The sequence below is a fragment of the Cetobacterium sp. NK01 genome (assembly GCF_024506395.1).
GTDB classification, from domain to species: domain Bacteria; phylum Fusobacteriota; class Fusobacteriia; order Fusobacteriales; family Fusobacteriaceae; genus Cetobacterium_A; species Cetobacterium_A somerae_A.
This window is the reverse complement of record NZ_JANIBO010000001.1, coordinates 749,269-864,611: the sequence shown is the minus strand read 5'-3', so window position 1 is coordinate 864,611 and position 115,343 is coordinate 749,269. Positions and strand designations below refer to the sequence as shown.

General features: G+C 29.7%; 117 protein-coding genes, 7 tRNA genes and 3 rRNA genes (2 of these 127 only partly in view). 106 read left to right on the top strand and 21 right to left on the bottom strand.

What is annotated here, in order from left to right; all coding sequences use genetic code 11:
- The 4 genes in view from NON08_RS04280 to aroC are tightly spaced (at most 21 nt apart) and all read right to left on the bottom strand, a layout consistent with a single transcriptional unit that may run on beyond the window.
- Positions 1 to 329, bottom strand: the 5' end (the start) of a protein-coding gene (locus NON08_RS04280) for an MATE family efflux transporter (protein ID WP_256690234.1). The gene continues 1,009 nt to the left of window position 1, outside the view; 329 of the gene's 1,338 nt are visible here — the first part of the coding sequence; it begins with the start codon at positions 327 to 329; the stop codon falls past the left edge of the window.
- A 21-nt stretch (positions 330 to 350) separates the two neighbouring features.
- The gene (gene trhA, locus NON08_RS04275; protein WP_256690233.1) at positions 351 to 980 is read right to left on the bottom strand and encodes a PAQR family membrane homeostasis protein TrhA; all 630 of its coding nucleotides are present in this window, start codon (positions 978 to 980) and stop codon (positions 351 to 353) included.
- Between the two features lie 9 nt (positions 981 to 989).
- Positions 990 to 1,481, bottom strand: a complete 492-nt coding sequence (locus tag NON08_RS04270; RefSeq protein WP_256690231.1) for a deoxycytidylate deaminase — start codon at positions 1,479 to 1,481, stop codon at positions 990 to 992.
- Positions 1,465 to 2,496: a chorismate synthase gene (gene aroC / locus NON08_RS04265; RefSeq protein ID WP_256690230.1), complete on the bottom strand. Its 1,032-nt coding sequence runs from the start codon at positions 2,494 to 2,496 to the stop codon at positions 1,465 to 1,467. The genes NON08_RS04270 and aroC overlap by 17 nt, the downstream gene beginning before the upstream one ends.
- Before the next feature lie 186 nt (positions 2,497 to 2,682).
- Here aroC and obgE point away from each other — a divergent pair, with 186 nt between their 5' ends.
- The 6 genes from obgE to rny all read left to right on the top strand — a co-directional run bounded on the left by obgE (position 2,683) and on the right by rny (position 7,763).
- Complete coding sequence (gene obgE / locus NON08_RS04260; RefSeq protein WP_256690229.1) at positions 2,683 to 3,969, top strand: GTPase ObgE; 1,287 nt, start codon at positions 2,683 to 2,685, stop codon at positions 3,967 to 3,969.
- Positions 3,970 to 4,040: 71 nt separating this feature from the next.
- Positions 4,041 to 4,937 carry a tRNA (adenosine(37)-N6)-dimethylallyltransferase MiaA gene (gene miaA / locus NON08_RS04255; RefSeq protein WP_264759773.1) on the top strand — a complete coding sequence of 299 codons (897 nt, stop codon included), beginning with the start codon at positions 4,041 to 4,043 and terminating at the stop codon, positions 4,935 to 4,937.
- Between the two features lie 107 nt (positions 4,938 to 5,044).
- Positions 5,045 to 5,431: a hypothetical protein gene (locus NON08_RS04250; protein WP_256690227.1), complete on the top strand. Its 387-nt coding sequence runs from the start codon at positions 5,045 to 5,047 to the stop codon at positions 5,429 to 5,431.
- Positions 5,432 to 5,435: 4 nt separating this feature from the next.
- Positions 5,436 to 5,828, top strand: coding sequence for an ATP-binding protein (locus tag NON08_RS04245; protein ID WP_023050292.1), 393 nt, complete (start codon positions 5,436 to 5,438; stop codon positions 5,826 to 5,828).
- On the top strand, positions 5,829 to 6,176 hold the full coding sequence (locus NON08_RS04240; RefSeq protein ID WP_256690226.1) for an STAS domain-containing protein: 348 nt from the start codon (positions 5,829 to 5,831) through the stop codon (positions 6,174 to 6,176).
- Positions 6,177 to 6,197: 21 nt separating this feature from the next.
- Entirely contained in the window at positions 6,198 to 7,763 is a 1,566-nt protein-coding gene (rny, locus tag NON08_RS04235) for a ribonuclease Y (RefSeq protein WP_256690225.1), read from the top strand.
- A 76-nt stretch (positions 7,764 to 7,839) separates the two neighbouring features.
- On the opposite strand, the gene NON08_RS04230 is transcribed toward rny, so the two are convergent.
- Positions 7,840 to 9,180: an alanine/glycine:cation symporter family protein gene (locus NON08_RS04230; RefSeq protein WP_256690224.1), complete on the bottom strand. Its 1,341-nt coding sequence runs from the start codon at positions 9,178 to 9,180 to the stop codon at positions 7,840 to 7,842.
- A gap of 395 nt (positions 9,181 to 9,575) precedes the next feature.
- Here NON08_RS04230 and NON08_RS04225 point away from each other — a divergent pair, with 395 nt between their 5' ends.
- The 26 genes from NON08_RS04225 (at position 9,576) to NON08_RS04100 (ending at position 33,752) form a co-directional block, all read left to right on the top strand.
- Positions 9,576 to 10,178 carry a DUF445 domain-containing protein gene (locus tag NON08_RS04225; RefSeq protein WP_256690223.1) on the top strand — a complete coding sequence of 201 codons (603 nt, stop codon included), beginning with the start codon at positions 9,576 to 9,578 and terminating at the stop codon, positions 10,176 to 10,178.
- 9 nt (positions 10,179 to 10,187) lie between these two features.
- Entirely contained in the window at positions 10,188 to 11,177 is a 990-nt protein-coding gene (gene ruvB, locus NON08_RS04220) for a Holliday junction branch migration DNA helicase RuvB (protein ID WP_256690222.1), read from the top strand.
- A gap of 4 nt (positions 11,178 to 11,181) precedes the next feature.
- Positions 11,182 to 11,607: an RrF2 family transcriptional regulator gene (locus NON08_RS04215; protein WP_256690221.1), complete on the top strand. Its 426-nt coding sequence runs from the start codon at positions 11,182 to 11,184 to the stop codon at positions 11,605 to 11,607.
- 9 nt (positions 11,608 to 11,616) lie between these two features.
- Positions 11,617 to 12,327: an RsmE family RNA methyltransferase gene (locus NON08_RS04210; RefSeq protein ID WP_256690220.1), complete on the top strand. Its 711-nt coding sequence runs from the start codon at positions 11,617 to 11,619 to the stop codon at positions 12,325 to 12,327.
- On the top strand, positions 12,317 to 13,636 hold the full coding sequence (mtaB, locus tag NON08_RS04205) for a tRNA (N(6)-L-threonylcarbamoyladenosine(37)-C(2))-methylthiotransferase MtaB (protein WP_256690219.1): 1,320 nt from the start codon (positions 12,317 to 12,319) through the stop codon (positions 13,634 to 13,636). The genes NON08_RS04210 and mtaB overlap by 11 nt, the downstream gene beginning before the upstream one ends.
- Entirely contained in the window at positions 13,614 to 14,609 is a 996-nt protein-coding gene (locus NON08_RS04200; RefSeq protein WP_256690218.1) for a LytR family transcriptional regulator, read from the top strand. The genes mtaB and NON08_RS04200 overlap by 23 nt, the downstream gene beginning before the upstream one ends.
- 18 nt (positions 14,610 to 14,627) lie before the next feature.
- A complete protein-coding gene (locus NON08_RS04195; protein ID WP_256690217.1) occupies positions 14,628 to 15,023 on the top strand; it encodes a hypothetical protein in 396 nt (131 codons plus the stop codon).
- Positions 15,020 to 16,810: a penicillin-binding protein 2 gene (gene mrdA, locus NON08_RS04190; RefSeq protein WP_256690216.1), complete on the top strand. Its 1,791-nt coding sequence runs from the start codon at positions 15,020 to 15,022 to the stop codon at positions 16,808 to 16,810. Before NON08_RS04195 ends, mrdA begins: the two co-directional genes overlap by 4 nt.
- Positions 16,807 to 18,711, top strand: a complete 1,905-nt coding sequence (locus NON08_RS04185; protein WP_319941546.1) for a ribonuclease J — start codon at positions 16,807 to 16,809, stop codon at positions 18,709 to 18,711. The genes mrdA and NON08_RS04185 overlap by 4 nt, the downstream gene beginning before the upstream one ends.
- Before the next feature lie 34 nt (positions 18,712 to 18,745).
- Entirely contained in the window at positions 18,746 to 19,054 is a 309-nt protein-coding gene (yhbY, locus tag NON08_RS04180; RefSeq protein ID WP_256690215.1) for a ribosome assembly RNA-binding protein YhbY, read from the top strand.
- A 24-nt stretch (positions 19,055 to 19,078) separates the two neighbouring features.
- Positions 19,079 to 19,540, top strand: a complete 462-nt coding sequence (locus NON08_RS04175; RefSeq protein ID WP_256690214.1) for a divergent PAP2 family protein — start codon at positions 19,079 to 19,081, stop codon at positions 19,538 to 19,540.
- A 12-nt stretch (positions 19,541 to 19,552) separates the two neighbouring features.
- Complete coding sequence (gene dxs, locus NON08_RS04170) at positions 19,553 to 21,376, top strand: 1-deoxy-D-xylulose-5-phosphate synthase (RefSeq protein WP_256690213.1); 1,824 nt, start codon at positions 19,553 to 19,555, stop codon at positions 21,374 to 21,376.
- Entirely contained in the window at positions 21,363 to 22,193 is an 831-nt protein-coding gene (locus NON08_RS04165; RefSeq protein WP_256690212.1) for an HD domain-containing protein, read from the top strand. The genes dxs and NON08_RS04165 overlap by 14 nt, the downstream gene beginning before the upstream one ends.
- Positions 22,193 to 22,999, top strand: coding sequence for a TlyA family RNA methyltransferase (locus tag NON08_RS04160; protein WP_256690211.1), 807 nt, complete (start codon positions 22,193 to 22,195; stop codon positions 22,997 to 22,999). Before NON08_RS04165 ends, NON08_RS04160 begins: the two co-directional genes overlap by 1 nt.
- Entirely contained in the window at positions 22,996 to 24,273 is a 1,278-nt protein-coding gene (locus NON08_RS04155) for a S41 family peptidase (RefSeq protein ID WP_413774022.1), read from the top strand. Before NON08_RS04160 ends, NON08_RS04155 begins: the two co-directional genes overlap by 4 nt.
- An 18-nt stretch (positions 24,274 to 24,291) precedes the next feature.
- Positions 24,292 to 24,957, top strand: coding sequence for a 16S rRNA (cytidine(1402)-2'-O)-methyltransferase (rsmI, locus tag NON08_RS04150; protein ID WP_256690210.1), 666 nt, complete (start codon positions 24,292 to 24,294; stop codon positions 24,955 to 24,957).
- 12 nt (positions 24,958 to 24,969) lie between these two features.
- Positions 24,970 to 25,866 (top strand): ribosome biogenesis GTPase YlqF, encoded by an 897-nt coding sequence (gene ylqF, locus NON08_RS04145; RefSeq protein WP_256690209.1) that lies wholly within the window; start codon positions 24,970 to 24,972, stop codon positions 25,864 to 25,866.
- Between the two features lie 9 nt (positions 25,867 to 25,875).
- The gene (locus NON08_RS04140) at positions 25,876 to 26,700 is read left to right on the top strand and encodes an NAD+ synthase (RefSeq protein WP_256690208.1); all 825 of its coding nucleotides are present in this window, start codon (positions 25,876 to 25,878) and stop codon (positions 26,698 to 26,700) included.
- Between the two features lie 19 nt (positions 26,701 to 26,719).
- A complete protein-coding gene (locus tag NON08_RS04135) occupies positions 26,720 to 27,112 on the top strand; it encodes a hypothetical protein (protein WP_256690207.1) in 393 nt (130 codons plus the stop codon).
- Positions 27,102 to 27,521, top strand: coding sequence for a YchJ family metal-binding protein (locus NON08_RS04130; RefSeq protein WP_256690206.1), 420 nt, complete (start codon positions 27,102 to 27,104; stop codon positions 27,519 to 27,521). The genes NON08_RS04135 and NON08_RS04130 overlap by 11 nt, the downstream gene beginning before the upstream one ends.
- Positions 27,522 to 27,548: 27 nt before the next feature.
- The gene (locus tag NON08_RS04125) at positions 27,549 to 28,835 is read left to right on the top strand and encodes a hypothetical protein (RefSeq protein ID WP_256690205.1); all 1,287 of its coding nucleotides are present in this window, start codon (positions 27,549 to 27,551) and stop codon (positions 28,833 to 28,835) included.
- 226 nt (positions 28,836 to 29,061) lie between these two features.
- A complete protein-coding gene (locus NON08_RS04120; protein WP_256690204.1) occupies positions 29,062 to 29,871 on the top strand; it encodes a DUF3100 domain-containing protein in 810 nt (269 codons plus the stop codon).
- Positions 29,864 to 30,331, top strand: coding sequence for a hypothetical protein (locus NON08_RS04115; protein WP_256690203.1), 468 nt, complete (start codon positions 29,864 to 29,866; stop codon positions 30,329 to 30,331). Before NON08_RS04120 ends, NON08_RS04115 begins: the two co-directional genes overlap by 8 nt.
- A gap of 37 nt (positions 30,332 to 30,368) precedes the next feature.
- Positions 30,369 to 31,685 (top strand): amidohydrolase, encoded by a 1,317-nt coding sequence (locus tag NON08_RS04110; protein WP_256690202.1) that lies wholly within the window; start codon positions 30,369 to 30,371, stop codon positions 31,683 to 31,685.
- Between the two features lie 206 nt (positions 31,686 to 31,891).
- Positions 31,892 to 32,485, top strand: a complete 594-nt coding sequence (locus tag NON08_RS04105) for a TetR/AcrR family transcriptional regulator (protein WP_023050264.1) — start codon at positions 31,892 to 31,894, stop codon at positions 32,483 to 32,485.
- On the top strand, positions 32,475 to 33,752 hold the full coding sequence (locus NON08_RS04100) for an OmpP1/FadL family transporter (protein ID WP_256690201.1): 1,278 nt from the start codon (positions 32,475 to 32,477) through the stop codon (positions 33,750 to 33,752). Before NON08_RS04105 ends, NON08_RS04100 begins: the two co-directional genes overlap by 11 nt.
- 38 nt (positions 33,753 to 33,790) lie before the next feature.
- Here NON08_RS04100 and smpB read toward each other — a convergent pair whose 3' ends face one another.
- The 10 genes from smpB to hrcA form a co-directional block, all read right to left on the bottom strand.
- On the bottom strand, positions 33,791 to 34,234 hold the full coding sequence (gene smpB / locus NON08_RS04095) for an SsrA-binding protein SmpB (protein WP_023050262.1): 444 nt from the start codon (positions 34,232 to 34,234) through the stop codon (positions 33,791 to 33,793).
- The gene (gene rnr / locus NON08_RS04090; protein ID WP_023050261.1) at positions 34,234 to 36,384 is read right to left on the bottom strand and encodes a ribonuclease R; all 2,151 of its coding nucleotides are present in this window, start codon (positions 36,382 to 36,384) and stop codon (positions 34,234 to 34,236) included. Before rnr ends, smpB begins: the two co-directional genes overlap by 1 nt.
- Positions 36,385 to 36,397: 13 nt before the next feature.
- Positions 36,398 to 36,961 carry a bis(5'-nucleosyl)-tetraphosphatase (symmetrical) YqeK gene (gene yqeK / locus NON08_RS04085; protein ID WP_256690199.1) on the bottom strand — a complete coding sequence of 188 codons (564 nt, stop codon included), beginning with the start codon at positions 36,959 to 36,961 and terminating at the stop codon, positions 36,398 to 36,400.
- 56 nt (positions 36,962 to 37,017) lie between these two features.
- On the bottom strand, positions 37,018 to 37,557 hold the full coding sequence (locus NON08_RS04080) for a GerMN domain-containing protein (RefSeq protein ID WP_256690198.1): 540 nt from the start codon (positions 37,555 to 37,557) through the stop codon (positions 37,018 to 37,020).
- A gap of 8 nt (positions 37,558 to 37,565) precedes the next feature.
- Positions 37,566 to 38,597: an N-acetylmuramoyl-L-alanine amidase family protein gene (locus NON08_RS04075; RefSeq protein ID WP_256690197.1), complete on the bottom strand. Its 1,032-nt coding sequence runs from the start codon at positions 38,595 to 38,597 to the stop codon at positions 37,566 to 37,568.
- Between the two features lie 73 nt (positions 38,598 to 38,670).
- Positions 38,671 to 38,943 carry a preprotein translocase subunit YajC gene (yajC, locus tag NON08_RS04070; RefSeq protein WP_256690196.1) on the bottom strand — a complete coding sequence of 91 codons (273 nt, stop codon included), beginning with the start codon at positions 38,941 to 38,943 and terminating at the stop codon, positions 38,671 to 38,673.
- Between the two features lie 73 nt (positions 38,944 to 39,016).
- Complete coding sequence (dnaJ, locus tag NON08_RS04065) at positions 39,017 to 40,177, bottom strand: molecular chaperone DnaJ (RefSeq protein ID WP_256690195.1); 1,161 nt, start codon at positions 40,175 to 40,177, stop codon at positions 39,017 to 39,019.
- Between the two features lie 80 nt (positions 40,178 to 40,257).
- The gene (gene dnaK, locus NON08_RS04060) at positions 40,258 to 42,069 is read right to left on the bottom strand and encodes a molecular chaperone DnaK (RefSeq protein WP_023050255.1); all 1,812 of its coding nucleotides are present in this window, start codon (positions 42,067 to 42,069) and stop codon (positions 40,258 to 40,260) included.
- 36 nt (positions 42,070 to 42,105) lie between these two features.
- Entirely contained in the window at positions 42,106 to 42,648 is a 543-nt protein-coding gene (gene grpE, locus NON08_RS04055) for a nucleotide exchange factor GrpE (protein WP_256690194.1), read from the bottom strand.
- The gene (gene hrcA, locus NON08_RS04050; RefSeq protein WP_256691224.1) at positions 42,638 to 43,633 is read right to left on the bottom strand and encodes a heat-inducible transcriptional repressor HrcA; all 996 of its coding nucleotides are present in this window, start codon (positions 43,631 to 43,633) and stop codon (positions 42,638 to 42,640) included. The genes grpE and hrcA overlap by 11 nt, the downstream gene beginning before the upstream one ends.
- A 210-nt stretch (positions 43,634 to 43,843) precedes the next feature.
- On the opposite strand from hrcA, the gene ptsP reads away from it, so the two are divergent.
- The 52 genes from ptsP (at position 43,844) to NON08_RS03785 (ending at position 89,879) form a co-directional block, all read left to right on the top strand.
- Positions 43,844 to 45,595 (top strand): phosphoenolpyruvate--protein phosphotransferase, encoded by a 1,752-nt coding sequence (ptsP, locus tag NON08_RS04045; RefSeq protein WP_256690193.1) that lies wholly within the window; start codon positions 43,844 to 43,846, stop codon positions 45,593 to 45,595.
- Positions 45,596 to 45,597: 2 nt separating this feature from the next.
- Positions 45,598 to 45,867 (top strand): HPr family phosphocarrier protein, encoded by a 270-nt coding sequence (locus NON08_RS04040; RefSeq protein WP_256690191.1) that lies wholly within the window; start codon positions 45,598 to 45,600, stop codon positions 45,865 to 45,867.
- 1 nt (position 45,868) lies between these two features.
- Positions 45,869 to 46,738 (top strand): 4-hydroxy-3-methylbut-2-enyl diphosphate reductase, encoded by an 870-nt coding sequence (gene ispH / locus NON08_RS04035; protein WP_413774021.1) that lies wholly within the window; start codon positions 45,869 to 45,871, stop codon positions 46,736 to 46,738.
- The gene (locus NON08_RS04030) at positions 46,731 to 48,353 is read left to right on the top strand and encodes a S1 RNA-binding domain-containing protein (protein ID WP_256690188.1); all 1,623 of its coding nucleotides are present in this window, start codon (positions 46,731 to 46,733) and stop codon (positions 48,351 to 48,353) included. Before ispH ends, NON08_RS04030 begins: the two co-directional genes overlap by 8 nt.
- A 258-nt stretch (positions 48,354 to 48,611) precedes the next feature.
- Complete coding sequence (gene infC / locus NON08_RS04025) at positions 48,612 to 49,124, top strand: translation initiation factor IF-3 (RefSeq protein WP_256690187.1); 513 nt, start codon at positions 48,612 to 48,614, stop codon at positions 49,122 to 49,124.
- A gap of 27 nt (positions 49,125 to 49,151) precedes the next feature.
- Positions 49,152 to 49,358 carry a 50S ribosomal protein L35 gene (rpmI, locus tag NON08_RS04020; protein ID WP_047381390.1) on the top strand — a complete coding sequence of 69 codons (207 nt, stop codon included), beginning with the start codon at positions 49,152 to 49,154 and terminating at the stop codon, positions 49,356 to 49,358.
- A gap of 50 nt (positions 49,359 to 49,408) precedes the next feature.
- Positions 49,409 to 49,759, top strand: coding sequence for a 50S ribosomal protein L20 (rplT, locus tag NON08_RS04015; RefSeq protein WP_023050246.1), 351 nt, complete (start codon positions 49,409 to 49,411; stop codon positions 49,757 to 49,759).
- Between the two features lie 126 nt (positions 49,760 to 49,885).
- Complete coding sequence (locus NON08_RS04010) at positions 49,886 to 50,440, top strand: tetratricopeptide repeat protein (protein ID WP_256690186.1); 555 nt, start codon at positions 49,886 to 49,888, stop codon at positions 50,438 to 50,440.
- A 74-nt stretch (positions 50,441 to 50,514) separates the two neighbouring features.
- Positions 50,515 to 51,036, top strand: coding sequence for a DnaJ domain-containing protein (locus NON08_RS15020; RefSeq protein ID WP_319941545.1), 522 nt, complete (start codon positions 50,515 to 50,517; stop codon positions 51,034 to 51,036).
- A gap of 75 nt (positions 51,037 to 51,111) precedes the next feature.
- Positions 51,112 to 52,458 carry a bifunctional UDP-N-acetylglucosamine diphosphorylase/glucosamine-1-phosphate N-acetyltransferase GlmU gene (gene glmU / locus NON08_RS04000; RefSeq protein WP_256690185.1) on the top strand — a complete coding sequence of 449 codons (1,347 nt, stop codon included), beginning with the start codon at positions 51,112 to 51,114 and terminating at the stop codon, positions 52,456 to 52,458.
- Between the two features lie 5 nt (positions 52,459 to 52,463).
- Entirely contained in the window at positions 52,464 to 53,414 is a 951-nt protein-coding gene (locus tag NON08_RS03995; protein WP_256690184.1) for a ribose-phosphate diphosphokinase, read from the top strand.
- A gap of 92 nt (positions 53,415 to 53,506) precedes the next feature.
- Entirely contained in the window at positions 53,507 to 54,142 is a 636-nt protein-coding gene (locus NON08_RS03990; RefSeq protein WP_256690183.1) for an L-threonylcarbamoyladenylate synthase, read from the top strand.
- Positions 54,143 to 54,159: 17 nt separating this feature from the next.
- Positions 54,160 to 54,591 carry a hypothetical protein gene (locus tag NON08_RS03985; RefSeq protein ID WP_256690182.1) on the top strand — a complete coding sequence of 144 codons (432 nt, stop codon included), beginning with the start codon at positions 54,160 to 54,162 and terminating at the stop codon, positions 54,589 to 54,591.
- Positions 54,592 to 54,695: 104 nt separating this feature from the next.
- A tRNA-Thr gene (locus NON08_RS03980) sits at positions 54,696 to 54,771 on the top strand.
- Between the two features lie 5 nt (positions 54,772 to 54,776).
- Positions 54,777 to 54,851, top strand: a tRNA-Glu gene (locus tag NON08_RS03975).
- Positions 54,852 to 54,870: 19 nt separating this feature from the next.
- Positions 54,871 to 54,955: transfer RNA gene (locus NON08_RS03970), tRNA-Tyr, on the top strand.
- Positions 54,956 to 55,072: 117 nt separating this feature from the next.
- Positions 55,073 to 56,257, top strand: coding sequence for an elongation factor Tu (tuf, locus tag NON08_RS03965; protein ID WP_256690181.1), 1,185 nt, complete (start codon positions 55,073 to 55,075; stop codon positions 56,255 to 56,257).
- 106 nt (positions 56,258 to 56,363) lie between these two features.
- Entirely contained in the window at positions 56,364 to 56,972 is a 609-nt protein-coding gene (locus NON08_RS03960) for a hypothetical protein (RefSeq protein WP_256690180.1), read from the top strand.
- A 96-nt stretch (positions 56,973 to 57,068) separates the two neighbouring features.
- Positions 57,069 to 57,896, top strand: a complete 828-nt coding sequence (locus NON08_RS03955; protein WP_256690179.1) for a transketolase — start codon at positions 57,069 to 57,071, stop codon at positions 57,894 to 57,896.
- 17 nt (positions 57,897 to 57,913) lie between these two features.
- Positions 57,914 to 58,840, top strand: a complete 927-nt coding sequence (locus tag NON08_RS03950; protein ID WP_256691223.1) for a transketolase family protein — start codon at positions 57,914 to 57,916, stop codon at positions 58,838 to 58,840.
- Between the two features lie 59 nt (positions 58,841 to 58,899).
- Complete coding sequence (locus NON08_RS03945) at positions 58,900 to 59,697, top strand: cell division protein FtsX (protein WP_256690178.1); 798 nt, start codon at positions 58,900 to 58,902, stop codon at positions 59,695 to 59,697.
- Positions 59,698 to 59,699: 2 nt separating this feature from the next.
- The gene (locus NON08_RS03940; protein ID WP_256690177.1) at positions 59,700 to 60,788 is read left to right on the top strand and encodes a murein hydrolase activator EnvC family protein; all 1,089 of its coding nucleotides are present in this window, start codon (positions 59,700 to 59,702) and stop codon (positions 60,786 to 60,788) included.
- 11 nt (positions 60,789 to 60,799) lie between these two features.
- The gene (locus tag NON08_RS03935; protein ID WP_256690176.1) at positions 60,800 to 61,597 is read left to right on the top strand and encodes an NAD(+)/NADH kinase; all 798 of its coding nucleotides are present in this window, start codon (positions 60,800 to 60,802) and stop codon (positions 61,595 to 61,597) included.
- Positions 61,591 to 63,252, top strand: a complete 1,662-nt coding sequence (gene recN, locus NON08_RS03930; RefSeq protein ID WP_256690174.1) for a DNA repair protein RecN — start codon at positions 61,591 to 61,593, stop codon at positions 63,250 to 63,252. The genes NON08_RS03935 and recN overlap by 7 nt, the downstream gene beginning before the upstream one ends.
- On the top strand, positions 63,252 to 64,043 hold the full coding sequence (locus NON08_RS03925) for a tyrosine-type recombinase/integrase (RefSeq protein WP_256690173.1): 792 nt from the start codon (positions 63,252 to 63,254) through the stop codon (positions 64,041 to 64,043). Before recN ends, NON08_RS03925 begins: the two co-directional genes overlap by 1 nt.
- A gap of 1 nt (position 64,044) precedes the next feature.
- Positions 64,045 to 64,938: a GTPase Era gene (gene era / locus NON08_RS03920; RefSeq protein ID WP_256690172.1), complete on the top strand. Its 894-nt coding sequence runs from the start codon at positions 64,045 to 64,047 to the stop codon at positions 64,936 to 64,938.
- A 129-nt stretch (positions 64,939 to 65,067) separates the two neighbouring features.
- Positions 65,068 to 65,667: a thymidine kinase gene (locus NON08_RS03915; RefSeq protein ID WP_256690171.1), complete on the top strand. Its 600-nt coding sequence runs from the start codon at positions 65,068 to 65,070 to the stop codon at positions 65,665 to 65,667.
- Complete coding sequence (locus NON08_RS03910; RefSeq protein ID WP_256690170.1) at positions 65,667 to 66,515, top strand: KH domain-containing protein; 849 nt, start codon at positions 65,667 to 65,669, stop codon at positions 66,513 to 66,515. The genes NON08_RS03915 and NON08_RS03910 overlap by 1 nt, the downstream gene beginning before the upstream one ends.
- Positions 66,516 to 66,935 (top strand): HD domain-containing protein, encoded by a 420-nt coding sequence (locus NON08_RS03905; RefSeq protein ID WP_256690169.1) that lies wholly within the window; start codon positions 66,516 to 66,518, stop codon positions 66,933 to 66,935.
- A 10-nt stretch (positions 66,936 to 66,945) separates the two neighbouring features.
- The gene (locus NON08_RS03900) at positions 66,946 to 68,718 is read left to right on the top strand and encodes a TIGR03960 family B12-binding radical SAM protein (protein WP_256690168.1); all 1,773 of its coding nucleotides are present in this window, start codon (positions 66,946 to 66,948) and stop codon (positions 68,716 to 68,718) included.
- Positions 68,719 to 68,727: 9 nt separating this feature from the next.
- Positions 68,728 to 69,396, top strand: a complete 669-nt coding sequence (gene ung / locus NON08_RS03895; RefSeq protein ID WP_256690166.1) for a uracil-DNA glycosylase — start codon at positions 68,728 to 68,730, stop codon at positions 69,394 to 69,396.
- Positions 69,397 to 69,466: 70 nt separating this feature from the next.
- On the top strand, positions 69,467 to 69,859 hold the full coding sequence (locus tag NON08_RS03890) for a hypothetical protein (RefSeq protein ID WP_256690165.1): 393 nt from the start codon (positions 69,467 to 69,469) through the stop codon (positions 69,857 to 69,859).
- 103 nt (positions 69,860 to 69,962) lie between these two features.
- A complete protein-coding gene (locus NON08_RS03885) occupies positions 69,963 to 71,360 on the top strand; it encodes a UDP-N-acetylmuramoyl-L-alanyl-D-glutamate--2,6-diaminopimelate ligase (protein ID WP_256690164.1) in 1,398 nt (465 codons plus the stop codon).
- A 6-nt stretch (positions 71,361 to 71,366) separates the two neighbouring features.
- Positions 71,367 to 72,203: a 3-deoxy-8-phosphooctulonate synthase gene (gene kdsA / locus NON08_RS03880; RefSeq protein WP_256691222.1), complete on the top strand. Its 837-nt coding sequence runs from the start codon at positions 71,367 to 71,369 to the stop codon at positions 72,201 to 72,203.
- Between the two features lies 1 nt (position 72,204).
- Entirely contained in the window at positions 72,205 to 73,161 is a 957-nt protein-coding gene (locus NON08_RS03875) for a KpsF/GutQ family sugar-phosphate isomerase (protein ID WP_256690163.1), read from the top strand.
- A 66-nt stretch (positions 73,162 to 73,227) separates the two neighbouring features.
- Positions 73,228 to 73,434: a DUF1858 domain-containing protein gene (locus tag NON08_RS03870; protein WP_256690162.1), complete on the top strand. Its 207-nt coding sequence runs from the start codon at positions 73,228 to 73,230 to the stop codon at positions 73,432 to 73,434.
- Between the two features lie 112 nt (positions 73,435 to 73,546).
- A complete protein-coding gene (locus NON08_RS03865; protein ID WP_256690161.1) occupies positions 73,547 to 76,279 on the top strand; it encodes a DEAD/DEAH box helicase in 2,733 nt (910 codons plus the stop codon).
- 8 nt (positions 76,280 to 76,287) lie between these two features.
- Positions 76,288 to 78,048, top strand: a complete 1,761-nt coding sequence (locus NON08_RS03860) for a hypothetical protein (RefSeq protein ID WP_256690160.1) — start codon at positions 76,288 to 76,290, stop codon at positions 78,046 to 78,048.
- Between the two features lie 115 nt (positions 78,049 to 78,163).
- Positions 78,164 to 78,817: an N-glycosylase/DNA lyase gene (locus NON08_RS03855; RefSeq protein ID WP_256690159.1), complete on the top strand. Its 654-nt coding sequence runs from the start codon at positions 78,164 to 78,166 to the stop codon at positions 78,815 to 78,817.
- A 97-nt stretch (positions 78,818 to 78,914) separates the two neighbouring features.
- Positions 78,915 to 80,225 (top strand): tRNA (N6-isopentenyl adenosine(37)-C2)-methylthiotransferase MiaB, encoded by a 1,311-nt coding sequence (gene miaB, locus NON08_RS03850; RefSeq protein WP_256690158.1) that lies wholly within the window; start codon positions 78,915 to 78,917, stop codon positions 80,223 to 80,225.
- Positions 80,226 to 80,241: 16 nt separating this feature from the next.
- The gene (gene rho, locus NON08_RS03845; RefSeq protein WP_256690157.1) at positions 80,242 to 81,489 is read left to right on the top strand and encodes a transcription termination factor Rho; all 1,248 of its coding nucleotides are present in this window, start codon (positions 80,242 to 80,244) and stop codon (positions 81,487 to 81,489) included.
- Positions 81,489 to 82,502, top strand: a complete 1,014-nt coding sequence (locus NON08_RS15015) for a M23 family metallopeptidase (protein WP_319941544.1) — start codon at positions 81,489 to 81,491, stop codon at positions 82,500 to 82,502. The genes rho and NON08_RS15015 overlap by 1 nt, the downstream gene beginning before the upstream one ends.
- A 47-nt stretch (positions 82,503 to 82,549) precedes the next feature.
- On the top strand, positions 82,550 to 83,599 hold the full coding sequence (gene ispG, locus NON08_RS03830) for a flavodoxin-dependent (E)-4-hydroxy-3-methylbut-2-enyl-diphosphate synthase (RefSeq protein ID WP_256690155.1): 1,050 nt from the start codon (positions 82,550 to 82,552) through the stop codon (positions 83,597 to 83,599).
- A gap of 58 nt (positions 83,600 to 83,657) precedes the next feature.
- A complete protein-coding gene (locus NON08_RS03825) occupies positions 83,658 to 84,110 on the top strand; it encodes an RNA polymerase sigma factor (RefSeq protein WP_023051202.1) in 453 nt (150 codons plus the stop codon).
- Positions 84,111 to 84,437 carry a hypothetical protein gene (locus tag NON08_RS03820; RefSeq protein ID WP_256690154.1) on the top strand — a complete coding sequence of 109 codons (327 nt, stop codon included), beginning with the start codon at positions 84,111 to 84,113 and terminating at the stop codon, positions 84,435 to 84,437.
- Between the two features lie 11 nt (positions 84,438 to 84,448).
- Positions 84,449 to 84,859, top strand: a complete 411-nt coding sequence (locus NON08_RS03815; protein WP_256690153.1) for a hypothetical protein — start codon at positions 84,449 to 84,451, stop codon at positions 84,857 to 84,859.
- A 111-nt stretch (positions 84,860 to 84,970) separates the two neighbouring features.
- A complete protein-coding gene (gene prfA, locus NON08_RS03810; protein WP_256690152.1) occupies positions 84,971 to 86,044 on the top strand; it encodes a peptide chain release factor 1 in 1,074 nt (357 codons plus the stop codon).
- A gap of 2 nt (positions 86,045 to 86,046) precedes the next feature.
- Positions 86,047 to 87,186, top strand: a complete 1,140-nt coding sequence (gene prmC / locus NON08_RS03805) for a peptide chain release factor N(5)-glutamine methyltransferase (protein ID WP_256690151.1) — start codon at positions 86,047 to 86,049, stop codon at positions 87,184 to 87,186.
- Positions 87,167 to 88,198, top strand: a complete 1,032-nt coding sequence (gene queA, locus NON08_RS03800) for a tRNA preQ1(34) S-adenosylmethionine ribosyltransferase-isomerase QueA (protein WP_256691220.1) — start codon at positions 87,167 to 87,169, stop codon at positions 88,196 to 88,198. Before prmC ends, queA begins: the two co-directional genes overlap by 20 nt.
- 18 nt (positions 88,199 to 88,216) lie before the next feature.
- Positions 88,217 to 88,765: a 16S rRNA (guanine(966)-N(2))-methyltransferase RsmD gene (gene rsmD, locus NON08_RS03795; RefSeq protein WP_256690150.1), complete on the top strand. Its 549-nt coding sequence runs from the start codon at positions 88,217 to 88,219 to the stop codon at positions 88,763 to 88,765.
- Between the two features lie 18 nt (positions 88,766 to 88,783).
- Entirely contained in the window at positions 88,784 to 89,005 is a 222-nt protein-coding gene (xseB, locus tag NON08_RS03790) for an exodeoxyribonuclease VII small subunit (RefSeq protein ID WP_256690149.1), read from the top strand.
- Positions 88,992 to 89,879 (top strand): polyprenyl synthetase family protein, encoded by an 888-nt coding sequence (locus tag NON08_RS03785; protein ID WP_413774020.1) that lies wholly within the window; start codon positions 88,992 to 88,994, stop codon positions 89,877 to 89,879. Before xseB ends, NON08_RS03785 begins: the two co-directional genes overlap by 14 nt.
- Positions 89,880 to 89,889: 10 nt before the next feature.
- Here the strand turns inward: NON08_RS03785 and NON08_RS03780 are convergent, their stop codons facing one another.
- From NON08_RS03780 to pstC, 4 genes are read right to left on the bottom strand one after another with little or no spacing between them, the layout of a single operon-like run.
- Positions 89,890 to 90,582, bottom strand: coding sequence for a phosphate signaling complex PhoU family protein (locus NON08_RS03780; RefSeq protein ID WP_256690146.1), 693 nt, complete (start codon positions 90,580 to 90,582; stop codon positions 89,890 to 89,892).
- A 12-nt stretch (positions 90,583 to 90,594) separates the two neighbouring features.
- Positions 90,595 to 91,356, bottom strand: coding sequence for a phosphate ABC transporter ATP-binding protein PstB (gene pstB, locus NON08_RS03775; RefSeq protein ID WP_256690144.1), 762 nt, complete (start codon positions 91,354 to 91,356; stop codon positions 90,595 to 90,597).
- 30 nt (positions 91,357 to 91,386) lie between these two features.
- Positions 91,387 to 92,226 (bottom strand): phosphate ABC transporter permease PstA, encoded by an 840-nt coding sequence (gene pstA / locus NON08_RS03770; protein ID WP_256690143.1) that lies wholly within the window; start codon positions 92,224 to 92,226, stop codon positions 91,387 to 91,389.
- A gap of 13 nt (positions 92,227 to 92,239) precedes the next feature.
- Positions 92,240 to 93,121: a phosphate ABC transporter permease subunit PstC gene (pstC, locus tag NON08_RS03765; RefSeq protein ID WP_256690142.1), complete on the bottom strand. Its 882-nt coding sequence runs from the start codon at positions 93,119 to 93,121 to the stop codon at positions 92,240 to 92,242.
- Positions 93,122 to 93,383: 262 nt separating this feature from the next.
- On the opposite strand from pstC, the gene NON08_RS03760 reads away from it, so the two are divergent.
- The 7 genes from NON08_RS03760 (at position 93,384) to NON08_RS03730 (ending at position 97,830) form a co-directional block, all read left to right on the top strand.
- A complete protein-coding gene (locus NON08_RS03760; RefSeq protein WP_256690140.1) occupies positions 93,384 to 94,220 on the top strand; it encodes a phosphate ABC transporter substrate-binding protein in 837 nt (278 codons plus the stop codon).
- 80 nt (positions 94,221 to 94,300) lie between these two features.
- A complete protein-coding gene (locus tag NON08_RS03755) occupies positions 94,301 to 94,978 on the top strand; it encodes a response regulator transcription factor (RefSeq protein WP_256690139.1) in 678 nt (225 codons plus the stop codon).
- Positions 94,927 to 96,651 carry an ATP-binding protein gene (locus NON08_RS15010; RefSeq protein WP_256690138.1) on the top strand — a complete coding sequence of 575 codons (1,725 nt, stop codon included), beginning with the start codon at positions 94,927 to 94,929 and terminating at the stop codon, positions 96,649 to 96,651. Before NON08_RS03755 ends, NON08_RS15010 begins: the two co-directional genes overlap by 52 nt.
- Positions 96,652 to 96,717: 66 nt before the next feature.
- The gene (locus tag NON08_RS03745) at positions 96,718 to 97,419 is read left to right on the top strand and encodes a hypothetical protein (RefSeq protein ID WP_256690137.1); all 702 of its coding nucleotides are present in this window, start codon (positions 96,718 to 96,720) and stop codon (positions 97,417 to 97,419) included.
- 91 nt (positions 97,420 to 97,510) lie between these two features.
- A tRNA-Ser gene (locus NON08_RS03740) sits at positions 97,511 to 97,594 on the top strand.
- Between the two features lie 8 nt (positions 97,595 to 97,602).
- Positions 97,603 to 97,694, top strand: a tRNA-Ser gene (locus tag NON08_RS03735).
- A 59-nt stretch (positions 97,695 to 97,753) separates the two neighbouring features.
- A tRNA-Arg gene (locus tag NON08_RS03730) sits at positions 97,754 to 97,830 on the top strand.
- Positions 97,831 to 97,872: 42 nt separating this feature from the next.
- Here NON08_RS03730 and trpS read toward each other — a convergent pair.
- Positions 97,873 to 98,853: a tryptophan--tRNA ligase gene (gene trpS, locus NON08_RS03725; protein WP_256690135.1), complete on the bottom strand. Its 981-nt coding sequence runs from the start codon at positions 98,851 to 98,853 to the stop codon at positions 97,873 to 97,875.
- A 140-nt stretch (positions 98,854 to 98,993) separates the two neighbouring features.
- Here trpS and NON08_RS03720 point away from each other — a divergent pair, with 140 nt between their 5' ends.
- The 11 genes from NON08_RS03720 to rrf all read left to right on the top strand — a co-directional run bounded on the left by NON08_RS03720 (position 98,994) and on the right by rrf (position 110,226).
- Entirely contained in the window at positions 98,994 to 100,481 is a 1,488-nt protein-coding gene (locus NON08_RS03720; RefSeq protein ID WP_256690134.1) for a carboxypeptidase M32, read from the top strand.
- Between the two features lie 11 nt (positions 100,482 to 100,492).
- Positions 100,493 to 101,440, top strand: coding sequence for an ROK family protein (locus NON08_RS03715; RefSeq protein WP_256690133.1), 948 nt, complete (start codon positions 100,493 to 100,495; stop codon positions 101,438 to 101,440).
- Positions 101,441 to 101,537: 97 nt separating this feature from the next.
- Positions 101,538 to 102,149 (top strand): acetate uptake transporter, encoded by a 612-nt coding sequence (locus NON08_RS03710; RefSeq protein ID WP_240218918.1) that lies wholly within the window; start codon positions 101,538 to 101,540, stop codon positions 102,147 to 102,149.
- Between the two features lie 114 nt (positions 102,150 to 102,263).
- On the top strand, positions 102,264 to 102,698 hold the full coding sequence (gene rplM / locus NON08_RS03705; RefSeq protein ID WP_023052398.1) for a 50S ribosomal protein L13: 435 nt from the start codon (positions 102,264 to 102,266) through the stop codon (positions 102,696 to 102,698).
- A gap of 25 nt (positions 102,699 to 102,723) precedes the next feature.
- Positions 102,724 to 103,113 carry a 30S ribosomal protein S9 gene (rpsI, locus tag NON08_RS03700; RefSeq protein ID WP_040406834.1) on the top strand — a complete coding sequence of 130 codons (390 nt, stop codon included), beginning with the start codon at positions 102,724 to 102,726 and terminating at the stop codon, positions 103,111 to 103,113.
- A gap of 374 nt (positions 103,114 to 103,487) precedes the next feature.
- Positions 103,488 to 104,588 carry a hypothetical protein gene (locus NON08_RS03695; protein ID WP_256690131.1) on the top strand — a complete coding sequence of 367 codons (1,101 nt, stop codon included), beginning with the start codon at positions 103,488 to 103,490 and terminating at the stop codon, positions 104,586 to 104,588.
- Positions 104,589 to 104,690: 102 nt separating this feature from the next.
- Positions 104,691 to 105,179 (top strand): hypothetical protein, encoded by a 489-nt coding sequence (locus tag NON08_RS03690; protein ID WP_256690130.1) that lies wholly within the window; start codon positions 104,691 to 104,693, stop codon positions 105,177 to 105,179.
- Positions 105,180 to 105,374: 195 nt separating this feature from the next.
- A 16S ribosomal RNA gene (locus NON08_RS03685) occupies positions 105,375 to 106,887 on the top strand.
- A 45-nt stretch (positions 106,888 to 106,932) separates the two neighbouring features.
- Positions 106,933 to 107,009, top strand: a tRNA-Ile gene (locus tag NON08_RS03680).
- Between the two features lie 138 nt (positions 107,010 to 107,147).
- Positions 107,148 to 110,060 (top strand): 23S ribosomal RNA (locus NON08_RS03675).
- A 49-nt stretch (positions 110,061 to 110,109) separates the two neighbouring features.
- Positions 110,110 to 110,226 (top strand): 5S ribosomal RNA (gene rrf / locus NON08_RS03670).
- The 16S, 23S and 5S rRNA genes sit together here with 1 tRNA gene alongside, the layout of an rRNA operon.
- 37 nt (positions 110,227 to 110,263) lie before the next feature.
- Here the strand turns inward: rrf and NON08_RS03665 are convergent.
- Complete coding sequence (locus NON08_RS03665) at positions 110,264 to 110,698, bottom strand: MarR family winged helix-turn-helix transcriptional regulator (protein WP_023052386.1); 435 nt, start codon at positions 110,696 to 110,698, stop codon at positions 110,264 to 110,266.
- 209 nt (positions 110,699 to 110,907) lie between these two features.
- Between NON08_RS03665 and NON08_RS03660 the strand changes: the two genes are divergently transcribed.
- The 4 genes from NON08_RS03660 to aroF form a co-directional block, all read left to right on the top strand.
- A complete protein-coding gene (locus tag NON08_RS03660; protein ID WP_023052385.1) occupies positions 110,908 to 111,171 on the top strand; it encodes a hypothetical protein in 264 nt (87 codons plus the stop codon).
- A gap of 135 nt (positions 111,172 to 111,306) precedes the next feature.
- A complete protein-coding gene (locus NON08_RS03655) occupies positions 111,307 to 111,474 on the top strand; it encodes a 4Fe-4S binding protein (protein WP_023052384.1) in 168 nt (55 codons plus the stop codon).
- A 91-nt stretch (positions 111,475 to 111,565) separates the two neighbouring features.
- On the top strand, positions 111,566 to 114,346 hold the full coding sequence (locus NON08_RS03650; protein WP_256690129.1) for an ATP-dependent DNA helicase: 2,781 nt from the start codon (positions 111,566 to 111,568) through the stop codon (positions 114,344 to 114,346).
- A 26-nt stretch (positions 114,347 to 114,372) separates the two neighbouring features.
- Positions 114,373 to 115,343, top strand: the 5' portion of a protein-coding gene (gene aroF / locus NON08_RS03645) for a 3-deoxy-7-phosphoheptulonate synthase (protein WP_185891044.1). 49 nt of this gene lie beyond the right edge of the window; 971 of the gene's 1,020 nt are visible here — the first part of the coding sequence; it begins with the start codon at positions 114,373 to 114,375; the stop codon falls past the right edge of the window.

Genomic DNA, 115,343 nt, shown 5'->3' with positions numbered 1-115,343 from the left:
AGTGTAAGAAGAATCCCTACAATAAAAATCCATAAAAAACCAGTACATAAAACTTTTTCGGCACCAGTTCGATCTTTTGAACCTAATTTAACTCCAACTATAATAGCAATTCCAGAAAAAGCAAAATTAAAGCTATTTATAATCATAGCATAAGGAAAAACGAGGGCAACTGCTGCCATGCCCTCTCTTCCAGCAACTTGACCAATAAAATATCTATCAGTTAAAACACAAAGCATTCCAATTATAGCTCCAAATGAAGATGGGATACTAAATTTTAAAATGGTGCTCAAAGTGCTTTGTTTTTCAAACTTTAAACTTAAGTCTTGCAAAATACTCCCCCTATAAAATTATTATATTAAAAAATAAACTGAAAAATAGTTAAATACGCTTCCTGCTAAAACGAAAAGATGCCAAATTCCATGAGTAAATTTTTTATTTTTCATTAAATAAAAAATTGTACCGACAGAATAGCTAATTCCTCCCCAAATTAATAATTTTAGAGAAAGTGGTGAAGCTAGAACTTGTAAATCTTTAAAAACAAACATAACCATCCATCCCATAAAAAGATAGATTAAAGTTGAAATAAAATTGAATCTTCCAACAAAAAAAACTTTAAAAAGAATTCCAAATAAAGTCATTCCCCACTGAATAAAGAAGAGAACCCATTTAGTAGTTCCATCAAATACACCAAGTAAGTATGGAGTATATGAACCTGATATTAAAATATAAATAGCAGAATGGTCTAATATTTTAAAAAGTTTTTTAATTTTTCCAACATACAAAATATGATATGTTCCTGACATTGTATAGAGTAAGACTAAAGAAAAACAAAAAACCATACATCCAATAACGTAACCGATATTATTTGTTTTTAAAGAGTGAACTAAAAGAGCACCTGTTCCAATAAGAGCAAGAACTGCTCCGAAGTAATGAGTCATAGAATTGATCCATTCTTCTAATCTTGTTAATGTATCATTCATAAGGACCTCCTATCCATTTTTTCTAAAGTTTAAAATAAGTTCATCAAATTTAGGGTCTAGTTGTCTTAATTTGACATTAGCAGCATTTAAAAGTTTTTTAGAGGCGATATTAGAATCAGTATTATCATATTTATCAGAAAGATAAACTATTTCACTTATTCCACTTTGAATAATACTTTTAGCACACTCATTACATGGAAAAAGATCTACATAAATAGTACACCCTTTTAAATTTTTAGTACTATTTAAAATGGCATTTAATTCAGCATGACAAACATATGCGTATTTACTGTTTAAAAAATCTCCATCTCTATCCCAAGGGAACTCATCATCTGAACATCCTGCAGGAAGACCATTATAACCAACTCCTACAATTCTTTTATCAGGGGTAACAATACAGGCTCCAACTTGTGTACCAGGATCCTTGCTACGTTTTGCTGAAAGAATAGCAACACCCATAAAATATTCGTCCCAATCAATATAATTAGCTCTTTTTGCCATTTAAATCCTCCCAATTGAAGTTGTATTTTTTGCTTTGTAAATATAAATCTGCAATAGCAATAGCTACTGCATTCTCTAAAACAATAGGAACTCTAAGAATAAATGCAACATCATGTCGTCCATTTATTTTTAAAGGGGAGATACACTCGCTTTTAAAATTAAATGTTTCTTGAGTTTTAAAGATACTTGAAGTTGGCTTTACAGCGATTTTTAGAAAAATATCATTTCCATTTGAGATACCACCATTTATACCACCATTATTATTAGACGCAGTTTTTCCATTTTTATTTATAAAACAATCATTGAATTCACTTCCTAAAAGTTCACTACCTTTAAATCCAGAACCAAATTCTATTCCTTTTATACCTGGAATAGAGAAAACCATAGAAGAAATAACCGATTCAACTGAATTAAAAAAAGGCTCTCCTAATCCGATGGGAACATCTTTTATAGTTAAAGAAATTGTACCTCCAAGTGAATCACCTTCCTCTCTAATTTGAGATAGATAATCATCCAAATTATCACTGAAAAACTTCTTTGATAAAGTACCAATTGTTTCTATTTCGCTGATAAAAGTAGTGGTTTTTAATATTTTTTTTGCAATAACACCAGCAGCAACTAAAGCTAAAGTTAGTCTTCCCGAGAAGTGCCCTCCCCCTCTAATATCATTAAATCCAAGATATTTTGACGTGGCAGCAAAATCAGCATGGCCAGGTCTAGGATGACTTTTAAAATCAGCATAAACTTTAGAATCAGTATTTTTGTTTTCAAAAAAAATATTTATTGGAGCTCCTGTTGTAAAACTATTAAAAACTCCAGAAATAATTTGAGGTATGTCATCCTCATTTCTAGGTGTTGTTCCAAGTTTTCCAGATTTTCTTTTGGAAAGATCTGGAATAAAATCATCTATACTGAGCTTTAAACCTGGGGGAACACCATCTATTAAAACACCAATACCTAGGCCATGAGATTCCCCATAAATATGAACTCTAAAAAGAGATCCAAAACTATTCATAAAATCCTCCAAAATAAAATAATATGTATAACCTAATTCTATCATAAAACATTAGAAATATTAAATAAAAACATACTAAAATTAATTGCAAAATATTAGAAAAAGGTGTAGAATATAACAATTAACGCATTTAAATGAATTAGAATTGATATTATAGATATGAAATATATTTGGAGGAGATAAACAGTGTTTATAGATGAGGTAATTATAACAGTAAAAGCTGGTAACGGTGGAGATGGAGCCGCTACATTTAGAAGAGAGAAGTGTATACAATTTGGAGGTCCAGATGGTGGAGATGGAGGTAGAGGAGGAGACGTAGTTTTTGTTGCTGACTCTAACATAAATACACTAATAGATTTTAAGTACAAAAAATTGTTCCAGGCAGAAAATGGTGAAAATGGTGCGAAGAAAAATATGTTTGGAAAATTCGGTGAGAATTTAGTAATAAAAGTACCGATTGGTACTCAAGTCAGAGATACTGAAACTGGAAAATTATTATTAGATATGAGTATTCCAGGAGAGGAAAGAGTTCTTTTAAGAGGAGGTAGAGGAGGTTTAGGAAATACAAACTTCAAAAACTCAATTAGAAGAACACCTACTATGGCTGGAAAAGGAAAAGAAGGAGTGGAGTTAAAAGTTAAATTAGAATTAAAGCTTTTAGCTGATGTTGCGTTAGTTGGATATCCTTCTGTAGGAAAATCAAGTTTAATAAATAAAATATCAGCAGCTAAATCTAAAGTTGGAAATTATCACTTTACTACTTTAGAACCTAAATTAGGAGTTGTAAGATTAGGAGAGGGTAGATCATTTGTTGTTGCAGATATACCAGGATTAATAGAGGGAGCTCATGAAGGAGTAGGATTAGGAGATAAATTCTTAAAGCATATTGAGAGATGTAAAATGATATATCATATTGTAGATGTGGCTGGAATTGAAGGAAGAGATCCAATTGAAGATTATAAAAGAATAAATAATGAGTTAATAAAATTTAGTGAAAAATTAGCAAATAAAAAACAAATTGTTTTAGCAAATAAAATGGATTTAATCTGGGATATGGAAAAATATGAAGAGTTCAAAAATTATGTAGAGTCACAGGGAAATGAGATATTTCCAGTATCTGTTATTCTAGGTGATGGATTAAAAGAAGTTTTAAACAGAACTTGGCATGTTTTACAAGAAACAGAAAGAGAAGAGTTAGAGGAAGAAGCTGATATAATAGATGTATTGAAAGCTAATAAAACTAGAAAAGAGCCATTTGTTGTAACACAAGATGAAGATGGTGTATTCGTTGTTGATGGATCAATTGTAGACGGTGTACTAGCTAAATATATCATAACTCATGATGACGAATCAGTAGTAACATTCCTACACATGCTTAGAAATTTAGGGCTAGAAGATGCTTTAAAAGATGCAGGTGTAGAAGATGGAGATACAGTAAGAATTGCTGATACAGAATTTGACTTTGTTGAGTAATAAAGAGTTATTTATTGAGCTGAGCCATATGGTTCAGCTTTTTTATTAAAAACATGTAAGAGGTGAAAAAATTGAAGGGGATAGTTATAGCAGGACCTACTGGAGTAGGGAAAACAGAGTTATCTATAAAACTGGCAAAAGCTTTAAATGCTGATATTATCTCGGCAGATTCAGCTCAAGTATATAATGAGATGAATATAGGAACGGCAAAAATATCAAAAGATGAGATGCAAGAAGTGGTTCATCATATGATAGATGTTGTTGAGCCTATTAAAAAGTACAGTGTTGGAGATTATCAAAGAAAAGTTGATAATATACTTAATGAAAATGAAGAAAAAAATATATTATTAGTAGGAGGAACAGGATTATATATAGATTCTGTAGTTAGAGGACTATCAGCTTTGCCAGAGAGCGATCCACTTATAAGGGAAAGTTTAATGAATAAAAGTGGAGAAGAACTCTATGATCTTCTAAAAGAAATAGATCAAGAGAGTGCTGAAAGTATACATCCTAATAATAAAAGAAGAGTAGAAAGAGCTGTGGAAGTTTTTTATCAAACAGGAGAAAAATTTTCAGTATTATCTAAAAAAAACATAAAAGGAAATAATTTTAAATTTTTAAAAGTTGCATTAGAAAGAGACAGAGCATATTTATACGAAAGAATAAATATACGTGTAGATTTAATGATAGAAAATGGTCTTTTAGAAGAAGTAAAATATCTTTATGAAAAATATGGAGATATATTAAAAAAGATAAATATTATAGGATATTCAGAATTAATAGCGTATCTAAATTCAGAGTTAACTTTAGATGAGGCCATTGAATTAATAAAGAAAAATTCTAGAAATTATGCTAAAAGACAATTCACATGGTTTAAAAATGATCATGAATATATTTGGTATGATTTAGATGAAATGAATGAAGAGGAAATATTTTCAGATATTTTAGAAAGATTTAATGCCTTATAAAGCCTTAATTAGTCTAGAACCATATAAAAACATTAAAAATAATAGTCTTGATAAAAAGGTATTCGTATGGTATTATTGTACAGAAAAGCTTTAAAAGGAAGTGCTGAATGATAAAGAAGATTTATGTTATATTTTTAATTGTTTTGACTGCTTCTTGTTCAAATTTAGATAAAGGGTATAATGAAAATTTACTAAATGTAGATGAAAAGTTAGTCTCTAAATTAGAGCTTATTCAAAAAGATTTACAACTGAACAATGTGACAAGGCTAAAGGAAAGCTTAGATGTCTCACTTAGTGAGAGATTTGCAATAAATAAACTTTCAGAATACGACTTGTCTAAAGTAAAGTTCTACTTTACAAAACCAGAAATTTCTAAGAATTTAGGCAAAAATACTATAGGAATGAGGTTTGGTGAAGAGATTTTTTATTTTAATGTAGAGTATAAATATTTAAATGGTGATTGGAAAATAACCAAATTTACAGAGAGAAGGTGAAAAAATGCAGAATGAAATAAAACTGTATGTTCCATCCTCTTTAAAAAATCTTTCTATCATTAGGGCTATGACTAAAACATATTTAGAGCATCAAAAAGTTGAGCAAAAAGATATAATGAAAATTTTATCAATTGTTGACGAATTGGCGACAAATGTTATAGAACATGGTTATGAGTATAAATCTGGTGATATAATTATAGAGCTTCAAAAAAATAACGATATTATTCATTTAGTTGTTGAAGATAATGGTGTCGGATTTGATGAATCTAAAATTAGTAAAGATGAAGGCGGAATGGGACTTTTCTTAGCGAAAGCTATGGCAGATAATTTTAAAGTTGAAAAAAAGATTAATGGAACAAAAATAAAAGTTGAGAAGAGAGTTAAGGAGGAAATTTAAATGACTACAAATTTTGAAATAATTGAAAAAACAGTGGATGATATAAGAGTAATAAAGGTATGTGGAGAATTAGATGCGTTAGTTGCACCGAAATTAAAGGAAAGAATAGCTAAGCAAATAGAGCTTGACATTAATAAATTTGTTATAGATTTTGCAGATTTAGTTCATATAAACAGTTTAGCAATGGGAATTTTAAGAGGAAAATTAAGAGTTGTAAGAGATTTAGGTGGAGATATAAAATTAGTTGGATTAAATGATCATATAAAAACTATATTTGAAATGATAGGATTAGACGAATTATTCGATATTTACTCAACAGAAGAGGAAGCAATAGCTAGTTTTAGATAATATTTACAAAAAGGAGAGACTATGAACTTAATATTAGGAGTTGGATTAGCTATAGTAGGGTTTGCAATAATATTTAGTATTATGTATAAAAAATCAACTATAGATAAGAAGATAGAGGAGCTTAATAACTTAGAAGATGAAAAGTTAAAAGCTAAAATAAAAGCTAAAGAAATCTTAGAGAGAGCAGAAAAAGAGTCGTTAGCAAAGAGTAAAGAGATGGAATTAAAAGCTAAAGAAACAGTTTATCAGATGAAAGAAGAAGCAGAAAAAGAGATAAAAATAGCTAAAAATGAACTTTTACAAAAAGAAGGAAGATTAGCAAAAAAAGAGGAAACATTAGAATCAAAGATTGAAAAGGTTGAAAGTAGAGCTGTTGAACTAGAAGAAGTTAATCAAAACTTAGAGAATAAAAAATTAGAAATAGAAGATTTAAAGAAAGTTCAAGAAGAGACATTAGAAAGAATTTCTGAAATGACAAAAAATGAAGCTAAAGATATGTTAATCTCGAAATTAAAGGATGACTTGGTTCATGAGACAGCTTTAGCTATAAGAGAGTATGAAAATAAGTTAGAAGACGAAAAAGATAGATTATCAAAGAGAATACTTTCTACTGCAATAGGAAAAGCATCATCAGAATTTGTAGCAGATGCAACAGTATCAGTTGTAAATTTACCGAACGATGAAATGAAGGGAAGAATTATTGGTAGAGAGGGAAGAAATATTAGAACTATAGAAGCTTTAACAGGTGTTGACATAATTATAGATGATACTCCAGAAGCGGTAGTTTTATCAAGTTTTGATGGAGTAAAAAGAGAAGTTGCTAGAAGAGCAATTGAAAAACTTATAAATGATGGAAGAATTCATCCAGGAAAAATAGAAGAAGTTGTAAACAAATCTAGAAAAGAAATTGATAAAGATATTGTTGAAGCTGGAGAGCAAGCTTTACTAGAGTTAGGAATTCCAGGTATGCATATGGAAATAATAAAAACTTTAGGAAAATTAAAGTACAGAACAAGCTATGGGCAAAATGTGTTAACTCACTCAATAGAAGTAGCGAAGTTAGCTGCTAATTTAGCTGCAGAACTAGGTGCAGATACAAAATTAGCAAAGAGAGCAGGACTTTTACATGATGTAGGGAAAGTTTTAGATCATGATATAGAAGCATCACACGCAATAATAGGTGGAGAATTCTTAAAGAAATTTGGAGAGAAACCAGCTGTTATAAATGCAGTTATGGCACATCATAATGAAGTTGAATTTGAAAGCGTTGAAGCTATTTTAGTTCAGGCATCTGATGCGATATCAGCATCTAGACCAGGAGCTAGAAGAGAAACGTTATCAACTTACTTAAAGAGACTTGAAGGTTTAGAAGAAATTGCAACATCATTTGATGGAGTTGAATCTTCATACGCAATTCAAGCAGGTAGAGAGATAAGAATTATAATAAATCCAGAAGTTGTATCAGATGATGCAGCTACAAAAATGGCAAGAGATATAGCAAAGAGAATAGAAGAAACAATGCAATATCCAGGACAAATAAAAGTTACAATATTAAGAGAAACTAGAGCTGTAGAATATGCAAAATAGATAAAAAAAGTAAGGGAAAATATATTTTCCCTTACTTTTTTTATAATTAAATTCCAGAAAATATTTACAAGTATTTTTAAGCTTCGACAACTTTAAATCTTTTTTGGTAATCTTTTAAAGAATCAAACGCAAATTTAGAAAGTGGGAGAACACCAGACATATTGATAATCGTCATAAGAGCTAAACCAAGGTCTGCTAAATTCCACATAAATATATTTTGTTGGATTCCACCGAAAAAAATCATTGAAAGGGCAAATATTTTGAATAGTGTTTGTCCAAAATCCTTATCAGTTAAAAATTTTACATTAACTTTTCCATAGAAACAAATTCCTAAAAGAGTAGAAAAACAAAATAAGAAAAGTATAATAGCAACAAAAATTTCACCAAATGTTGATCCTAGATGGTAGTTGAAAGATTTTTGTAGAAGTTCCATTCCACTTAAACCTTCAATAACTGAACTTTTAGTTAATAACATAACGAGTGCTGTAGCAGTACAAATAACAAAAGTATCTACAAAAACCCCTAAACTTTGAATTAAACCTTGTTGAACAGGATGTGAAACATTAGCGCTAGCAGCAGCACAAGGGGCACTTCCAGTTCCAGCTTCGTTAGAAAATAATCCTCTTTTAACTCCTTGCATAATAATGGCTCCAATAGTTCCACCTACTCCTTGTCTAACTCCAAAAGCTTCAGAAAAAATTTGTGAAAATACTTGAGGTAAAAGTGTAATATTTTTTAAAATTATAAAAAATACAATAGCTAGGTATAAAATAGCCATAATAGGAACAACTTTATCTAAAACTTTAGCTGTTTTATCTGTTTTTCCAAATATAACAATAGCGGCCAATAGAGTTAAAAGTATTGATATAACTATAGGACTTATGCTAAAAGCGACATTAAAAGACTCTGTAACTGAATTAGAAACAACTTGTAAAACACCAGCCCAACATATAATTCCAGTAACAACAAATGCAATTCCCCAACTTTTTTTACCAAGACCATTTTTTAAAAAGAAGCACGGTCCACCATAAAAATGTCCACTTTTATCTTTTTCTCTAAAAATCATAGCCAATGTTGTTTCAACAAATGCTGTTGCGGATCCAAGAAATGCAACAACCCACATCCAAAATATAGATCCGGCTCCTCCAATAGAAATAGCACTAACTACACCAGCTAAGTTTCCAGCACCAACTCTAGTAGCTGTACTTATACAGAAAGCTTGGAAAGGAGAAAGGTTTTCAGAATCATTATTTGATTTGTCACTTAATAGCAAAATCATGTGTTTTAAAAAACGAATTTGAACAAAATTAGTTTTTATTGTAAAAAAGATTCCTGAAGATATAAGTAAAACTACTAAAATATTTTTCCCCCAAAGAATTGAATTAAAAAAATCGACGATATTTTCTAAAATAGACATAATAAAACCTCCTATAAAATTTAAAATAAAAACAAAAAAGCCTGTGGATTAACTCCACAGGCTGTAAATTAACAGTTCTATGTAACAAATCCACTTACTACTATTAAAGTAACACAAAATGGATTCGTATTTTTTCATGAAACAAAAATACCAATCCTAGGTTAAATAATAGTAATAATATGTATTTGTATTAAAAACTATTTTTTGCTTCATTACTTTCCTCCTTTTAATTATTTAAAGTATTATAGCATAAATAAAAAATAATACAATAAAAAATCCAAAATATTAAGATTTATATAGAGTAAAAGGGCAAAAAATGTATTGGAGATATAAATATAAAATGGTATAATAAATAATAATTTATAAAATTGATAAGGAATTGAAAAGGTGAGAAAATGTTGATAAAAGCGGTACTTTTAATTGTTATTGGATCAATGATTGGATGGATTACAAATTATATTGCTATAAAAATGTTATTTAGACCATATAAAGAGATAAATCTAGGGATTTTTAAAATTCAAGGATTAATACCTAAAAGAAGACATGAAATTGGAATAACTTTAGCAGATACAATTCAAAAAGAATTAATATCAATAGATGATATAATGAAAAAATTGGAAAATGCAAACCTAGATATTCAAATGGAAAAAATAATAGATAGTATATTAGAAAAGAAATTAGCATCAGAAATAACTGCTAAATTTCCTATGATAGCTATGTTTTTAAATGAATCTGCTTTAAATAAGATAAAGGAAGCAATAAAAGGATCAATAATGGAAAATAAAGATCAGATAATATCTATGTTATTTGAAACTTTAGAAAAAAATGTTGATTTCAAAGAGATTATAGTTGAAAAAGTAGATGCTTTTTCATTAGAAGAATTAGAAAGAATAACATTCTCTTTAGCTAAAAAGGAGTTAAAACATATAGAGATAATTGGAGCAATTTTAGGTGGACTTATAGGTGTTGCACAATTCATAATAACAGTGTTAATTTAAGGAGAAAAAATGGATAGAATAGTTTCTAATGAAGAGTTAGGATTTGAAGGGGAAGTTCAAAAAAGTTTAAGGCCAAAATGTCTATCAGAGTATATAGGACAAGAATCTTTAAAAGAAAAAATGGAAATTTTCATAAAAGCTGCAAAAAAAAGGGGAGGATGTATAGATCATATACTTTTATACGGTCCACCTGGGTTGGGAAAAACAACATTAGCAGGAGTAATTGCAACAGAGATGGGAGTTAATTTGAAAATAACTTCAGGACCAATATTGGACAAAGCTGGAGACTTAGCTGCTATTTTGACATCTTTAGAAGAGAACGATATACTATTTATTGATGAAATTCATAGATTAAATACATCTGTAGAAGAGATTTTATACCCAGCTATGGAAGATGGAGAGTTAGACATTATAATTGGAAAAGGACCGTCAGCTAGATCAATAAGAATAGAATTACCTCCTTTTACATTAATAGGAGCTACAACAAGAGCTGGATTATTAAGTTCTCCATTGAGAGATAGATTTGGTGTTGTTCATAGAATGGATTATTATAAAGAAGAGGAATTGGAAGGTATAGTAAAAAGAGGAGGAACACTTTTAGGAGTAAAAGTTGAAGAGGATGGAGCAAAAGAGATTGCTCTAAGAAGTCGTGGAACTCCAAGAATAGCAAATAGATTATTAAAAAGAGTAAGAGATTATTGTGAAATAAAAGGAAATGGTATTATCAACTTTGAAAGCGCAGTTAAAGCTTTAAGTATTTTAGGAGTTGATAAGCAAGGATTAGATGAGTTAGATAGAGATATAATAAAAGCTATAATAGAAAATTATGGTGGAGGTCCAGTTGGAGTAGAAACTTTGGCGTTAATGTTGGGTGAAGATAGAAGAACAATAGAAGAAGTCTATGAGCCTTATTTGGTAAAAATTGGTTATATTAAGAGAACTAGTCGTGGTAGAATGGTTACAGAGAAAGCTTATAATCATTTTGAGACAAAGGAGTAAGAGGATGAAAATAAGTACAAAAGTTAGATATGGTGTAAAAGCATTAGTATATATAGCGGAAGCTTCTCAAAAAGGAAACTTAGCTCGTATAAAAGAGATATCAGAATCGGAAGATATTTCAGTACAGTATTTAGAACAAATTTTATTTAAGTTGAAAAATGAAAATATAATTCAAGGGAAAAGAGGCCCTAATGGAGGATATAAATTATCTATGAATCCTGAAGATATAACGCTTCATGAATTATATAAAATATTAGATGAGGAAGTAAAAGTTATTGATTGTAATGAAAATAATAAAAGTAAGAATTGTTCATGTGTAGATGATGAGTGTTCTACTACTTGTATATGGAGTAAATTAGATATTGCAATGACAAAAATTTTAGAAGATACAACTTTAGCAGAACTAATAAAAAATAAGGATATGATATAGGAGTTTATAATGATAAGTGTTATAATATCTAAAGAGAATATAGCAAATGAAATAATAGAAATAGTAGATAAAAATGATATAAACCATTTGAAAAATGCTTTTAGAATAAAAACTGGTGAAATAATAAGAGCAGTAGATGGAGAGTATGAATATATTTGTGAAGTAATAAATATAGATAAGAAAATAATAGAAGCAAAAATTATAGAACAGAATGAAGATAGATTTTCATCTAAGATTTATATAGAAGCAGCTATTGGAATTTTAAAAAATGATAAAATGGATTTAACGATTCAAAAATTAACTGAAATTGGAATAACAAAAATAACACCTCTTTTGACAAAAAGAGGCGTAGCTAAAATTACTGAAAAAAAAGATAAGTGGGATTTAATTGTTAGAGAAGCTACAAAACAATGTCAGGCAGTTAAATTAGTGGAAATTTCAGAACCTAAAAAAATAGGTGAACTAAATTTAGAAGAGTATGATTTAGCTATTGTTCCATATGAGTGTGAAGAAGAAAACTCGTTAAGAAATATTTTAAATAAACTAGAAAGCAAACCTAAAAAGGTTTTATATATAGTTGGTCCAGAGGGGGGATTTGAAAAAGAGGAGATTGAGTTCTTAAAAGCTAATGGTGTTATACCAGTATCTTTGGGGAAGAGAATATTAAGAGCTGAAACTGCCTCAATTATAGTAGGAGGAGTATTAGTAAATGAATTTTAACAATAAAAAAGTTGCATTTTATACTTTAGGATGTAAAGTGAATCAATATGAAAGTGAAAGTTTAAAAAATCAATTAATAAAAATTGGTTATGAAGAGGAAGAATTTGAAAATAAATCAGATATATACATCGTAAACTCATGTACAGTGACAAGTATTGCTGATAAAAAGACGAGAAATGTATTAAGAAGAGCTAAAAAAATGAATCCAGAATCAATAGTTATTGTTACGGGATGTTATGCTCAAACAAACTCTAAAGAGTTATTAGAAATTGAGGAAATAGACTTTGTTGTTGGTAATAGTAATAAAAGTGGATTAGTTGATTTTATTCAAGATATAGAAAATAAAAAATCAAAAGTATTGACAGAAAATATTTTTGAAGAAAGAACTTATGAAGAATATGAATTTGCAACATTAAGAGAGATGTCAAGAGCTTATATAAAGATACAAGATGGATGTAATAATTTTTGCTCATATTGTAAAATACCTTTTGGAAGAGGAAAAAGTAGATCACGTTCATTAGAAAGTATTTGTAAAGAAATTGAAGTTTTAACTAAAGAGGGATTTAAAGAATTTATAATAATTGGTATAAATTTAGGAGCATATGGGGAAGATTTAAATTCAGATGTAAGTTTAGAGACTCTTTTAGAAACAGTAGTAAAATTAGATGGAGTTGAAAGAGTAAGAATAGGATCAATGTATCCTGATAAAATTTCAGATAGATTTATTGAAATTATGAAAAACAATAAAAAATTAATGCCTCATTTACACATCTCTTTACAATCTTGTGATAATACAGTTTTAGAGAGAATGAGAAGAAATTATGGTGCTGAGCTTATACAAGAAAGATTAATAAAACTTAGAGAAAATGTTGAAAATATGGAGTATACAGCTGATGTAATTGTTGGATTCCCAGGAGAAACAGAGGAGATGTTTAATAATACATATGAAGTAATAAAGAGAATTGGATTCTCTGACCTACATGTATTCCAGTACTCAGATAGAGAAAAAACTTTAGCAAATACTTTTACAGATAAAATAGATAATAGTATAAAAAAGAAAAGAGCTGAAATTTTAGAAACTTTAAGAAAAGATATGGGAATAGAAAGAAGACAAAAATACATAGGAAAAGAACTAGAAGTTCTAGTGGAAGAGGTTAAAGAGGATGGATGCTCTTATGGTTATAGTCCAAACTATTTAAGAGTAAAAACTTTAAATGCAACATCTGGTGTAAATGAATTAGTAAAAGTAGAAATTTCAAATTTAGAAAAGGAGTTACTAATCGCAAATGAGAAGGGAAAAAGGGATTAAAAGACAAAAAAGAAAAGCTGGAAAAGCTCTAGGTGGATTATTATTAGCAATAATAGTAATTGGTATGTTAGGAGTATTTTTGACATATAACTTAAATAAGAGTAATAAGAATTTAGAAAATTGGGACAGATATGCAATAATAGGAAAAAATAATATTATTGTAGTTTACGAAGATAAATTAGCAGTAAAAATACCTTTTGATGTTCAAGTTGATAAAGAAACAACAATAAAAAAATTAGTAGATTCTAAAAATTATAAAATGGTTATAGATTCTATAAATAATTTTTTACCAGAAAAAGTTCAGAACTATAAAGTTGTAAAATATAGTGAGATATCATTAAATGTAAAGAACGCAAGAAACATTCCTGAGATGGTCATCGATGATAAAAAGTACATATTAACATCAGGAACACAATCTTTATTTGCTGATTTATATGGAGGAGAATTAAAAGGATCAACTAATTTAGTAGTGGATATATTAAATGCTAATGGTGTTGGTGGCTATGCTAGAAAAACGGGAGAAAATTTGAAAAATAAGCTTGCATTAACATATACAGCTGCTAATTATGAAAAAAACACAAATTATAGTTTGATTAAAATTAATGAAATAAGTAAAGAAAACATAGAGAATATACTAGCAAATGTTAATGAAAAATATTTTAAAATAAAAGAAGATAGTGATATCCCAACTTTAGCAAGTGTTGTTTTAATTTTAGGAAAAGAAAAAGATATTGATTTTAAAATTGAAATAAAAGGGGCTTCAGCTGAAGCTAAAGCGGCACTAAAAGATTTAGAAAGTTCTGGATATAAAAATGTAACTTTAAAAGATGATTCAAAAAAATTAGAGAAATCTGTAATTGAATATAATAGTGAAGATTATTATACAGCATTAAAAATTGCAAAGAAATTAAATATAACTAATATGTTAGAAAATAATAGTTTAAATAATAAAATAAATGTTTTAATAGATTAAAATTGAAAAGGAGTGAAAATGCTAGATTTTATCTCGATTTTATTCATTTTTATATTGGATAATATTCCTCAAACAACATCAAAAGGATTTTTAATAATGCCTTATTTGGCGTATTTGTCTTATAGAAAAGATAAAAAAATAGCATTTTTATTTCCAGTGCTGGCAATTATATTAGCTTTACATTCAAGAGAACCTGCTTTTTCATTTTTATTCATAGGTGTAAATATAGTTTTTTATCACTTATATTTTATAAATTTTGATTATAATATTGGAAATCTATATATACTTTCACTCTTACAAATACTAGCTTGGAAATTTTTTATAGGAAGTCCATTTATTATAGTTAATATGTTATTTCTTTCAGCATTTTATTTTATAATTAATTTATTATATATGAGGAGAGCAACTAAGTGAAAAAAGATCTAGGAATAAAGTTAGGGAAAAGCTTTGAATTTAGAGGAGAAATATATAAGGTATTTGTATTTCTAGTATTTGTTTTACTAGGATCTAGAATGGCATATTTACAAATTTTACAAAAAGATAAATATAACTATTTAGCTCAAAAAAATAGAGTTAAATTGAGAAAAATTGATGCTGAAAGAGGAAATATATATGACTCTAATGGCGAGTTAGTTGTAACAAATACGTTGGGTTATAGATTGGTTTATCTAAATCAAAGAACTGTTAGTAGTGAACAATTAAAAGAGATGAGTGAAGTAACTGGATATAGTGAGGAGTATTTACAAAGAAGAATAAAATATGGAGAAATAGTACCTTACACTAAAGAAAATATATTAGTAGAAGATTTGGATTTAGATTTAGCTCATAAATTAATGGAAAAAATTGGAGATTATTCATATTTAGAAGTACAAAGTTATTCTAAGAGAAAATATATATATGACTCATTAGCGGCCCATACAATAGGGTATGTAAAAAAAATAACAGAAAAAGAGTATGAAACGCTTAAAGATGAAGGTTATTCTCCAAGAGATATAGTTGGAAAAACTGGGATTGAAAAGATATATGATTTTCAAATGAAGGGAAAACCTGGATATGATTATATTGAGGTTAATGCTTTAAATAAGGCACAAAAAATTGAAAAAAGTAAGGATCCTATTCCAGGGTATAATTTACATCTTTCTTTAGATATGAGACTACAAAAATATATGGAAAAAGTTTTTGAAGAGGAAAATTTATCAGGAGCATTAATAGCAATTGAGGCACAAACTGGAAAAGTATTGACAATGGTTAGTTATCCTACATATTCATTAACAACATTTAGCTCTAAAATTTCTCAAGAGGATTGGGATCAAATAACAAATGATGCAAGAAAACCACTAACAAATAAAAGTATATCAGGAGAATATCCTCCTGGTTCAGTTTTTAAACCATTTTCGGCTTTTGCATTTTTTAATAATGGGTTAGATCCAAAAACAAAAATTTATGATAATGGAGTTTATAGTATTGGTAAATGGAGTTGGAGAGCATGGAAAAAGGGTGGACATGGAACTGTTGATTTTGAAAAATCAATAGTAGAATCTGTTAATCCATACTATTATAAATATGCTGATCAATTTGGACATGAGCCAATTATAGAAGTAGCAGGAAATTTTGGCTATGGAAAATTGTCTAAAGTGGATGTTTTTGGAGAAAGAGCTGGAATATTGCCAAGCGAAAAATGGAAAAAGAAAAGATTTAAGCAGGGATGGTTTAAAGGGGATACGATTATCTTATCAATAGGACAAGGGTATCTTTTAGCTACACCAATGCAGGTTGCTGTATCTTATATGGGGCTTGCAAACAGAGGAAAAGCATATGTTCCACATGTTGTGGATTATATGGAGAATGGAAATGAAAAAATAGAAATAAAACCAGAGATCTTATATGAAAATAATTATCCAAGTTGGTATTATGATGCCTTGAATAAAGCATTAATAAATACAGTAGAAAAAGATAATGGAACAACAAAAGCATTAAGAACTCCTGGATTGGTTATAGGAGCAAAAAGTGGATCGTCTCAAAATTCAAGATTTGATGAAACGCATGCTCTTGTTGCAGGGTATTTTCCAGCGGATAAGCAACCTAAAATTGTATTTACAGTTCTATTAGAAGGAGCTGGAGGAGGAGGACGTGTCGCTGGAGGAGTCGCTAAAAAATTTGTGGACAAATATTTGGAATATTACAATGAGGAGATGAAATGAATTTAGAAAATATTGTTGAAAAGGAGAAAGAAGTAGCAAAAAAGAAACCAAGACGAAGAAAATATTATAATAAAGGTAAGCAGGGAGAAAAAACTCCAACTGTGGAAACAACAAATGAAGTGAGAAAAACAACTGAGGTAAAAACAGTATCTCAACCAACTAAAAAAAGAGCACCAGTTAAAAAAGTAGAGATTCAAGAGGAAATAAAAAAACCAGTTTTAAAAACTGAAAAAGAGGAAAAGATGTATGTTATTCCTTTAGGTGGTTTAGATGAAATTGGAAAAAATATGACATTGGTTCAATATAGAGATGAAATTATAATTATAGATTCTGGAGTAACATTTCCAGATGATGGATTATTAGGAATAGATTTAGTAATTCCAGATTTTAGTTATATAGAAAGTAATAAAGATAAGATAAAAGGGTTATTTATAACTCATGGACATGAAGATCATATTGGTTCAGTACCTTATTTATATCAAAAAATTGATAAAAATGTACCTCTTCATGGTGGAAAATTAACTTTAGCTTTAATAAAGGCTAAGTTTGAAAGTGGAGAAGTTTCTAAAATACTTCCTAAAATGAGAGAAGTAAAAGGAAGAGATAAAATAAGAGTAGGAAAATATTTTGAAGTTGAATTTGTAGGAGTAACTCACTCTATAGCTGATGCTTATGCTGTTGTCGTTACAACGCCTGCTGGAAGAGTTATGTATACAGGTGACTTTAAAATAGATTTAACTCCAGTAGATGGAGATGGAGTAGACTTTTTAAGACTTGCACAAATAGGTGAAGAGGGAGTAGATTTATTACTTTCAGATTCTACAAATTCAGAAATAGATGGGTTTACACCCTCTGAAAGAAGTGTAGGAGAAGCTTTCAAAGTTGAATTTGCAAAAGCAAAAGGAAGAATTATAATTGCAGCTTTTGCTTCACATGTACATAGACTTCAACAAATTGTAAATATAGCTCATGAACATGGAAGAAAAATTGCAATAGATGGTAGAAGTTTAATAAAAGTTTTTGATATTGCTTCAACACTTGGATATTTAAAATTACCAGAAAATATTATGATAAATCTTTCTGATGTAGATAAAATGAGAGATAATAAAGTCGTTATTTTATGTACAGGAACTCAAGGTGAACCAATGGCAGCTTTATCAAGAATAGCTAAAAATATGCATAAGCATACTAAAGTAAAAGAGGGAGATACTGTTATAATTTCAGCGACTCCAATTCCAGGAAATGAAAGAGCTGTATCAAACAATATAAATAGCCTTTTAAAATATGAGGCAGAAGTTGTATTTAAAAAAATAGCAGGAATTCACGTTTCAGGTCACGCAAGTAAAGAGGAACAAAAATTAATGCTTAATCTAATAAAACCTAAGAATTTTATGCCAGTTCACGGTGAATTTAAAATGTTAAAAGCACATAAAGAAACAGCTATTGAAACAGGAATTCCAAAGGGAAATATAGTTATAGCAACAAATGGAAGTAAGGTAGAAGTAACAAAAACTAGTGCGAAAATAAAAGGAAAAGTTAATGCAGGAGCAACATTAGTTGATGGTCTTGGTGTTGGTGATATAGGTCATATAGTTTTAAAAGATAGACAGCAGTTATCACAAGACGGAGTAGTTATTGTTGTATTTACTTTAGATAAAGAAACTGGAAAAGTTTTAAGTGGACCTGATATTGTAACTAGAGGTTTTGTTTATTCGAGAGATTCAGATGAAATATTAAATGAAGCTAATGAACAGATTAAAGTAAAACTAAAAGAGTTTGAAGATAGTGCAATAAAAGATTGGACTGTAATCAAAAATAGTGTTAGAGATGTAGCAGGTAAGTTTTTCTATAATAAGATAAAAAGAACACCAGTAATTTTACCTATAATTATGGATGTATAAAAATATTATTAATAAAGAGTAAAGAGGAGATAAAATGAGTTTAACAAGTAAAAGAAGAGCATTTTTAAGAAAGAGAGCTCACAATTTAGAGCCAATATTTAGAATTGGAAAAGAAGGATTTTCAGAAACTTTAGCACAGGGTGTTTTAGAAGCGCTTACACCGAGAGAGCTTATAAAAGTAAAAATACTTCAAAATTCAGAAGTAGACAAAAATGAAGTGGCATATGAAATTGCTGAAGCTATTGAGGCAGAAGTTGTAGGAATTATTGGAAGAACTATAATATTCTATAAAGAGAACCAAGATAAACCAACAATATCACTAGAATTAAAAGCAGTTAAATAAAAATAAAAAGAGAGTGGGGAAACTATGGAAAGAGGAATAATTTTAGGGAATAGAATTCTAGATGTAGTATTTGTAGCTTGGTTTATAGCTCAGTTTTATAAAGTTGTAACTACAATATTTATTGATAAAAAATTAAATATGAAAAGAATTTTTGAAACTGGAGGAATGCCAAGCTCCCACTCTTCAACTATGGCATCGTTAAGTACAGCAATAGGTTTAGCTCATGGAACACAAAGTACAATATTTGCCATATCTTTTGTTTTAGCGGGAGTAGTAATGTACGATGCTGCAGGAATTAGAAGGGCCGCAGGAAAGCATGCTGGACTTTTAAATACTCTATTAGACAGGTTTGCAGCAAAAGTTGGAGAGAGATTACATGATGAAAAATTAAAAGAACTTTTAGGACACAGTCCATTAGAAGTATTAGTAGGGGCTATATTAGGAGTGGTTGTAGCCTTTTTATTTAAAGGTTATATTCAAGCTTAAGGATGGAAAAAGATGAGGGTAGATAAAGAATATATAAATAAGTTGCAAAGAGAAAGCCAAGAAATTAGAGATACATTAGTGGAAATAACAAGTAAAAATGGTGGGCATTTGGCACCAAATTTAGGTGTAGTTGAATTAACTCAAGGAATAGTAGAAGTCTTTGATTTACCAAAAGATAAACTTTTATTTGATGTTGGACATCAATCTTATGTTTATAAGTTATTAACGGGAAGAAAAGAAAAGTTTAAAACTTTAAGAACTAAAGGTGGAATAGGGCCATTTTCAGATCCTAAAGAAAGTGAATTTGACTTTTTTATAGCAGGACATGCTGGAAGTGCTCTTTCAGCTGGAGCAGGAATAGCTAAGGCAAATCCTGATAATAAAGTTATTGTTGTGATTGGAGATGCCTCTATTGCAAATGGTCATTCATTAGAAGCTTTAAATAATATAGGTGGAAATTTAAAGAATTTGATAATTATCTTGAATGATAATGAAATGTCAATTGGTGAAAATGTAGGATCTTTATCTAAATTTTTTGGAAAACTAATGATAAGTAATGCTTATATGAATATAAGAAAAGATATTAGAAGTGTTATAAGTAAAGGGAAAGTTGGAAATCAAGTAAAAAATATTTTAGAAAGAATAGAGTATTCTGTAAAGCAGTTCTTTTTACCTTCAAGCATATCAGAAGTTTTAGGTTATCAATTTTTAGGTGTAATAGATGGTCATAATTTAGAAGAGATTTTAAAAACATTAACTATAGCTAAAGAAATGGAAGGACCAGTTTTTATACATATAAAAACTGAAAAAGGTAAAGGATATCAATTGGCAGAAGAGAATAAAGAAAAGTTCCACGGAATTTCACCCTTTAACCCAGAAACGGGAGAGGTTGAAGTTGGCGGTAAGACATACTCTAGTATTTTTGGTTCAAAATTAGTATCTTTAGCAGAGAGAGATAGTGATATTTATGCTATTTCTGCAGCAATGGTAAAGGGAACTGGTTTAGGAGAGTTTCAAAATAGATTTAAAAATAGGTGTATAGATGTAGGGATAGCTGAAGGTCATGGAGTTACATTTTCAGCAGGTCTAGCAATTTCTGGGAAAAAACCATATGTAGCAATATATTCAACATTTTTTCAAAGAGCTTTAGATCAATTAATCCATGACGTGGGATTACAAAATTTACCAGTGAGATTTATAGTTGACCGTGCAGGAATAGTAGGTGAAGATGGAAAAACTCACCAAGGAATACATGATATAAATATGTTTTTAAGTATGCCAAATTTTAGAGTTTTAGCACCATCAACTGGAAAAGAGTTAGAAGAGATGCTAGAATTTTCAAAAGATTTTCAAGAGGGACCATTAGTAATTAGATTCCCAAGAGGCAAGGCTTTTGAAATTGAAAATAAAATAGATTGTAAATTTAAAATAGGAAAGTGGAATGAAATAAGAAAAGGAAAAAAAAATCTTTATCTTGTGACTGGAGCAATGCTAAAAGAAATTTTAGAAATAGAGAATAAACTTTTAGAAAAAGGCTTAGATGGAGCTATAGTAAATTGTTCTTCAATAAGACCTTTAGATGAAGATTTTATTTTTAATGAATTTTCCAAATATGATAATATATTCACCTTTGAAGATGGATACGAAAGAGGTGGCTTTGGAAACGAAGTATTAAGATTTTTAAATGAGAAAAAAATGAAAATTAATATAAATATAATAGCTTTAGATAGCGTAGCAATACCTCATGGATCAAGAAATGCACTGTTAGAGGATTATGGTCTAAGAGGTAAAAAACTAATAGAGAGAATTGAGGGTAGCATTAATGGCGAAAAATAGCAATGCACTGAAGTTTATAAAACTTCTATTAAACCATGAGATGGTTTTAGATTTAGATCATCATGATGATCAAGGGGTTAAAGTAACAACTCATACATATGATGTTTTAAAAATATCTTTTGAAGAGATAAGAAGAGATTATAGAGATTTAAGAGAAGCAAGAGAAAAGGTTGAATTTTTTTCAATTGTTGTAGGAGTAATTATTCATGATTTGAGCAAAGGAAGTATAAGGAAGGCTGATGAAAAACTTTCACATTCTCAAATGATGATCAAAAAACCTGAATATATCATCAAAGAAGCTGAAAGGGTTTTATCAGAAATTGAAGAGGTTTTAGATTTAAAAATAGTAGATAAAATAAAGAAGAATATAACACACATTGTTATATCACATCATGGTAAATGGGGAAAAATTCAACCTAACACTAAAGAAGCTCATATTGTTCATAGAGCAGATATGTATTCTGCAAAATATCATAGAATAAATCCTATTGGAGCAGATAAGATTTTAAAGCTAATGAGTGAGGGAATGAATATAGACGAAGTAGCTAAAAAGTTTAATTGTACAACAGGAGTTATAAAAGATCGATTAAAAAGAGCAAAGCATGAATTAAGATTAAAAAATACAAAGCAATTGTTGGGATATTATAAAAGTAAAAAGAAGATTCCTATAGGAGATGATTTTTTTACAAAAAGAGTTAGAGAAACTGAAAAATTAATAAAAGCAGTTGATAGATTGGGATTTGAAAATCTTATTTTAGAAAATCCTCTATTAAATTATTTAGAGGATGATAAGATTTTTGAAAAGGAAGGAAAATAATGAAAGAAAGAGTAGATGTTCTACTAGTTGAAAAAGGATTTTACGAAACTAGAGAAAAAGCAAAAAGAGCTATTATGGCTGGATTAGTTATAATAAATGAAAAAAAAATAGATAAACCAGGAACATCTATAAAAATAGATGAAGAACCTATAATAAGAGTAAAAGGTGATGCTTGTAAATATGTTAGTCGTGGAGGACTAAAATTAGAAAAAGCTATTAATGTTTTTAATTTAAATTTACAAGATAAGATAGTACTTGATGTAGGATCTTCAACAGGTGGTTTTACAGATTGTTCTTTACAAAATGGAGCTGCTTTTGTTTATGCAGTAGATGTGGGAACTAATCAATTAGATTGGAAATTAAGAAATGATTCTAGAGTAAAATCATTAGAGAATACTCATATAAAAGATTTAACACTAAATAATTTAAATAATGAAAAGGTTGATTACATAGTTATGGATGTTTCTTTTATATCTATAACTAAAGTTATAGAGCACTTAATAAAATTTTTTAAAGAAGAAACAAAGTTAATGGCACTAATAAAACCACAATTTGAAGTAGGAAAAGAAAATATTGAAAAGGGTGGAATAGTAAAAGATAGTAAGAAACATATAATGGCAATAGAAATGGTAATAGAGGAAGCTAAAAAATCAGGTCTTAGATTGAAATCATTAGATTTTTCACCAATAACGGGAACAAAAGGAAATATTGAATATATATCTTTATTTGAGATTGGAGAAGAGGAGTCTCACATCAACGTAGAATCAGTTGTAAAACAAGGAAAAAACTTGGGAGGAGCCATATGATAAAACTGTTGAGAAATACTGGAGTAGCACTACTTTTATCAGGAGTTATGATTGCAAACACAGTGCCGTCGTATTCTGTTGATAATGGATTTATTTCAAATATAAAAGAGTTAAAAGAACTTTCAGATATTATGAACATTATAAAAGAAAATCATGTAGGAACTGAAAAAGATCCAACAAATACGACTCTTATGCAAGGTGCATTAAAAGGAATGATGGAATCTTTAGATGACCCTCACTCTAATTATTTTACAAAAGAAGAATTGGAAAGCTTCAAAGAGGATATTGAAGGTAAATATGCTGGAGTAGGAATGGTTATTCAAAAAAAATCAGATGAACCTTTAATAGTAGTGTCACCTATAGAAGATACTCCAGCATATTTGGCAGGAATAAGAGCTAAGGACAAGATTATAGCAATAGATGGGGAAAGTACATACAAGTTAACTAGTGAGCAAAGTGTAAAAAAATTAAAAGGTGAACCAGGAACATCTGTAAAACTTACGGTTTATAGAGAAGAAGCAAAAGAAACCAAAGATGTTGAATTAAAAAGATCGATTATTCAATTAAAATATGTAAAAAGTAAAATGATTGGAAAAGACATAGGATATTTAAGGTTAACTCAATTTGGAGAAGATGTTTATAAAGACGTAAGAAAAGATCTAGAAAGTTTATTAAAAAAAGGAGCTAAAGGAATAATTCTTGATTTAAGAAGTAATCCAGGAGGATCTCTAGGGCAAGCAGTAAAAATTTCATCTATGTTTATCCCAGAAGGAAAAATAGTAAGTACAAAAGGAAAAACAGGAGAGGAAGAAATAGCATATAGAGAAGGTAAATATTTTGGGGATTTTCCACTTATAGTTTTAATAAATGAAGGTAGTGCATCTGCTTCTGAAATTGTTTCTGGAGCAATTAAAGATTATAAAAGAGGAGTTTTAATTGGAGAAAAATCATTTGGAAAAGGAAGTGTTCAAACATTGTTACCTTTACCTGATGGTGATGGAATAAAGCTTACTATAGCAAAATATTATACTCCAAGCGGAGTTTCTATTCATGGAAAAGGAATTGAGCCTGATATATTAGTAGAAGAAAAAGATGACTTTTTATTTTTTAATGGTTTTGTAACTAATGTAAATGAAGATGAAACAAAAGAGAATAGAAATGAAATTATAAAAGAGGTAAAAGGCGAAGAAGAAGCTAAAAAAATAATATCAAAGGGTGATATTCAATTAGATAAAGCTGTTGAAGAAATGAATAAACTTTTACAGAAAAAATAGAGGGAAATGAGGTAAAAAATGCTTTATATAGTAGCAACTCCCATAGGGAATTTAGATGATATAACTTTAAGAGCTATAAAAACTTTTGAAGAGGTAGATTTTGTTTTTGCAGAAGATACAAGAGTAACAAAAAAGTTGTTAAACCATTTAGGAATTGAAAAAATAGTTTATAGATATGATGAACATACAAAAATGCATCAAGTATCAAATATAGCAAATATGCTAGAGAATGGAAATAAAATTGCATTAGTAACAGATGCGGGGACACCTTGCATATCAGATCCAGGATTTGAAGTAGTGGATGAAGCTTTAAAAAGGGGTATAAAAGTTATACCTATTCCTGGACCAAGTGCGATGACGGCGGCAGCATCAGTAGCAGGAATATCAACAAGAAGATTTTGTTTTGAAGGTTTTTTGCCAAAGAAAAAAGGTAGACAGACTCTTTTAAAATCTTTAGCTACAGAGGAAAGAACTATAGTTATTTTTGAATCTCCTCATAGAATAGAAAAGACTCTAAGAGATATTGAAACATTTATAGGGATTAGAGAAGTAGTGATAGTTAGAGAAATAACAAAAATATATGAAGAGATTTTAAGAGGGACAACAACTGAATTAATAGAAAAATTAGAGAAAAATCCAATAAAGGGAGAGATTGTTCTTTTAATAAAGGGTAATGAAAAATAGAGGTGAGTAAAAATGTCGATGACAAAAATTAACTGGTATCCAGGGCATATGAAAAAAACAAAGGATTTAATTAAGGAGAATATGCCATTAATAGATATTGTTCTAGAGGTTGTAGATGCAAGAATTCCTTTATCAAGTAAAAACCCTGATATAGCTGGTTTTGCAAAAAATAAAAAAAGAGTAATTGTAATAAATAAATCTGACTTAGTTACAAAAGAAGAAATTAATTTTTGGAAAAAATTCTTTAAAGAGAATAATTTTGCAGATGAAGTTTTAGAATTATCAGCTGAAACAGGTTTTAATATAAAGACTCTTTACACAATCATAGATAAAGTTTCAAAAGAGAAAAAAGAAAAGTTAATGAAAAAAGGTTTAAGAAAAGTAAATACCAGACTTATGGTGGCAGGGATTCCAAATGTTGGAAAATCAAGATTAATAAATAGAATCGTTGGTAAAAATAGTGCTGGTGTTGGAAATAAACCTGGATTTACAAGAGGAAAACAATGGATTAGAATAAAAGAAGGATTAGAGTTACTAGATACTCCGGGTATTTTATGGCCAAAATTTGAAAATCAAGAAGTTGGTTATAATTTGGCAATAACTGGTGCAATAAGAGATGAGATTCTTCCAATAGATGAAGTAGCTTGTGTTTTAATTGAAAAAATGTTAAAAATGGGAAAAAAGAATGTTTTAAAAGAAAAATATAAGCTTTTAGAAGAAGACTTTGATCAAGTAAGTGGAGCAATAATAGAATCAATAGCTCTTAGAATGAACATGTTACAAAAAGGTGGAAATTTAAATGTACAACAAGCTACGTATACACTTTTAAGAGATTATAGAGCTTGTAAGTTAGGAAAATTTGGCTTAGATATGGATATAGCTGAAGAAATAAAAAACTTATACAAGTAGGAGAAAAAAATGAGTTGTAAATTGAATTTAGATTTAAATTTAGTTGAAAAAATATTAGTAAATTTTTTAAAGGAAGAGGCTAATAAAGTTGGATTTACAAAAGTAGTTCTTGGACTTTCTGGAGGAATAGATTCAGCATTGGTAGCTTATTTAGCAGCGAAAGCTTTTGGATCTGAAAATGTTTTAGGTATATTAATGCCTTATAAATCTTCTAGTAAAGAAAGTGTAGAACATGCTGAATTAGTTGTAAAAGATTTGGGAATAAAATCAAAAGTTATAGAGATAACTCCAATGGTAGAGCCGTATTTTCAAATGAATCCAGATATGGATGGATTAAGAAAAGGAAATAGAATGGCCAGAGAAAGAATGTGTATCTTATTTGACTATTCTGCTAAAGAAAAAGCTTTGGTATTAGGAACATCAAATAAAACTGAAATGCTATTAGGATACAGCACTCAATTTGGAGATGCTGCTTCCGCAATTAACGCGATAGGAGATTTATATAAAACACAAATTTGGGAACTATCAAAACATTTAGGTGTTCCTCAAGCACTAATTGACAAAAAACCAAGTGCTGACTTATGGGAAGGTCAAACTGATGAAAGTGAATTAGGATTTTCATATAAATTAGCAGATGAGATTTTATTTTTATTAATAGATGAGAGAGAAAAAAAAGAAAATATTATAAAAATGGGTTATCCAGAAGAAGTAGTAAATAAAGTTATTTGGAAAATTAAAATGTCTCAATATAAAAGAAAACTTCCTTTAATAGCAAAGGTGTCAACAAGAACTATAGGGAGAGAGTTTAGATATCCTAGAGATTGGGGAGTATAAAAAATAAGGAGGATCAAATTTGAGAGGGGAAGAGCAACTAAGAGAAGAGTTACAAGAATTTCAAAAAGAAAAGGAAAGAATTAGAAATATTGTTGGTCAAATAGGTGGTTCTAATAGTAAACAAAATAAAATAGTAAATACATTATTGATAGTTATAATAGCAACATTATTATTGTTAGGTGGGGTTTTTAATAGAATAACTCCAGCTTTGGCAGTACAAGTGGCTATTTTATTTAGTGTAATTAAATTAATTTGGATGTTTTACGAATCACAAAAAGCTAGTCATTTTCAATTTTGGATTTTAAACTCTTTAGAGTTCAGGATAAATGAAATTTATAAAAAAGTGAAAAAAATGGAGAAAGAATTAGAGGGATTAAAGAAAAAAGAGGAGCTTGAACAAGATGATAAATAATTTTAAAACTGCTGAAGAGCTAATGAAAGCAAGGTATAATGCCTTTGAAAATGGGGATATAGAATTTATAGTAGAAACTCATTATATAGAAACAAAAGAAAATATGGATATTGAAGAAACTAGAAAATGGGCACTAAATTCAGAATGGTTAGGTCTTGAAATTATATCAACTGAAAAAGGAACTGAAAATGATATAGAGGGAATTGTAGAGTTTAAAGCATTTTACAAAGAAAAAGGAAAAGAAACTATCCATCATGAAAAAAGTAAGTTTATAAAAGTGAATGATCAGTGGTTTTATTATGGATGCTTACCTCTTCATGGTACTATAGTCAAAGAAGAGAAAATAGGAAGAAACGATCCATGTATCTGTGGTTCAGGAAAAAAATATAAAAAATGTTGTGGAAAATAAAAAAATTTATTTAGGGGAGAGTAGTAAATGAAAATTGCTATTGTCGGTTATCCAGATTCAGTAAAAAAAATTTTAAGAACATTGGAATCGCAATATTCTCAAATTATATTTTTATCATATGAGATAAAGCAGCTTGGCGATTCTTTAGAAAGTTTAATGGAACTAAAGGGGAAAGTAGATGGTATTTTTTCTACAGGAGTAGGAGTTCATTCGGAACTTGTTAGTAAATTAGGTCTTGAAGTACCAATGGTTTATTCTAATAGAGAAGCAGGAAGTATTTTAAAAGCTTTGTGGGAAGTAAGAGAAGATTATGAGAGTTTATTTAGTTTAAAGATAGGATTTGATATTGTAGAAAAAAAAGTTCTGTTTGATACTTTAGATGAGTTTGGAATAAGACTAAGAGGGGTTGATGTTCAAGAATATCAAGAAGATAAAACAGAGTTAGATTTTTTAGATGAGCATATTAAAAATCTATCAAAAGGAAATGTTCATTGTGTATTAACTGCTTTTGGATATGTTTATGATTATTTTAAAAGTAAAAATAAACCAGTTTATAGATTACAATCAACAAAAAATGAAATAACTAATCAAATGAAAGTTTTATTAAAAGATATAAAAATTAATGAAAATTCTAAAAATAGAATTGGAATAAAGATAATAAAAGTTGTAAAAAAAATAAAAAAGGATGAAAGTGATTATGATAAAATCTCTTTTAAGATGAAGCTTAATCAAATTTTTTTAAAATATTCTAAAGAAATTCATGGAAATTATCAAGAGTTAACAGAGAATGAGTATATATTTTTTACAACTCAAAAAATTTTAGAAACTAAAGATAGTGAGCTAAATTTTTTAAAGCTGTTAAATGAAATTTATATTTTAGGTGGGAAAGTTGCGATTGGAATTGGCTATGCAGAAAATATCCAAGATGCAACAGCTAATGCAAAAAAAGCTTTAAATATAAGTATTCTAAATGATAAAGGAGAAGCGTATCTTTTTTCTGATAATAAAATAAGAGGACCATTATATAAGAAAAATAGGTTTGATTACTCTACTAAAATAAGTAATACTTTTGAAAAAGAGGCTAAAAAAATTGGAATTACCCCAAAATATTTATCAAAAATAAGAGCTTTACAAGAAAGTTTAAGCAAAAGAGAGTTTACAAGTAAAGAACTTTCTGAACTGTTAGATATAACAGAAAGAAGTGTTAATAGAATAGTAAAGCCTATTATAGGAAATGGGTATGCTGAAATAATAGAGTATGAAGTTTGTTCTTCAGCTGGTCGCCCAAGGAGAGTAATAAAATTTAAGTTTTGAAATAAAAAAAGATGAGAAAATAATTTTTCATCTTTTTTTTATTTTAAAAAAACCAAAATAAGTATTGAAACAGAACATTACAATTTAAAAATAACTGAAAAATACGAAAAAAATCTTGACATAATATTAAAAAAATAGTATTATTTTAAATATAAAATAAGGACCTATTTAAGACATTGTCCTTTTAGGTAGTATATAAAAAATAAATTAAGGAAGAGTGAGTACTATGAACAAAAACACAATTAATGTATTTTTAGTTGTAACAATTATTTCACTAGTATGTGAAAAAGTTGGAAAAATTCAATTAGGGAAAGTTGCTTTATTCCCAATGTTATTTGCGGTAATTATTGGAATGATATTAACACCAGATTTATTAGGGAAAAAAATTAAAAAATTAAGAGATATCATCGGTGAAAAAGAGATGAAAATAGCTAGTGATATGGTTATGCTAATTCTTTTAATGTTAGGGATAAAATTAGGAACTTTTGTAGGACCTAATTTAGATAAAATTATTCAGGCAGGACCTGCATTTTTAGCACAAGAGTTTGGGCATGTTTTGGCTCCACTTGTAGCAGTACCTTTAGCTCTTAAATTAGGATTAACAAGAGAGGCTATTGGAGCAGGATCAAGTATAAGTAGAGAAGCTTCTTTAGGAGTAATTGGAGAGAAATATGGAATTTCATCTTTAGAAGGAAGTGGGGTATTAGGAGTTTATTTAGCAGGAACAATAGTAGGAACTATATATTTTGGAGTATTAGGCTCATTAGCAATATACACAGGAATTCATCCATTAGCTTTAGGAATGGCTTGTGGAGTAGGAAGCGGAAGTATGATGACGGCAGCAGCTTCATCTTTAGCAGAAGTAGTTGGACCTCAATATGCAGATCAAGTTTTTGCATATGCGTCAACGAGTAATATGCTATCAGGATTAACAGGAGTAAATATTCTTGTATTTATATCATTACCATTTACAGAGTGGTATTATAAAAAATTATCTCCAAAGTTTTTAAAAAAGGAAGTGAAACAACATGCGTAGTTTAGATATAAAAAAATATGTATTATACTTTATACTTATGTCAATGACTGGAATTATAGTTTTAGCAGGACAAGCAATTGGCTTACAGAAACAATTTATAGGAGCTATTCCAGGAATGTTTTTAATAATAATTTTAGCATTAGGATGTTTTGCTGTTAAGGAAGCTTTTCCTAAGTTTCCATTACCAGCATATGCATTATCAACAATAGTAGGAATGATAGTTAGTATTCCAGCATTATCAATTTCAAAATTCTTTGCTCCACAAATTGGAACAGTTGAATTTATGCCTTTATGTACGCCATTACTTGCATTTGCAGGTATTTCGGTGGGAGATAAAATTGAACAATTAAAAGCTATGTCTTGGAAAATTGTTATAATAGCATTAGTTGTATTTACAACAATTTTCTTTGCTTGTGCTTTAATAGCTCAAGGGGTATTAAGATTACAGGGTGCGATTTAATTAGTTAAGATTTAAATAAATTTAAGGAGAAAAAATTATGAATTTAAATGAAATTAAAGAGAGAGTAATAAAAGCTATTGATGAAAATAAAAATTTAATTTTAAAAGCTGGACAAGATATGTATAATAATCCAGAATTTGGATACAAAGAATTTAAAGGAACAGAGATTGTTTCAAATTATTTTAAAAATGAATTAGGATTAAATGTAGAAGAAGGAATTGCATATACAGGATGTAGAGCTAGAGCTAATGAAAATGTAGAGGGACCTAAGATAGCAATTTTAGGAGAGTTAGATGCAATTTCTTGTAGTGATCATAAAGATTCTAATGAGCTGGGAGCAGTTCATGCGTGTGGACATCATATTCAAATAGCGGGAATGTTGGGAGCAGCTACGGGACTTATAAAATCAGGGATTTTAAATGAATTAGGTGGAAAGATAGATTTTATGGCTACTCCAGCAGAAGAATTTGTAGAACTAGGATATAGAACTCAGCTTAGAGAAGAAGGTAAAATAAAGTACTTTGGTGGAAAGCAAGAAATGATTTATAATGGAGCATTTGATGATGTAGATATGGCAGTTATGTTTCATGCTTTAGATTTAGGCGATAAAAAAGTCTTAACTGGTCCTGTAAGCAATGGTTTTATAGGAAAAACTGTTAAGTTCATAGGAAAAGAATCTCATGCAGGATCAGCACCTCACGAGGGTATAAATGCTCTGAATGCAGCAATGTTAGGTATAAATAATGTGCATGCTCAAAGAGAAACATTTAAAGATAGCGATAGAGTAAGATTCCATCCAATTATAACAAAGGGTGGAGATATTGTAAATTCAGTTCCAGCAGATGTAAGAATGGAAGCTTATGTTAGAGCTAGAACAATTGAGGGAATGATAGATGCTAATAAAAAAGTAAATAGAGGTTTAACAGCAGGTGCTTATGCAGTTGGTGCTGAAATAGAAATAACAGAGATTCCAGGATATTTACCAATTTTAAAACATGATTCTATGGAAGATGTTTTAGAAGGAAACTTAGAGTATTTAGGGTTAAAAGATGATATGATTAAAGGTGGAGATTTTACAGGATCTTTTGATTTTGGAGATGTATCTCATATAATGCCTACTCTTCATCCAATGTTTGGAGGAATAAACGGAGCTCTTCATACAAGAGATTTCAAAACTGTAGATGATGAAATTGCAATATTAATGCCAGCAAAAGCTTTAGCATTAACAGTTGTTGACTTATTATTTGCTCAAGGAAAAAAAGCAAAAGAAATTTTAGATAACTTTAAACCAGTTATGACTAAGGAAGAGTATTTAACTTTTATGGAGTCAAATGATAAAGTTATAAAAGCTTAATAATAACTTATTTTTAATAATTTTCTCATAGAAAGAGGCTATTTAATAGCCTCTTTTTCTATTTATATAATAAATTTCATAACAGTGTTGTGTAAAAAAATGACGATTCCATAACAGTGCTATATAATAAAAATCTTGAATTTATACATATAGTGAGATATAATATAAAACATGTTTAAAAAATAACATAACATATAGGAGAAAAAATGGGAAGAAAACCTAATTTTACTAGAGAAGAAATTTTGAATAGTGCATTTGAAATTTTAAACAATGAGAGTTTAAAAGATGTAACAGCAAGAAATATAGCAAAAAAGCTGGGAGTATCTACAATAGCTATATATTCAGCTTTTAAATCAATGGATGAACTAAAAAATGAATTAGCTAAAAAAGCTAAAACAAAACTTTTTGAATATACAAAACGTGACTATACTGATTTATCAATTTTAAATATAGGGATAGGAATATGTCTTTTTGCAAAAGAGGAAAAAGCATTATTTAGAACAATTTTTTTAAGAGAAGGTTTACCTAGAGAATTTATGGATCAGATTATGGATGATTTTAGAAATTTAATATATAGTGGATTTAATAATAATAGAGAATATAATCAATTTCCAGAAGATATAATAGAATGGGTTATAAAAAAAGGATGGTATTTTTCTCATGGATATGCAACTTTAATATGTACAGGGTTCTATATTGATATAGAGTTTGAAACTTTTAAAAAAGAAGTTATTGAAATGGGAAATGTATTGATAGAAAAAGCTTTAGAAATGACAAAGGAGAGGGATAATGAAGTTTAAGCAACAATTAATGTTATTAGGGATAGTTTTATCAGCTAATGCTATGGGGGGAAGCATAGACTATCTTTCACAACAGGATGCAGAGTATTTAGCACATCCAGCTATGGTTGGAAAAATTGGAGTGTCTGGAGCATATTATAATCCAGCTGGAACGGTATGGCTAGAAGATGGAACTTATATACAAGTAAATAATCAAACACATTTGAAAGAATATAGTATGGAACATGGAGATTATAAATTTAAAAGTGATAAACCATCACCAGTAGTTCCAAGCTTACAAATTGTAAAGAAAAAAGGAGATACAGCATTTTTCTTTCACGCTGGAGCGATAGCAGGTGGAGGAAGTGTAGCATATAGTGGAGGAATAGCAACATTCCCAGAGATAGCGGACAAGTTTCCTGCTGGAGAATTTACAGGTGGTTCGACAATACATGGTAAGTCATACTATGTTGCTTTTCAAGGTGGAATAGCTAGAAAATTCAATGAAGCTTGGAGTGGAGCAGTTGGGCTTAGATTAATTGACGCTGAAAGAAAATTTAAAGGTGAAGGGAATTTTACAACAAAAGCATCGCCTATAACAGGAAATGTAAAATTTGATATAGATTCAGAAAGAACAGCTTTTGGAGTAGCTGGAATATTTGGAGTAAATTATCATCCAAATGATAGATTTAATTTAGGAATGAGATACGAAACTGAAACTAAGCTAGATTTTGATAATAAAGAGCATAAATTAAAAAATGGATTTAATGCATCTACAGGAACTCCAATTATAGGAAATATATTTTATGATATAATATCTAAAGATCCTGCAATTAAACAATGGATGGCAGAGGGAAGTGGAAAAAGAAACTTACCTGCAATGGCAGCGATTGGAGCATCTTATAGAGCAACAGATAAATTGACACTTTTAGCTTCTGGAAACTATTATTTCATAAAAGAAGCAAGCGATGACTTAGGAAACTTTGATCATTATGATAATGGATATGAGGTAGCAGTTGGTTTAGATTATCAATTAAATGAAAAGTGGACCTTAATGACAGGTTACCAGTATACAGATACAGGAGCTAATGAAAAAACATATACAGATACTGATTATGTTTTAGATGCAAATATGTATTCAGCAGGAGTTAAATACAAATATAGCTCACAACTTGAATTAATGGCAACATACTCATATGTAGATTATATGAATGATAAAAATATTAAAAATATTAGATATAGTAAGCATGTAGATGCCTTTGGATTAGGATTGATTTATAAATTTTAATAAAACAAAAAAAGCAGATAATTTATCTGCTTTTTTTATTAATATCTTTCTTTTACTTCTCTCTCAATATTTCTTTGTTGATCTTTTTTTGCTAAAGAGTCACGTTTATCATAATTTTTCTTACCTCTAGCTAAAGCAATTTCTACTTTGACAAAGCCTTTAGATAAGTGAATATTCAAAGGTACAATTGTATAACCTTTTTGCATAACTTTTTCGTGTAATTTTTTAATCTCTCCTTTATGTAAAAGCAATTTTCTAACTCTTCTTTCATCAGGATTATAAACACTACCAAAAGACCATGGAACAACAGTCATACCCATGATAAAAATTTCATTGTTTATTATTCTAATAAAAGACTCTTTAATGCTAGTTTTACCAGCCTTTATAGATTTAACCTCACTACCAACTAGTTCAATTCCGGCTTCAAATCTATCTTCAATAAAATAGTCAAAAAAAGCTTTTTTGTTATTAGCTAATATCATTAAAATCTCCCCTCTTTTCTTCTCCCTGTGTATTCGTGACAAAATTCAGTTGGAACAACTTCTATTTCAAGCATTTGTAAATCAGATCTAACTATTAGGATATCCATTTTATCACCTAAATGAAACTCTCTATTTGTATCTAAATCTTTCATAACATAATTATTTTCATCAAATTCATAGAAGTTTTTAGCTGTAGTTACATCCCAGAAACATTCTACATGTTCCTCTGTTTCAAAGAATATTTTTTTATTGTTAAATCCAACTATAGTAGCTTTAAATTCATCTCCAATTTTATCAAGCATATATTCAACTATTTTAATTTTAACACTTTCATCTTCTACCTTCATAGCTTTTCTTTCTGTTTGAGAAATATGTTGTGTAACTTCTGGTAAGTAGTTTATAAGAGTTCCAAATTGCTTTTTAGTTGGATAACCATGTATAGCAATATTTAAAATTCTATGTATAAGTAAATCAGCATATCTTCTAATAGGAGATGTAAAATGTGTATAATAATTAGATGATAGACCAAAGTGTCCTAAGTTTTCAACACCGTATCTAGCTTGTTTAAGAGACATTAAAATCATTTTATGTACAATCATATTAATACCTCTAGCTTCAGAGTCTTCAATAATTGATTGGAATTTTTTTGGATGAATATCTTCAAAAGAGTGAAGTCTATATCCAAATCTAGAAAGAGTTTCGCTTAAAGTTTTTACTCTTTCTGGGTCAGGAGTTTCATGAACTCTATAAACAGAAGGTATTTCTAACCAGAAAAGTTTTTCTGCAACGGCTTCATTAGCCATAATCATAAAATCTTCGATGATTCTTTCTGATTCACCTCTTTCAATATTTTTTAAGTATTTAACTTTTTTATTTTCGTCTAAAACAACTTTAACTTCAGGAAGATCAAAATCAATAGAACCTCTGTTGTATTTGATAGCTCTTATAATCTTAGAAAGCTCTAACATAGTAAATAGCATATCTACGATATCACTATATTTCTCAGTAGTTTCAGGATCCTTAGCAATAATTTTATTAACATTTCCATAAGTCATTCTGTGAGCAGTTTTAATAACTGATTTATATGTTTGAACATCAATAGCTCTTCCATGAGAATCAATAAGAAGTTCAACAGAGAATGTAAGTTTGTCTTCATGTGGATTTAAAGAGCATATTCCATTTGAAATTTCTTTAGGGAACATAGGTAAAACTCTATCAACTAGATAAACAGAGTTTCCTCTTTTTTCAGCTTCTTTATCTAATTTAGATCCAGTTGGAATATAGTGGGAAACATCGGCAATAGCTACGATAAGTTTATAGTATCCGTTATCTAATTTTTCCACATAAACAGCATCATCTAAGTCTTTGGCATCGTCACCATCAATTGTTATTATTGGAAGGTGTCTTAAATCTTTTCTTTTCTTTATTTCATCCTCAGATATTACAGTTGGGATTTGACGAGCTTCTGCAATGACATCATCTGGAAATTCTTCTGATAAACCTTCTCTAAGAATTAAAGCCTTAATCATATTATCTGTATCGAAAGGGTTACCAATTGATTCAAGAATTTTCCCTTCAGGCTTTTTTTCATCGCTTCCCCAAAAAGTTACATCAACAACAACTAACTCACCATCTTTGGCTTTATTGAAAAAGTTTTTAGGAATATATATATCTCTACCAAAAGATTGTGTTGGTCTTACAAAACCAAAGTTTTCTTTCTTTTCAAAGATTCCTATAATTGTATTTTTTTCTCTTACAAGAACTTCAACAATTTCTCCCTCTTGCTTTCCTTTGCCTTCAGGTGTTGTAACGTTTATTAAAACAGTGTCTCCATCTAAAGCTGTTCCGAATTTACTTCTAGGGATAAAGTATCCCTCAGTATCAGTATCAACAAAACCAAACTTTCCTTTAATATTTGAAAATTTTCCTTTAATAAAACCTAAATTTTCAGGGATATTATATTTATTTCTTTTATTTTTCATAATCTCTCCAGAATTAATCCAAATTTCAAGAATTTCTCTATTTTCTTTTTTAAATTTTGGAGACCATCCCATAGCTTTAGTTATTTCATCAAGAGTTAAAGCTTTACTATTTTTTAATATATTTTTTAATTTATCAAGTTGTTTATCTAATTTTGTATTTGTTTTCATATAATTCCTCCTATTAGCTTATTTTTAAAAGCCAATTACGCATCTCAATAGAATTTATATGTATAATAAATTCTCCTTTTACAAGATATTCAATTTTTTTATTAACTTCTAGTAAAATGGCTTTATTTAAATTTACTAGAGCTAAATCTCTGATTTTTTCAACGTGAGGATAATCTCTTTTTGGTTCAATAGCATCAGCTATATAAACTATTTTTTCAGTTAAACTCATATTTTTTCTGCCAGTAGTATGGTATTTGATTGCACTTAAAATTTCTGTATCAGTTATTTTAAAAATTTCTTTAGCTATGTATGCACTAGCATAGCTATGTAAGATTTCAATATTTTCTAAATAGTCTTCTGTTTCAGATAGGAAGTGCTCTTTAGCAATTTTAATAAGGTCTTCTCTTTTAAATTCTTTAGCGTAGTCATGTAAAAGAGCTGCAGTAGATATTTTATTTAAATCGCCATCATATATTTTTCCAAGAGTAAGAGCAGTTTCTAAAACTCTTATGGAATGATCATATCGCTTTTTTGAAAGTATATTACTTAATTCTTTTTTTAAAAAATCTATTGTCATAGGAAGCCTCCAAATTTTTAAAAAGGAGTTTCTGAAAATAGAAACTCCTCAAAAAATTATATATTGCTATTTAATTTATAGCTTTTATTGATGTTGATAAAGTTAACTTTATCAGTTGGAATACCATTTATAAGTAGGACTACATTATCCGCACCACCAGGTGTTAACAAGCTATTTACAAAAGAATAGATCAAAAGTAATTCCTCTTGTGGAGTTTTAGCAGAGGATAAAATTTTTGAATCTAAATCTAAGTATAGGGTTCTATTTTTTAAATATACTTCATATTTAAAATTTTCTTTTTTTATGATATTTTTATCTTCTAATTTCTTAATAAGTTGAAAAAGAATATCTTTTAAAATATCTTGCTGATTACTTAAATTAGAAATAAGATTGATATCTTCACTGTTTAATTTTCCTTGTTTTAAATTAGGAAAAAAAATAGGTGTTGTAACTTTAGTAACTTCCATTGATTCGAATGTTGGAGTAGATATAGGAGTAATTATTTCACTTTTTTTATTAAGTTTGTTTGAATAAATTCCAGTTCCAACAACAATAACAATTAAAATTACTAGAAAACTTTTTAATTTATATGACATAAAACCTCCTAATAGAAAAATGCTCTAATTTTATTTGCTAATTCATCTGCCATAACAGTTTGATTTGTATCTCTAGAAAGTTTTGTTACATCAGATTTATTTGTTATAAAACCTAATTCTACAAGAATACCAGGTCCATTAAATCCTCTAAGAACAGCAAAATTAGCTCCGTAAATTCCACGATCTCTCATTCCTAGTCTTTTAGAGAGAGAGGTATTAAGTGGTCTTGCTATAGTAATTGCTTTTTCCATATTTTTATTGTAAGAAAGTTCACCCATAATCTGTGCTATACTAGTTGTTTTTTCCCCATATTTTTCCCCAAAACTATTTTCATAGGAAGCAATTTTTTCAGCATATGGAGATGATTTTTTAGAGAAATAAAATATTTCCATTCCTTGAGCTGAAGAACTTTTAGAAGCATTCAAATGTAAACTGACAAAAAGATCAGCTTTACTTCTATTTGCTATTTTACTTCTTTCTGAAAGACTTATAAAAGTATCAGAACTTCTAGTCATTATTACATTAAAATCCTTAGAAAGTTTAGTCTGTAATTTTTTAGCTACAGCTAGAGCAATATCTTTTTCTTTATATTTATTGAATCCGATAGCTCCAGGATCTTTTCCACCGTGTCCTGCATCGATAGCGATAGTAAACTCTTTTTTAGAAGAATTAGTTGGTCTTAAATCTACGACAACTCGGTGTGGATTAGTTAGAGAATAAACTTTGTGACCAGTTCCTTTTTTTAATTTTATAAAAAATCCAACATTGGAACCATAGTCAATCATATCTATTTTTTCAATATTTTTTCCCATAAAATTAGAATTATTTAATTTTGTTCCCATTTTAACTTTTTCGATTTCAATAAAAAGTAATCGATTATATTCATCATAATTTGAATTATATTTAGGTTTTATTGTACTCGATATATCAAAAACTAATTGAGGTGGGTTATTGTTAAGTCTAATTTTTTTTATTGTGTTATTAGCAAAAAGTGTTAAAGAAAATAGACAAAAAACAAAAAATATAAGGTATTTTTTCATATTTCCTCTCCATTGATTTAGAATAATAAAATAGGATGGAAAAGTTTATCCATCCCATCCTTTTTAGATATTTTTATTTTAAAACTCTTGAAATAGAATTCTTAAGCACTTGGATGTTAACACCTTTATCAACTCTAATAGTTAAGAACTCAGGGCCAATACTAGCTATAGTACCTTTTATACCACCGGTAGTAACAACTTCAGCTCCCTCTTTTAATGAGTCTAACATTTCTTGATGTTTCTTTTGCTTCTTTTTGTTCGGTAAAATAAGTAGGAAATAGAATACAGCCGCCCAAATAGCAAACGTAAGTATCATTCCACCATATTTAGCAAATAATTCGTTCATCTTATAGCCCCCTTAGATAATATAATTTTTCTAAGACAAGTATACCACAAGGCGATGTTCTTTTCAATGATTTTTAAGAGAAGAAATCTTTTAGCTTATCAAAGAAGTTTTTATTATCTTTATGATTTTTATCTTTTAAACTTTCATCAAATTTTTTAAGAAGTTCTTGCTGCTCTGAGTTTAAATTAACAGGAACTTCAATTTTTATTCTAACAATTTGATCACCCGTATAAGGACTTCGAGGGTTTTTAATTCCTTCTCCTTTTAACCTGAACATTTTATCATTTTGAGTTCCAGCAGGAATCTTAATTGTTTTCTTACCGTTTAGTGTAGGGATTTCAATATCTCCTCCAAGAGCTGCTTGAGCAAAGGTAATTGGTACATTACAAATTATATCCTCACCATTTCTTTCAAAGAATGGATGATGTTTAACAGAGATATAGACATATAAATCACCATTAGGACCGCCTTCTGTACTAGCATTACCCATTCCAGAAAGTCTAAGTTTTTGTCCATCATCAATACCAGCAGGAATTTTAATTGTTTTTTCAACAGTTTCTGTATCAATTCCAGTTCCATGACATTTTTTACATTTTTTTTCAGGAACTTCACCTTTACCATGACAAGCATCACATTCTTGTGTTGTTTGGAAATTTCCAAAAACAGTTCTTTGAGTAACGTTTATAGTTCCAGAACCATTACATTTAGAACATTTACTCATTTTAGAACCTTCTTGAGCTCCAGTACCGTGACAAGTTCCACAAGTTCCGGTTCTTTTATATTTTAATGTCTTTTCTACACCTTTTGCTGCTTCTTCTAAAGTTAGTTCAAGATTATATCTTAAATCTTCCCCAGGTTCCGGACCTCTTTGACGAGAACCGCCAAAACCACCAAAACCACCGAATCCGCCACTTCCGCCAAAAAATGATCCGAAGATATCTCCTAAATCTTCAAATCCACCACCAAATCCGCCAGCACCAGCACTACCACCATTTTCAAAAGCAGCGTGACCAAATCTATCATATTGAGCTCTTTTATTTTCATCTGAAAGAACTTGGTATGCTTCATTAACCTCTTTAAACTTATCCTCAGCTTCTTTTTTTTCAGTATCACTAGCACCACTGAATTTATCTGGGTGATACTTCATAGCAGCTTTTCTATATGCTTTTTTTATTTCAGTGTCAGATGCCCCCTTAGCAACCCCTAAAACTTCATAAAAGTCTCTTTTAGCCATTTACAAAAATCCTCCATTTCTTAAAATAAGGGATAGAGTCATCTCTATCCCTTAAGTAAAGTATATATTAATTACTAATATTAGTCAACTATCTCAGCATCAGCAACGTCATCAGTTCCGTTGTTTTCTGGAGCAGCTCCACCTTGTTGTTTAGCCTGAGCATCTTTGTAGATTTCTTCAGCTAACTTGTGAGCAGCTTGAGATAATTTTTCAATTGCAGCATCTATAGCCTCTTTATCTTCTCCATCTTTAACTGATTTAAGTTCTTCGATAGCAGCTTCAATAGCTTTTTTCTCATCTTCAGTAACTTTTTCAGCATAATCTTTTACAGATTTCTCAGTAGAAGCAATTAACATATCAGCTTTATTTCTTGTTTCAACTAACTCTTTAAATTTTTTATCTTCGGCTTCATTAGCTTCAGCATCTTTTTTCATTCTTTCAATTTCATCAGCAGAAAGGTTAGTTGAACCAGAGATAGTTACAGTACTTTCTTTTCCAGTTCCTAAATCTTTTGCAGAAACGTGAACGATTCCGTTAGCATCAATATCAAATGTAACTTCGATTTGAGGTACTCCTCTAGGAGCAGCAGGAATTCCTTCTAAGTTGAATTCTCCTAATTTATGGTTATCAGCAGCTTTTGCTCTTTCACCTTGTAATACATTTATTGTAACAGCTGGTTGGTTATCAACAGCAGTTGAGAATACTTGTGATTTTTTAACAGGAATTGTAGTGTTTCTTTCGATAATTTTTGTGAACACTCCACCTAAAGTTTCAATTCCTAAAGATAATGGAGTAACATCAAGAAGTAATACATCTTTAACATCTCCCATTAATACTCCACCTTGAATAGCAGCTCCTTCAGCAACAACCTCGTCTGGGTTTATACCTTTGTTAGGTTTTTTACCAAAGTAAGATTCAACCCACTCTTGAACAGCAGGAATTCTTGTAGAACCTCCAACTAATAAGATTTCATCGATATCTGAAGGATTTAATCCTGCAGCTTTTAATGCATCTTTTGTAGGTACTTGAGTAGCCTCAACTAAATCTCTAGTTAAATCATTGAACTTAGCTCTAGTTAATTTAATATCTAAATGCTTTGGTCCAGTTGCATCCATTGTTATGAATGGTAGAGAAATATGAGCTTCCATTAATGTAGATAACTCTTTTTTAGCTTTTTCTGCAGCATCTTTAAGTCTTTGATATGCCATTTTATCATTAGCTAAATCTATTCCACTTTCTTTTTTAAACTCTTCAACTAAATATTTGATAACAGCATCGTCAAAGTTATCTCCACCTAAATGGTTGTTTCCTGAAGTTGATATAACTTCAATAACTCCGTCAGCAATCTCAAGGATAGAAACGTCAAATGTTCCTCCTCCAAGGTCAAATACTAAAACTTTCTCTTCTTTTCCAGCTTTTTCAAGTCCGTAAGCTAGTGCAGCAGCAGTAGGCTCATTTATAATTCTTTTAACGTCTAATCCAGCTATAACACCGGCATCTTTTGTAGCTTGTCTTTGAGCATCTGTAAAGTAAGCTGGAACAGTAATAACCGCTTCAGTAACTTTCTCTCCTAAATAAGCTTCAGCATCAGATTTTAATTTTTTTAATATCATAGCTGAAATCTCTTGTGGTGTATATTGTTTTCCGTGAATATCAACTTTATAGTCGCTTCCCATATGTGTTTTGATTGAAAGAATAGTTGATGTAGGATTTGTGATAGCTTGTCTTTTAGCAATCTCTCCAACAATAATTTCACCATTATCTTTGATACTTACAACAGATGGAGTTGTTCTTGCTCCTTCAGCGTTAGGGATTACAGTAGTTGATCCCCCTTCCATTATTGCAACACATGAGTTAGTAGTTCCTAAGTCAATTCCTATAATTTTTGCCATTTAAAAAACCTCCTAATATATCTGAATTTTTTAATTTTATTTTTTACAAACTTTAACCATTGAGGGTCTAATAACTTTCCCCTTCATTTTATAACCTTTTTGAAACTCTGCTATAATTTCATCATTAGCATAATCTGCTGAGTCTTCAACGGAAACAGCCATATGTAAATGAGGATCAAATGTAGCTTTTTCAGTTTCTATAGCTTCAACACCTTCACTAGCAACAGTACTTTTCATTTGAGAAAGTGTTAATTCAACACCTTTTACAAGGGAATCAAAATCTTTTGTTTCAGAAGAAGCAGCGATAGCTCTTTCAAGATTATCGATTATATCTAAAACTTTTACTACTACTTTTTCAGAAGCAAAAGCTTTTAAATCATCAAATTCTTTCTCTTTTCTTTTGGTAAAGTTTTGGAAATCAGCTTGTTTTCTTAAGTAAGAGTTTTTCCAATCTTCAACCTCACCTTTTAATTTTTTTATTTCATCTTCTTGAGACGTAGTCTCTATATTTTCATTTTTATTTTCTGTATCATTAATTATTTCTTCAACTATTTCTTCTTTTATTTCTTTATCTGCCATCACTATCTCCTTCATTACTTATTTCTTTTATAACTTTGTTAACCTCTTTTGTAACATGTTGTATAAGACCCATAGTTTTTGAATAAGACATTCTTTTAGGTCCCATAACACCAATTATACCTGGAGAGTTATCCATATTATAAACAGAATATACAAAGCTATAATCTTCCAATCCTTTTACAGCGAGTTCTTCGCCAAAAATAACATTAACTTCACCCTCTTTAAAAGGTCTAGACTTAATTGCCTCTTCGAAAAGTTCTTTTATTTTTTCTCTTTTAGAAAAAATATCTAAAACATCACTAATTTCATTAACTTGTTTATCTTTAAATATTTCAGAGGAGTTTTCTAAAAAAAGTTTTCCCTCTACTTCACTATAAACAAAATCAATAATTTTTTCGATTTCGTGAGATTCAACAGAACTATTTCTTATTTCATTATTAATTCGTTGTGATAACTTTAAGAGCTCACTTTGACTACACACTTCTTCGAAGAAAATTTTTTTAGTTCGAACACTTTTGTTTTCCATAACAATAACAGCCATAGACATATAATCATCAATATGAACTAGTTCAACTTTTTTTATTTTTTCTTTCTTATGCGTAGGTTCAATAACAATTCCAACATAGTTAGTTAATTTAGATAAAAGCATTGAAGTTTTTTTCAAAACAGAATCCAATTCTCTCATTTTAATATCATAAACAGAATTTATTCGAGCTTGTTCTTCTCTTGAAAGCTTTTCAATCTTTAGAAGTTCTTCTAAGTAAAATTTATAGCCTTTATCCGTGGGTATTCTTCCTGAAGAAGTATGAGTTTTTGAGATAAACCCCATATCTTCTAGATCAGACATCACATTTCTTATTGTTGCAGAAGATAGATCTATATTATATTTTTTAACAAGAGTTCTAGAACCGATTGTTTCTCCAGAAAGAAGATAAAAATCAATAATGGCACTAAGAACGAGCTTTTCTCTATCGCTGACAACCATAAAATCACCCTTTTCTACCTTTTTATTAGCACTCAACTGTAAGGAGTGCTAATCTTGCAATTAATATAATACAAAAAAAAAAAAATGTCAATACTTTTTTTGAAAAAATTTAATTTTTTTTAAAAAATAATTATAATTAAATAATAGTTTAAAAATGAATAGAAATACGGTATAATTTTTATATCAATTAATGGTCAAGGGGTGAGTAAAATGGGAGTTATTGTAGGTAAAAGTATTTTCCCAGGAATAGTTATAGGTCAACCCTATATAGAAAGAAAGAAAAAGATAGATATTGAAAATTATAAAATTTCTTCTGAAAAGGTTGAAGAGGAAATAGAACGATTTTTAGAAAGTGTACAAAAAGCTAAAAATGATATAAAACAAATCAAAGGGAATTTAGAGGGTAAAATAAACAAGGAAGACTTGCAAATTTTAACAGTACATATAATGATGTTAGATGATCCTCAATTTATAAGTGATATAAAAAAAGGAATAAAAAAAGAAGAAAATAATGCAGAAGCAGTTGTAAAGAAAGTTTCTAATAAATATATAGAGATGTTTGAAAAAATAGCAGATCCAATTTATAAACAAAGAGCATTAGATATAAAGGATATAAGCGAAAGAATAATAATGAATCTAACGCATGAAGATGATATAGATTCCAATTTAAATGGGAAGATTTTGGTAATCAGGGAATTACTACCATCAGAGCTTTTAAAAATTTATTATAGTGGAATAAATTTAAGTGGAATAATAATGGAGTATATGGGAGAGACATCTCATACTGCAATATTAACAAAAGCATTAGAGATACCTACACTAATGGGCGGAAATGATATTTTTTCTGTAGATTGGGGAGATAAAATAATTTTAGATACAACATCTATGGAAGGTAAAGTTGTAACTAATCCAGATATAAAAACATTAAATAGATACGATGAAGAAAAAAATAGATATAGAAATAAAATGAAAGAGATAGAGGAATCTATTGATAAAGAAACAGTTACTTTAGATGGAGAAAGAGTTTATTTGCATTTGAATATAGGTGGTAGGTTAGATATAACTCAAGTTAGTCGAAAAAGACCTGATGGTATTGGATTGTTGAGAACAGAACTTATATATATGGATGCAGTAGAATTTCCAAATGAGGAGAAGCAAAAAAAAATATACGAAAATATAGCAAGAGAGTTTGAAGAGAGTCAAACAAACAAACCTATAGTTATAAGAACTTTAGATATAGGAGCAGATAAAAAACTATCTTATTATAAAATGGTTGATGAAGAAAATCCCTCATTAGGATGCAGAGGTATGAGATTAACTTTAGCAGATAAGAATCTTTTTAAAAATCAAATTAAAGGAATTTTAAGAGCTGCAACTCATCATAATATAAAGATGATGTATCCAATGATAACAAATTTAAAAGAAATAATTGAAGCTAAAGATTTAGTAGAAGAGTGTAAAAAAGAACTTTTAATTGAAGGAAAAGAATTTAAAGAAAATATAGAGGTTGGAATGATGGTAGAAGTACCATCAAATGTTATGTTAGCAGATATTTTTGCTGATTATGTAGACTTTTTTTCTATTGGAACGAATGATTTAACGCAATATATACTTGCAACAGATCGTTATAGTCCAATAGCTGAAAAGCTTTATGATTGTTATGATCCTGCAGTTATAAGAGCAATAAATATGGTTTCTAGTGCAGGGCTTAGAAAACATAAAAAAGTTTCGGTATGTGGAGAAATGGCTGGAGAAAACCAAGCTGTCATAGCTTTATTGAGTTTAGGAATAAGAGATTTAAGTATGGCACCAGCATATATTCCAAAAGTAAGAAATTTAATTAGAAAAATCGAGATGTCAGAGTTGAAAGAAATTAAAATAAAACTATTAAAATCTAAAGATTCTCAAGAGGTAAAAAATATCCTAAATGAATATTTAGAAATAATTGAAGGGAGAAATTAAAAATGAAAAAAGTGGAAGTAACTATTAAAAATAAGGCTGGATTACATGCAAGACCATCATCGTTATTTGTACAAACAGCAAGTAAATATGATTCAGATATAAATGTAATATTTGATGATGAGATTATAAATGGAAAAAGTATTATGGGATTGATGCTTCTTGCAGCAGAACAAGGAAGAGTGCTAACTTTAGAGTGTGACGGAGAAGATGAAGATGAAATGATTGCAGATCTTATAGAGTTGATAGAAGTTAAAAAGTTTAATGAGGAGTAAGATGTTGGAAATCATAAGAGCTGAAAAAATGGGTTTTTGCTTTGGAGTAAAAAAAGCTGTAGAAACTTGTTATAAAGTATCGGAAGAAAAAGAAGTGAATAAATATATTTTAGGAATGGTTGTTCATAATAAAGATGTTGTTAAAGAGATGGAAAATATTGGGTTTGTAATAATCAATGAAGAAGATATTTTAAACGGAAAAGATCCTTTAAAAAAAGGAGATATAATTATAATTCGGGCACATGGAACTACATCTCAAATAATTGAAAAATTAAAAGAAAAAGAAGTTAAAATATATGATGCAACTTGTATTTTTGTGGATAAAATAAAAGAGATGCTTATCCAAAGAGAAAGTGTAGGAGATGAAATAATATTCATTGGAGATAAAGAACATCCTGAAGTAAAGGGTATAATATCTTTTGGAAAAACAGTAAAAGTTTTTAAAAATTTAGAAGAATTAAAAGAAAGTACATTAGATATTAGTAAAAGATATTCGGTGTTAACTCAAACTACTTTAAATAAAAATAAATTTTTAGAGATAAAAGATTATTTAGAAAAATACTATTCAAATGCGCAGATATTTGATAGGATATGTGGAGCAACTAGTGAAAGGCAAGAGGCTACAAAAAAATTAGCAAAGACCTGTGATATATTAGTTGTGATAGGAGATTTAAAAAGCTCAAATAGTAAAAAACTTCTAGAAGTAGCTTTAGCTGAAAATCCAAAAAGTTACTTAGTTCAAAATGAGAACGAGTTGGATTTATCATTATTTTCAAGAGACATGAAGGTAGGGATAACAGCTGGAGCATCAACACCAGAAGATATAATAAAAAAAATAGAAAATAAAATAAGGGGGAACTTTAATGTCTAACTTTGATTACTACGAAGAATTTGAAGCATTATTAAACGAGTATATGCCAGTAAAAGAGGATGAAGAAATAAAAAGTAAAGTAACAGGAATAATTGTAAATATGGATAGAAACTTTACTTATTTAGAAGTACCTGGAGAGCCAAAAGCTGTAAGAGTAAGAACAGAAGAGTTAATAGGATATTCTGTAGGAGACGAAGTTGAAGTTCTAATAGTAGCACAAGCTGAAGAGAGTGATTCATTGATTTTAATTGGTTCTAAAAGAAGAATCGACATGGAGATTGGTGCAGAACAATTAATGAAAGCATTTGAAAATCACGAAATTGTAACAGGAAAAATTTCAAAAAGAGTTAAAGGTGGATATATAGTTGAGTTGTTCCATCAGCAAGGATTTTTACCAAATTCATTATCTGAAATATCTTTAGAACAAGGTGATTCTTTCGTTGGAAAAGAAATATCAGTATCTATAAAAGAGATAAAAGAAGATAGAAAAGGTAAAAAAATTCTATTATCAAGAAAAGAGATTATAGCCGCAAAAGAATTAGAGGCAATTGATAAATTAGCGGTTGGAGAAGTTGTAAAAGTTACAGTTTTAGAAGTTTTAGATTTTGGATTAACTGTAAAACTTAATGGAGCTAGAGGGTTTATTCATATTTCAGAAGTAGATTGGAAAAAGACTGCTGATTTACATAAATTATTTAAAGCAGGAGATATAGTTGAAGCTAAAATCATAGAGATTGAAAGAGAAAAAAGAAATATAAAATTATCTATAAAAGCTTTAACTAGAAATCCTTGGGATATTATTGCAGAAAATAATAATGTAGGACAAGAGGTTGTTGGAAAAGTAACAAGAATAGTTAATTATGGAGCATTTGTAGAGTTAATGCCAGGTGTTGAAGGATTAGTTCACAGTTCAGATTTCTCTTGGACAAGCAAAAAAGTTAATGTAAATAACTTTGTAAAAGTTGGAGATGAACTTAAAGTTTCAATAATCGAATTAAATCCAGCAGAAAGAAAGTTAAAGTTAGGAATAAAGCAATTAAGCTCTAATCCTTGGGAGAAAGCAGAGACAAAATTTGCAATAGGAAAAGTTCTAACTGGAACAGTAGTAGAAGTTAAGCCTTTTGGTATTTTTGTTCAGGTAGAAGAGGGAGTAGATGGATTTATTCATAACTCTGACTTTGCATGGACTGGAAATAAAAAATATTCAAAGGGAGATAAAGTAGAGTTTAAAGTGGTAGAGTTAAACTTAGAAGATCAAAAAATTAAAGGAAGCATAAAAGATTTAACTAAAAGTCCTTGGGAAACAGCTTTAGAGAATTATAAAGTTGGAGATAGAGTTGAAAAAGAAATTAAAAATATTCAAGACTTTGGAATGTTTGTAAAATTAGAAGAAGGAGTAGATGGATTTATTCCAACACAATTAGCTTCTAAAGATTTTATAAAGAACTTGAAAGATGTATTCACACCAGGACAAACTATTTTAGCTGAAATTGTTGAAATTGATTCAGAGAAAAAAAGAATTAAATTATCTATGAAAAAAGTTCAGTTAGAAAAAGAAAAAAATGAAAATAAAGAGTTGATAGAAAAGTACGGAACTTCTTCAAGCGAAGAGTAAAATAAAAAAGGTCCTCTAAATATGAGAGGACCTCAATAAAATCAATAAAAAATTCAGTTGACTTTTTGTAGAATCGTGTTATAATAATTAAAGACAATGAAAAAGATTTATCAAGAAGAGACTTCCTGTTTCTCACCTAATGGGGCGATGACCTACATATAGGTATTATTAAATTTTTGTTTAGGGCTAGCCTTAATAATTATTTGAGTTAAACAGGAAATTTACGTCCTGTTTTTTTTATTTGATAGTTAATAGGAGGTGTCTATTATTTCGGACAAAGTTAGAATTAATGAAAAGATAAGAGGTAGAGAATTAAGAATTATCTCTGAAACTGGAGAGCAATTAGGAATTATGTCAGCATCAGAAGCTTTAGAGCTAGCTATGCAAAAAGAATTAGATTTAGTTGAAATATCTCCAAATGCTGCGCCGCCAGTATGTAAAATAATGGATTATGGAAAATTTAAATACGAGCAAACTAGAAAAGCTAAAGAAGCTAAGAAAAACCAAAAGCAAGTTATTGTTAAAGAGGTAAAGTTTAGAGCTAGAATAGATCAGCACGATATGGATACGAAAATAGCTCAAGTTAAAAAGTTTTTAGAAAAAGATAATAAAGTAAAAATAACTCTTGTTCAGTACGGAAGAGAAAGAATGTATGCTGATCAGGGAATAGAAATGCTAGATCAAATATCTGATAGATTTGTTGAAGTCGCAGATGTTGATAAAAAATATAATGATAAGCAAAAATATTTGATCTTATCACCAAAAAAATAGTGAAGATTTGAGAGGAGGAACATTACAATGCCAAAAATGAAAACTCATAGAGGTGCTAGAAAAAGAATTAAAGTTACTGGAACAGGGAAATTCGTTGTTAAAAAGCCAGGAAAGAGCCATATCTTAACAAAGAAAACTAGAAAAAGAAAGAACAGATTAAAGAAGGATACAGTAATCACTTCAACATTAGAGAAGCACTTAAAAGGATTATTACCATACGGAGTAGGAAGATAATAATTCTTAGGAATATTATTGCTAAGGACCAATTTTAGGAGGAGAATTAAATGAGAGTTAAGACTGGAATAGTTAGAAGAAGAAGACATAAAAAAGTTTTAAAAGCTGCTAAAGGATTTAGAGGTGCGTCAGGTGACGTATTTAAGCAAGCTAAACAAGCTGTAATGAGAGCAGAGGCTTTCTCTACAAGAGATAGAAAAGTTAGAAAGAGAAAGATGAGACAATTATGGATCATCAGAATCAATGCAGCAGCAAGAATTAACGGATTAACTTACTCAACTTTAATGAATGGATTAAAGAGAGCAGGAATCGAGTTAGATAGAAAAGTTTTAGCAGATATCGCTTTAAACAATGCAGCAGAGTTCGCTAAATTAGCTGAAACTGCAAAAGCAGCATTATAATTATAATTAAAAAGAGCTGAGGCTCTTTTTTTTATTTTAAAATATCTTAAATAAAAATAAAAAATATGGTATAATTTTTCAGAGAGTAGTTTTGGAGTAGTTTTAAAAAACCTAAGGGGGATTAAAATGCTAAGAAAAAAGATACTAAAAAGAATAGATATAAGTAAAGAAGATTTATTAAATCAAGAGCAAGAAATAAGGTTTGAGCTTTTAAGTAAGGCCAATAATATTGAAAATTTAGAAAAATTAGGAACAATTCTTTTTTATAAAAGAGATTGTGAAGGTGCTTTAGAGATTTATGAGAAACTTAGATCTTTAGGGAAAAAAGACAGTGATACAATAGGATTTCTGGGATATTTAAACTATGAATTAGGTAATTATAGTAATAGTATAAAATATTTTAATATGTTTTTAGATAATAAGCCAGGAGATGCATTTGTATATTTTCTATTGGGAAATGCATATTCACGTGCTGGAAAAATAGTAGAAGCAATAAATAGTTATGATTTTGCAATATTTTTAGATTTAGATATATATAATGCTCACTTAGACTTTGCTAAAGAATATGAATTTTTAGGAAGATATAGTAAAGCTCTAAATGAATATATAGCAGCCTATGAAATTGACCCAAGAGATAAAGAAATTAAAGAAAAAATAAAATATTTAAAAGAGAAAATGTAGGTTAATGTAAAAAATAGGGGATAGAAATTCTATTCCCTTATTTTATAATATAGTAGAGAATCAAGGAGAAAATAATGATATCAATAGCATTAGTTTTAACAGCAGCTATTTTTTTAATAATAGCATTACTGTTTGGTATGAATAGAGCTATAGCAGCTTTGCCAGCACTATTTTTTATAATGTTACTAATTTCTTTCTTTGGATTTATAGTAGTTCAATTTTTCCCAATAATTCTTATATTTTTAGTTATTAGGTACTTTATGAATAAGAAGAATCCAAGAAAGGGAAATTTTTACTATAAAACATATACTCAAAAAGATTTTGAGGATATGTTTAGAAACCAAGGAAATCAATATGGTGGTAACTATCAAGGAAGCTATCAAAATAATCCTTTTGGAAGTTTCGAAGATAAAACAAAATATTATAAAATATTGGGAGTGACAGAAACTTCGACGCCAGAAGAGATAAAAAAAGCGTATAGAGAATTAGCTAAAAAGCACCATCCTGATAGATATGCTAATGCAGAGCCAGAAGTGAGAGAAATGCATGAAAAAAAGTTTAAAGAAATAAATGAAGCTTATGAAAAACTTCAATAAAATATGATTAAATTGTTTTGCAAAAATGTTAAATCTTATGGTACAATGTAAAAGTTGAACAAAATGGAGGGTATAATGAGTTTAAAGACATTAATTTTAGCAGCTGGAAAAGGAACTAGAATGAAATCAGAGTTGCCAAAAGTTTTACATAAAGTTTGTGGAGTACCAATGGTACAAAAAATTGTAAATACGTGTAGTAAAATTGGATCAATTGAAAATATATTAATATTAGGACATAAAAAAGAAGAGATATTAAAAGTACTGCCTGATATTAAGTATGTAGTTCAAGAGGAACAATTAGGAACTGGTCATGCTGTAATTCAAGCTAAAGAAAAATTAAAAGATTTTGATGGTACGGTTATGATTTTATGTGGAGATACACCTTTACTAAGAGAAGAAACCTTAAAAAACTTATATAACTATCATATAGAAACTGGAGCAACAACAACAATATTAACATCAATTTATGAAAATCCTTTTGGTTATGGAAGAATAGTAAAAGAAAATGGAAAAGTTATTGGTATTGTGGAAGAAAAAGAGGCAACAAAAGAGATAAAAGCAATAAAAGAGGTTAATGCAGGAGTTTATTGTTTTAATTCTAAGGAGTTATTAATAGCTTTAGAAAAAATAGATAATAATAATGAAAAAGGTGAATATTATTTAACAGATGTAATATCAATAAATGTAAAATCTGGGAAAAAAGTAGAAGCTTTTTTATTAGAAGATAATAATGAAATACTTGGTATAAATTCTAAAGTTGAATTAGAACAAGCCAATAGTATTATGAGAGATAGAATAAATTTAGCTCATATGGAAAATGGAGTTATATTAATAGATCAAAAAAGCACGTATATAGAAGAATCTGTTGAAATTGAACAAGATACAATAATATATCCAGGAGCTTTATTGCAGGGAAATACAAAAATTGGTAAAAATTGTGAAATATTAGGTAATACAAGAATCATAGATTGTTTGATAGGAAATAATGTAAAAATTGAAAGCTCAGTGCTAGAAGAAAGTACTATTGAAGATAAAGTAACTATAGGTCCTTTTGCTCATTTAAGACCGAAGTCTCATTTAAAAGAAGAAGTTCATATAGGAAACTTTGTAGAAGTCAAAAAATCAACTCTTGAAAAAGGTGTTAAGGCAGGACATTTGACATATTTAGGAGATGCTACAGTAGGAGAAAAAACCAATATAGGAGCAGGAACAATAACTTGTAACTATGATGGAAAAAATAAATTCAAAACCACAATTGGAAAAAATGCTTTTATAGGAAGTGATACGATGTTAGTGGCTCCTATTAATATAGGAGAAAATGCGTTGGTTGGAGCTGGATCAGTTATAACGAAAGATGTACCAGAAAATGCATTAGCAGTATCAAGAAGTAAACAAGTTATAAAATTTGATTGGAGGAAATAGAAAAAATGGAAAGACCTGGGGTAAAAATTTTTGCCGGAACATCGAATGTGGAATTAGCTAAAAAAATAGCTGAGAAGTATGGAACTTCTGTAGGAGATGTTGAAATTGTTAGATTTAAAGATGGAGAGGTTTATGTTTGTGTTGGTGAAACAGTAAGAGGTAGAGATATATTTGTAGTACAATCTACATCTGAACCTGTAAATGAGAATCTTATGGAATTATTAATATTTATTGATGCACTAAAAAGAGCGTCAGCAAAATCTATAAATGTTATTATTCCTTACTATGGATATGCTAGACAAGATAGAAAATCAAGACCAAGAGAGCCGATTACATCTAAACTAGTGGCAAATTTATTAACAACAGCAGGAGCAACAAGAATTGTAACTATGGATTTACACGCTGACCAAATTCAAGGATTCTTTGATATTCCAGTGGATCATATGCAAGCATTACCATTATTAGCAAAGTCATTTATAGCTAGAGGAATGTCAGGAGATAAAGTTGTTGTAGTATCACCAGATATCGGTGGAGTAAAAAGAGCAAGAAAGTTAGCAGAGTGGTTAGACTGTAAAATTGCAATAATTGATAAAAGAAGACCAAAGCCAAATATGTCAGAAGTTATGAATCTAATAGGAGAAGTTGAAGGAAAAATTGCTATTTTCATAGATGATATGATTGATACAGCAGGAACAATAACTAATGGAGCTGAAGCTATCATGGCTAGAGGTGCATTAGAGGCTTATGCATGTTGTACACATGGAGTATTCTCAGATCCAGCTATAGAGAGATTGGAAGCATCTTGTTTAAAAGAGGTTATTATAACAGATTCAATAGCATTACCTGAAGCAAAAAGAATAGATAAAATAAAAGTAGTTTCTGTAGATGAAATTTTAGCAGAAGCAGTGAGAAGAATTGTAAATAATGAATCAGTGTCTGAGTTATTTGAAAAGTAAAAGCATATAGAAAAGCTAGTATACTACTAGCTTTTTTTTTTTTAATATGTTAGAATTATTTATATAAATAAAGGTGAGGAAAAGGATTAATTATGAAAAGAATTGTATTTAAAGAAGACAATATTGACTTTGAAGTTCTTAAAAATATCTTAAAAAATGATGGAATAATAATTTATCCTACAGATACTGTATATGGAGTAGGAGCAAGTATTGATTCTTTAAAAGGTATAGAAAAAATATATGTTGCAAAAGAAAGAAATTTTAAATCACCCTTAATAGCTCTTTTAAGTAAAGCTGAATATATAGAGAAAATAGCTGTTATAGATAATGATAAAAGAATAATTTTAGAAAAATTAACTAAAGAATTCTGGCCTGGAGCTTTAACTATTATTTTAAATAAAAAAAATAATGTTCCAGACATAATGGTTTCTGGTGGAAAAACAGTAGGAGTTAGAATTCCAGCTCTAAAATTAGCACAAGATATTATAGATAAGGTAGGAGGAATTCTACCAACAACAAGTGCAAACATATCTGGAGAAATAACACCAAGAAGCTATGATGAGTTAGATAATAAGTTTAAAGAAAGAGTTGATATTATAATTGATGGAGGAGAATCTCCTCTGGGTATAGAATCAACAATAATAGATTTAACAAAAGAAGTACCTATAATTCTTAGAGAGGGTGCTATTAAAAAGGAAACAATAGAGAAACTTATTGGAAAAATATAAAAAATTTGGAGGAAAAAATGAAGGCACAAAAGGTAAACCCAAATAACATGAATCCTATGCAAATGAATGCAATGTCATCAATGATGGGAATGATGAATTCAATTCAAAAGATTGGTAAAGGAAAAAGAAAATATTCAGTATCTTTAGATAAAGGAACAAAGAAGTTTTTATCTAAATTTATAGAGGAAATAAAAAAGCAATTTTCAGTTAATAGCGGTATGCAAAATGTAGGGCAATTTCTAGATTATGTAAAATCAATAGCAGATTCAAAAGATAGAACAGAATTAAAATTATCTTACGAAGAACAAGAGTTTTTAACAAGAATGGTTGCAGATGCAGTAAAAGGAATGGAAACAGTCCAATTCAAATGGTACCAGTTAATAAAAAAATCTATGACAAAAGTTATGATAAAACAATATAGAGAGTTGTTAATTCAATTAAAAAAATAAATTATGAAGAGTTAAGAAGTAGAGAAATATTCTACTTCTTTTTTTTAAAAAAAATATTGACATTTTTTATATGATAGGGTATAATTATAAATGTCTGAAGGGATGCCGCTTTAGCTCATCTGGTAGAGCAACTGACTTGTAATCAGTAGGTGATTGGTTCGACTCCGATAAGCGGCACCATGAACGCCCCGTTCGTTCAGTGGTAAGGACAATAGATTTTCACTCTATAAACAGGGGTTCGATTCCCCTACGGGGTACCATTAAAATTAAATAAGATATGGTGAGGTTCCCGAGCGGCCAAAGGGATCAGACTGTAAATCTGACGGCTCTGCCTTCGAAGGTTCGAATCCTTCTCTCACCACCACTTATACTACACTAACCTGAAACAGTTTCAAGGATATGTGTGGATTTTTTTTTAAGCGGATTTTTTTATAAAAGAAAAGAAAAGATAAATATAAAGAAAAACAGGAGGAAATTTCAAATGGCTAAAGAAAAATTTGAAAGAAGCAAACCGCACGTTAACATTGGAACAATCGGACACGTTGACCACGGAAAAACAACAACAACAGCAGCAATATCAAAAGTATTATCAGATATGGGACTAGCTAAGAAAGTAGATTTCGCTAACATCGACGCTGCACCAGAAGAGAGAGAAAGAGGAATCACAATCAATACAGCTCACATCGAGTACGAAACAGTAGAGAGACACTATGCGCACGTTGACTGTCCAGGTCACGCGGACTACGTAAAGAACATGATCACTGGAGCAGCACAAATGGACGGAGCTATCTTAGTTGTATCAGCAGCAGATGGTCCAATGCCACAAACAAGAGAGCACATCCTATTATCAAGACAGGTTGGAGTTCCATACATCGTAGTATACTTAAACAAAGCTGACATGGTAGACGACGAAGAGTTATTAGAGTTAGTTGAAATGGAAGTAAGAGAGTTATTAACAGAGTACGGATTCCCAGGAGACGATCTACCAGTAATAATGGGATCATCTTTAGGAGCAATGAACGGAGAAGAGAAATGGGTTAACCAAATCAAAGCTCTAATGGACGCTGTAGATTCTTACATACCAACACCTGCAAGAGCAGTAGACCAACCATTCCTAATGCCAATTGAGGATGTATTCACAATTACAGGAAGAGGAACAGTTGTAACTGGAAGAGTAGAAAGAGGAATTGTAAAAGTTGGAGAAGAGATTGAAATAGTAGGAATCAAAGATACTACAAAATCAACTTGTACAGGAGTAGAGATGTTCAGAAAGCTGTTAGATCAAGGTCAAGCAGGAGATAACATCGGAGCATTATTAAGAGGAATCAAGAAAGAGGATGTTGAAAGAGGACAAGTATTATGTAAGCCAGGATCAATATTACCACATACAGGATTCAAATCAGAGGTATACGTATTAACTAAGGAAGAGGGAGGAAGACATACTCCATTCTTCTCAGGATACAGACCACAGTTCTACTTCAGAACTACAGATATAACTGGAGCAATCAGCTTACCTGAGGGAGTAGAAATGGTAATGCCAGGAGACAACATTGAGATGACAGTAGAGTTAATCCACCCAATCGCAATGGAACCAGGATTAAGATTCGCGATCAGAGAGGGAGGAAGAACAGTAGCTTCTGGAGTTGTTGCAGAAATTACTAAGTAATCTTACTTATATAATATATGAGAGTTAAGTTTAAAACTTAACTCTCTTTTTTTATACTTTCATTAAAAAAATATGTTATAATATTAAAAAATAGAAAGGATAATAAATGATAGTAGATTTTACTAAAATTATAGAAATATTTGAATCTATAAGTTTTATAGGATTAATATTAATTTGGATGTCTTTTTTAATAGGAATAAAGTTTCCAGATTGGGATTTTAAATTAAAAATAAAACATAGAAATATTTTAACTCATAGTCCAATAATTCTTTGGGTAATGATTTATTTTTATAGTACTCAAAAAGATGTAGAGGTTTTTAGATTTTCTATAATGGGATTTGCATTAGCTTTAGGTTTACATATGATTTTTGACTTTTTTCCAAAAGGTTGGTCGAGGGGAGCTTTGATATATTTCCCATACTGTAGGATTGGCTTGGGTGTAAAAGGAAGTAAAGGATTTATTTTTCTAACAGGAGTATATTGTATTTTTTTGTCTATTAAATATTCACAGACACATATAGAGGTTATTATTTTAACCTTATTAGGAGTGTACACAATTGTAAAGAATATAAAAAAAGAGGAAAAATTTTTTAGACCATTTACATTTTTTGCCAGTGTTTGTATATTCTTAAGTGCAGTAAAATATGAAGAAATAAGTAGTTCAATTAGTTTTATTGTACACTTAATTTTTGAAAAAGTTAAAATCCTATTTTAGTACATGAAAATTCATATAAATCCTGGACCTTAACTTGACAAAAGAAGTTAATTTTTAATATAATTTAACTAAATAAAAGGATTGAGAGGAGAAAAAATGAGAGACATTAATTTTTTAGTAGAACAAGCTACTAAAATAAGAAAAGATATTGTTCAAATGATTTGTAAAGCAAAATCAGGTCATCCAGGAGGTTCGTTATCAGCTGCAGATATAGTAACTGCACTATATTTTTCAGAAATGAATATAGATCCGAAAAACCCTAAAATGGAGGGAAGAGATAGATTTGTTTTATCAAAAGGACATGCAGCTCCAGTACTTTACTCTGCATTAGCTGAAAGAGGATATTTTGATAGAGAACTTTTAGGAACTTTAAGAGCTTATGGATCACCACTACAAGGACATCCAGATATGAAAAAACTTCCAGGAATAGAGATTTCAACAGGTTCTTTAGGACAAGGATTATCTGTAGCTAATGGAATGGCACTATCAGCTAGAATCTCAGGAGAAAATTATAGAACTTATGTTTTAATGGGAGATGGAGAGCTACAAGAGGGGCAAGTATGGGAAGCAGCTATGTCAGCAGCACATTTTAAACTTGACTCAATATGCGCTTTCATTGACTCAAACAATCTTCAAATAGATGGAAATGTGGACAAAATTATGGGTGTAGAACCTCTAGATAAAAAATGGGAAGCTTTTGGATGGAATGTAATTGTAATTGATGGACACAATTTCCAAGAGATATTTGATGCTTTAGATAAAGCGAGAGAGACAAAAGGACAACCTACAGTTATTATTGCTAAAACTGTAAAAGGTAAAGGAGTGTCATTTATGGAAGATGTTTGTGGTTTCCATGGAGTTGCTCCAACTTGTGAAGAGACAGAAAGAGCAATAGCAGAGCTTGAAAAAGTATCAGAGATATAATAAATTTGGAGGATGAAATAATGAAAAAATCTACAAGACAAGCTTACGGTGAAGCATTAGTAGAGCTTGGAAGACAAAATAATAATATAGTTGTTTTAGATGCAGACTTAACAAAATCTACAAAAACAAATCTTTTTCAAGAAACTTTTCCAGAAAGACATATAAATGTTGGAATAGCTGAAGCAGATTTAATTGGAACTGCAGCAGGACTTGCTACATGTGGAAAAATACCATTTGCATCGACATTTGCCATGTTTGCAGCAGGAAGAGCTTTTGAACAAATAAGAAATACAGTAGCTTATCCAAAGTTAAATGTAAAAATAGCTCCAACACATGCTGGAATTTCAGTAGGAGAAGATGGAGGATCACACCAATCAATTGAAGATATATCTTTAATGAGAAGTATTCCTGGAATGGTAGTTCTATCACCAGCAGATGCAACAGAAACTAAAAAGATGATATTTGCAGCAGCAGAGTATAATGGACCAGTATATATAAGAATGGGAAGATTAGATGTGCCAGTATTATTTGATGATTCATATGATTTCCAAATAGGAGTAGCAAATACAATAAAAGAAGGAACTGATGTTACAATATTAGCAACAGGACTTATGACAGCAAGAGCTTTAGAAGCAGCAGAAAAGTTACAAGGTGAAGGAGTTTCAGTAAGAGTAGTAAATGTAGGAACAATAAAACCTTTAGATGGAGAGACAGTTTTAAAGGCTGCTCAAGAAACGAAGTTTATTGTAACAGCTGAGGAGCACTCAGTAATAGGTGGACTTGGATCAGCAGTATCAGAATTCTTATCAGAAACGCATCCAACATTAGTGAAAAAAGTTGGAATCTATGATGTATTTGGTCAGAGTGGAAAAGCTGAAGAGCTATTAGAGAAATATGAATTAACAGCAACAAAATTAATATCAGTAATAAAAGAAAACTTATAGAAAATATATAGTATAGAGGCGAGTTAAACTGGCCTCTATATTTTAATTAGGGAGAAGAGATGGAAAGAAAAAAGGGAGTAAGAACATTTATAGCATTAACATTAAGTTTTATAATATTTAATATATTTATTTCATTATCTTCTAATAGCTATTTTATTGGGAAAGTATTAAAAAATGATTATTTTTTAACAATAGAGTTACAAAATGACGAATCAAAAGAAAAAATTCAAGAGTTTGAAAGATTTCTTTTAGAAAATTCAAATGTAAGAGGAGCAAGATTTTTGTCAAAAGAGGAAGCTTTTAGAAATTTACAAAAAGAATTAGAAATAGTAATACCTAAAAGTGAAAATCCACTACCAAATTCAATTATAGTTTATTTTAAAGAAGAAAAAAACCTTCATGCTATTCAGGAGTTACTTGATGTAAATCCTATGGTTAGAGAGATATATATAGATAGTCAATTTATACAAAATACACAGAGAAAGATAAGTGCGGCTAATGTATCTTTATTTATTTGTTTGCTTTTATCAGTGGGAATGTATTATCCAATTACTACTATACTTAGAGGAACAATAATTAGAGATTTTATAATTTTTTCAATAAAAGCTCCTCAAAATAAAAAAAATTTTATAGTTGCAAGAAATAAAAATTTAATACCTTTTTTTGTGAGTTCTATAGTTGGAGGAATGATATTTTTTAATATTTATATTATTTTAAGAGAAAAATATCAACAAATTTTATCTACTTTAATTCTTCAAAGTTTTAAACAAATTATAGTAATAGAAATTATAGCAACCTTAATTCTTTTAATTTTAGCTTGGCAATCTACAGGCAAGCTAAAAAAAGATGAGGTTTAGTTATGAGAAAGTTAGTAGTTTTTTTTATTTGTACAACTTTTATATTTGGAGATAACGTAGATAATTTAAAAAGTAAAATGAAAAAAATAGAAAGTGAAATAAAACAAAAAAATAGTCGAATACAACATATAAATTCAGAAAAAATAAGTGTTGAAAAGCAAATAGAAAATATAAATTCAGAAATAAAAGAGATAGAAAAAGAAGGAATAAAACTTCAAGAAGAGATAAAAATAGTAAATAGAAATATAGAATACGGCGGATTAAATTTAAATATGAGTAGTAAAGCTTTAGATAGAAAAAAATCAGAATACAAAGCGAAAATGATAGAGGTAACAAGAAAATCTAGTTTGGAAAGCGATACAAGAGAAAGAAGTATTGCAAAACGAAGTTTTTCTAGACTTTTATATGGTGATTTAGAAAGCATGGAGCATATAAAGACAGTTCAGAGCTCTATTGAGCATGTAAAGAAAAATATAGAAAATGATAGACAAAAATTAACAATATTAAAAAGAAAATTAGATTCTAATAAAAGATCAATAGAGATAAAAAAACAAGAGAAAAATAGATTAATATCAAGACTAAATCAAGAAAAAACAACTCATGTAAAAACAATTAGTAAATTAGAAATACAGAAAAAAAGTATAGAAAAGGAAATAGAAAGAATAATAAAAGCTAGAAGTGTTTCTACTAAAAATATGAAATTAAATACTGCTGTAGCTAACTTAGGTAAATTTTTAAAACCAATTCCAGGGAATGTTATCGTAAAATTTAAAGAGAAAAAAAATGGTGAAGTTGTGAGTAATGGTATTGAGATTGCAGGTAAAATGGGATCAAAAGTCAAAGCTACAACAAGTGGAAAAGTAATTTACGCAGATAAATTTCAAGGTTTAAATAATGTTGTTATGATAGATTATGGATATAATACAATAGGAGTTTATGGTAATTTAATTGCCGTAGGTGTTAAACTGAATCAACAGGTTCAAAGAGGGCAAGATATCGGAGTTTTAGGATTAAATACTGAAAGTAAAGCAAATCTTTATTATGAAGTAAGATTTAATTTAAAACCAATAAATCCAGAAAGCCTATTTTAATGGAGGAAAGAATGAAAGGAACTATAATTTACAATGAAGATAAAATTGAAGCAGTAAAGCTATATCATGATTTGAAAGAATTTTTTATAGAAAAAGATATAGAAATAGTTCCTAAAACTGATATATTAGAAGCAAATTTTGCTATTGTAATAGGAGGAGATGGAACACTGCTAAGAGCTTCTAAAACACTAATAAAAAATCTAAAAATAGATGTTTTTGCTATAAATGCAGGTTCTTTAGGATTTTTAACAGAGATAAAAATTGAAGAGTTTAAACCAACTTTTAATAATTATTTAAAAGGAAGAGTAAAAAAAGAGAGTAGACAATTGTTAGAAGTTGTTATAAGAGGAGAAGTTATAGATGTACTAAACGAAGTTGTAATTTCTAAAAAAAATGCTAGTTCAAAAATTTTGAATATATCAATGTGTACAGAAAATACAAAAATATGTGATTATAAAGCTGATGGAATAATAATTGCTACTCCAACAGGTTCAACAGCATATTCTCTTTCAGCTGGAGGACCAATTGTAATGCCTCAAATTAAAGCTATAGTTGTAACACCTTTAGCTCCTCATAATTTAGCTACAAGACCAATAATAATAAGTGGAGAAGAGAAACTAATTTTAACCTTAAATCCAAAGCAAAAAGGTTGTATAATAATAGACGGTGAGATTGAAAAAGAGGTTGAAAACGATGAGAAAATACTTGTAAGTTATTCTCAAAAAAAAATAAATCTTATTTTACCAGAAAATAGAGATTATTATGGGATTTTGAGAGATAAATTAAAGTGGGGAGATAATTTATGTTAAAAGAGTTAAAAATAGAAAATTTAGCAATAATAGAAAAAGTCGACTTAGAATTTAAAAATGGATTGATTGTTTTAACAGGAGAAACAGGTGCAGGAAAATCTATAATTTTAAGTGGAATAAATCTTCTGATTGGTGAAAAAGCAAGTGCAGATATGGTTAGAGATGGTGAGGATTATCTTTTAGCTCAAGGAGTTTTTGCAGTTAATGAAGAACAAGAAGCAGAGTTAAAGGAATTAGGAATTGATGCTGAAGATAATGAAGTAATCGTAAGAAGACATATAGATAAGAATGGTAAAGGAAAAGCTTTTGTAAACAATATTAGGGTACCTATGTCGAGCTTAAAAGAGATAATGGGAACATTAGTAGATATTGTAGGACAGCATTCGCACCAAATGCTATTAAATAAGTCTAATCATCTAAGACTTTTAGATAGATTTTTAGGAGAAGAGGGAGTTTCTATAAAAAAACAACTAGAAAATATCTATAATGAATATTCAAGTTTAGAAAGAAGAATTCAAGATGTAGAAAAAAACAAGAAGGAAACTTTAGAAAAAAAGGAATTTTATGAATTTCAACTTGAAGAGATCGATAAAGTAAATTTAAAAGATGGTGAGGATGAAAAGCTAGAAGAGGAGTATAAAAAATTATTTCATGCTGGTAAAATAAAAGAAAAATTATCGTTAACTGAAAATATTTTGAAGGACGATGAAAAAAATGCTTTAAATATAATATATAACAGCAGAAAAAATTTAGAAACAATTTCAAAATATGGGAAAGAGTTTCAAGAGAACTTAGAAAGATTAGAAAGAGTATACTACGATTTACAAGATTGTGTGGATTCAATAAGAGATTTAAATGATGATATAGAAGCAGATGATATAAGATTAGAAAAAGTTATATCGAGATTAGATGCAATTAATCGTTTAAAATCTAAATATGGAGATGAGATATCCGAAATATTAGAATATAGAGAGAAAGTAGATGAAAAGCTTCAGCTTTTAGATGAAAATAGCTTTCAGGTAAAAAAATTAACAAAAGAAAGAGATGAAGCAAAAGAGAGATATTATATTTTAGCAAAAAAACTTAGTGAAATTAGAAAATTAAAAGCTAATATAATTGAAGACAACTTGCAAGATGAATTAAAGGGTTTAAATATGGGAGATGCAAACTTTAAAATAGAGTTTGAAGAATCAGAAACAATGACAGCTAGTGGAATAGACCAAGTAGAATTTATGATTTCAACTAATATAGGTCAAGGTTTAAAACCTTTATGGAAAGTCGCTTCTGGTGGAGAAGTAAGCAGAATTATGTTAGCTATAAAAGTTATTTTTTCAAAAGTGGATAATATTCCAATACTGATTTTTGATGAGATCGATACTGGTGTTGGAGGAGAAACTGTTAGAAAGATAGCTAATAAACTTATGGAAATAGGAGAAACTACTCAGGTTATGAGTATAACTCATTCCCCGGCAATAGCAGCTAAAGCTACACAACAATTTTTTATAGAGAAAAAATTAATAGATAATCGAACTATAACTCAAGTTAAAGAATTAAATAAAGAGGAAAGAGTTCGGGAGATTGCTAGAATGTTAGCAGGAAAAAATATATCAGAGGCAGTAATTGAGCATGCTAAAGAATTATTAGGTGATGAATAGTGGAATTATTAGAAAATTTTATTAAATATAAATCAGATTCTAAAAGCTTAAAAAAAGAGACATTAGATCTATATTATGGAGATATAAAGGATTTTGAAAATTTTATACAAAAAGATCTTTTAGATATAAAAAAAGAGGAGATTTTAAAATATATAGAATTTTTAAAAGAAAACTATCAACAAAATTCAATAATAAGAAAAGTAAGTACAATAAAAACTTTTTATAAGTATCTTTTAGAGAAAAGACTGCTTGATGATAATCCTTCAGATGGAATTATCATTGAAAAAGCTCCAGAAAAGGAGTTAGAAACTCTTGAAATTTGGGAGATTAATAATCTTTTAGATGTATGTGGAAAGGATTATAAAGGGATAAGAGATAAAATTGTAATAAAACTTTTAGTTGAAAGCAATCTATCTATTAATGATATTTTAAAAATAAAAATTTCAGATTTAGATTTATTTTCATATAAATTTATATTCAATGATGAAAAAGGTGAAAAAATAAAAATTTCAGAAGAACTTTCAAAAGAATTAGAAATATATGTAAAAAATGTAAGAGATAATCTTTTAGGTGGAAATAGTAATCTTGTATTTTATGGATTTAGTAGACAAGCATTTAGAGCTAGATTTATATCTCTAGGTAAAAAATGTGGAATAGAGAGAGAAATAACTCCAAATATGTTGAGAAATACTTTAAAAACTATGGTAAAATATAATGATGAAGCTAGTGAAGAAAAGTTTTATTTAGATTTAAAAGAAAAGTATTTTAAAATAGGAATAGGAGATGATTAGTGTGAAAGCTGGATTTATAGCAGTTGTAGGAAGACCAAATGTAGGAAAATCTACATTAATAAATAAACTTGTAAATGAGAAGGTAGCAATTGTTTCTGATAAAGCAGGAACAACAAGAGACACAATAAAAGGAATTTTAAACTTTAATGGGAATCAATATATTTTTGTAGATACTCCAGGAATACATAAACCAAAACATCTATTAGGTGAACATATGACAAATAGTGCTTTAAGAGTTTTGAGAGATGTTGATGTTATTGCTATGGTGATAGATGCTTCTCAAGAGATAAGTACAGGAGATTTATTTGTTTGGGAAAAAGTAAAAGAAGCTAAAAAAACTCCAAGAATTCTTATTGTTAATAAAATAGATAAAATAACAGATGAAGAGTTAATCAAGAAGAGAGAAGAGATAGCTGAAAAATTAGGAGATTTTGACGCAATAGTTGAAATTGCAGGACAATATGCAATAGGAGTTCCAAAATTATTAGAAGCATTAGACCCATTTTTAGAGGATGGTATGAAATATTATCCAGATGATATGTATACAGATATGCCTATGTATAGAATAATAACAGAGGTTGTTAGAGAAAAAATACTAGAAAGAACAAGAGATGAAATACCTCATTCAGTAGCAATAGAAATTATAAATGTAACTAGAAGAGATAATGGAAAAGACAAATTTGACATTAATATTTACGTAGAGAGAGATTCACAAAAAGGTATTATAATTGGAAAACAAGGTAAAATGCTAAAAGAGATTGGAATAGAAGCTAGAAAAGAGATTGAAAATCTATTAGGAATTCAAATATACTTAGAGCTTTGGGTAAAAGTAAAAGAGGATTGGAGAAAGAAAAAACCTTTCTTAAAAGAATTAGGATATATTGAGGAAAAATAAGAGTATTTAAAAGCAGCTATTTTAGCTGCTTTTTTATTTTGAATGGATTTATAGATTTGTTTTGAACTGTTAATTATGTTATAATAGAAAATAGGTAAAAAATAGTTGTTTGATGGAGGAAATAGTACAATGCATTTATTATTGACAGAAGGAATGGGTTGGATAGAAGTAGTAACAGGAAGTATGTTTTCTGGAAAAAGTGAAGAATTAATTAGAAGAATGAGAAGATCAAAATATGCAAATCAAAAGATATTGGTTTTTAAACATGCAAGTGATGATAGATACGATGATACAAAAGTAGCTTCTCATAGTCAGGCTTTTATAGAAGCAGTACCAGCTTCTACAGTTCAAGAGATGAGAGAGATAATAGAAAAAGAGTATAAAGATGTAAAAGTAATTGGAATAGATGAAGTACAGTTTTTTGGTGAAGATGTCGCTGAATTTTGTGAAGAGTTGGCAGATCAAGGAAAAAGGGTCGTTGTAGCAGGTCTAGATCAAGATTTTAGAGGAGAACCATTTAAGCCTATGGACAGATTAATGGCTAAAGCTGAATATGTTGATAAATTTAATGCTATATGTGCTTGCTGTGGAAATCCAGCTTCAAGAACTCAAAGATTAGTAGATGGAGAGCCTGCATATGAAGATGATCCAATTGTATTAGTTGGGGCTAGTGAAAGTTATGAGGCAAGATGTAGAAGATGTCATATAGTTAGAAAAAGAGGAGAGTAATGAATTTTAGAGGTGTTGAAAAAACTGATAAATGGGGATATATATTTACAGTTTTTTATAACGGAGAAAGATTTCATTCTTTTGATGAAATGGCTGGAAAAGTAACAGTAAAAGGTGAGTTTCGAAGAGTCATGAATGAGTTAGGATTTACTTGGGCCAAGGGAATTCAACAAGGAGGAAGAACTGATGCTAAAGTTTCAGCTGAAAGAAATCTTCTATATGTAAGTAGTAATTTTCAGGGAGATTTAAATGAAATAATATTTAAATTTAATGAGAAGATGAAAGAGGTTATTTTTATAAGAAAAGTACAAAAAACTTTTCCAAATCTATCATTCCCAGAGTATATTGAAAAAAGAGAATATATATATAAATATCCTAAGAAAAGAATAAAAAAATCTTTAGCAGAAATAGAAAAAACAATATTAGAAGTAAGTGGAACTTATGATGTAAGTAAGTTTACAGATAAAAAAGGATTAGATTTAAAAGAACATGAAAGAACAGTGGAAGTGAGTTTTCAAAAAAATATTTTAAAGTTTATTGGAAATTCTTTCATGCCAAAGCAGGTTAGAAATATGTCTGGATACATATTAACAGGTGACGTTGAAACGCTCCCTGGAAAATACTTAACTTTAGAAAATGTATATATGAAACAAGAGTTATTGGATAAAATAATATTAGAAAGTAATTTAAAAATTTCTGGGGTTGAAAAAATAGAAAGAACTGCTGATGAAAAATTAATAATTATCTATGTAAAAAAAGAAAAAAAAGGTGAGGTAATTGGAAAAAATGCTTCAAATATTAAAACCTTAAGAAAAGAGTTTGGAAATATAGTAATAAGGGAGATTTAAATGTTTTCTAGGCTTAAACAAGGATATAGATATCTATTTAAAAAGTTTGATAAAAGTAGTGAATACGAGATAAGAAATATTTTAACAGTTGCAGAATTTGAAATTTTTTCTCAAATGAGCGAGTATGATAAACTTCATTCATTTTTAATTTATAAAAGATGTAAAAAAGATGAAGTTTTGAGAAATGATATAAACTATTTAAAACTTGCATTACTTCACGATTGTGGAAAAGGAAATATAGGTCTTCTCAAAAGAATAAAAAAGGTTTTAGTAGGAGATAAAGAGTTAGAAAGACATGCTGAAAAAGCTTTTGAGAAGTTAAAAGATATAAATATAGATTTAGCAAAATTATGTAGAGATCATCATGAAAAGATAGTAGAAAATAAAATGAAAATTTTTCAAAAAATTGATGATAAATAAAAGGAGAGAGATGAGAGTAGATATAGGAAAATATTTAATGTCTGTAGAAAAACCAGCTCAATATTTAGGAAATGAAATAAATAGTTTTCATAAAGATTTAGATACAATAAAAGCAAGAATGTGTTTATTTTTTCCCGATGTTTATGAAGTTGGAATGTCAAATTTAGGAATAAAATTACTTTATGCAATTATGAATAAAGTGGATAATTTCTATTTAGAAAGAGGATTTGCTCCGATGGAAGATATGGAAGTTTTAATGAGAGAAAATAACATACCCATGTTTTCTTTAGAAACTAAAACAGAATTGAAAGATTTTGATGTGATCGGATTTTCGTTATCTTATGAGATGTGTTATCCAAATGTTTTAAATGCCTTAGATTTAGCAAATATACCGCTACATGCAGAAGATAGAAAAGAAAATGATCCTTTAATTATGGCTGGTGGAACATGTATGATGAATCCTACACCAATGGAGAAATTTATAGATTTCTTTGTAATAGGTGATGGTGAAGAAACTATGACAAAATTGGCTCAAACTTTAGTGAAGTTATCAGGAAAATCAAAAGCTGAAAAATTAGATGCGATAAAAGATTTTGAAGGTGTTTATATTCCTAAATTACACAAAGGTGTAAAGAGAATAAAAAGAGCTATAGTTCAGGATATTGATAATACACCATCATATTCTGAACAATTGGTACCATATATTCAAATAGTTCACGATAGAGCTTCTGTAGAGATTCAAAGAGGATGTACTAGAGGTTGTAGATTTTGTCAAGCAGGGTATGTCTATAGACCAGTAAGAGAAAGAAGTTTAGAAAAAAATATGGAGCTTATTGAAGATATGCTTTTTAATACAGGATATTCAGAAATATCACTATCTTCTTTAAGTAGTAGTGATTATACAGGAATAAGTTCGTTAATAGATGGTCTACAAAAGAAATATGAGAATAAAAATTTAGCAATCTCTTTACCATCATTAAGAATGAATACACATTCTGTAGATGTTGCTGTAAACATTAGTGGAGGAAAAAGAACTGGATTTACTTTTGCTCCAGAAGCTGGTAGTCAAAAAATGAGAGATGTGATTAATAAAGGTGTAACAGAGGAAGAAATTGTTGAAACAGCAGAAGCTGCAGTAAAAGCTGGTTGGGATAATTTAAAGTTTTATTTCATGATAGGATTACCATTTGAAACAGATGAAGATGTAATGGGAATATATGAATTAGTAAAAAGAGTTACATATAAATGTAGAACAATTAGAAAAAGAGTAAATATAACAGCAAGTGTTTCAAATTTTGTTCCTAAGCCTCATACACCATATCAATGGCATGAACAAATGAATGTGGAAGAAACAGAAAGAAAGCAAGGAATGCTAAGAGATGCTTTTAGAGGAATGAAGGGAGCAACTTTAAGGATGCATCCTCCAAAAAAATCATATTTAGAAGGATTTCTTTCAAGAGGTGACGAAAAAACTGCAGATTTAATTGAAAGAGCATTTAAAATAGGTGCAAAATTAGATGACTATAGAGATAATTTCTCTATTTGGAAAGAAGCGATGGAAGAATTAAATATTTCTGAAAAAGATTATTTAGGAGCTAGAGATTTAAATGTATCTCTTCCATGGGATCTTGTAGATACAGGGGTTACTAAAGAATTTTATATTAGAGAATTAGAAAAAAGTGAAAAACAAGCATTAACAGTTGATTGTAGAAATCAGTGTTCAGCATGTGGAATGAAGAAATATATAAAAGAGTGTGGATCGTTAACTTTAGATAAGAAATAGGAGTATTATATGTTAAAAATAGGTAATGATTGGGATGAGATATTAAAAAGCGAAGTTGAAAAAGAATATTTTTTAAAAATGAAAGAATTTTTAAAAAATGAGTATTTGGAAAGAACAGTTTATCCACCTAATAAAGAGATATTTACAGCTTTTAATCTAACTCCATATAAAGATATTAAAGTTGTTATTTTAGGACAAGATCCATATCACGGACCTGGACAAGCTCATGGGTTAGCATTTTCAGTAAAAAAAGGGATAGCAATTCCTCCTTCTTTAAGAAATATTTATAAAGAGATAAAAAATGAAAATGAAGGGGATATCTTTAATCATGGTTGTCTAGAAAAATGGTCTGAGCAAGGAATATTTCTTTTAAATGCTACTTTAACGGTAAGAGAAGGAGAAGCAAATTCTCATAGTAAAATAGGATGGACAACATTTACAGATGAAGTTATAAAAAAAATTAATGAGAAAAAAGAGCAAGTAATATTTGTTTTATGGGGAAATAATGCAAAAGAAAAGAAAAAATATATTACAAATGCAAACCATATAGTTCTTGAAGGTGTTCATCCTAGCCCACTATCTGCAAGTAGAGGTTTTTTTGGATGTAATCATTTTAAAATTATAAATGAAATATTAAAAGAAAAAGGTCACAAAGTTATTGAATGGGATATTATTTGACAATCAAAATTAATTGACAAAGTAGACTCAAATAGTTTAAAATAAATTAAAAATTAGATGAGGAGGTATTATGAAAAAACTTTTAATATTATTATCAATGGTTGGGGCAATAGCTTATGGGGCTGAATATAGAAATGGAACATATAGAGGTACATTTGTATCAGGTCAGGAAACACAGGTAGAAATCCAATTTGATTTAAAAGATGATAAAGTTGAGAAACCAAAATTTAGAACACTTTTTTATAAAGGTCAAGATTACTTAAAAAATAAAGAATTAACAAAATATAAAGGTGAGTATGAAGCATTATTAACAGGAATAACAAATAAGAATGTTAATGAAGGAATGGAAGCTTTATACGCTCCTGGAGATATAGAAAATGCAGGAGCTACTGTTAGAGCAACAAAAGTAAGAGCAGCAATAAAAAATGCATTAAATTCAGGAGTTTATACACCAGCTAAATAGTTAAAGACAGAGGAGAAATCCTCTGTTTTTTGTTTGTTTCTGTATATTGTTTTTATTTGAAAAATGTTATAATAAATTGAATAATATATTGTGAGGTATAAAAATGGAAAAACTTTTTAAAGGAGTAGATTGTAAAATACTAAAATCTACAGAAAAAAATATATATAATGGAGATTTAGAATATGATTCAAGAAAAATAAAACCAGGAGATATTTTCGTTGCTTTGAAAGGTGCGGTAGTAGATGGTCATAAGTATATAGATAAAGCTATAGAACGTGGTGCAATAGCGATCTTAGCTTCGGAGGAAGTGGATTTAAAGGATGAAGTTGGGTATTTTTTAATAGATGATTTAAGGGGAAAATTGGGAGTTCTTGCATCTAATTTCTATGATCATCCTGAAAAAAAATTAAAAATAATAGGAATAACAGGAACAAATGGAAAAACAACAACAACATATTTGGTAGAACAGATTTTAGGAGAAAATAGAGTTGCTAGATTAGGGACTGTAGAATATAAAATTGGAGATGAAATAATAGAAGCTCCAAATACGACACCAGAATCATTAGATATAATAAAAATGAGTAAAAAAGCAGTGGATAAAGGTTTAGACTATCTAGTTATGGAAGTTAGTTCTCATGGACTAACAAGTGGAAGAGTTGATATGTTAAGTTTTGACGTAGCTGTTTTTACTAACTTAACTCCAGAACACTTAGACTATCATAAAGATATGGAAGATTACTTTAAAGCTAAAAAAATACTTTTTGAAAAATTAAAAGATAAAAAAAATGGCGTAGTTAATATAGATGATCCATATGGAAAAAGAATCTATAATGAATTTGGAGGAATAACATATTCTTTGAATGAAACAGCTGATTTAGATAATAAGTTAATAGATGAAATAAAACCAACATTATTAGGAAAGTTTAATATGTATAATTTATTAGCTGCAATTGGTGTAGGAAAAATACTAGGGATTGATATTGAAAATATTAAAACTAAAGCAAAACAAGTAAAAGGAGCACCAGGAAGATTTGAATCTGTTCCTGTAGAAAAGAATTTTAAAATAATTGTAGATTATGCACATACAGGAGATGCGTTAGAAAATATATTACAAGGTATAAAAGATTTAAAAAACAAAGGTAAAATAATAACGGTATTTGGATGTGGAGGAGATAGAGATAAAACTAAAAGACCTGTTATGGCAGCAGTAGCTGAAAAATATAGCGACTTAGTTATCGTAACATCAGATAACCCTAGAACGGAAGATCCAAGTATAATTATAGAGGATATTCTAAAAGGGTTTAAAACCAAAAACTATATACTAGAAATTGATAGAAAAGAAGCTATAAAAAAAGCAGTTTTAAAAGCTGAAAAAGATGATATAATATTGATAGCAGGTAAAGGGCATGAAACTTATCAAATTTTAGGAACGACAAAGATACACTTTGACGATAGAGAGATTGCCATAGAAGCAACCAAAGAATTAAAAGAGGTGAAATAATTGAAGATAGTTCAAGAAGTAAAAAAAGTAAAAATAGCTGATAAATTTGAAATTGGTGGAGATAATAGATTTACATTAATTGCAGGACCTTGTGTAATTGAATCAGAAGAACTAGTTATGGAAGTAGCTGAAAAAGTAAAAAATATTTGTGATAGATTGGGAATTAACTATATATTTAAGGCATCTTTTGATAAAGCAAATAGATCATCGATACATTCGTATAGAGGTCCTGGAATTGAAAAAGGATTAGAGATATTAAAAAAAGTAAAAGAGAGATTTAATGTACCTGTTGTAACAGATGTTCATGAAGCTTGGCAATGTAAAGAGGTAGCAAAGGTTGTAGATATAATTCAAATACCAGCTTTTTTATGTAGACAAACAGATTTATTAATAGCAGCAGCAGAAACAGGATTACCAGTAAATATAAAAAAAGGACAGTTTTTAGCTCCTTGGGATATGAAAAATGTAGTTGTAAAAATGGAAGAGATGAATAATCCAAATATCATGCTTTGTGAAAGAGGATCAACTTTTGGTTATAATAATATGGTTGTAGATATGAGAGGATTTGGAGAGATGAGAAAATTTGGATATCCAGTGGTATTTGATGTAACTCATGCTGTTCAAAAACCTGGTGGATTAGGAACTGCAACATCAGGAGATAGGGAGTTTGTTTTTCCTTTAATGAGAGCAGGGTTGGCAATTGGAATAGATGCAATATTTGCAGAAGTTCATCCAGATCCAACAACTGCTAAATCAGATGGACCAAATATGTTATTTTTATCAGATTTAGAGGAGATCTTAAAGGTAGCTGTAAAAATAGATGATTTAGTAAAAGGAAGATAGTATGAACGTAAAAAAAATAGCTCAAGACTTATTTGATAAAGAGATTTGTGAATTAGAAAAAGTTAAAAGTAAAATATCAGATTCTTTGGAAAATGTAGTTGATTTAATACTGAAATCTAAAGGAAAAGTTGTTATAACAGGAATAGGAAAATCAGGAATTATTGGAAAGAAAATAGCCGCAACATTAGCTTCAACAGGAACATTAGCAGTTTTTATGAACTCTGCAGAAGGACTTCATGGAGATTTAGGAATGATAAATAAAAATGATATAGTTATAGCTATATCAAATAGTGGAAATAGTGATGAAGTAATTTCAATTATACCATCTATAAAAAAAATTGGAGCAATATTAATTGCTATGACTGGAAATCCGAATTCAAGACTAGGAAAAGAAGCTGATGCAATACTAGATATAGGAGTTGAAAAAGAGGGATGTCCCTTAAACTTAGCTCCAATGTCATCAACAACAAGCACTCTAGTTATGGGGGATGCTTTAGCGACGGTTTTAATAACAGCAAGAAATTTTAAACCAGAGAACTTTGCTGTTTATCATCCAGGAGGAAGTTTAGGTAGACGTCTTCTTATGAAGGTAAAAGATGTTATGCATAAAGATTTACCAATAGCCCAGTTAGAAAGCGATATGGATACAGTCATAATGACTATGACTAAAAAAAGATTAGGAGTAGTTTGTATCGTTGAAAATAATGAATTAGTTGGTATTATAACTGAAGGAGATATAAGAAGAGCTTTAAAGATGAGAGATAAATTTTTTACATTAAAAGCAGAAGATATAATGACTAAAAATTATACATTTGCAACAGAAGATATAATGGCGCTAGATGCATTAGAACTTATGGAAAATAGAGAAAGTCAAATATCTGTATTACCTGTTTTATTAAATAAAGAGGTTGTAGGAGTTGTAAGAATACATGATCTATTGAATGTGATTGGAAAATAGTTGACAAAAAAAGTAAAGTTTTATATAATTAAAAGGTAATATAAAGAAAGCTTAGGAGGAGTAAAAATGGTAACTAAAGATATGAATATTTTAGAAGCAGTTCAAAAACATCCGGTGATTTCAATGGTATTTAAAAAGCATGGATTAGGATGCGTTGGTTGTATGGTAGCAGCTGGAGAAACTTTAGGAGAGGGAATATCAGCTCATGGGTTAGATGCAGATGCATTAATTGAAGAGATGAATATGTTAATAAAAGAATCAGAAGCAAAGTAATAATAAAGAAAAAGGACTCTAATTAAAAGAGTCCTTTTTTAATTTCTTGATAACCCTTAGAAAATTTGATATAATATATTTCAGAAAAAATTTATATATGAGGGAAAAGGGTATGGAATCTAATTTAAAAAAAATAAATGAGTCACTATTTTTTACTTTGACTTGTGATGAAGTAGGAACTTATGTTTCTTTAGTAGACATCAATGGAGATATAGTAGAAAATATAGATGGGTATGAAATTAGTGATGAAAATGATTTGAAAATTATTGATTTAATTCAAGAGATAAAAGAGGATAGCTTTTTCTCTGGGTGGGATAATGAAAAAAATGAACTATATATTGATGAAAATATAGAAATTTTAGATTATCTAAAAGATAGTAAAAAAGTAGTCACAGGGGATATGAAACCAGTAAAATGGATTTTGAGTGGAAATAAAATAGTATTAAAAATTAATTTTGTAGAAGAAGATTTTGATTTATGTGAAGGGAAACTTCTTCTAAATGGAGAAAAAGAATTTATAATAGTTTCAGATAACTATGTTTTAAGTAATGGAGAAATGTATTGGATAGATATTCCAAAAGATACAATTCATATTTTAAAAGAAATGGAGTCAAAATTTTCAAAGCCAGAATTAGAAAAATATTTGACATTAGCTTTATCTTTTGGAAATGGTATAGAAATTGAATGTTTAGACTATGAGATTGTAGAGGATGGAAATTTAAAACCAGTTCAAGAATTGATAATAGAAAAAATATCTCAAGATAACAGCCTTTATTTAAAAATAGGAGCTTCAATATCAACTATAGATTATGAATTTTTAAAAGCTCATAATTTAAGCAAAGCTTTAGTTATAAAAGACGATTTAAAAAAAGTTGAGATAACTAAAGTTGAACCAACTTATTTAGATGAAACAGTTGAAGAAATAGTGAAAACTATTGTAAAGCATCAGAAAAATTTGAAAATAAAATCAAGTTTTTATGTAGATGAAAATTTTATAATTTTACAAGAAAAATTAGCAAGAGAGTTTGTAACTCAAGAACTACTTCAACTAGCTGGAAAATATAAGGTTGTAGGAACAGATAATTTAAAAAAATATAGTGTAAAAGCTGTAAAACCAAAAGTTGTAGGAAATTTTAAACATGGAATAGACTTTTTAGAAGGAGATGTACATTTGGAAATTGAGGGAGAGAAGTTCTCAATAGTGGACGTCTTAAATAGCTTTAAAAAAGATTCATATATTGTTTTAAGCGATGGAACAAATGCACTTATTAATAGAAAATATATGGAAAAATTAGAAAGAGTATTTAAAGATAATGGGAAATCAAATGTAAAAATATCGTTTTTTGATTTACCAATTATAGATGATCTAATCGAAGATAAAGTACTAGCAAATGAAATTAAAAAGACTAAAAGTTTCTATAGAGGAATTAATCAAATAGAAAATTATAGCGCACCAATGCCATCTATAAATGCAACTTTAAGAGAGTATCAAGAGTATGGATATAAGTGGTTAAGATATCTTATGGATAATAGCTTAGGTGGATGTTTAGCAGATGATATGGGATTAGGAAAAACTCTTCAAGCTATAACTTTAATTACAAGTTTGCATTTAGTTCCAAAAAGAAAAACTCTTATAATAATGCCTAAAAGTTTAATTTACAACTGGGAAAGTGAAATTAGAAAGTTTAGCCCTAGTCTAAAATGTGGAATATATTATGGAAATTTTAGAGATAAAGGGATATTTAATGATGTAGAGGTAATAATAACAACGTATGGAACTGTAAGAAATGATATAGAGTTTTTAAAAGATATGAAGTTTGATCTAATTGTTTTAGATGAATCTCAAAATATAAAAAATGTGAATGCTCAAACAACTAAGGCAGTAATGTTATTAGACTCTAAATACAGATTAGCTTTAAGTGGTACTCCAATTGAAAACAATTTAGGAGAGCTATATTCACTATTTAGATTTTTAAATCCATCAATGTTTGGAACTTTAGATGAGTTTAATTATCACTATGCTAATCCAATTCAAAAGGAAAATGACAAAGAAGCAATAGAGGAATTGAAAAAGAAAATTTATCCATTTATATTGAGAAGGGTAAAGAAAGAAGTTTTAAAAGATCTTCCTGATAAGATAGAGAAAACTTTATTCATAGGTATGAATCCCGAGCAAAAAAGATTATATGAAGAAAGAAGAGCATATTATTACGGGATGATAAATAGTCAAATAAAAACTCAGGGATTAGGAAAAACTCAATTTTATATACTTCAAGCCTTAAATGAGTTAAGGCAATTAACAAGTTGCCCAGAAATGAAAAATCCGAATATTCTTTCTAGTAAAAGAGAGGTTCTTATAAATAATGTTCAAGACGCAGTTGAAAATGGACATAAAGTGCTTATCTTTACAAACTATATAAAAAGTATAGAAAGTATAACCTCTGATTTAAGAAAAAGAGGAATAAAATATTTAGAGATGACAGGAGCAACTAAAGATAGACAAGGTTTAGTAAACTTATTCCAAAAAGATAAAAAATATAAAGTCTTTGTAATGACATTAAAGACTGGAGGAGTAGGGCTTAATTTAACAGCAGCAGATACTATATTTATTTATGACCCTTGGTGGAATAAAACAGTTGAAAATCAGGCGGTAGATAGAGCTTATAGATTGGGACAAGATAGAACTGTATTTTCTTATAAACTAATATTAAAAGATACAATTGAAGAAAAAATATTGAAGTTACAAGAGAGTAAAAGTCAGCTATTAGATAATCTAATTTCTGATGAAGGGGCGACTTTAAAAACTCTAACTGAAAAAGATATAGAGTTTATTCTTGGAGAATAGGAGATGGTATGGGAATAAGTAAAGATAGATTTAGAAAAGCTTTAAATGAAAGTTATTCTAAAGAGATACTTTTTAAAATATTTAAGAGATATTTTTTAGATTGGATAGCAGAAGGTTATATTGGTAGTAATTTGGGATTGTTTGAAATTTCTTTGATATCTGAATCTACTAATAAGCAAACTTTTCTGGAGTTAATGGAGCAGATGTATTCAAAAGAAGAGGTATTTAGAGGAATTTTTTCATCGCTTCCTAAAGAAGTTCAAGAAATATTTGAAAGTATAGCTTGGAAGGGAAAATTTAAAATAAAAGATAGGGATATATATTTAAAAGATGAAGAGGGCTATAATATAAAGTCTGAATTAAAAGATGATTTTTTATTTTTTACAAAGAATGGAGATACAAAAAGAGGAGAATATTTAACTTTAAATAATGATATTGTCAGAGTGATGAGAAGATTTATGGATAAACCAAGAGAATACTATATTTATAAAGTTACGAATTGTCAATGTGAATTTAAAGAAAATAATGAAGAGAAAATTCAAGAAAATCTTAGAAAATATTATTCGTTTTTTAAAGATGGAAAGATGCAACTTTCAAGTAGTGGAAAACTTTTAAAAGAATCGAAAAATAATATGAAAAAATATTGTAATATACATGAATATTATGAGGGAATAAAAGATTTAGAATTTTTAAAAACAGAAACAATGGGATTATTTTTATTTCTTTTTAAAGAAGAGTACTTAACTGATGAGTTTATTAGATCAAGTAATTTAAAAGCTATTGTAAATGGATTTTTAGATGGAACTATAATAAAAAGTGAAGATAATACTTATATAAGTTTATATTTAAATTATTTAAAAGGTATAAAAAATGTAGGGAAATCAAATGATGAAATAAAAAGAGGACTAGCAACAATAAAGATGATATTATCAGAATTTCCAGATGATGGATATGTATCTATCGATAATATAATCAAAAGCATACTTTATAGAGATGAATTTATTGAAATAATAGATGTAGAATCAGCTTTTGCTACTCTTTATATAAATGAAGCTAATTATGAAAGAACAAAAATTGTAGGATATGATAAATATTTAGCATATGTTGTTGAGCCGTTTATAAAGTCAGTATTTTTTATTTTAGCTTCTTTAGGAGTTTTAGAAATTTGTTATGAAAAGCCTTCTTCGGCCAATTCTCTTTATTTAAAGAATGGATATTTAAGTAAGTATGATGGAATAAAGTATGTTAAATTTACTGAATTAGGAAGATATATTTTTGACAGAATTTTAACATATGATTTTAAGGTTTTAGAAGATGAAGGGAAAATAGTCTTAGATGAAGATAGACTAATTGTAACAGTAATTGGTGAAAGTCCACTTAGAGTTATGACTTTAGAAAAATTAGGGAATAAAATAGCTCCTAATAAATTCAAGATATCAGAAGAAACATTAACAAAAGGATTGGATAATTTAAATGAAGTTCATGGAAAAATTCAAGAGTTTAAAGAAAAAATAACAAATGATTTACCGATGAATTGGAATAGATTTTTTGGAGAAGTTATAGAAAAAACAGAGTTAATAACTCATGTTCCAGACTATAAAGTTTTAAAGTTAAAAAATGATAAAGAGTTATTAGCTGCAATAACAAAAGATAAAAGATTTAGATCATTAATTTTAAAAGGTGAAGATCTTCATATAATGGTAAAAAAAGAAAATTTAGATAAAGTTTCAGGACTTTTCAAAGAGTATGGATATTTTATAAATTTATAATTAATAATGGGATAAAGTTAAAAATGACTTTATCCTATTTTTATTAAAAACAGATGTAAAGAGTTTGAAAAGTATGATAAAATTAAAATATAAATAATTTTAGGAGGTATATTTTATGAAGAATACCTATTTTTATGAAGTGGAAAAAATATATGAAAATATAAAAAGTAAGATAGAAGAAAGACTAGAAGAGTTTAGAAAAATATGGATAGAGGGAGACAATAAAGATATTTTTTGTGAATTGGCTTTCTGTATTTTAACTCCACAATCTAAAGCGAGAAATGCTTGGAAAGCAATTAGTGAATTAAGAGATTCGAATATATTGTTTACAGGAAGTGAAGAGGAGATTGTTCCTTACTTAAATATTGTTAGGTTTAATAAAACTAAAGCTAAAAATTTATATATATTAAGAAAGCAGATGACAAATGAAAAGGGAAAATTTATTACAAAAGATTTTTTCTCAACTTTTAGCTCACCTTTTGAAATGAGAGAATGGATTGTAAAAAATATAAGAGGAATGTCTTATAAAGAGGCAAGTCATTTTTTAAGAAATGTAGGTTTTGGTCAGGAATTAGCAATTTTAGATAGACATATTTTGAAAAATTTACTAGCTTTAGATGTAATAAAAGAGATTCCTAAAACAGTTACCCCAAAATTATATAAAGATATTGAAGAGAAATTAAAAGTTTACTGTAAGGAGATTAATATTCCTATGGAGAATATAGATCTATTATTATGGTACTTGGAGGCAAAGGATATATTTAAATAATGTTAAAGTAAAGAATTATTGATAAAAGTTGTACTACTATGGTATAATTTTTAACATGTTTAAATAGTAATTTGTTAAAGAATTTGGAGGAAAAAAATTGAAAAATGCAGTAATTATAACATATGGTTGTCAAATGAATGTCAACGAAAGTGCAAAAATAAAAAGAATTTTACAAAATATGGGATACAATGTAATAGAAGATGTTTCAGAAGCAGATGCAGTATTTTTAAATACTTGTACTGTTAGAGAAGGTGCAGCAACTCAGATTTATGGAAAATTGGGAGAATTAATGGCTGTAAAAGAGGAGAGAGGAACAATTATAGGTATAACTGGTTGTTTCGCTCAAGAACAGGGAGAAGAATTAGCAAAAAAATTCCCTGTTATAGATATAGTTATGGGAAATCAAAATATCGGAAAAATTCCTACCGCTATTGAAAAAATAGAATCTGGAGATTTTAAGCATGTTATTTATACGGGAGATGAAGATGATTTACCTCCAAGATTAGATGCAGAATTTGATTCTAAAAAAACAGCATCTATTCCAATAACTTATGGATGTAATAACTTCTGTACATATTGTATAGTTCCGTATGTAAGAGGGAGAGAGAGATCTGTTCCAATGTCACAAATTGTTGATGAAGTAAAAGTATTTGTAGAAAAGGGATATAAAGAGATTATGTTACTAGGACAAAATGTAAACTCTTATGGAAATGACCTAGAAAGTGGAGAAAATTTTGCTAAGTTATTAGAAGAGATTTGTAAGGTTGAAGGAGATTTCATAGTTAGATTTGTATCACCACATCCAAAAGATTTTGGAGATGATGTGATAGATGTTATAGCTAAAAATGAAAAAATAGCAAGATGTTTACATCTTCCTTTACAATCAGGATCATCAAGAATACTAAAATTAATGAATAGAAAATATACAAAAGAACAATATATAGAATTAGCAGAAAAAATAAAATCAAGAATACCAGGAGTAGCATTAACAGCAGATATAATTGTAGGATTTCCACATGAAACAGAGGAAGATTTCTTAGATACATTAGATGTAGTAGATAAAATTGGGTTTGAAACATCATTTATGTTTATGTATTCACCTAGAAAAGGTACTGCAGCAGCTAAAATGGATGGACAACTTGATCAAGAAGTAAAAAAAGAAAGACTTCAGAGATTAATTGATTTACAAAATAGAAAATCAAAAGAAGCAAGTGATACTTATAAAGGAAAAATTGAGAGAGTTTTAGTTGAAGGACCGAGCAGAAAAAATGAAGAAGTTTTAACAGGAAGAACATCAACGAATAAAATAGTTTTATTTGCAGGAGACAAGGAATTAGAAGGAACATTTGTTAATGTAAAAATAAATGAGTGTAAAACATGGTCACTATACGGAGAGATAGTAGATTAGTAACCTTGGAGGTACAATGGAGAAGTTAGAAAATTTTTTGCTAAAAGAGTTACAAGAAATTGCCAGACAAATGGGAATAGATTATTCGAGTAGAACTAAAAAAGCCGAAATTGTTGAATTGATAAACGAAGCTATAGAGGCCAAAGATGGAATGCATTTAGCTTGGGGAAACCTTGAAGTAATGGCTGATGGATATGGATTTCTAAGAAATACAAATGTAGAGAAGGATGTATATGTATCAGCTTCACAAATAAGAAAATTTAAATTACGAACAGAGGATTTTGTACTAGGTGAAGTCAGAGAAGCTGTTCAAGGTGAAAATAATTATGGTCTTAGAAAAGTTCTTTTAATAAATAATGGTAGTATTCAAGAAGCAGAATCAAGAATACCTTTTGATGAATTAATACCAGCTTATCCAACACAGCAGTTAAAGCTAGAAACAGATGCTAAAAATATTTCAGGTAGAATAATAGATTTGATAGCACCAATAGGTTTAGGTCAAAGAGGGCTTATAGTAGCCCCACCTAAGGCAGGAAAGACTGTTTTAATCAGTAATATTGCAAATTCAATAATCGAAAATAATAAAGATATTGAAGTTTGGATCCTTTTAATTGACGAAAGACCGGAAGAAGTAACTGATATAAAAGAGACTGTAAAAGGAGCCCAAGTTTATGCTTCAACTTTTGATGATGATCCAAGAAATCATATAAAAGTAACAGAATCTCTTTTAGAAAGAGCAAAAAGAAAAATTGAGAATGGTGAAAATATTGTAATATTGATGGATTCACTAACTAGATTAGCAAGAGCTTATAATATTGTTATACCATCAAGTGGAAAGTTAATATCAGGTGGAATAGATCCAACCGCATTATATTATCCAAAAAAGTTTTTTGGATCAGCAAGAAATATAAGAAATGGTGGAAGTTTAACAATTTTAGCTACGGCTTTAGTAGATACTGGTAGTAAGATGGATGATGTAATATATGAAGAGTTTAAAGGAACTGGTAACTTAGATATACATTTAGACAGAAACTTAGCAGAACTTAGAATATACCCATCGATAGATATTCAAAGATCTGGAACTAGAAAAGAAGAGCTTCTGATTGGGAAGAAAAAATTAGATTCTATTTGGAATATAAGAAGATATTTATCATCCCTTGATAAGGCAACAGCAACAAAAAAGTTAATTGACACTATTTCATCTACAGAAAGCAATGATAAACTCATTGAAATGTATGAGAAATCTTTTGCAAGGGGGAAATAGTGAAAGAGATTTTTAAAATATTTGCTATAATAATAGCAGCATTTATAGCTATGTTAATATTAGTTTTTAAACCTTATAGATCAGAGGTAGTGGATCTAAAAAAGTTTACAGAATATTATTCAGAAACAACTACAGTAGAAGATGGTGGAGGTTTTGAACTTGTTGATGGCAATTTTTATACAATAGAAAAAGAGTATAAAATAGGTGAGGATGAGATGATAGAAGGTGTTCCTCTAGAAGATGTTGACTTGAAACAAGCTTATGAAATTCCTAAGTTAGAAAGTTATGTAGTAGCTAATGGAGATACTTTGGGCGGGATAGCAGATAAAAATGGAATATCTTTAGAAGTTTTAAAGGCTAATAATCCTGGGATTTCCAATAGTTTAAAAGTTGGACAAAAAATAAATATAGTTAAATCAAATGGTGTATTTTATAAGGTGAAAAGAGGCGATTCTCTTTTTAAGATAGCATTAGCTTATAAAATAGATGTAGAAGATTTAAGAAAATATAATAATTTAAGAAACGATAATATACGAGTTGGAGAAGAGTTATTTATATATAATCCAAGTGAAGAAAGTTTAAAAAGACTTACTCGTACAGGGAATGTAAAGAGAGTAACAGTACAAAAAAACTTTAGTATGCCAGTTAAATGGGCAGGAGTAACAAGTCCTTTTGGAAAAAGATTTCATCCAGTGTTAAAAAGATATATACAACATGCAGGAGTAGACCTAAGAGCTAGATATGTACCTCTAATGGCTGCAAAGGATGGAACAGTTGTTTATACTGGATATATGACAGGTTATGGAAAGATAATTAAAATAAGACATAGTGGAGGATTTGAAACAAGATCAGCTCATTTGGATAAAATATATGTAAAAACTGGAGATAGAGTAAAAGCAGGACAAGTTATAGGAAAAACTGGAATGTCAGGGAGAGTAACTGGACCACACTTACATTTTGAAATTAGAAAAAATGGAAAAGCTAATAATCCAATGAATTATTTAGTTAGATAGCCCTAGGATTATACTAGGGCTTTTTTAAATGTTACGAGAGGTGAAAAATGAGAAAATCGAAAGTTATAAAAATTGGTAATTTAATAATAGGTGGCGGAAACGAAATAATTATCCAATCTATGACAAATACTCCTACATCAGATGTGAAAAAGACAGTTGAACAAATAAAAAAACTACAAGAAGAAGGATGTCAATTGGTTAGAGTGACTGTCAATAATGAAGAAGCTGCAAAAAAAATAAAGGAAATAAAAGGCCAAATTGATATACCATTAGTAGCGGATATACATTTTGACTATAGATTAGCAATATTAGCTATAGAAAATGGGATTGATAAGTTAAGAATAAATCCAGGGAATATAGGTAGCGATGAAAAAGTGGAGCTTGTAGTAAAAAAAGCTATAGAAAAGAATATTCCTATAAGAATCGGAGTTAATTCTGGATCTCTAGAAAAAAGTATATTGGAAAAATATGGAAAACCAACTTCAGATGCAATGGTAGAAAGTGCTCTTTATCATATGAGACTTTTAGAAAAATTTAATTTTACAAATATTGTAATTTCTTTAAAATCAAGTAATGTAAAGATGATGGTTGAAGCTTATAGAAAATTAGCTAGTTTATGCAATTATCCACTACATTTAGGAGTAACAGAAGCTGGAACTGCTTTTCAAGGTACTATAAAATCAGCAATAGGAATAGGTTCTTTATTAGTTGATGGAATAGGTGATACAATAAGAGTTTCCTTAACAGAAGATCCTGTAGAAGAGATTAAAGTTGCAAAAGAAATTTTAAAAGTTTTGGGATTAAGAGAAGTTGGGGTAGAAATTATTTCATGTCCAACTTGTGGTAGAACAGAGATTGATTTAATAGGACTTGCTCATAAAGTTGAAAAAGAATTTGGAAAATTAGATAAAAAAGTAAAAATTGCAGTAATGGGTTGTGTAGTTAATGGACCAGGAGAAGCAAAAGAAGCTGATTATGGTGTTGCTGGAGGAAAAGGAGTTGGAGTTTTATTTAAGAAGGGTGAGATAGTAAAAAAAGTGAATGAAGGGGATATTCTAAAAGAGTTAAAAAAAATGATAGAAGATGATTTTAATTAAAACTTTTTTAAGAATTTTGTAGTCTAAAATTATAAAGCTAAAATAATGAGGTATTTAAATGGATTTTGACCAAATATATAATGAGTATTTTGATAGAATATACTATAAAATACTATCAACAGTAAAAAATGCCGAAGATGCCGAAGACATAGCTCAAGAAGTTTTCATTAGTGTTTATAAAAATCTCAAAGGCTTTAGAGAGGAGAGTAATATTTATACTTGGATTTATAGAATAGCTATAAACAAGACATATGACTTTTTTAGAAAAAAGAAGCTAAATTTAGAGTTAAATGATGAGATTTTAAGTGTTGAAAGCAATGAAGACTTTAATATTCCAATCCTTTTAGAGGAGAAATTAAAAGAACTACCTTTCCAAGAAAGAGAGATAGTTGTTTTAAAAGATATATATGGCTATAAACTTAGGGAGATTGCAGATATGAAAGAGATGAATATATCAACAGTAAAAACAATATACTATAAGGCTATTAAAGATATGGGAGGTGTGATATAAATGGTATCTCCAAAAGAGAGAGTAAGAGCTAATATTTATAAAACATTATTAGAAGAGGAAAAGAAGAAGAGTAAGAAAATCTCAGTTCTATCTTTATCTCTTTTTGTAGTAGGAGTTTTCACAGGAACTTCTTACGATTTAGTTAAAAGAAATATTACTCCTACTGAGAAATTAGTAGCTTTAGAAAGTGGAGAGCTGCAGAAGAGAATATCAGATAAAAAAGATATAGGATTTACAATCGATGATTTATTTCAAGCAGATGAAATAAAGATGAATAAAAGAGATTTCAACACTGAAAATCTTTTTGTAACAGATCTACAAATTTAGTGGAGGACTTTATGAAGAAAATAGTGATGGGACTATTGATACTTGTAGCTACTGTATCAGCCTATGCATCATCAGGAATAGGGATAGTAAAAGATGACGACTTTAAAGCTGTAGGGGTAAGTCAAGACAATATAGAAAGGGTAAAAGTTATAATTGAACAAGCAAGTATTCAATATAAACTTAAGACACTAGATAAAAAGGCATTAGAAATTGAGATTAACAAATATATTTTAGATGGCACAGAAAAAAATATTGAGAAGTTAAATGAATTAGTAGAAAAAGTAGGACTTTTAGATGCAGAAATTATAAAAGATAGATTGAAGTATCAGATAGAAGTTCAAAAATATATAACAACAGATCAGTACTTGAAAGCTAGAGAGTTATCATTAAAAAGAATATCACAATCAAGAGAAAAACAATAGTTAAAAATCTTCTTCCTTAATAATAATGGAAGAAGATTTTTTATTTTATTTTTAAAGTAAGTATGGTATAATTTATAAGTTAAAGTATAGATATAAAAAGGAGTGAAGATAGTGTTTACTAAATTAGAAGAAGTTGTAGTAAGGTTTAATGAGTTAACAGAAGCTTTAGGTTCTCCAGAAGTTTTAAGTAATCCTAAAAAAATGATGGAGTGTAATAAAGCATTAAATGAGATAACACCTATCGTTGAAAAGTACAAAGAGTATAAAAGATATCAAGAAGATTTAGATTTTATAAAAGAAAATATCAGAGGAGAAAAGGACCCTGATATGAGAGAAATGATGCAAGAGGAATTAAAAGAGATTGAGGAAATAATTCCTAATCTAGAGCAAGATATGAAAGTATTATTACTTCCAAAAGACCCTAATGATGATAGAAACGTTATAATAGAGATCAGAGGTGGAGCAGGAGGAGACGAAGCCGCTTTATTTGCTGGAAACCTATTTAGAATGTATATGAGATATGCTGAGAGACACAAATGGAAAGTTGAAATAATAGAAAAACAAGAAATTGGTGTTGGAGGAATAAAAGAGGCTGTATTCTCAATAAATGGTCAAGGAGCATATTCAAGACTTAAGTTTGAATCAGGAGTTCATAGAGTGCAAAGAGTACCTGAAACTGAATCATCAGGAAGAATACATACATCTACAGCAACAGTTGCAGTTTTACCAGAGGTTGATGAAGTTCAAGATGTAAAAATAAACTCATCAGATTTAAAGATTGATACATTTAGAGCATCAGGAGCGGGAGGTCAGCACGTTAATATGACGGACTCTGCAGTTAGAATAACACATTTACCTACAGGAGTAATCGTTCAGTGTCAAGATGAGAGATCACAGTTAAAAAATAGAGAAAAAGCCATGAAACACTTAGCTTCAAAACTTTATGAGATGGAGTTAGAAAAGCAAAGATCAGCTGTTGAAAGTGAAAGAAGACTTCAAGTTGGATCAGGAGATAGATCAGAAAAAATAAGAACATATAATTATCCACAAGGAAGAATAACAGATCATAGAATCAAATATACAGCACATCAATTAGAAGCTTTCTTAGATGGAGATATAGATGATATGATAGATGCTCTAACTACATTTGCTCAAGCAGAAATGCTTTCAAGTTCAGCGGAGTAATTATGAAATTATTAGATATATTAAAGTTTTCTGAGGAGTATTTGAAAAAATACTCCTTTTCAAAACCCAGATTAGAAAGTGAGAAAATCATATCTCATGTTTTAAATTTAGATAGAATTACATTATATGCCTATTTTGATACAGAGTTAACTTTGGATCAAAAAGAAAAAATAAAAAATTATTTAAAAGCTATGGCTCGAAATCGAGTAAATTTTGAGTCTCTTCCAAAAGAGGAGAAAAAAGTATCAGAAGAGAAAGATTATACTTTGGAAAATAGAGAACTTTTACAAAAAAGCATAGAATATTTAGCAAAAAATAACGTACAAGATAGTAAATTAGATGCAGAGTATATATTTGCGCACGTTTTAAAAGTAAAAAGAACCATTTTGTCAATGAATTTAAGAAAAGAGATAACAGCTAAAGAAAAAGAAGAGATAAAAAATCTTCTATATAAAAGAGCGAAAGATAAAAAACCTCTACAATATCTTTTGGGAGAATGGGAATTTTATGGATATCCTTTTAAAGTAGATGAAAGAGTATTAATTCCTAGAGCAGATACAGAGATATTAGTAGAGCAATGTAAATTTATATTAAATGAAATAGAGAAACCGAAAGTTTTAGATATAGGAACAGGTAGTGGAGCTATAGCTATAACAATTGCAAAAGAGATTCCAAGCTCTATTGTTTTAGGTGCTGACATAAGTTCTGATGCCTTAGAGGTAGCTGTTCAAAATAGAGAGATTAATGGTGTAGAAAATAATTTGAAGTTTATAAAATCAGATGTATTTTCAAGTATAAAAGACATTGATTATGATATGATTATATCAAATCCACCATATATTCCACAAGAAGAGTATGAGGAGTTAATGCCAGAAGTTAAAATTCATGAACCACAGAGAGCATTAACTGATAATGGAGATGGTTATTATTTCTACAAAAAAATATCTGAAGAAGCACCAAAGTATCTAAAAGTTGGTGGATATTTAGCTTTTGAAGTTGGATATAATCAAGCACAAGAAGTAAGTGAGCTTATGAGAAAATCTAATTTTGAAATTTTAGCTATTGTAAAAGATTATAGTGGAATAGAAAGAGTAGTTATAGGAAGAAAGAGTGGTGAAGAAAGTGTCAACAAAATTAGTTGATTACGATTATCATTTGCCAGAGGAATTGATAGGACAAAAACCTAAAGAGCCTAGAGATCACTCTAAATTAATGATAGTAAACAGAGAAAGCGAAACATTAGAGCATAAAAAATTTTTTAATATAATAGATTATTTAAAAAAGGGAGATGTTCTTGTAAGAAACTCAACGAAAGTAATACCTGCTAGACTTTTTGGGAAAAAAGAAACAGGAGGTGTATTAGAAATACTTTTAATAAAAAGGGTTAGTTTAGACACATGGGAGTGTCTTTTAAAACCTGCTAAAAAATTAAAAGTTGGACAAAAACTTGAAATTGGAGATAATAAAGAGCTAATTGCAGAACTTTTAGAGATAAAAGATGATGGAAACAGAGTACTTAAATTTTATTATGATGGTGCATTTGAGGAAGTTTTGGATAAATTAGGGAAAATGCCGCTACCACCATATATTATTGAAACTTTAGAAGAAAAAGATAGATATCAAACTGTATATGCAATAAAAGGAGAATCTGTTGCAGCTCCAACAGCAGGACTACATTTTACAAAAGAATTATTAGAAGAGATAGAGAAAAAAGGTGTTGAAATTTTAGATGTATTTCTAGAAGTAGGATTAGGGACATTTAGACCAGTTCAAACTGAAGATGTTTTAGATCATAAAATGCATGAAGAAACATTTGAAATTCCAGAAGATACTGTTAAAAAAATAAAAAAAGCAAAAGAAGAGAAAAGAAGAGTTATAGCTGTTGGAACAACAACAGTTAGAGCTTTAGAATCATCGGTAGATGAATTTGGAAATTTAGTATCTAGAAAAGGATCTACAGAAATATTTATATACCCAGGATTTAAATTTAATGTTATAGATGCTTTAATAACAAATTTTCATTTACCAAAATCAACGCTTCTTATGTTAGTATCGGCACTATCAAATAGAGAATTCATGTTAGATGTATATGCTGAAGCTGTTAAAGAGAAATATCATTTCTTTAGTTTTGGAGATGCAATGTTTATTTGTTAATAAAAAAGAGGTGAAAAGATGAGAATAATAGCAGGAGAAGCAAAAGGAAAAAGATTGGAGTGTAGAAAGGGAACTGATACAAGACCTACACAAGATAGTATAAAAGAATCACTATTTTCTATAATTGCTCCGTATATAATTGATGCTAGATTTTTAGATCTTTTTAGTGGAACAGGAAATATAGCTTTAGAGGCTCTTAGTAGAGGAGCCAAGAGAGCTGTAATGATAGAAAAAGATCAAGAGGCATTAAAATATATAATAAAAAATATTAATAATTTAGGTTATGAAAATAAATCAAGAGCGTATAAAAACGAAGTTTTAAGAGCTGTTGAGATTTTAGGAAGAAAAGGAGAGAAGTTTGATATAATTTTTATGGATCCTCCTTATAAAGACGAGGTTTGTGAAAGAGTTATGAGAGCGATATCTAAAGCTAACTTATTAGCTGAAAATGGTTTGATAATTTGTGAGCATCACATGTACGAGGATATGGCTGATGAAGTTGGAGAATTTAGAAAAACAGATGAAAGAAAATATGGGAAAAAAGTTGTAACATTTTATACTAGATAGATTATTAAGGGAGGATTCATGAAAAAGGATAGTTTTGAATATAATATCAATGAAATAGATATTATAATTGAAAAGTTAGATAATGGAGAGTTATCTTTAGATGAATCAATAAAAGAGTATGAAAAAGCTATGAAATTATTAAAAAAATCTTCTGATCTTTTAAATAAAGCAGAAGGAAAAATAATAAAAGTTACATCAGAAAAGGATGAGATAAATCTAGAGGTTGATGAAAATGTTTAAAAATTATTTAAAATCTCAAAGAGAACTAATAGATTTAAATATAGGTTACTATTTAAGTAAGTTAGAATATCCAAATGTAATAGCAGAAGGGATGAGATATTCTGTTTTAAATGGTGGAAAAAGATTGAGACCAATTCTTTTGCTCATGGTATTAGAATTATATGGAAAAGAGTTGAAGTTAGGGTTACCGATTGCAGTAGCTATTGAGTTGATTCATTCATATTCCTTAGTTCATGATGATTTACCTGCCCTTGATAATGATGATTATAGAAGAGGAAAACTTACAACACATAAAAAATTTGGAGAAGCAGAAGCTATATTGATAGGTGATGCATTGTTAACACATTCGTTTTCAGTTGTGACTGATGAAAGTGAGAATATTGCTCCAGAAAAACTTATAAAAATCATAAGTATGATTTCTAGATACGCAGGAATAAATGGTATGATTGGTGGACAAATGATAGATATAGAAAGTGAAAAGAAAAAGGTCTCTTTAAACACTTTAAAATATATCCATGAAAATAAAACTGGAAAATTAATAAAATTACCAGTTGAAATAGGATCTATAATTTGTGAAGCAACAGCTGAAGAGTATAAAGCTTTAGAAAAATACTCCGAGTGTATAGGACTTGCTTTTCAAGTAAAAGATGATATTTTAGATATAGAGGGTGACTTTGAAAAAATAGGGAAACCAATTGGAAGCGATTTAGAACTTGAAAAAACAACATATCCAAGTATATTTGGAATAGAAAAAAGTAAAGAAATACTTAGGCAATTAATAGAGGATTCTAAAAAAAGTTTGGATATTTTTCCAAAGGAAAAAATACAAAGATTTATTGAATTGGCAAATTATATAGAAACTAGAGAAAATTAAAAGGGAACTGTTATAAGTTCCCTTTTTCTTTATTTTCTAATTCTGCTTTTCTAGTATTTTCTCCATTTAAAATATATATTAAATCACTAACTAAATGAATTATATGGTCTGATAATCTTTCAAATTTCTTATCAAGTAAAAGAAGTTCTGATCCTCCTACAACATTATCTGGAGTTTCTTTCATCTTTCCAAGGAAATACTCAGTATTTGAATTAACTAAATCATCAATTTCTTCATCTAAGTAAAGAACGTTATAAAGTAAAGTAACATCTTCATTTAAAAAAGCATCAACATACATTTGAAAAAGTCCTCTGATTTTTTTAGCGATAGGTAAAACTTTTTCGCTTAAAGTATATGCCAAACTTGGAGCTTTTTTTTCAATATCTTTAATAAGTGTAAGATTAGCTTTTAAAAGATCGCCCATTCTTTCAAGAACTCTTACGCTATTAATAATCATAACTAATTTTCTTAAATTTTTAGCAGCCGGTTGAAACCTAGCCATTGTAATTATAGAATCTTCTTTTAATTTAACTTCAAAGGCATTAATAAAATCTTCAATCATTTTAGCCTCTCCATAAAGTGTAGGGTTAAATCCATTGTTTTGAAGCATTTCTAAATTTACATCGAAATTTCTTCCAACATATTTAAGTGTTTCTAAGTAATGTTCATCTAAAGCTTTTAAAGATTCGTTTAAAGTTCTCATAAAATCTCCTTTTTATCCAAATTTTCCTGTTATATAATCTTCAGTTTTCTTAACTTTTGGAGTAGTAAATATTTTTGAAGTTTCGTCAAACTCCTCTAATACTCCTTGGTAGAAAAACCCTGTGTAATCTGATATTCTAGATGCTTGTTGCATATTGTGAGTAACTATAACAATGCTATAGTTTTTAGCAAGCTCTACAATTAGTTCTTCAATTTTTGATGTAGAGATAGGATCAAGAGCAGAAGTAGGTTCATCCATTAATAATATCTCAGGGTTAATAGATATAGCTCTAGCTATACAAAGTCTTTGTTGTTGTCCTCCAGATAATCCCAAAGCTGATTGATGTAATTTATCTTTAACTTCATCCCATAAAGCTACAGCTTTAAGAGACGATTCTACAATTTCATCTAATTTTTTCTTATCTGTTTCTCCATGAAGTTTAGGAGCGTAAACTAAATTTTCATAAATTGATTTAGGGAAAGGATTAGGTTTTTGAAAAACCATACCTACTTTTTTTCTTAACTCAACGATATCATATTGTTTATCAAAAATATTTTGGTCATCAAGTAAAATTTCACCTTCATATCTAACTCCAGAAATAAGGTCGTTCATTCTATTTAATGATCTTAAAAAAGTTGATTTTCCACATCCCGAAGGACCAATAAGAGCCGTAACTTTATTTTTTATTATATCCATATTAATACCCTTTAAAGCTTTATAATCACCATAGTAAAAGTTAAAATCTTTAACAGATATTCTAACATCTTGTTTCATATTATATATTCCTCCAAAATCATAATAAGATTATTTTTCAAATTTATTTCTAATATAAGCACCTATAAGATTAAATCCAACGGTTATAAAAACTAGAACAAATAATGTTCCGTGCATATTGCTTTCAGGCATGTTAGGAACTTGAGTTGATATAACATATAGATGGTATGGTAGTGCCATAACCTGATCAAAAATAGATTCAGGTAAAAATGGTAGATAGAATGCAGCTGCGGTAAATAATATTGGAGCAGTTTCTCCAGCAGCTCTCGATATACTTAAAATAACTCCAGTAGATATACCTGGTAAAGCAGCAGGGATTACAATTTTAGAAATTGTTTCCCATTTAGTTGCTCCTAATGCTAAAGATGCTTCTCTTAAACTGTTGGGTACAGCCAGAAGAGCTTCTCTTGTGGCTGTTATAATAACAGGTAGACACATAATTCCAAGAGTTAAAGAACCTGCTAATATAGAAACACCTAACTTAAAATATATAACAAATAGAGCCATTCCGAAAAGTCCGTATATGATACTGGGAATTCCAGCCAAGTTTATAATAGTTAAGTTTATAAGTCTTGTAAGAATATTATCTTTTGCATACTCTACAAGGTATACTCCTGTAAAAATTCCGAATGGAACAGAAACTGCTATGGTTCCAAGTGTTAAATAAATTGTACCAACAATGGCAGGAAAAATTCCGCCAGCTCTCATCCCTCTTTTAGGAACTTCGGTTAAAAATTCCCAAGAAATAGCTGGAACACCTTTATATACAATATAACCTAAGATTAAAAAGATAGGTATTATAGATAGAACAGCAATTGTTTTAATAAATAATTCGATTGCGATCCCACTTTTTCCTTTTAAAATTTTCATTTTAATACTCCTCCTATTTTCCCATTAACTTTCTAGATTTACGAATGTATTTATCAGCAATACTATTTGTTAAAAAGCTTATTGCAAATAATACTAATCCAATAGCAAATAGAGCGTGATAGTGTTGACTTCCTTGAACGACTTCTCCCATTTCTGCAGCGATAGTAGCCGTAAGAGTTCTTACAGGAGACAAAGGAGAAGTAGCCATAATTGGTGCATTTCCAGTTATCATAAGAACAGCCATTGTTTCACCAATAATTCTTCCAAATCCTAACATGATACCTGCAAATATACCAGGAAATGCCGCAGGTAAGAGTACCTTAAAAACTGTTTCTAATTTATTGGCTCCCAATGCTAAAGATGCTTCTCTATAAGATTTATCAAGAGCATTTAGTGCATCATCTGACAGACTTACAATAGTAGGAATAGCCATGAAAGATAGCATAATTCCTCCTGTTAAAGCATTTAATCCACTAGTAAGATTAAATGTGTCTTTTATAAAACCAGATAGAACATATAATCCAAGATATCCTAAAACTACTGATGGCAAAGCAGACATTGTTTCGATGATTATTTTAATAATTTTTTTAGTTTTTTTATTTGCAAATTCTGATATGTATATAGTTGTTATAATTCCAATAGGAACAGATATACATAGTGCAACAAGAGTAACCCAGAATGATCCGACTAAAAGTGGTAAAAGACCATATTTTCCAGAAAGAGAAATCCATTCAGTCCCAAAGAAAAATTTTGATAAAGGATATTCTTTAAAGAATGATAAACTATTTACTAAAATAAAAACAAAGATAAGTATAACAATTAGAATATTAAAAATTCCAACAACTGAGTGAACTTTACTCATAAAAGAATCTTTAATCTTTCTTATACTATGCATGATAACCTCCTAAAACGTATGTTAAAAAATTAAAAAATTTTTAAATTAATTTTAAACTAAAATTTATATTTACATAGATATCATATATCTAACTTGTTAAAATAAGATTAATTGTATGTAAAAAAAATGTAAAATATTTTTTACAGTTTTTTTACATTAAATTTAAACTAGATTAACATTGATGTTTTATACTTAGTTCATATAGCAAAAAAATATAAAGTTTAAAAATTAAAGATAAAATTTAGGAGGAGTGAACTTAAAGATGAAAATGAAAAAGTTTTTTTTAATGGGATTGATGGCAATGATGGGAGCTTATTCAACAACAGTTATGGCATCAAAAGTTGTTCAAGTAAAAGGATCAGATACAATAGTAAATGTTTCTCAGTATATAGCAGAGGAGTATATGGGGAAAAATAAGGACGCGAGAATTGCAGTAACAGGTGGAGGATCTGGTGTTGGGATTTCATCTCTAATCAATGGAACTGCAGATATAGGTATGGCTTCTAGAAATATAAAAGATAAAGAACTAAAAGCTGCAGAAGAAAAAGGTTTAAAATTAAAAGAGGTTGTTTTAGGTTATGATGGAATTACAGTAATAGTAAATGAAGGGAATAAAATTAATGATTTAACACATCAAGATTTAGCTAAAATTTTTAGAGGAGAAATTACGAACTGGAAAGAATTAGGAGGAGATGATGCTACAATAGTTGTCTTATCAAGAGATTCTTCTTCTGGTACTCATGAATTTTTCAAAGAACATATTATAAGAGAAGAGAATACTAAAAAAGATGCTGAATATGGAAAAAATACTTTATATATGCCTTCAAATGAGGCTATAAAGCAAGAGATAAAAAATAACAAGTATGCAGTTGGTTATATTGGTATGGGATATATGGACAAATCTGTAAAAAGTTTAAAAGTTGATTCAATTGAACCTAATGTACAAAATGTGGCGGATAAAAAATATCCTATAGCAAGAGAAATATATTGGTATGTTATCGATACAGATAATAAAGATGTAAATGGATTAGTTGATTTTGCATTATCAGCGGATGGACAAAGGGTAGTTTCCGATGAAGGTTTTGTACCAGCAAAATAACATTGTACGGGTGTCCTGGTGAAAAAAGGACACCTTTTTTATATTTATGATATAATAGAAAAAAAAGAGGGAGAGATGATATGAAGGTATTAGTAGTTGAGGATGATTTAGAAATACAAGCATTGATAAATTACTATTTTACAAAAGAGGGGTATAAAGTAACTGTAGCATCAGATGGATTAGAAGGGTTAAAGTATTTAAAAAAAGACAAACATGAATTGATTATTTTAGATTTGATGTTACCTAATTTAGATGGTGTAAACTTTACAAAAATAGTCAAAGAGATGGAAGATGAGTATGGCACACCTTACATAATAATGTTAACAGCTAAAACAGAAGTTGAAGATGTATTAAAAGGCTTAGAAATTGGGGCGGATGATTATATGAAAAAACCCTTTGATCCAAGAGAATTACTTTTAAGAGGGAAAAAACTATTGAATCAGCAAGAAAAAAATAAAAAAATAAGAAATAGATTTTTAGATCTAGAAATAGATGAAGATAAACATTTAGTAACAAACAATGGAGAAGAAGTTGAATTATCTAAAAAGGAGTATGACTTATTATTACTTTTAGTTAAAAATAAGGGTATAGTTGTTAGTAGAGAAAAAATTTTAGATAAAGTTTGGGGAAGTAATTATTATTCTGGAGATAGGACTGTAGATGTTTATATATCCAAGTTAAGAGAAAAAATTCCATTTTTAACTGAGTGTATAAAAACTGTGAAAGGAGTTGGGTACAGATTAGAAGAAAAGAGATAATCGCTTTATTTTTTATAGTTATAATTGAAATTGTTTTTGTGATAACTAATATATCGTTTTTATCTCATCTTTATAAAGATGGTGCACGAAATAGTTTGAAAGAAAATGTTTTTATTATATCTAATTTAATTAAAGAGTATGATAAAGAGGAATACCAACAAATATTTAAAAATTCAGATATGAGATTTAATATAATTAGTTTAGATGGAAAAGTTATATATGATTCTAGGAAATATAATGAAGAAGAAAAGCTTGAAAATCATGGTAGAAGAAAAGAAGTTCTTGAAGTAATGGATACAGGAACAGGATTTGATATTAGAAAAAGCAGTATATCAGAGGAGACAATGGCATATTATGCCGTAAAAAGAGTGAATAAAGAGGGAGAAAGAGTAGTTGTTAGAGTTTCTAAAAACTATGGAGATACCTTAAGAATGTTAAAAATAATTTTATTGGCAGAACTTTTATTTTTTACTTTTTTAAATTTTACAATTCATGGATTTTATAAAAAATATTTAAAAAGAGATTTATATAGAAAAATTGAAGTTATTGAAGATTTTTTAAAAGAAAAAGGAAATGGGGAAAATCTGTATTTTGAAAAAGATCCTTGGATTCTAAATTTGTGGGATATAGTACAAAAATGGCAGAAACAAAATTTAGAAAATATAATTAATTTAAATAGGGAAAAAAGAATACTACATCAGATTATAAGTTCAATAGATTCATCAATTTGTCTTTTTGATGAAAAGTTAGAGCTTATAATAAAGAACAGTAGATTTAATTACTTGTATGAAAAGGATAAGTTGAGTTATTTAAATTTAATAAAAGATATAGAAATTATTGATGTGGTAAAGAGAGCTTTGAAAGAGAAGCAAAATCAAAAATCTGAGGTGTATATATTAAGGCTTAAAAGATATTTTAGTGTAAATGTAAAGTATCTAGATCAAGATGATAGATATCTTTTATCAGTTAAAGATATTACTCAAACAAAAGGGATGCTAGAAGTTCAAAAGACTTTTATAAGTAATGTTAGTCATGAGTTAAAGACACCGTTAACAAATATAAAAGGTTATGTGATTGCTTTAGAAGATGCTCCAGATCCATTAAGAGGACAATTTATAAAGACTATAAAGAATAATATTGATAAATTAGAAAATATAATTATAGATTTTTTAAATATAAGTAAAATAGAAAGTTCTAATATAGTAAATGTTGAAAAGGTTCCTGTAAGTAGATTAAAAACTGAATTACATGCTGTTTTAAATGAAAGAATAAAAAATAGTGGAGCAAACATAACTTATAGTTTGAATCTTTTAAATAAAGAAAATGAATTAAAAATTGATTTTGAAAAAGTTTTAACAATTTTAAAAAATTTAGTTGAAAATGCGATTATTTATAAAGGTAATCTAACACCAGAAATAGAAATATCTATAATCGAAACAAAAAATAGATATAAAATAGGAGTAAAAGATAATGGGGTAGGAATTGCACCTGAAGATGTAGAAAAGGTATTTGAAAGATTTTATAGAGTAGATAAAGCTAGGACAAGCAATAAAGCTGGTACTGGATTAGGTCTATCTATTGTAAAGGAACTTGTAGAAAGGTGTGGTGGTAAAGTAGATGTTATATCTAAAGAAGGTAAGGGGACTATTTTTATATTTACAATTTTGAAATAAAAATTTACAAATTAAAAGAGGTATGCTATAGTAAATTAGAACAAAATAACCAAAAAGGGGGATAAAATGGCTAAGGTAAAAAATATAGTAGTTGCACATGCAGCTCAGATGAGTCAACAAGTAGGAGGAGCTGTAGATATATTTGGCTCTTTTGATAATATAATTCAACCAATATTTCCTCATCCAATGATGAGACTTTCAATAGTTTTAACTTTTGAAGAAGTGACTAAACCGACAGTATTTGAAGTAAGATTAAATGGACCAGATGATGATCTTATATCAAGAGGAGAATTAACTCCTATGGTAGATCCATTAGGTGTTGGAAAGAAAATAGTAGACATAGATAGATTTTTAGTTAAAAATAGAGGAAGATATACAATTGATATTTTTGAGAAGGAAGGAGATGAGTTAAAGTTTTTAAAGACTGAAACTTTATTTATTGCAGAATATCCACCTCAAAGAAGATTTACTCCTGAACAAGTAGAAGAAATATCTAAAAATGATGAATTAATAAGAAGTGTAAAAACAGAATTTAAACCATTTGGTTTTGAAAATGCTATAAAACTTCAACATAATTTATTAAAAGAAATACCTATAGAAGAAGGATTCTTAGCTATTCCTGAAGATGATAGATTAGAGATTGATGGACAGGTAGTGGAGTTAACTGGAGTTAGAAGACAAATTGAATGGATGTTTGGAAATCCTATTCCAAAAGAGGAAGAAAATAAAGAAGAAACAACTGAAACAACAGTAACTGAAGATAAATAGTTAATTAAAGCTGCTTTTAAAGCAGCTTTTTTTTAAAAAATAAAAAAAGTATTTGACAATGCTTAAAAAAAATGATACTATTTCTACATACGGAAGGTTACCCTAACTGGTAAGGAACCGGTCTTGAAAACCGGCGTCGCAAGACTTCAGAGTTCGAGTCTCTGACCTTCCGCCATAAAGGATGGTGAAGTGGCAGAGTGGCCTAATGCACTCCCCTGCTAAGGGAGAGTACGGTTAACCCCGTACCGTGGGTTCAAATCCCACCTTCACCGCCATTTATAAGATATTTTAAGGTAGAGTAACTACCTTTTTTTTATAGCATGAAATAAGTTATGCATCCGTGGCTCAATTGGATAGAGCACCTGACTACGGATCAGGGGGTTAGGGGTTCGATTCCTCTCGGGTGCGCCATATAAAAAATTAAAAGACAGTTAAAACTGTCTTTTTTTATTATTATTTATATGCGTTTCCAATTAATCCAACGGCTTCTTTAGCTGCAGTAATTTGTTTTTTAGCAATTTCTCTAGCTTTAGCTGCTCCATTAGCTAAAACTTCTTCAACATAAGCCATATTATTTGCTAACTCTTCTCTTTTTTCTCTTGCTTCTTTAAAATATTCTAAAATTATGTTTAACAGCTCAGTTTTAGCATGACCGTATCCATAATTTCCAGCGATAAATTTACTTTTCATTTCTTCAACTTGCTCTTTTGTAGCAAAAAGTTCGTAAAGTTTAACAATATTATTATTTGGATCTTTAGGTTCTTCTAAAGGAGTTGAATCTGTAACAATACTCATGATTTGTTTTTTTAAATCTTTTTTTGAAGCGAACATATTAATTGTGTTACCATATGATTTACTCATTTTTTGTCCGTCAGTTCCAGGAATAACAGCTAAGTCTTCTAAAATTTGAGGTTCTGGAAGTTTAAAAAGTTCAACTTCATATTGTTGGTTAAACTTTAAAGCGATATCTCTAGTCATTTCTAGATGTTGTTTTTGGTCTTTTCCCACTGGAACAATATCAGCGTTATACATAAGGATATCTGCTGCCATAAGAACAGGGTAAGTTAAAAGACCTGTGTTAGGTGTAAAACCTTTAGCAGTTTTATCTTTGTAAGAGTGACCTCTCTCTAAAAGTCCAACAGGTGTTATGTTAGATAGTAACCACATAAGTTCAGTGTGCTCAGGAACATCTGATTGTAAAAAAATTGTTGATTTTTCAGGGTCAAGTCCTAAAGCTAAGTAGTCTAAAACTATATTATAAGAATTTTCTCTTAAAGATTTTGGGTCAGTAAGAGAAGTTAGTGAGTGATAATCAGCAATGAAATAAAACCCTTCATATTTATCTTGGTTTTCAATGAATTGTTTCATGGCTCCAAAATAATTACCTAAGTGTAATATTCCACTAGGTTGAATACCTGATATACTTCTTTTCATAAAAGCTCCTTTTATCTTGTTTATTATATTTTTATATATAAGTTTACATTATTTTACTAAAATTATCAATAGAACATGAAAAATGTTGTTAAAGAGAAAAAAATTAAATATAATAAATATAAAAGTAAAGGAGTGGAATTATGGAAGATAAAATAAAAAGATTTAAAAATAAGATTAAAGAGAAAAAAATGTTAGATTCTATGTTAGCTTTACTTCAATGGGATTTGGAAACTCAAGCACCAAAAGGTGGTTATAAATTAATCTCTGAAATGATAGGAGAATTAAGCTTAAAAAGCTATAATTTAACAACATCTCAAGAGTTTTATGAAATATTAGAAGAATTAAAAAAGAGTATAAATGTATTAGACGATATAACTAGAAGAGAACTTGAACTTTTAGAAGAAGAGATAGAAAAGATAAAGGTTATTCCAAGTGATGAATATAAAATGTATTCTGAATTAACTGCAAAAGCTCAGGGGATTTGGGAAATTGCAAGAGAGAATAATGATTTTGCAAGTTTTGCACCTATATTGGAACAAATTTTTAATTTTAATAGAAAGTTTATAGAATATAGAGGTGAAAAGCAAGATGTTTATTCAGTGATTTTAAATGATTATGAAAAAGGCATGAATATTGAAAAATTGGATTTTTTCTTTGATGAATTAAAAAAAGAGATTGTTCCTCTTTTAAAAGAGATAACAAAAAATAAAAGAGATTTTCAAGAAAAAATAAAATTTCAAGTTTCAGAAGTTGATCAAAAAAATTTTTCAAATGAGATTTTAAAATATATTGGATTTAATTTAGAAAGAGGAATATTATCTGAAAGTGCACATCCTTTTACTTTAACAGTCAATAAAGATGATGTTAGATTAACAACAAGATATATAAAGGAACTTCCTTTTTCTAGTGTTTTTAGTACAATACATGAAGGTGGTCATGGAATATATGAGCAAAATATAGCCGAAGATTTAAAAGAAACGATTTTATCTGATGGAGCTTCAATGGGAGTTCATGAATCACAATCGAGATTTTATGAAAATGTTATAGGGAGAAGTAAGGAGTTTTGGTATGGGCTTTTGGAAAAAAGCAAATTTAAATATAAAGAATTAGAAAATCTATCATTAGATGAAATATATAAAGGAATAAATGAGGTTTCACCCTCTTTGATAAGAGTGGAAGCTGATGAATTAACGTATTCATTACACATAATGGTTCGGTATGAGATAGAAAAAGGTATTTTATCAGGAGAGTATTTGGTAAAAGATTTACCAAATATATGGAATAAGAAAATGTATGAGTATTTAGGTGTAATTCCTAAAAGTGATTCTGAAGGGGTGCTACAAGATGTTCATTGGTCGTGTGGACTTATAGGTTATTTTCCTTCTTATGCTTTAGGAAATGTTTATTCTCTTCAAATTTTAAATGCGATGAAAAAAGAGATTAATATAGAAGGAGTTTTAGAGAGAGGAGAATTGAAAAAAATAAAAACTTGGTTAGAAGAAAAAATACATAAATATGGAAAATTAAAAACACCGAAAGAAATAATGATTGAAGTGACTGGAGAAGAGTTGAATCCAGTTTATTATATAGATTATTTAAAAGAAAAATACAGAGAAATTTATAATTAGGAGGGAGTTTTATGAGATATTTTATAGGGGTAGATATAGGGGGGACAAATAGTAAAATCGGAATATTAAATGAAAGTGGAGATATTTTAAAGAGTACGAGTATAAAAACTGAATCAATAGAGGGAGTAGATTATACTTTAAATAAAATTTGGGAAACATCTTTAGAATTAGCGGAAGAATTAGATATAACTAGAGATTTAATAAAGGGGATAGGGATGGGAATACCTGGTCCTGTTATTGATCAAAAAAAAGTTGGTTTTTTTGCTAATTTTCCTTGGGAAAAAAATATAAATATAAGTGAAAAAATGGAAGAAATATCAGGTGTGAAAACTAGATTAGATAATGATGTAAATGTAATTGCTCTTGGTGAAACTTTATATGGGGCAGGAAAAGGATATTCTAAAAGTGTGACTATAGCTCTTGGAACTGGAGTAGGTGGAGGAATATTTATTGATGGTAAGTTAATCTCTGGAGCTACTGGAGCAGGTGGAGAAATAGGGCATATGAAACTTGAAAAAGATGGAAAACTTTGTGGTTGTGGTCAAAAAGGGTGTTTTGAAACGTATGCTTCGGCGACAGGAGTAATAAGAGAGGCACTGTCTAGATTGCAAATAAATAAGAATAATGGATTGTATAAATCAATTAATGGAGATTTAAATAAACTTGAAGCAAAACATATTTTTGATGAGGCGAAAAAAGGAGATAAGTTTTCAATAGATATAGTAGATTATGTTTCAGAGTATCTAGCTATGGGAATTGGAAATGTTCTAAATATAATAAATCCAGAAATTATAATACTAGCAGGCGGAGTAGCTCTAGCAGGTGATATTTTGTTAGATAAGGTAAAAGAAAAGTTACCAAATTATGCACTAGGAATAACAATTGAAAATTTACAAATTAAATTAGGTGAATTAGGTAATGATGCTGGAATAAAAGGAGCTTCTGCATTAACAATATAAAAAATAAATAAAGTTAAGTATTTGTTGACAAAGTTTTATTAAAAGGTTAAAATACTCCTTGCGTAAAAAAATTAATTAAGGAGTAAAGAAAGAAAAAATGAATCAAAACAATCATGTAAAAATTGAAGTAGCAGACCCTTCAGCATTAGGACTATTAGGTCTTGCAATTGTTACATTAGTAGCATCGGCAAATAAATTTGGAATTGTAAGTGGAGTATCGTTAGTAATTCCTTGGGCAATATTCTTAGGAGCTTTTGTTCAATTAATAGCTTGTTTAAATGATATTAAACATGGAAACGTATTTGGAACAACAGCGTTTGGTGGATATGCATTCTTCTGGTTTGGAATGGCTATGAGCTGGATGATACAACTTGGAGTATTTGGTGAAGCTATGAAAGCTGCAGCGGACCCTAAAGCTTTTGGATTTGTATTTATAGGATATTTAATATTCACATTATACATGACAGTTGGAGCTATTGAAACTAATAAAACATTATTAATAATATTTATATTAATTGACTTCCTATTTATAGGATTAGCTGGAACAACATTTGGAATTGCTCCACATGCAATGCATACATTAGCTGCAGTATCAGAGTTTGCAATAGCTATGATGTCATTCTATGGATCAGCTGCAAATGTTTTAAATAAAACTTTTGGAAGAGAGTTTTTACCACTAGGAAAACCTTTAGGAATCTTCAAAAAGTAATTGACAAAAAAGGAAAAAATAGATATAATATATAGGTATAATAAATCCTTTCCCACAAAGGAACGCCGTTCGTTATATTAAAAAATATAACTATTTTCGAGGAGGAAAAAAAACGTGAAGAAATACACTGCAATGCAAAGAAAAGAAGACGTTGTAAGAGAATTCGTTCAATACGACGCAGAAGGAAAAATTTTAGGAAGATTAGCTGCAGAAATAGCTAAAAAATTAATGGGTAAAGATAAAGTTTCTTACACTCCACATATTGACGGAGGAGACTTCGTAATCGTTACAAATATCGAGAAGGTAGCTGTAACTGGAAAGAAATTAACAGATAAAGTTTACTACAGTCACTCAGGATTCCCTGGTGGATTAAAAGAAAGAAGATTAGAAGAGATTCTTGCAAAGAATCCTAAAGAAGCTTTAATGCTAGCTGTTAAGAGAATGCTTCCAAAGAACAGATTAGGAAGAGAGCAGTTAACAAGATTAAGAATATTTGTTGGAGCTGAGCACGCTCATACTGCACAAAAACCAGTAAAGGTAGAATTTTAATTAGGAGGGATTGACAGTGGCAGAAATGATTCAATATAGAGGAACTGGAAGAAGAAAAACTTCAGTAGCAAGAGTAAGACTTATTCCTGGTGGAAAAGGAATTGAAATAAACGGAAAAACTATGGCAGACTACTTCGGTGGAAGAGAGTTACTTTCTAAAATCGTTGAGCAACCATTAACATTAACTGAAACTTTAGATAAGTTTGAAGTTAAAGTAAACGTAATCGGTGGAGGAAACGCTGGTCAAGCTGGAGCTATCAGACACGGATTATCAAGAGCTTTATTAGAAGCTGATGAGACTTTAAGAGGGGCTTTAAAAGAAGCTGGTTTCTTAACAAGAGACTCAAGAATGGTAGAGAGAAAGAAATTCGGAAAGAGAAAAGCAAGAAGATCTCCACAATTCTCAAAGAGATAATCGCTTTTTTATTCAAAAAAATTATTGCAGATACAATTATGTATCTGCTTTTTTTTATTTTAAGACATAAAAAAATAAATATATATAATAAATTTAAAGATAAAAAAAATATATGTTAAAAAGTTAATGACTATAAGTTCAGTGAAGTGTGAGTTGAAAAAATATTATAAAATAAAGTATTATTTTACAAAAAGTGGATTTTTAATTAAAAAAATGATTTAAGAGTAAACAGAGTAGACGTAAAAAGTGAGTAAAAAGTTTGGAAAAAAATAAAAAAATATTTACAAAAAGATTAAAATATTGTATAAACTAGGTAACGGGAGAAATTCAAAAACGGGGATTTCTAAAAAAAATAATAACTGGAGGGAATTTATATGAAAAAGTTAGCACTTTTATTAGGTTCTTTATTAGTAGTTGGAGCAACTGCATCTGCAAAAGAGGCTGTAGTAGCACCAGTAGAAGTATCGAAAGAGGTAGTAGTAGTAGCAGACGTGGTTGAAGAGGTAGTAGTAGAGGAAGCTTTCAGACCATCTGGATACATCGGATTAGAGTACAGAGCATACGGAGAAACTGAAGGGCATGGAGATAAAATTATAAGAAATCCAGAAGGAAATATCGCAGACACTAACCAAGATACTTGGAATAGAGGAGCGAATAACAGAGCAAGACTTCAAACATCTTTTGGTATTCAAATGACTGAAAATTCTAAATTAGAAGGAAGAGTTAGAGATTATACTAATTTAGATTCTGGTTCTGATTCAGCAACAAAATTAGGGAAAGCTTACGGAACAGAAACTAGATTAAGATATTCTTATAAGCATAATGATGTTTTAACTTCTAGATTACAATATAGAGATGAAGAAAATGACTCTCAAAACTTTGAGTATATGTTAAGATATACAGCTTATCAAAATAAAGGTGGATTATTATCTAAAATAGTTTTAGCTCCAAGTTTATACCACTCAATGGCAGCAGATAATGGTGGAGACTACATGAATACAATTGGTTTAGATATCGAGTACGCAGGTAACTTACCACTTGGATTTACTTGGGATGGAACTTTATACTTAGATCAAAACTTCTATAATAAATCTGATAAGATTCAAAAAGGAGCAAACTCAACAACTGATAAAGAATTTGTTGTAACATGGGAGATGTATCTATATAGAACATTCGCTTTATATTCAACAGATAATTATAATTTAGATTTCAATTTCGCAGGTGGATATGATCCATATGTATTTAGTCAATATGCTAGATACAATAAAGAAACAGGATTAAAAACATCAGATAAAGATACTTATAGTTTATATACAGCTTTAGATGTAACTATAAACTATCAATTAACACCTGCTGTTTCTTTAAACGGTGGAGTAGGAGCAGAGTATAGAAACTGGGATAACGAAAATCAATCTTCAGCTAATAACTGGAGATGGCAACCATACGCATTCGCTGGTATGAAAGTAAACTTCTAATTCTGTAAATAATAGAAAGTAAGTTTGAAATATTATTTCCTTGTAAGAATTATTCTTACAAGGAAATTTTTTTATAAATAATATTTAATATGAGGAGGAAAAATGAAAAAATTCTTATTGTATTTTATAACATCAACAGTTTTAATAGCTAACGTTCCAGAAAGAGTTAATAATAATATTGAAAAAAATTCATATACTCAAGATAACTCCAGCATATATGTTAGAGATCAAGAGAGGGCTTATAAGAGAATAGTTTCTTTGGGAGAAAAAGAGAGACTTTCAAAGGAGAAGATAGACAATGAAGTTATAAGGTTAGAAAAAAAATATGGGACAGATTATGAAATTATTTACAAACATTTTTATTATGATATAAAAGAAGTTTCTAAAAAAGAGAAAAAAAATGAAGAGATAAAAAAAATAAATAATGAAAAAAAAATAGAATATAAAAAAATAATGAAAGAATCAAAACTTCCTGAAAATATAAAGACTTATATAGATAATCAAGCGCAAAATAAATATCCTAATGATTATTTTCAGAGAGTAAAGTATACAGAGGAGTTAATAGAATTTTATAATTTTATAAAAAAATAAAAAAGTTATTGACATAATGTAAAAAAAATGGTATTATTATTTTTGTCAGCGGGAAACACCGCAGACGAAAGTTAAAAGATAAGGACATTAACAACCGAATAGAGAAAATAGTCAGAAGTTATGAAAATAACAAAATGCCAGAAATGGCAAACCAATAAATGGTGTAAACGTAAGTCTTAGGACTTTAAATATATTTGAATGAAGAGTTTGATCCTGGCTCAGGATGAACGCTGACAGAATGCTTAACACATGCAAGTCGATTCAACTTACCTTCGGGTATTGAGGATGGCGGACGGGTGAGTAACGCGTAAGGAACTTGCCTCTTGGTCTGGGACAACTGTTGGAAACGACAGCTAATACCGGATATTATGAGATTCTCGCATGGGAAACTTATGAAAGCTATATGCGCCAAGAGAGAGCCTTGCGTTCCATTAGCTAGTTGGTGGGGTAACGGCCCACCAAGGCGACGATGGATAGCCGGCCTGAGAGGGTGAACGGCCACAAGGGGACTGAGACACGGCCCTTACTCCTACGGGAGGCAGCAGTGGGGAATATTGGACAATGGACCAAAAGTCTGATCCAGCAATTCTGTGTGCACGATGAAGGTCTTCGGATTGTAAAGTGCTTTCAGTTGGGAAGAAGCAAGTGACGGTACCAACAGAAGAAGCGACGGCTAAATACGTGCCAGCAGCCGCGGTAATACGTATGTCGCAAGCGTTATCCGGATTTATTGGGCGTAAAGCGCGTCTAGGCGGAAAAATAAGTCTGATGTTAAAATGCGGGGCTCAACTCCGTATTGCGTTGGAAACTGTTTTTCTAGAGTACTGGAGAGGTGGGCGGAACTACAAGTGTAGAGGTGAAATTCGTAGATATTTGTAGGAATGCCGATGGAGAAGTCAGCTCACTGGACAGATACTGACGCTGAAGCGCGAAAGCGTGGGGAGCAAACAGGATTAGATACCCTGGTAGTCCACGCCGTAAACGATGATCACTAGGTGTTGGGGGTCGAACCTCAGCGCCCAAGCTAACGCGATAAGTGATCCGCCTGGGGAGTACGCACGCAAGTGTGAAACTCAAAGGAATTGACGGGGACCCGCACAAGCGGTGGAGCATGTGGTTTAATTCGACGCAACGCGAGAAACCTTACCAGCGTTTGACATCCTAAGAAGTTTCTAGAGATAGATTCGTGCCGGCTTGCCGGAACTTAGTGACAGGTGGTGCATGGCTGTCGTCAGCTCGTGTCGTGAGATGTTGGGTTAAGTCCCGCAACGAGCGCAACCCCTATTGTATGTTGCTACCATTAAGTTGAGCACTCATGCGATACTGCCTGCGATGAGCAGGAGGAAGGTGGGGATGACGTCAAGTCATCATGCCCCTTATACGCTGGGCTACACACGTGCTACAATGGGCAGTACAGAGAGTTGCCAACCCGCGAGGGTGAGCTAATCTCTTAAAGCTGTTCTTAGTTCGGATTGTACTCTGCAACTCGAGTACATGAAGTTGGAATCGCTAGTAATCGCAAATCAGCATGTTGCGGTGAATACGTTCTCGGGTCTTGTACACACCGCCCGTCACACCACGAGAGTTGGTTGCACCTGAAGTAGCAGGCCTAACCGTAAGGAGGGATGTTCCTAAGGTGTGATTAGCGATTGGGGTGAAGTCGTAACAAGGTATCCGTACGGGAACGTGCGGATGGATCACCTCCTTTCTAAGGAGACTAACTTTTTCTCTATTCGATTGATGATGTTCTTATGCGTTTGTAGCTCAGGTGGTTAGAGCACACGCCTGATAAGCGTGAGGTCGGTGGTTCGAGTCCACTCAAACGCACCATTATACATTATCAAACTTGGACATTGGAAACTATATAGTAGATATTGAGAAAATATTCTAAATTAACTAACAATTCATTTTTAAGTCAATCTTAAATTGAGTAGTTAGTCTGTCTAAATAATATGAATTATATTACAAGGTTAAAATATTAAGGGCACACGAAGGATGCCTAGGAAGTAAGAGCCGATGAAGGACGTGGTAAGCTGCGATAAGCTTGGTGGAGTTGCAATCGAACTGTGATGCCAAGATTTCCGAATGGAGAAATCTGCTAAGATGGAGTCTTAGCACGAAAGAGGGAACCGGGTGAACTGAAACATCTAAGTAACCCGAGGAAAAGAAAGTAAAAACGATCCCCTAAGTAGCGGCGAGCGAACGGGGGTGAGCCCAAACCGTAGATGTGCCAAGGATGCAGCCGTTGCATCTACGGGGTAGCGGGAAGATCGTCTGAAGAACTGCAAGGTATTCGACATATTGATACGCCGAACTGGAAAGGTCTGGAAAGGCCTGCCGTAGAGAGTGAAAGCCTCGTACAGGTAAACCGTATCAAATGTATGATCTCTCCCAAGTAGCACGGAACACGAGGAATTCTGTGTGAATCTGCGAGGACCATATCTCGTAAGGCTAAATACTCTTACTTACCGATAGCGCATAGTACCGTGAGGGAAAGGTGAAAAGAACCCCGGGAGGGGAGTGAAATAGAACCTGAAATCGTGTGCTTACAAGCGGTCAGAGCCCTTTGGGGTGATGGCGTGCCTTTGGAGAATGATCCTGCGAGTTACGTTCAGTGGCAAGGTTAAGTTTAACGGAGCCGAAGGGAAACCGAGTCTGAATAGGGCGACATAGTCGCTGGGCGTAGACGCGAAACCTGGTGATCTAAGCCTGTCCAGGGTGAAGCTGTGGTAAGACACAGTGGAGGCCCGAACTCACCGCCGTTGAAAAGTTGGGAGATGAGGTAGGTTTAGGGGTGAAAAGCCAATCGAACCAGGAGATAGCTCGTTCTCTCCGAAATGCATTTAGGTGCAGCCTTGAGTGTTCAATTATGGGGGTAGAGCACTGAATGACCTAGGGGCATACTGCTTACCGAAGTCAATCAAACTCCGAATACCATAATTCTAGAGCTCAGGAGTGAGACTATGGGAATTAACTTCCATGGTCAAAAGGGAAACAACCCAGACCACCAGCTAAGGTCCCTAATTATAACTAAGTGGGAAAGGAGGTGGAGATTCACAAACAACCAGGAGGTTGGCTTAGAAGCAGCCATACCTTTAAAGAGTGCGTAATAGCTCACTGGTCGAGAGTCTCTGCGCCGACAATGTAACGGGGCTAAGTTATAAACCGAAGCTGTGGAGTTGCGTAAGCGACTGGTAGGAGAGCGTTCTGTAGGCCGTTGAAGGAGAATCGACAAGAGACTCTGGAGGTATCAGAAGTGAGAATGCAGGAATAAGTAGCGAGAATGGGGGCGAGAATCCCCCACGCCGGAAGACCAAGGGTTCCAGGGTAAAGTTTGTCTCCCCTGGGTAAGCCGGGTCCTAAGCCGAGGCTAGATTGCGTAGGCGAATGGAAAACAGATTAATATTTCTGTGCCACTGATATCAAGTGATGGAGGGACGCAGGAGGTTATGCACGCTGGCGAACGGAAGTGCCAGTTCAAGCATGTAGCGTGGTCTAGTAGGAAAATCCGCTAGACTAAACGTGAGGTGTGATGAGGAGTCGTAAGATGGAAGGTGCAAATACCACACTGCCGAGAAAAGCTTCTAAGCGTTATAAAGATATTAGTGCCCGTACCCCAAACCGACACAGGTGGTCAGGATGAGAAATCTAAGGCGGACAGGCTAACTCTCGTTAAGGAACTCTGCAAAATAGCCCCGTAACTTCGGGAGAAGGGGTGCCCTATAAGGTGAGTGTACACGCGACGCAAAGCTATGAGAGGCCGCAGTGAAGAGTCTCAGGCGACTGTTTAACAAAAACAGGTCTATGCTAAGCTGTAAGGCGACGTATATGGGCTGACACCTGCCCAGTGCCGGAAGGTTAAGAGGAGGAGTGAGAGCTCCGAATTGAAGCCCCGGTGAACGGCGGCCGTAACTATAACGGTCCTAAGGTAGCGAAATTCCTTGTCGGGTAAGTTCCGACCTGCACGAATGGTGTAACGATCTGAGAGCTGTCTTGACGGGAGGCCTGGTGAAATTGTATTACCGGTGAAGATACCGGTTACCTGCAGTAGGACGGAAAGACCCCATGGAGCTTTACTGTAGCTTGGTATTGGGTTTTGGCATCGTATGTATAGGATAGTTGGGAGACTAAGATGTGTGGTCGCTAGATTACGCGGAGTCACTGGTGGAATACCAACCATACTATGTCGGAATTCTAATTTGAGGTTTGTACCCTCGAAGACAGTGCTAGGTGGGCAGTTTGACTGGGGCGGTCGCCTCCGAAAGAGTAACGGAGGCGTTCAAAGGTTCTCTCAGGTTGGATGGAAATCAACCGTAGAGTGCAATGGCATAAGAGAGCTTAACTGCGAGACTGACGGGTCGAGCAGGTGCGAAAGCAGGACATAGTGATCCGGCGATTCCGAATGGAAGGGTCGTCGCTCAACGGATAAAAGCTACCCTGGGGATAACAGGCTGATTCTACCCGAGAGTCCATATCGACGGTAGAGTTTGGCACCTCGATGTCGGCTCATCGCATCCTGGGGCTGGAGAAGGTCCCAAGGGTTGGGCTGTTCGCCCATTAAAGCGGTACGTGAGCTGGGTTCAGAACGTCGTGAGACAGTTCGGTCCCTATCCACTGTAGGCGTTAGAGTATTGAGAAGATCTGTCCTTAGTACGAGAGGACCGGGATGGACAAACCTCTGATGTACCAGTTGTCACGCCAGTGGCACAGCTGGGTAGTCACGTTTGGAACAGATAACCGCTGAAAGCATCTAAGCGGGAAACTGACTTCAAGATAAGTACTCTTTAAGATACCTTCGAGACTAGGAGGTTGATAGGTTGGGGGTGTAAGAGTTGTGAGACTTTTAGCTGACCAATACTAATATATCGAAGTTTTAACCTTAATATACTACTATATAGTTTCAAGTGTTCAAGAACACAAATAAATATTGATTGGCAACGATAGCTATGGAGGTACACCCAGTAACATTTCGAACCTGGAAGTTAAGCCCATAAACGCTGAAAGTACTTGGGGGGCAGCCCCCTGGGAGGATAGGAAGTTGCCAATCTTTTTTTATTTTTTGTAAAAAATAAGAAAGAGAGTTTCTAAGACTCTCTTTCGTTAACTTCTTCAAGACGAAGTTTTAATTTTTTTAATAAAGTATTAAAAAATTTAGATTCCTCATCTGTGAAAAGATCTTTAAATTTTTCTTGTAAATCAGGAATAAATTCATCAATAAATTTAATTGCTTTTTTACCATCTTCAATCAGATATAACCCTTTTTTTCTCTTATCAAGTAATTTTTTTTCTATTAATCCTTTATCTTCTAAATTGGTAATATATTTTGTAACTAATGATTTTTCAATTTTTCTTAGTTTAGCTATTTCATATTGTGTTATTCCAGGATTATTATGAATCAATCTTAAGTACATACTTTCTGTTTTAGTTATTTCTAATTCAGAAAGAAAATTATCGAAAAGAAAATTTATTTCTTTATTAATTGCAGATATAAGAAGAATAGAACCTTCATTATTTTTCATAGAATCACCTCAATTTTTTATATGAATATACTCTATGATACCCTTTAAAATTATAAAAGTAAATAAAAAGGGTGAAATATTCATATATGAACACACTATCTATTTATTTAATCTAAAATAGATTAAAATAAATACATATAAGAAATAAGAACAGAGATATTTTAAATTGTGTTTGTTAATTGAAAAATATCTTCTAATAGGAGGAAAAAATGAAAAAATTTAATTTAATGATGTTAGTAGGAACTTTATTGGTAGGAAGTATAGCTTATGCTGAAAGTGAAAAAACTTTTGATTATGAAAAGAATTTACAAGAAAGACAAGAAATAGATCAAAGAAATATAGAAGCTTATTCAAAAAAAAATGGAGTTTCCATTCAAGAAGCTACACAGAAATATTATGAAAAATTACAAAATGAATTTAAAAATAATGATGAATTAAGAAATGAAATGATGAAGGATAATTCAAAAGATTAAATTAGTTTATTGCATGATTTGAAAATCAAAGTTTTTAGAAAAAAATGTATTTTTTTCAACCAAATTATCTTGACTTTTTCCATTTAATTGGGTATAGTAAGTATAGAAACATAAAAAAATCAGGAGGTATTTAGAATGCACGTAATAGATAAAGATACTTGTATTGGATGTGGAGCTTGCGAAGGAACTTGCCCAGTATCAGCAATATCAGCTGACGCTAATGGAAAATATGAAATTGGAGAGGCTTGTGTAGACTGTGGAGCTTGCGCAGGAGTTTGTCCAGTATCAGCAATAACAGCATAGTTATTAATTAAAAGTTTAAAGCTTAGGTATAAAACCTAAGCTTTATTTTTTTTTGTTTTTTTTGTATACTAAAATAAAAAGGACGGTTATTATGAATTTAAATTTAAGCCAAAAAGAAGCTGTAGAAAATATTGATGGACCTTTACTTATAATAGCTGGTCCAGGTTCTGGAAAAACAAGAACTTTAGTTGAAAGAATGATTTATATGATAAAGGATAAAAATATAAAACCAGAAGAAATTTTAGTTTCTACTTTTACAGAAAGAGCAGCAAGGGAGTTAACAACTAGAATAGGAAATAGATTAAAAAATGAAAAAATATATTTAGAGGGATTGTATATAGGAACACTTCATTCAATTTGTTTGAAAATAATAGATGAGAATATTGAGTATTCAAATTTAAAAAGAGGATATAGAGTTTTAGATAATGTAGATCAAAAATTTTTTATTTTTTCAAAATTAAAATTTTTTAAAGAAATTAATGGATTTAATAATTTTTTTCAAAATAAAAATTATTTAACTAACTGGAAAATTGGAGAAAACTTAATAAAGTGGTTTAATAAATTTAGTGAAGAGGGGCTTGAGTTAGATGATAACAGTTTTTTAACACAAAGTTATCTAATGTACAAAAAATTAATTTTTGAAGAGAATGTTATAGATTTCTCTATGATCCAATGTGAAGCTTATAGAATTTTAAAAGAAAATTTAGAAATTCTAAAAAAACTTCAAAGTAAAATAAAATATACAATGATTGATGAATATCAAGATACAAATACAATACAAGAAAAATTAATTTTTTTAATAGGTGGAAAAGAACAAAATATTTGTGTAGTTGGAGATGATGATCAAGGAATATATAGGTTTAGAGGGGCTACAATTAGGAATATTCTTCAATTTGAAGGAAGAGTAGGGAAAATATGTAAAGTTGTTAAACTAGAAGTAAATTATAGATCAGAAAAAGATATAGTTAATTTTTGTAAAGAGTGGATAGATAGTTTATATTGGGATGAATTTAGACATTCAAAAGAACTAATAGTACCTAAAGAAAAAAATATAGATAGAACTCGAGTCGTAAAATTATCTGTGGAAAGTTCTGAAAATAAATGGCAAGAAAGAATTGCTAATTTTTTAATTTTTATGAAGAATTCAAAAAAAATAAATGATTATAATCAAGTAGCTTTTTTATTCAGATCAGTGAAGAATAAAAAAATAGTTTCTTTAGCTCATTATTTAGAATATAGAGGAATTGGTGTCTATTCTCCAAGATCAAATCTATTTTTTAATAGAGAAGAAATTATATTAATTATAGGTATTTTTCTTTATGTTTTGTTAAGAGAAAATAGTAAAATTTATAACAATGAATATAAATTAGAAATATTGGATTATTATAAAAAATGTTTAAATATTATAGAGAAAAAAATAAAAGTAGATGAAGAGTTAAAAAAAGAGTTGGAAATAATAAAGAGTGAATATGAAAATATAAACACAAATATAGGAAATCTTTTAAATTTATATTATAAAATTATTTCTATAAAATGTTTTAAAGAAATATTTGAAAATAAAGATAATAGTGTCTTAGAAAATAGAGCTTTATATAATTTAGGTATATTTTCAAAAATTGTTGAAAAAGCAGATAAGATATCTAGTATTCAAAATTTAAATAATGAAAATATAATAAAAATTGGAGATTATTTTTTTACGATGCATTTGAAATTCTTAAAACAAAATGGAGTTGATGAATATGAAGATATAAAAGAATATGCTCCAAAAGGTGCAGTTTCATTTTTAACAATTCATCAGTCAAAAGGATTGGAGTTTCCAATAGTAATAGTAGGATCTCTAGAAAGTGTACCTGAATCAGATAAGAATGATGATGAAGAATTGGAAAAAAAATACATTCCTTATAATGATTTTGAGCCTGAGTATAGAATAAAAGATTTTGATTTTTGGAGATTATATTATACAGCCTTCTCAAGAGCTAAAAATTTATTAATTTTAAGTTGTATAGAAAATAGTAAAGGAAAAAGACAGATACCATCTTTACCATTTAAAAGAGTTTATGAAAATATTCCAGATATATTATCTGGAGACTTAAACTTTTCAGAGTTAAATATAGAAAATACAAGTATTATAGATATTAAAGATAGTTATTCTTATACGGGAGATTTGTTAAAATATAAAGAGTGTCCGTATAGATATAAATTAAATAAAATTTATGATTTTCAAAGGAAAAAAACAATTGAAAATTTTTATGGAACTTTAATTCATGAAAGCTTTGAGTATTTAAATCTTTCTATATTAAATGGTAAAGATTTAAATATAGAGAAAATACAAAATAAATACTACTCTGATTATGAATTTATGAAAAAGAAGGAGAATTTATTTTTAGATAAAGAAGTTTTAAATAAAGGTTTAGAACAAATTTTAAATTATTACAATGGTGATTTATTAAAAAATAAAATAGTAGATGTTGAAAAAAATTTATTTGTATTTAGGGGTGCTTATACTATTGAAGGAAAATTAGATTTAATTATACAAGAAGGAGAAAATTTAAAAATAGTAGATTTTAAAACAGGATCAGATAGTATAGATAAAGAGAGTTTAGAAAATTATACATCACAAATAAAACTTTATTGTTATTTATTATCAATGAATAGTGAGAAGAAAGTTTCAGGTGGATATATATATTTTGTAAAAAATGAAAATAAAATTGAAGTTCCTTATAATATAGGAGACGAAGAAGAAATTTTAAAGGATTTTGATTCGATAACAGAGCAGATATCTAACGGTATGTTTTCAGAAAAAAGATTGTCTGAAGAAAAATGTTTAAAATGTGAATTTAAAAAGCACTGTTTTGGTATAAATATGATATAATAATAATAAAAAATTAGGTGATAAAAATGTATGTAGTGTTAAAAGAAAGTGCTACATCTGAAGAAATCTTAGAGCTGAAAAAATTTATACAAAAAACAGGACATGGAGCTTTAGAGATTTTAGATGGTAGCATAAAAAAAATAGGAATAATGGGAAAAAAAGATGGGCTAACTAAGGAAGAATTGAAGGAATTCTCAATAGTTAAGGAGATTATAAAGATAGGAAAGCCTTTTAAGTTCGTTAGTCGAGAGTTTAAAAAAGAGGATACCCTTATAGAAATAAAAGGTAGGAAAATAGGTGGTACAGATTTAATTCTAATGGCAGGGCCATGTTCAATTGAAAATAAAGAGATGATAATGGACATTGCTAAAGTAGTAAAGGAAAATGGAGGAGAATTTTTAAGAGGTGGAGCTTTTAAGCCAAGAACATCTCCATATGACTTCCAAGGTTTAGGAGAAGAGGGCCTAAAATATATGAGAGAAGCATGTGATAAATACGACCTTGTAATGGTAACAGAAGTAATGGATACTAGAGATATAGAGTTGATAGAAAAATATACAGATATATTTCAAGTTGGAGCTAGAAATATGCAAAATTTTAGCTTATTAAAGGAACTAGGAAAGACAAATAAGCCTATTCTTTTAAAAAGAGGATTAAGTGCTACAATAAGAGAGTTTTTAATGGCAGCAGAATATATAGTTGCTTTTGGTAATGAAAAAGTTATTCTTTGTGAAAGAGGAATTAGAACATTTGAAATTGCAACTAGAAATACTGTTGATATAAATGGTGTAGCACTTTTAAAAGAAAAATCTCATCTTCCAATTATAATAGATGCAAGTCATGGAACGGGTAAAAAATCTTTAGTTGAGCCAGTGACACTAGGGTGTATCTTAGCAGGAGCAGATGGTGCAATGGTAGAAATACATCAAAATCCAGCATGTGCTTTATCTGATGGAGAACAAAGTTTAAATTTTCAAGAGTTTGAAATTTTATGTAA

Bases quoted from the DNA above. Each gene is read 5' to 3' on its own strand.
- trhA (WP_256690233.1), bottom strand. From the start codon at position 980: ATGAATGATACATTAACAAGATTAGAAGAATGGATCAATTCTATGACT.
- NON08_RS04270 (WP_256690231.1), bottom strand. From the start codon at position 1,481: ATGGCAAAAAGAGCTAATTATATTGATTGGGACGAATATTTTATGGGT.
- aroC (WP_256690230.1), bottom strand. From the start codon at position 2,496: ATGAATAGTTTTGGATCTCTTTTTAGAGTTCATATTTATGGGGAATCT.
- NON08_RS04250 (WP_256690227.1), top strand. From the start codon at position 5,045: ATGATAAAGAAGATTTATGTTATATTTTTAATTGTTTTGACTGCTTCT.
- NON08_RS04245 (WP_023050292.1), top strand. From the start codon at position 5,436: ATGCAGAATGAAATAAAACTGTATGTTCCATCCTCTTTAAAAAATCTT.
- NON08_RS04240 (WP_256690226.1), top strand. From the start codon at position 5,829: ATGACTACAAATTTTGAAATAATTGAAAAAACAGTGGATGATATAAGA.
- rny (WP_256690225.1), top strand. From the start codon at position 6,198: ATGAACTTAATATTAGGAGTTGGATTAGCTATAGTAGGGTTTGCAATA.
- NON08_RS04230 (WP_256690224.1), bottom strand. From the start codon at position 9,180: ATGTCTATTTTAGAAAATATCGTCGATTTTTTTAATTCAATTCTTTGG.
- NON08_RS04225 (WP_256690223.1), top strand. From the start codon at position 9,576: ATGTTGATAAAAGCGGTACTTTTAATTGTTATTGGATCAATGATTGGA.
- ruvB (WP_256690222.1), top strand. From the start codon at position 10,188: ATGGATAGAATAGTTTCTAATGAAGAGTTAGGATTTGAAGGGGAAGTT.
- NON08_RS04215 (WP_256690221.1), top strand. From the start codon at position 11,182: ATGAAAATAAGTACAAAAGTTAGATATGGTGTAAAAGCATTAGTATAT.
- NON08_RS04210 (WP_256690220.1), top strand. From the start codon at position 11,617: ATGATAAGTGTTATAATATCTAAAGAGAATATAGCAAATGAAATAATA.
- mtaB (WP_256690219.1), top strand. From the start codon at position 12,317: ATGAATTTTAACAATAAAAAAGTTGCATTTTATACTTTAGGATGTAAA.
- NON08_RS04200 (WP_256690218.1), top strand. From the start codon at position 13,614: ATGAGAAGGGAAAAAGGGATTAAAAGACAAAAAAGAAAAGCTGGAAAA.
- NON08_RS04195 (WP_256690217.1), top strand. From the start codon at position 14,628: ATGCTAGATTTTATCTCGATTTTATTCATTTTTATATTGGATAATATT.
- NON08_RS04185 (WP_319941546.1), top strand. From the start codon at position 16,807: ATGAATTTAGAAAATATTGTTGAAAAGGAGAAAGAAGTAGCAAAAAAG.
- yhbY (WP_256690215.1), top strand. From the start codon at position 18,746: ATGAGTTTAACAAGTAAAAGAAGAGCATTTTTAAGAAAGAGAGCTCAC.
- NON08_RS04175 (WP_256690214.1), top strand. From the start codon at position 19,079: ATGGAAAGAGGAATAATTTTAGGGAATAGAATTCTAGATGTAGTATTT.
- dxs (WP_256690213.1), top strand. From the start codon at position 19,553: ATGAGGGTAGATAAAGAATATATAAATAAGTTGCAAAGAGAAAGCCAA.
- NON08_RS04165 (WP_256690212.1), top strand. From the start codon at position 21,363: ATGGCGAAAAATAGCAATGCACTGAAGTTTATAAAACTTCTATTAAAC.
- NON08_RS04160 (WP_256690211.1), top strand. From the start codon at position 22,193: ATGAAAGAAAGAGTAGATGTTCTACTAGTTGAAAAAGGATTTTACGAA.
- NON08_RS04155 (WP_413774022.1), top strand. From the start codon at position 22,996: ATGATAAAACTGTTGAGAAATACTGGAGTAGCACTACTTTTATCAGGA.
- rsmI (WP_256690210.1), top strand. From the start codon at position 24,292: ATGCTTTATATAGTAGCAACTCCCATAGGGAATTTAGATGATATAACT.
- ylqF (WP_256690209.1), top strand. From the start codon at position 24,970: ATGTCGATGACAAAAATTAACTGGTATCCAGGGCATATGAAAAAAACA.
- NON08_RS04140 (WP_256690208.1), top strand. From the start codon at position 25,876: ATGAGTTGTAAATTGAATTTAGATTTAAATTTAGTTGAAAAAATATTA.
- NON08_RS04130 (WP_256690206.1), top strand. From the start codon at position 27,102: ATGATAAATAATTTTAAAACTGCTGAAGAGCTAATGAAAGCAAGGTAT.
- NON08_RS04125 (WP_256690205.1), top strand. From the start codon at position 27,549: ATGAAAATTGCTATTGTCGGTTATCCAGATTCAGTAAAAAAAATTTTA.
- NON08_RS04120 (WP_256690204.1), top strand. From the start codon at position 29,062: ATGAACAAAAACACAATTAATGTATTTTTAGTTGTAACAATTATTTCA.
- NON08_RS04115 (WP_256690203.1), top strand. From the start codon at position 29,864: ATGCGTAGTTTAGATATAAAAAAATATGTATTATACTTTATACTTATG.
- NON08_RS04110 (WP_256690202.1), top strand. From the start codon at position 30,369: ATGAATTTAAATGAAATTAAAGAGAGAGTAATAAAAGCTATTGATGAA.
- NON08_RS04105 (WP_023050264.1), top strand. From the start codon at position 31,892: ATGGGAAGAAAACCTAATTTTACTAGAGAAGAAATTTTGAATAGTGCA.
- NON08_RS04100 (WP_256690201.1), top strand. From the start codon at position 32,475: ATGAAGTTTAAGCAACAATTAATGTTATTAGGGATAGTTTTATCAGCT.
- smpB (WP_023050262.1), bottom strand. From the start codon at position 34,234: ATGATATTAGCTAATAACAAAAAAGCTTTTTTTGACTATTTTATTGAA.
- rnr (WP_023050261.1), bottom strand. From the start codon at position 36,384: ATGAAAACAAATACAAAATTAGATAAACAACTTGATAAATTAAAAAAT.
- yqeK (WP_256690199.1), bottom strand. From the start codon at position 36,961: ATGACAATAGATTTTTTAAAAAAAGAATTAAGTAATATACTTTCAAAA.
- NON08_RS04080 (WP_256690198.1), bottom strand. From the start codon at position 37,557: ATGTCATATAAATTAAAAAGTTTTCTAGTAATTTTAATTGTTATTGTT.
- NON08_RS04075 (WP_256690197.1), bottom strand. From the start codon at position 38,597: ATGAAAAAATACCTTATATTTTTTGTTTTTTGTCTATTTTCTTTAACA.
- yajC (WP_256690196.1), bottom strand. From the start codon at position 38,943: ATGAACGAATTATTTGCTAAATATGGTGGAATGATACTTACGTTTGCT.
- dnaJ (WP_256690195.1), bottom strand. From the start codon at position 40,177: ATGGCTAAAAGAGACTTTTATGAAGTTTTAGGGGTTGCTAAGGGGGCA.
- dnaK (WP_023050255.1), bottom strand. From the start codon at position 42,069: ATGGCAAAAATTATAGGAATTGACTTAGGAACTACTAACTCATGTGTT.
- grpE (WP_256690194.1), bottom strand. From the start codon at position 42,648: ATGGCAGATAAAGAAATAAAAGAAGAAATAGTTGAAGAAATAATTAAT.
- hrcA (WP_256691224.1), bottom strand. From the start codon at position 43,633: ATGGTTGTCAGCGATAGAGAAAAGCTCGTTCTTAGTGCCATTATTGAT.
- ptsP (WP_256690193.1), top strand. From the start codon at position 43,844: ATGGGAGTTATTGTAGGTAAAAGTATTTTCCCAGGAATAGTTATAGGT.
- NON08_RS04040 (WP_256690191.1), top strand. From the start codon at position 45,598: ATGAAAAAAGTGGAAGTAACTATTAAAAATAAGGCTGGATTACATGCA.
- ispH (WP_413774021.1), top strand. From the start codon at position 45,869: ATGTTGGAAATCATAAGAGCTGAAAAAATGGGTTTTTGCTTTGGAGTA.
- NON08_RS04030 (WP_256690188.1), top strand. From the start codon at position 46,731: ATGTCTAACTTTGATTACTACGAAGAATTTGAAGCATTATTAAACGAG.
- rpmI (WP_047381390.1), top strand. From the start codon at position 49,152: ATGCCAAAAATGAAAACTCATAGAGGTGCTAGAAAAAGAATTAAAGTT.
- rplT (WP_023050246.1), top strand. From the start codon at position 49,409: ATGAGAGTTAAGACTGGAATAGTTAGAAGAAGAAGACATAAAAAAGTT.
- NON08_RS04010 (WP_256690186.1), top strand. From the start codon at position 49,886: ATGCTAAGAAAAAAGATACTAAAAAGAATAGATATAAGTAAAGAAGAT.
- NON08_RS15020 (WP_319941545.1), top strand. From the start codon at position 50,515: ATGATATCAATAGCATTAGTTTTAACAGCAGCTATTTTTTTAATAATA.
- glmU (WP_256690185.1), top strand. From the start codon at position 51,112: ATGAGTTTAAAGACATTAATTTTAGCAGCTGGAAAAGGAACTAGAATG.
- NON08_RS03995 (WP_256690184.1), top strand. From the start codon at position 52,464: ATGGAAAGACCTGGGGTAAAAATTTTTGCCGGAACATCGAATGTGGAA.
- NON08_RS03990 (WP_256690183.1), top strand. From the start codon at position 53,507: ATGAAAAGAATTGTATTTAAAGAAGACAATATTGACTTTGAAGTTCTT.
- NON08_RS03985 (WP_256690182.1), top strand. From the start codon at position 54,160: ATGAAGGCACAAAAGGTAAACCCAAATAACATGAATCCTATGCAAATG.
- tuf (WP_256690181.1), top strand. From the start codon at position 55,073: ATGGCTAAAGAAAAATTTGAAAGAAGCAAACCGCACGTTAACATTGGA.
- NON08_RS03960 (WP_256690180.1), top strand. From the start codon at position 56,364: ATGATAGTAGATTTTACTAAAATTATAGAAATATTTGAATCTATAAGT.
- NON08_RS03955 (WP_256690179.1), top strand. From the start codon at position 57,069: ATGAGAGACATTAATTTTTTAGTAGAACAAGCTACTAAAATAAGAAAA.
- NON08_RS03945 (WP_256690178.1), top strand. From the start codon at position 58,900: ATGGAAAGAAAAAAGGGAGTAAGAACATTTATAGCATTAACATTAAGT.
- NON08_RS03940 (WP_256690177.1), top strand. From the start codon at position 59,700: ATGAGAAAGTTAGTAGTTTTTTTTATTTGTACAACTTTTATATTTGGA.
- NON08_RS03935 (WP_256690176.1), top strand. From the start codon at position 60,800: ATGAAAGGAACTATAATTTACAATGAAGATAAAATTGAAGCAGTAAAG.
- recN (WP_256690174.1), top strand. From the start codon at position 61,591: ATGTTAAAAGAGTTAAAAATAGAAAATTTAGCAATAATAGAAAAAGTC.
- NON08_RS03915 (WP_256690171.1), top strand. From the start codon at position 65,068: ATGCATTTATTATTGACAGAAGGAATGGGTTGGATAGAAGTAGTAACA.
- NON08_RS03910 (WP_256690170.1), top strand. From the start codon at position 65,667: ATGAATTTTAGAGGTGTTGAAAAAACTGATAAATGGGGATATATATTT.
- NON08_RS03905 (WP_256690169.1), top strand. From the start codon at position 66,516: ATGTTTTCTAGGCTTAAACAAGGATATAGATATCTATTTAAAAAGTTT.
- NON08_RS03900 (WP_256690168.1), top strand. From the start codon at position 66,946: ATGAGAGTAGATATAGGAAAATATTTAATGTCTGTAGAAAAACCAGCT.
- ung (WP_256690166.1), top strand. From the start codon at position 68,728: ATGTTAAAAATAGGTAATGATTGGGATGAGATATTAAAAAGCGAAGTT.
- NON08_RS03890 (WP_256690165.1), top strand. From the start codon at position 69,467: ATGAAAAAACTTTTAATATTATTATCAATGGTTGGGGCAATAGCTTAT.
- NON08_RS03885 (WP_256690164.1), top strand. From the start codon at position 69,963: ATGGAAAAACTTTTTAAAGGAGTAGATTGTAAAATACTAAAATCTACA.
- NON08_RS03875 (WP_256690163.1), top strand. From the start codon at position 72,205: ATGAACGTAAAAAAAATAGCTCAAGACTTATTTGATAAAGAGATTTGT.
- NON08_RS03870 (WP_256690162.1), top strand. From the start codon at position 73,228: ATGGTAACTAAAGATATGAATATTTTAGAAGCAGTTCAAAAACATCCG.
- NON08_RS03865 (WP_256690161.1), top strand. From the start codon at position 73,547: ATGGAATCTAATTTAAAAAAAATAAATGAGTCACTATTTTTTACTTTG.
- NON08_RS03860 (WP_256690160.1), top strand. From the start codon at position 76,288: ATGGGAATAAGTAAAGATAGATTTAGAAAAGCTTTAAATGAAAGTTAT.
- NON08_RS03855 (WP_256690159.1), top strand. From the start codon at position 78,164: ATGAAGAATACCTATTTTTATGAAGTGGAAAAAATATATGAAAATATA.
- rho (WP_256690157.1), top strand. From the start codon at position 80,242: ATGGAGAAGTTAGAAAATTTTTTGCTAAAAGAGTTACAAGAAATTGCC.
- ispG (WP_256690155.1), top strand. From the start codon at position 82,550: ATGAGAAAATCGAAAGTTATAAAAATTGGTAATTTAATAATAGGTGGC.
- NON08_RS03825 (WP_023051202.1), top strand. From the start codon at position 83,658: ATGGATTTTGACCAAATATATAATGAGTATTTTGATAGAATATACTAT.
- NON08_RS03820 (WP_256690154.1), top strand. From the start codon at position 84,111: ATGGTATCTCCAAAAGAGAGAGTAAGAGCTAATATTTATAAAACATTA.
- NON08_RS03815 (WP_256690153.1), top strand. From the start codon at position 84,449: ATGAAGAAAATAGTGATGGGACTATTGATACTTGTAGCTACTGTATCA.
- prmC (WP_256690151.1), top strand. From the start codon at position 86,047: ATGAAATTATTAGATATATTAAAGTTTTCTGAGGAGTATTTGAAAAAA.
- rsmD (WP_256690150.1), top strand. From the start codon at position 88,217: ATGAGAATAATAGCAGGAGAAGCAAAAGGAAAAAGATTGGAGTGTAGA.
- xseB (WP_256690149.1), top strand. From the start codon at position 88,784: ATGAAAAAGGATAGTTTTGAATATAATATCAATGAAATAGATATTATA.
- NON08_RS03785 (WP_413774020.1), top strand. From the start codon at position 88,992: ATGAAAATGTTTAAAAATTATTTAAAATCTCAAAGAGAACTAATAGAT.
- NON08_RS03780 (WP_256690146.1), bottom strand. From the start codon at position 90,582: ATGAGAACTTTAAACGAATCTTTAAAAGCTTTAGATGAACATTACTTA.
- pstB (WP_256690144.1), bottom strand. From the start codon at position 91,356: ATGAAACAAGATGTTAGAATATCTGTTAAAGATTTTAACTTTTACTAT.
- pstA (WP_256690143.1), bottom strand. From the start codon at position 92,226: ATGAAAATTTTAAAAGGAAAAAGTGGGATCGCAATCGAATTATTTATT.
- pstC (WP_256690142.1), bottom strand. From the start codon at position 93,121: ATGCATAGTATAAGAAAGATTAAAGATTCTTTTATGAGTAAAGTTCAC.
- NON08_RS03760 (WP_256690140.1), top strand. From the start codon at position 93,384: ATGAAAATGAAAAAGTTTTTTTTAATGGGATTGATGGCAATGATGGGA.
- NON08_RS03755 (WP_256690139.1), top strand. From the start codon at position 94,301: ATGAAGGTATTAGTAGTTGAGGATGATTTAGAAATACAAGCATTGATA.
- NON08_RS03745 (WP_256690137.1), top strand. From the start codon at position 96,718: ATGGCTAAGGTAAAAAATATAGTAGTTGCACATGCAGCTCAGATGAGT.
- trpS (WP_256690135.1), bottom strand. From the start codon at position 98,853: ATGAAAAGAAGTATATCAGGTATTCAACCTAGTGGAATATTACACTTA.
- NON08_RS03720 (WP_256690134.1), top strand. From the start codon at position 98,994: ATGGAAGATAAAATAAAAAGATTTAAAAATAAGATTAAAGAGAAAAAA.
- NON08_RS03715 (WP_256690133.1), top strand. From the start codon at position 100,493: ATGAGATATTTTATAGGGGTAGATATAGGGGGGACAAATAGTAAAATC.
- NON08_RS03710 (WP_240218918.1), top strand. From the start codon at position 101,538: ATGAATCAAAACAATCATGTAAAAATTGAAGTAGCAGACCCTTCAGCA.
- rpsI (WP_040406834.1), top strand. From the start codon at position 102,724: ATGATTCAATATAGAGGAACTGGAAGAAGAAAAACTTCAGTAGCAAGA.
- NON08_RS03695 (WP_256690131.1), top strand. From the start codon at position 103,488: ATGAAAAAGTTAGCACTTTTATTAGGTTCTTTATTAGTAGTTGGAGCA.
- NON08_RS03690 (WP_256690130.1), top strand. From the start codon at position 104,691: ATGAAAAAATTCTTATTGTATTTTATAACATCAACAGTTTTAATAGCT.
- NON08_RS03665 (WP_023052386.1), bottom strand. From the start codon at position 110,698: ATGAAAAATAATGAAGGTTCTATTCTTCTTATATCTGCAATTAATAAA.
- NON08_RS03660 (WP_023052385.1), top strand. From the start codon at position 110,908: ATGAAAAAATTTAATTTAATGATGTTAGTAGGAACTTTATTGGTAGGA.
- NON08_RS03655 (WP_023052384.1), top strand. From the start codon at position 111,307: ATGCACGTAATAGATAAAGATACTTGTATTGGATGTGGAGCTTGCGAA.
- NON08_RS03650 (WP_256690129.1), top strand. From the start codon at position 111,566: ATGAATTTAAATTTAAGCCAAAAAGAAGCTGTAGAAAATATTGATGGA.